The following is a 115,343-nucleotide window of genomic DNA, read 5'->3' as shown; positions in this document are numbered from 1 at the left end:
GCAGCACCGGGGTGAAGAACTCCTGCAGGGCGATGAGATCACGGGTCGAGGCCAGATCGGTGGCGTCGAAGACGAGGCCGGCGTAGCGACGTCCTTCGGCGCGCACCGTGGTCGTCTCGATCCCGTCGTTCTTCAGCAGCTGGGGCAGCGAGCCGAGCAGGAGCCCGTCCGAGGACCCGCCGAGCAGCACGGTGCCGTCGACGAGGGGGCCTCCGTCCCAGCGCTTGAGCTCCGGTGGATTGGGCAGGCCGATGTTCTTGACCAGGAACTGGGCGATCGGATTCTGGATCAGCGACTGGTAACGGTCGGTCATCGCGACATGTGTCCTATCTCTCGGATACCCTCGGTATCTGAACGCGTTAGTGTGACTGTAGCCTGCCGTGACAGGCGAGTCCACACGGACGTCCCAGCTCCTGCGAAGAAAGGTCCGTCATGGCCCAGAAGCCGGCTTCGGCCAACGACGCCACCGTCCGCCGCGTCGCGGTGATCGGCGGCAACCGCATCCCGTTCGCACGCTCCAACACCGTCTACGCGGGTGTCTCCAATCAGGAGATGTTGACGGCGGCGTTGAACGGCCTCGTCGACCGCTTCGGACTGGAAGGCGATCGTCCCGGAGAGGTGGTCGCCGGTGCGGTGCTCAAGCACAGCCGCGACTTCAACCTGACCCGCGAGACGGTCCTCGGCTCGAAGCTCTCCCCGGCCACCCCTGCCATCGACATCCAGCAGGCGTGCGACACCGGCCTGCAGGCCACCATCCAGGTGGCGAACAAGATCGCCCTGGGCAAGATCGACTACGGCATCGCGGGCGGCACCGACACCACCAGTGACGCGCCGCTCGCGGTCGGCGACAAGCTGCGCAAGATCCTCATCCAGGTCAACGCGGCCAAGGACGCGCCGACGCGGTTGAAGCTGCTCAGCAAGATCCGTCCGCAGCACCTCGCCCCCGATCAGCCTCGCAACGAGGAGCCGCGTACCGGGCTCTCGATGGGCGACTCCCAGGCCTTGACGGGCGACGAGTGGGGGATCTCGCGCGAGGCCCAGGACGAGCTCGCGGTCGCCTCGCACCAGCATCTCGCGGCGTCCTACGACGACGGCTGGCAGGACGATCTGGTCACGCCGTTCAAGGGCGTCGAGCGCGACAACAACCTGCGCGCGGATTCGAGCCTGGAGAAGCTCGCCACGCTCAAGCCGGTCTTCGGCAAGCAGCTCGGCGAGCGCGCCACGATGACGGCAGCCAATTCGACGCCCCTGTCGGACGGCGCATCGGTCGTGCTGCTCGCCTCCGAGGACGAGGCGGCCGCACGCGGCTGGGAGCCGCTGGCCTATGTGACCGACTACGAGACCGCCGCGGTCGACTACGTCAACGGCGGCGAGGGCCTGCTCATGGCCCCGGTCTATGCGGTGCCGCGCATGCTCGAGCGCAACGGGCTGACGCTGCAGGACTTCGACTTCTACGAGATCCACGAGGCCTTCGCCTCCCAGGTCCTCACCACGCTGGCCGCCTGGGAGGACGCGGACTACTGCAAGCAGAAGCTGGGGCTGGACGCTCCGCTGGGGTCGATCGATCGCGCCAAGCTGAACGTCAAGGGCTCCTCATTGGCGGCGGCGCACCCGTTCGCGGCGACCGGCGGCCGCATCGTGGCGAATCTCGCCAAGCTGCTCCACGAGAAGGGCTCGGGTCGTGGTCTGATCTCGGTCTGCGCTGCGGGCGGTCAGGGTGTGGTGGCGATCCTCGAGGCCTGAGAGGTTCCGCTAACCGATCGGCGAGGGGTGGTGGGTCATCCCTCGCCGGCGGCGGCGGAGGTCGGGGACACCGCCATCGCGACCATGGCCCGCTTCGCCCATGACACGACCTCTCCCAGCGGGAGATCCGCCATGACCGGCATGCCGGAGTTCAGCTCGCGGATCGATTTCTGGAAGCCGACGAGATTGAGGACGCCGAGGCCCTGCGCGTAGAGCACATTGGCGAGCAGCTGCGGATCGCTCACGGCGAACTCGCCGGTGGCATTACCGGCCTCGAGCGCGCGCACCACGTGGTCCAGGCACTGGAACATCGCCTGGCCCAGCTCGACGAGGCGATTCTGGCTCACCTCGTCCACGAGGTCGGTGCCGCGGAAGCGCAGCAGCGCCTGGGCGCAGTCGACGAAGGCCGGGAACGCGGTGCCGTAGGCGAAGAAGGCCTCGGCCTGGGCGTCCAGGCGCTCCGTGGGAGTGCCGGCGTTCGCGTCGGCCTCGGCCATCCGATTGCCGAGCTCGCCGAGGTAGTCCACCAGCGTCATCGCGAAGAGCTCTTCCTTCGTCGTGAAGTGCCGGTAGATGATGGCCCGGTTGATGCCGACCTTCTTGGCGATGTCGTCGATCTGCGCCTCGCGCATTCCTCGCTGGTCGAACAAGGTACGGGTGGCGTCGACGATCTCCCGGGCGCGGCGGGCCCGCCGCTCGTCTGGTGACATGGGCTCACTGTATCGATCGGTTCTTGTCAGTGGCCCGGCGTACGCTGGTCGACATGAGATCAGCGACCGAGTTGACCCGTCAAGTGGCGCCGTTCGAGGTCGTCTCGGACTACGCGCCGGCCGGGGACCAACCCGCCGCGATCGCCGAGATCAGCAAGCGCATCACGGGGGGTACGCCCGATGTCGTGCTGATGGGCGCGACGGGCACGGGCAAGACGGCCACGACGGCCTGGATCGCCGAACAGCTGCAGCGCCCCATGCTCGTCCTCTTGCCCAACAAAACCCTTGCCGCCCAGTTCGCCAACGAGCTGCGCGAGCTGCTGCCGAACAACGCGGTCGAGTACTTCGTCTCGTACTACGACTACTACCAGCCCGAGGCGTACATCGCGCAGTCCGATACCTACATCGAGAAGGACTCCTCGATCAACGAGGAGGTCGAGCGGCTGCGGCACTCGGCCACCTGGTCGCTGCTCACCCGTCGCGATGTCGTCGTGGTGGCCACCGTCTCCTGTATCTACGGTCTGGGCTCGGCGCAGGAGTACCTCAACCGCATGATCGGCTTCAAGGTCGGAGACGAGGTCGATCGTGACGAGCTGCTCCGTACCCTCGTCCAGGCGCAATACGTCCGCAACGACGTCGCCTCCACCCGCGGCACCTTCCGGGTGAAGGGCGACACGCTGGAGATCTTCCCGGTCTACCAGGAGATGGCGGTGCGAATCGAGTTCTTCGGCGATGAGATCGAGCGGCTCATGACACTCCACCCGCTCACCGGTGAGGTGCTCAGCGACGATCAGGAGCTCTTCGTCGGCGCCGCTACCCACTATGCGGCCGGACAAGACGTCATGACCCGGGCGATCGAGGGCATCCAGCGCGAGCTCGAGGAGCGGCTGCAGGTGCTCGAGCGCGAGGGCAAGCTGCTCGAGGCCCAGCGGCTGCGCATGCGCACCACCTACGACCTGGAGATGATGGAGCAGGTCGGCACCTGCTCGGGTATCGAGAACTACTCGCTGCACATGGACGGCCGCGCGCCCGGCACCGCCCCCAACTGTCTGCTGGACTATTTCCCGGACGATTTCGTCCTCGTCGTCGACGAGTCCCATGTCACCATCCCGCAGATCGGGGCGATGTACGAGGGCGATATGAGCCGCAAGCGCTCGCTCGTCGAGCACGGCTTCCGGCTGCCGAGCGCGATGGACAACCGGCCGCTGAAGTGGCCGGAGTTCCTCGAACGCATCGGTCAGACCATCTATCTGTCCGCCACCCCGGGCTCGTACGAGCTCGACAAGGTCGGCGGCGATGTGGTCGAGCAGATCATCCGGCCCACAGGGCTGGTCGATCCCGAGGTCATCGTCAAGCCCACCAAGGGGCAGATCGACGATCTGGTCGACGAGATCAACGGCCGGGTCGACAAGGGCGAGCGCGTGCTCGTCACCACCCTCACCAAGAAGATGTCCGAGGACCTCACCGACTACCTCCTCGAAGCCGGGATCCGGACCCGCTATCTCCACAGCGAGGTCGACACCCTGCGTCGCGTCGAGCTGCTCCGCGAGCTGCGTATGGGCGAGTACGACGTCCTCGTCGGCATCAACCTGCTGCGCGAGGGTCTCGACCTGCCCGAGGTGAGCCTGGTGGCGATCCTCGATGCCGACAAGGAGGGCTTCCTGCGCTCCGAGCGGTCGCTCATCCAGACCATCGGCCGCGCGGCCCGCAATGTGTCCGGTCAGGTCATCATGTACGCCGACACCATCACGGACTCGATGGAGTTCGCGATCGAGGAGACCAACCGCCGCCGCGAGAAGCAGGTCGCCTACAACCGAGAGCGCGGCATCGACCCGCAGCCGCTGCGCAAGAAGATCGGCGACATCACCGACCTGCTCGCGCGTGAGGATGCCGACACCAAGAACCTGCTCGCCGCCACCGGCGACCACCGCCGCAAGGGGGTGGCCGTGCCGCTGGGGGAGAAGGCCGCAGGAGACATGCCCTCCGGCGAGCTGGCCTCACTCATCGATCAGCTGAACCAGCAGATGCATCAGGCTGCCGAGGAGCTGCAGTTCGAGGTCGCGGCCCGTCTCCGCGACGAGATCGGCGATCTCAAGAAGGAGCTTCGCGGCATGATCGAGGCCGGTGCCTGAGCTGCTGCGACTCGTCGACGACGGCGTCGAGGTCACGATCGATCCATCCGCGGGAGGACGGATCACCTCGTTGCGGTTCGGCGATCATGAGGTGGTCGGCGGCAGCGGCGATCCGGACGAGGATCCCTCGACAGCGGGCGGCATCTTCGCGATGGTGCCGTGGGCCGGCCGCTGGCGCGGTCACCGGGCACATGGTCTCGGGCGAGACCGGGCCTGGCGCGTCGACGGTTCGGACCTCGTGCTGGACATCCTCGACGGCCCGCTGCCGGGATCGGCACGTTTGCGCTACCGCGTCGGTCCGCAAGCTCTGCACATCGGCCTCGAGTGGCAGTCGGCCTCGACCGGTGCCCCGGCGGTGCTGGGCCTCCATCCGTGGCTGCGGCGAGAGGTGAGCGGGAGCGCCGCGGCGGTCGAACTGTCGGCGGAGTTCATGCTCGAGCGCGGTGACGACCATCTCCCCACGGGCAGACGCGTCCCCGTGCCGCCGGGCCCGTGGGACGACTGTTTCCGCCTGCGGTCCGCTCCGGTGGTGCGATGGCCCGGCGTGCTGGCGCTGAAGCTCGACGCCGACACTCCGTGGTGGGTCGTCTACACCGAACGCGATTCCGCGATCTGCCTCGAGCCGCAGACGGCTCCACCCGGCGCCCTCGACCGGGCGGACGCCGGTGTCGACCTGCATCGACGCTCGATCCGGCTCAGCCTGCACGCCGAGGAGATGTCTGCGGTGGGTTGACCCTTTCGCTCGTCCGTCCCGCGCCCGCTCCTCGCCGCGAGTTCGAGCCGCCGCGGTGTCACAATGGTCGGCGGAGGACACCGTTCCTTCGCCGCAGCGCCACCGCCCAGGGGGACTCCTCAGCGACGGGACGGGTCGCGACGGGCGAGACCTCCGGCGGCCCACCCACACTCGGAGGACATCACGCGTGAACGTCTCTGCGCTCGAATGGGGTATCACCCTCGGCGTCACCATCGCCATCCTGCTCGTCGACATCCTCGTCATCGCGCGGCGGCCCCATGAACCGTCCACCCGTGAGACCTCCTTGGCGTTGTCCTTCTATATCGGCCTCGCGATCCTCTTCGGATTCTTCGTCTGGTGGCGTCACGGCCAGGACCGGGGCATCGAGTTCTTCGCCGGCTGGCTCACCGAGTACAGCCTGTCGATCGACAACCTGTTCATCTTCATCATCATCATGGCGAGCTTCGGGGTGCCGCGGAAGTACCAACAGGAGGCCCTGCTGGTCGGCATCATCCTGGCACTGGTCTTCCGCGGGATCTTCATCGCCGTGGGCGCTGCCGCCATCGAGAACCTGTCCTGGGTGTTCTACGTCTTCGGCGCCTTCCTCGTCTACACGGCCGCCAAGCTCGCCTTCGGCGGCGATGACGAGGACGACGCCGAGAACGCTGTGGTCCGGTTCGCACGACGCCGCTTCCGGATGAGCGACGAATGGCACGGTCTGACTCTGGTCGTGCGAGAAGGGGGCAAACGCGCCATCACGCCGATGGCGCTGGTCATCGTGGCGCTGGGCACCACCGATGTCATGTTCGCGCTCGACTCGATCCCCGCGATCTTCGGACTGACCCGCGAACCTTATCTCGTCTTCACCGCGAACGTGTTCGCCCTCATGGGGCTGCGTCAGCTGTACTTCCTCATCGGCGGCCTGCTGCAGCGGCTGGTCTTCTTGTCGTACGGGCTGGCTCTGCTGCTGTTCTTCATCGGCGTCAAGCTGGTCCTGGAGGCCCTGCACGAGAACGAGCTCCCCTTCATCAACGGCGGCGAGCCCGTCCCGGTGCCATCGATTCCGACGCTGGTCAGCCTCGGGGTCATCATCGCGATCCTCGCCGTGACGGCGGTCGTCAGCCTCTGGTACTCGGCCCGCCACGAGACGAGCGATTCGGCCGAGGCCGAGGGGTAGGGCCTCAGCCGCGGTCGGATCGGGGCTCCTCGGACTCTTCCACAGCCGTCAGCTGCTGTCCTCGGCGGCGGCTGGCGATGTACATCGGGATGCTGAGCACCAGCCCGAGGGCCAGCAGGATCGCGGCGACCTCGTACTCGGCCGCGGGGCGGCCCGACAGCGGGGTCACCAGGTACAGGCACGACACCACTCCCAGGAGCGCCACCGGCGTCCACGTGCGGAAGTGACCGTGGTCCACGCGGTCGCGCCGTAGCACCAGCACGGCGGCGTTGACGACGCCGAAGACCGCGAGGAGTAGGAGCGAGGTCGTTCCGCCTAGTACCGAGACGGCATTCTCACTGGCATAGGAGACATAGGCGATGAGGGCCAGGGCGATCAGCGTCGTGAAGATGATCGACACGTAGGGGGTTCGACGTCGCTGTCCCACGCGGGACAGGACACCGGGGATGATTCCTTGCCGGGCCATGCCGTAGAGCAGACGGCTGGCCATCAGCATGTTGATGAGCGCAGAGTTCGCGACGGCGAACATGGAGATGAAGGGCAGGATGTCGGCGATCGGCAGGTTCGGCGCGCCCCGTTCGACGACGGTCACCAAGGGCGTGTCGTTGCTGGCGAGATCGCCGACCGGCACGAGCGCCACGGCGCAGATGGAGACCAGCACGTAGGTGCCGCCGGCGATGCCGAGACCGGTGAGCATGATCCGCGGGAAGATGCGATTGGGCTCGTGGCATTCCTCGGCCATGTTCACCGAGTCCTCGAAGCCGACCATCGCGAAGAAGGCCAGCGAGGTGGCCGTCGTGACGGCCAGGAAGACGTTCTTGTCGTCCGGCGTCTCGAAGGCGACCACACGGCCCCAGTCCGCGTTGCCCCCGGCGATCGCGTAGAAGCCGACGAGGATCACCAGCAGCAGGCCCGACAACTCGATCATCGTGAGCACGACATTGGTCTTGACGCCCTCGCTGACGCCGCGCAGGTTGATCGCCGCGACGACGAGCATGAAGCCGAGAGCCATGGCCATGATCGACGTGTTGCCGGCCTCCCAGCCGACCCCGACGGCCAGATTGGAGGCGAAGGCCCGCGCGGCCGTCGATGCCGAGGTGATACCCGAGCACATGACCGTGAAGGCGATCATGAAGGTCAGCAGGTGGATCCCGAAGGCCTTGTGCACGTACAGGGCGGCGCCGGCGGCTTGCGGGTACTTGGTCACGAGCTCCAGATAGGAGAAGGCCGTCAAGAGGGCCACAGCGAAGGCGATGAGGAAGGGCAGCCACGCCGCGCCCCCGACCTCGGCGGCCACCTGACCGGTGAGAGCGTAGACACCGGTGCCGAGGATGTCGCCGACGATGAACAACAGGAGCAGCTTCGGCCCCATCACCCGGCGGAGTTCCGGCTGCTGGGAGGTCTGGGTGGTCATCGTCGTCGCCTCGTCTCTGCCGAGCTGGTGTGTGGTCCAACACTGCTCCGCCTCGGTCCTCGCGGCAACCGGTACGTGTACGGTGTTGCGGTGTCGTTGTTGAGGACCTATGGCGCGCGCCTGGGCGGTGCCCTGGCGCGTCGGCACGTGCGCAAGCGCGGAATCGATCTCTCCCGGATCTCGTTCATCCCCGAGGAGACCAAGCGGCCATTGCAGCGTGAGGGCACCGATCCGGTGGCCGAGATGGCCGAGTACCGGGCCGGGTCTCCGCTGCGCAAACTCGATCTCCCGTTCGCCTTCGACGCCTATCTGATCACCGGGCACGCCGAAGCCCGTGAGGTGCTGACCGCCCGCGACACCTACTCGAACGACATCCGGCACCTGTTCAGCGGATCCGGACCGGCGACCTCCGACGATATCGGCGGCCTCGGCTTCACCGATCCGCCGCTGCACACGCGACTGCGCAAGATCGTGACCCCGGAGTTCACGATGCGCCGGCTGGCACGGCTCGAGCCGATGATCGACCGGATCGCCGATGAGGCCCTCGATGCGCTCGAACAGGCCGGTCCCGGGGCCGATCTGGCCAAACACGTCGCCTTCCCGGTGCCGTTCAACACGATCTGCGCGCTGCTGGGCCTGGACTACGACGATCGCGAGGAGTTCGCGAAGCTGGGCAGCCAGCGCTTCGATGCCACGAACGGTGCGGCTGCTGCCTTCGGCGCGGTGTCCGCGCAGCGCGAGTTCCTCTTCGATGCCGTGGCGCGTCAGCGGGTCGAGCCGGGGCCGGGCCTCATCGGGCAGATCATCCAGGCCGAGGGCGATCAGATCTCCGATGTCGACCTCGCGGGGCTCGCCGACGGTGTCTTCACCGGGGGCTTCGAGACGACCGCCGGGATGATCGCGTTGAGCACGGTCGTGCTGCACCGCGACCCCACCTATGCCGATCTCGTGCGCTCGGGCAATCGCGAGACGGTGGACCGGGTCATCGAGGAGCTGCTGCGCTATCTCGCGGTCGTGCAGGTGGCCTTCCCGCGGTTCGCGAAACAGGACATGGAGCTGTTCGGCACGTCATTGAAGAAGGGCGATGTCGTCCTGGCCTCGTTGAGCGCCGCCAATCGCGACCCGAAGAGCGCGGGGGAGCGCCCCGACGAGTTCGATCCCTATCGGGTGCCGACCAGCGGACACCTGGCCTTCGGACATGGCATCCATCGCTGTATCGGTGCCGAGCTGGCGCGGATGGAGCTGCGGATCGTGCTGCCCAAGCTGCTGCAACGGTTCCCGGCGCTCGCGCTGGCGGTCCCCGAGAGCGATCTGGAGTTCCGTCAGCTCAGCTTCGTCTTCGGCATCGACGAGCTCCCCGTCACCTGGTAGCCGTCACCACCCGCGGTCGCGCCATTCGCTGAGGTGCGGGCGTTCGGCGCCGAGGGTGGAGTCATTGCCGTGGCCGGGGTAGAACCAGGTGTCGTCGTCGAAGCGTCCGAAGATCTTGGACTCGACATCGCCGATGAGGCTCCGGAAATCCTCCTCCGACCAGGTCTTGCCCACGCCTCCGGGGAAGAGCGAGTCGCCTGTGAAGAGGTGCACGATGTCATCGGGGTCGTCATAGGCCAGGACGATCGACCCGGGCGTGTGGCCCACGATCTCGATCACCTCGAGCTCACAGGTGCCGACCACGATGCGGGCACCGGTGCGCACCCGCACGTCGACGGGCACGGGCAGCTCGTCCGCATCGTCCTCGCCCGCCACGGTCTGCGCGCCGGTCGCCGCGACGACAGCGGGGAGTGCCTGCACGTGATCGGGATGACGATGGGTGGTCACGACGCGCGCCAGACCCGCGTCGCCGATGAGTTCCAGCAGTCGCGGTGCCTCGTCGGCCGCGTCGATCAGCGCCTGCTCGCCGGTGATCGTGCACTGCAGCAGATAGGCGTTGTTGCTCATCGGGCCGACGGCGACCTTGGTGATCCGCAGATCGCCGGCCTCCCGCACATCCGGAGCTCCACCGACTTCGACTTCTCCCGTGTACGTCATGGTCCTGACCCTAGCGTCCCCGCTCCTGGGCGGTGAGTAGTCCCACACTCCACGCCGGAACGTGCGGGACACCTCCAGTGCTGCTCCGTTGGTGCGGTTTCGGCGGTCGAGTAGCCACAGTCGCTCTGTGACCGTGGCCGTGGAGCCGGTCGCCGGCCCCCGGCTCTCGTCGCTCGCGATCCACCAGACGACCGACGATGTGCTTTCGTGGTTGCTATAGCCGCCACCCGAGCACATCCTCGGTCGCCGAGTGGACCAGTTGACGCCGGCGGTGAGCTACCACGCACCAGAGCGCGGAACGTGGGGGATAGCTCACCGACCCGCGAGGCGGGATGTGGGACAGCTCACCGCCCGCGGAGGCCGCTCGAGAACTCGCTCAAGAGAAACTGTCGGTGCCCCTCGTTACGCTGGTCGGGTGGCTGATCGTCTCGTGATTCGCGGTGCACGCGAGCACAATCTCAAGGACGTCTCGCTCGATCTACCCCGTGATGCGCTCATCACGTTCACGGGGCTCTCCGGATCGGGCAAGTCGTCGCTCGCCTTCGACACCATCTTCGCCGAAGGGCAGCGTCGCTATGTCGAATCGCTGTCGGCCTATGCGCGGCAATTCCTCGGTCAGATGGACAAGCCGGATGTCGACTTCATCGAGGGTCTGTCGCCGGCGGTCTCGATCGACCAGAAGTCCACGTCACGCAACCCGCGTTCCACGGTCGGCACCATCACCGAGGTGTACGACTATCTGCGCCTGCTGTACTCGCGTGCCGGGCATCCGCACTGCCCGGTGTGTGGCGAGGCGATCAGCCGGCAGACGCCCCAGCAGATCGTCGACCGTATCCTCGACGGCGCGGAGGGCACGCGTTTCCAGGTGCTCGCGCCGATGATCCGCGGTCGCAAGGGCGAGTACGCCGAGCTGTTCAGCACCCTGCAGCAACAGGGCTTCAGCCGCGCGATCGTGGACGGCGAGATGCACCAGCTCGCCGACGAGCCGCCCAAGCTCGCCAAGCAGAAGAAGCACACCATCGACGTCGTCGTCGACCGCCTCACGGTCAAGGCCAGCTCCAAGCAGCGGCTCACCGAGTCGGTCGAGACCGCGCTCGCCCTGGCCGACGGTCTGGTGGTCATCGACTACGTGGATCTGTCCGACGACGATCCGGCTCGTCATCGGCGGTTCTCCGAGAAGCTCGCCTGCCCGAACGACCACCCGTTGCAGATCGACGAGCTCGAGCCACGGTCCTTCTCCTTCAACGCCCCCTTCGGCGCCTGCCCCGAATGCCATGGCCTCGGCAGCCGGATGGAGGTCGACCCCGAGCTACTCGTCCCGGATCCGGAGAAGTCGCTCGCCGAGGGGGCCATCGCCGCATGGGCCTACAACCAGGTCTCGGAGTACTTCCTGCGTCTCACCGAGGCGCTCGCGGACGAGCTCGGCTTCTCGATCGACACCCCGTACATCGAGCTGCCCGGTGACGTGAAGAACGCGCTGATGCACGGCCACGAGACCAAGGTGCACGTCCGCTACAAGAACCGGTACGGACGCGAGCGCTCGTACTACTCGGCCTTCGAGGGCGCCGTCGGCTTCGTTCAGCGGCGATACGCCGAGACCGAGTCCGACACGAACCGCGAGCGGCTCGAGGGCTTCATGCGCGAGGTGCCGTGCCCGACCTGCGGCGGCACGCGCCTCAAGCCCGTCATCCTCGCGGTCACCATCGAGTCGGCCAAGTACGGCGCCAAGAACATCGCCGAGCTGTGCCATCTCTCGATCGCAGAGGCCGCGGAGTTCCTCGACGACCTCGTGATGAACGATCGCGAGCGTCAGATCGGCGGCCGGGTGCTCAAGGAGATCCACGAGCGACTGCGGTTCCTGCTCGATGTAGGCCTGGACTACCTGTCGCTGGACCGTGCCGCCGGCTCACTCTCGGGCGGCGAGGCCCAGCGCATCCGACTCGCCACGCAGATCGGCGCCGGCCTGGTCGGCGTCCTCTACGTGCTCGACGAGCCGTCCATCGGACTGCACCAACGCGACAACCACCGCCTCATCGAGACCCTCGTGCGGCTCAAGAATCTCGGCAACACGCTCATCGTCGTCGAGCACGACGAGGACACCATCCGCACGTCGGACTGGGTGGTCGACATCGGCCCGGGGGCCGGCGAGCACGGCGGCCAGGTCATGGTGTCGGGCACGGTCGACGAGCTGCTGGCCAATGACGACTCCCTCACCGGTCGTTACCTCAGCGGCAAGGAGAGCATCCCGCTGCCGGAGAAGCGGAGGCCACGCCAAGAGGGACGCGAGGTCACCGTGCGAGGTGCCCGTGAGAACAACCTGCGCGATATCGATGTCACCTTCCCGCTCGGTCAGCTCGTCGCGGTTACGGGGGTGTCCGGCTCGGGCAAGTCCACGCTCGTGAACGACATCCTCTACACCTCCCTCGCCCGCGCGATCTACAAGGCGCGCACGATCCCCGGCCGGCACCGCGCCATCGACGGGATCGAGAACCTCGACAAGGTCATCCACGTCGACCAGTCGCCGATCGGGCGCACGCCGCGCTCCAACCCGGCGACCTACACCGGCGTGTTCGACCACGTCCGCAAGCTCTTCGCCCAGACTCCCGAGGCCAAGATGCGGGGCTACCTGCCGGGACGCTTCTCCTTCAATGTCAAGGGCGGCCGCTGCGAGGCGTGCCACGGCGACGGCACGATCCGCATCGAGATGAACTTCCTGCCCGATGTCTACGTGCCCTGCGAGGTCTGCCACGGTGCGCGGTACAACCGCGAGACCCTCGAGGTGCACTACAAGGGCAAGACCATCGCCGATGTCCTCGACATGCCGATCGAGGAGGCCGTCGACTTCTTCGAGGCCATCCCGGCCATCGCCCGGCACATGCGCACGCTCGTCGACGTCGGGCTGGGCTATGTGCGGCTCGGCCAGTCCGCGCCCACGCTGTCCGGCGGCGAGGCGCAGCGCGTCAAGCTGGCCGCTGAGCTGCAGAAGCGATCCACCGGCCGCACGATCTACGTGCTCGACGAGCCGACCACCGGCCTGCACTTCGAGGACATCCGCAAGCTCCTCGGCGTGTTGCAGCGGCTGGTCGACACCGGCAACTCGGTCCTGGTCATCGAGCACAATCTCGACGTCATCAAGTCCTCGGACTGGATCATCGACATGGGCCCGGAGGGCGGCAGCGGTGGCGGCGTGCTGGTCGCCGAGGGCACTCCCGAGGACGTAGCGGCCAATCCGGCGAGCCACACCGGGCGCTTCCTGGCGCCCCTCCTGGCGTGAGCGCCGATGGCTGATCCGGCCACTTATCGGCCCAAACCGGGCGAGATCCCGACCGAGCCGGGCGTCTACCGCTTCCGCGATGCCGAACGCCGCGTGATCTACGTCGGCAAGGCCAAGTCGCTGCGACCACGTCTCAGCTCCTATTTCCAGGACATCGCGCACCTGCACCCGCGGACGCAGCAGATGGTGACCACGGCGGCATCGGTCGAGTGGACCGTGGTCGGCACCGAGGTCGAGGCACTGGCGCTGGAGTACTCCTGGATCAAGGAGTACGACCCTCGCTTCAACGTCAAGTACCGCGACGACAAGTCCTACCCGTGGCTGGCGGTCACCGTGGGGGAGGAGTTCCCGCGTGTGCAGGTGATGCGCGGCGCGCAGCGCAAGGGGGTCCGGTACTTCGGGCCGTACGGACACGCGTGGGCGATCCGCGACACCGTCGACACTCTGCTGCGTGTCTTCCCCATGCGATCGTGCTCGGCCGGAGTCTTCCGTCGCTCCAAGGCGATCGGCCGGCCATGCCTGCTCGGGGACATCGGCAAATGCGCGGCCCCCTGCGTCGGGCGGGTGTCCGCCGAGGAGCATCGCGACATCGTCGACGACTTCCTTGCGTTCATGGGTGGCCAGACCGCCGGCTTCACCCGGCGGATCGAACAGCAGATGCGCGACGCGGCCGGACGCCAGGAGTACGAGCTCGCCGCCAAGTACCGCGACGACCTCTCCGCCCTGCAACGCGTCCTGGAGAAGCAGACCGTGGTCCTCGGGGACGGCACCGATGCCGATGTCTTCGGCTTCGTCGACGATCCCCTGGAGGTCGCGGTCCAGATCTTCTCGGTGCGCGGCGGGCGTGTGCGCGGACAGCGCGGCTGGGTCGCCGACAAGGAGGACGATGCCGCCCTGGCCGAGCTGGTGCAGCATGCGGTGATGACCCTCTACCAGGACGCGGTCGAGGAGGCGATCCCCAAGCGGGTGCTGGTGCCCGAGCTCCCGGCCGATCTCGAAGCGGTCGAGGCGCTGCTCAGCGAGCAGCGCGGAGGTCCCGTGCGGATCCGCGTGCCGCAACGCGGTGACAAGAAACGGCTGATGGAGACCGTCGAGCAGAACGCCAAGCAGGCGATGGGCCGGCACAAGCTCAAGCGCAGCGGCGATCTCACCGCCCGGAGCCTGGCCCTGGAGGAGATCCAGGCGGCCCTCGGGCTGGCCGAGCCGCCGCTGCGGATCGAGTGCTTCGACATCTCCAATCTCCAGGGCACCGAGATCGTCGCCTCCATGGTGGTCTTCGAGGACGGTCTGGCCCGCAAGTCCGAGTACCGTCGTTTCACCGTGCGCCATGAGGGCCAGAGCGATGTCGCGGCGATGCACGAGGTCATCACCCGCCGGTTCGAGAACTATCTGAGGGCCCGCGACCGCCAGGGCGACGAGGAACCGGGGATCGACCCGGAGACCGGCAAGCCGCGCAAGTTCGCGTATGCGCCCTCCTTGGTCGTCGTCGACGGCGGACCACCCCAGGTAGAGGCCGCGCGGGCGGCGATGGCGGAGCTCGGCATCGAGGGCGTCGCCCTGTGCGGGCTGGCCAAGAAGCTCGAGGAGGTGTGGCTGCCCGATGACGAGGACCCGGTGATCCTTCCCCGCACGAGCGAAGGTCTCTATCTCCTGCAGCGAGTCCGCGACGAAGCCCATCGTTTCGCCATCTCCCACCACCGCACGCGCCGGAGCAAGTCCATGGTCGAGAGCCTGCTCGATCCGATCCCCGGGCTGGGGGACACGCGACGCAAGGCGCTGATGAAGCAGTTCGGATCGCTCAAGCGGCTTCGTGCCGCGACGGCCGAGGAGATCGAGGCGGTGCCCGGTATCGGTCCGGCTACGGCAGAATCGATCGTGCAGGCCCTGCGAGACGGATCGCCGGCCGGGCCGGCGATCGACACTCGCACGGGTGAGATCATCGACGACGGAGAGGGCAGTACGTGAGCACGATCAACGAGGTCGTCCTGGTCACCGGCATGACCGGTGCGGGACGCGGCACCGCCGCGAAGGTCTTGGAGAAGCTCGGCTACTACGTCATCGACAATCTGCCCGCCCCGATGCTCGCCGATGCCGTGCGCACGGTCGGCGAGGCCGGCGATGTCGATCGATTCGCGCTGGTGGTGGACGCGCGCTCCCGTGGTTTCTTCGGTGCCCTGGTCGACCAGGTCGAGGCAGTGAAGGAGTCCGGTGTGGCCGTCCGGATCCTGTATCTGGAGGCGGCCGACGATGTCCTCGTGCGTCGTCAGGAGGCCGCGCGTCGGCCGCATCCGCTCAGCCACGAGGGCCGGCTGATGGACGGCTTCGACCGCGAGCGCGACCTGCTGCGCAATGTGCGGGCGGCGGCCGATCTCGTCATCGACACGACCCGCCTCAACACCCACCAGCTCGCCCAGCGGATGCAGGCCGCCTTCGAGGTTCCCGGACAGTACGGTCTGCGGGCGACGGTCGTCTCCTTCGGCTTCAAATACGGCATCCCGATCGACGCCGACATGGTCGCCGATATGCGTTTCCTGCCCAATCCCTATTGGGACGACGATCTGCGCGCTCTGAGCGGGCTGGACGACCCGGTGCGCACCTATGTCGAGGCGCAGCCACGCGCGGTCGAGTTCCTGGACAGCTATGAGCAGCTGATCGCTCTGCTGACCGACGGCTTCCTACACGAGGACAAGCACTTCCTGACCGTCGCGATCGGCTGCACGGGCGGACGGCACCGTAGCGTCGCGATGTCCGAGGCGCTCGCGAGCCGGCTCCGGGCGCACGGGGTCAAGACGCTGGTCGTGCACCGCGATCTGGGGAAGGAATGAGTTCGCGCGTCGTCGCTCTCGGGGGAGGGCACGGGCTGGCCGCCAGTCTGGCGGCTCTGCGGCGGGTGACCGACGATCTCACCGGCATCGTCACGGTGGCGGACAACGGCGGCTCGTCGGGACGGCTGCGCGAGGAGTTCGGCATCCTGCCTCCCGGAGACCTCCGGATGGCGTTGGCGGCACTGTGCCGCGATGACGACTGGGGTCGCACGTGGGCGGGGATCCTGCAGCATCGTTTCAGCGGCGAGGGGCCGCTCGGCAACCACGCGCTCGGGAACCTGCTGCTGGCCGCGACGTGGGACCGGCTGGGCGACACCGTCCGCGGGCTCGCGCTCGTCGGCGAGCTGCTCGGCGCGCAAGGACGCGTGCTGCCGATGGCCTCCGTCCCGCTGACGATCGAGGCCGATGTCCGATCGCGGACCTCCCCCTATCCCGTGGAGCGTGTGCGAGGCCAGGCGCAGGTCGCCTCGACACCCGGTGAGGTCCTCGGAGTCCGTCTCGAGCCCGCCGATCCGCCGGCGTGCCCTGAGTCGGTGGCTGCCATCGACGCCGCCGACTGGGTCGTCGTCGGGCCGGGGTCGTGGTTCACCAGCGTCATGCCCAATCTGCTGGTCCCGAGCCTGCGCGAGGCGCTCGTGCGCACCAGCGCGCGGCGCATCCTGGTGCTCAATCTGGTCGACCAGCCGGGGGAGACCGAGGGGTTGACCCCGTCCGCACACCTGGACGTCCTCGTCGAGCACGCCCCCGATCTGCGACTGGACGTCATCGTGGCCGATCGACGCAGTGTGGCCGGTGACTCGGCGCTCCAGCACGTCGCTCGTCGCGTGGGTGCCAGGCTGGTCTGCGCCGATGTCGCGTCGCGGGAGCGGCCCGACCAGCACGATCCGGAGCTGCTCGCCCAGGTATTCACGAAGGTTTTCAGCGAGGCATAGAGTGAAGCGAGCACTCTTCGAGGAGGAACACCGCGGATGGCGATGACGACCCAGGTCAAGTCCGAGCTGGCGCAGACACCGATCACCAAGTCCTGCTGCCGCAAGGCCGAGGTCTCCACGATCCTGCGCTTCGCCGGCGGGCTGCATATCGTGTCGGGCCGGATCGTGGTGGAGGCCGAGCTCGACTCGGGTGCCACGGCGCGCCGCCTGCGCAAGGACATCGCCGAGGTCTACGGACACGGCAGCGAGTTGCTGGTGCTGCAGAACGGCGGCATCCGCAAGGGCACCTCGTACGTGGTGCGGGTGGCCAAGGAAGGCGACGCCCTGGCTCGGCAGACCGGTGTGGTCGACGCCAGCGGCAGGCCCATCAGGGGTCTTCCGCCCCAGGTGGTCTCCGGGGCGTCCTGCGACGCGGTGGCTGCGTGGCGCGGCGCCTTCCTGGCACGTGGATCGCTGACCGAGCCCGGCCGTTCGTCCTCCCTCGAGGTGACCGCCCCCGGGCCGGAGGCGGCGCTGGCCCTCGTGGGCTCGGCCCGTCGGCTGGGTATCGCCGCGAAGGCGCGTGAGGTGCGCGGCGCCGACCGCGTCGTGATCCGCGACGGCGAGGCCATCGGCGCGCTCTTGACGCGCCTCGGAGCCCACGAGGCGCTGCTGGCGTGGGAGGAACGGCGCATGCGCCGCGAGGTGCGTGCGACCGCCAACCGGCTGGCCAACTTCGATGACGCCAATCTGCGCCGTTCGGCGCGCGCGGCCGTCGCCGCCGGGGCCCGGGCGCAGCGCGCCCTCGAGATCCTCGGCGACGAGGTGCCGGACCACCTGAAGCTCGCGGGGCTGCTGCGCGTGGAGCATCGCCAGGCGAGCCTGGAGGAACTGGGTCAATTGCACGACCCGGTGCTCACCAAGGATGCGATCGCCGGCCGGATCCGCCGCCTGCTGGCGATGGCGGACAAGCGTGCACAGGACCTCGGTATCCCCGACACCGAGGCGGGTCTGAACGAGGATCTCCTGCCCGATCATTGAGGGCGTCGGTCCGCACGCTGGCCGACAACGGCAGTAGTAGGGTGGACGGTGTAGTGCACCCCACCTTCGATTGCAGGAGTCTCGCGTGACTGTTCGTGTAGGTATCAACGGCTTCGGTCGCATCGGCCGCAACTTCTTCCGCGCCGCACGCGCCGCCGGGGCGGACATCGAGATCGTCGCGGTCAACGACCTCACCGACAACAAGACCCTCGCCACGCTGCTGAAGTACGACTCCATCCTCGGTCGCCTCGACGCCGAGGTGACCTATGACGACGAGGCCATCTATGTCGGCGATCAGCGCATCGCGGCCTTCGAGGAGCGCGACCCCGCCAAGCTCGACTGGGCCAGTGTCGGAGCCGATGTCATCGTCGAGTCGACCGGCTTCTTCACCGACGCCACGCAGGCCAAGGCCCACCTCGACGGCGGCGCCAAGAAGGTCGTCATCTCCGCGCCCGCCAAGAACGAGGACATCACGATCGTGATGGGCGTCAACGACGATCTCTACGATCCCGCGCAGCACACGGTGATCTCGAACGCGTCGTGCACCACCAACTGCCTCGCTCCGATGGCCAAGGCGCTCAACGACGCCCTCGGCATCGAGAAGGGCCTGATGACCACGATCCACGCGTACACGCAGGATCAGAACCTCCAGGACGCGCCGCACAAGGACCTGCGCCGCGCCCGTGCCGCTGCGCTCAACATCGTCCCGACCTCCACGGGCGCCGCCAAGGCCGTCAGCCTGGTGCTGCCCGAGCTCAAGGGCAAGCTCGACGGCTACGCGCTGCGTGTCCCGGTGCCGACCGGTTCGGCCACCGATCTGACCTTCACCGCGAGCCGTGAGACCACGGTCGAGGAGGTCAACGAGATCGTCAAGAAGGCTGCTGCCGAGGGCCCGCTGGCCGGCAAGCTCACGTACACCGAGGATCCGATCGTGTCGACCGATATCGTCACCGATCCCGCCTCGTGCATCTTTGACTCCGGCCTCACCAAGGTGATCGGCGACCAGGTCAAGGTCGTCGGCTGGTACGACAACGAGTGGGGATACTCCAACCGCCTGGTCGACCTCGTCGATCTCGTCGGCGGATCGCTCTGATCGCGGGAGACGGCTTCTCGTGAAGACGATCGACACCCTGCTGTCGGAGTCCGGTGGCGACCTGAGCGGCAAGCGCGTCCTGGTCCGCAGCGACCTGAACGTCCCGTTGGACGGTCAGCGCATCACCGACGACGGCCGGGTCCGCGCCAGTGTGCCGACCATCAAGCGTCTGACCGATGCCGGCGCCAAGGTCCTGGTGACGGCCCACCTGGGCCGCCCCAAAGGCACGCCCGATCCACAGTTCTCGCTCAAGCCGGTCGCTGAACGTCTGGCAGAACTGCTGGAACAGCCGGTCCTGTTCGCCAACGACACCGTGGGTCCCGAAGCACACCGGATCAGTGCGGCGCTCGGTGACGGCGAGGTCGCGGTGGTGGAGAATGTCCGCTTCAACGCCGGCGAGACGAGCAAGGACGATGCCGAGCGCGGCGCCTTCGCCGACGAGCTGGCCGAGCTCGCGGATGTCTTCGTCTCCGATGGCTTCGGGGTCGTGCACCGCAAGCAGGCGAGCGTCTACGACATCGCCCGCCGGTTGCCGGCTTATGTCGGCGGCCTGGTCGAGGCCGAGGTCGAGGTCCTCGAACGACTGACCGAGAGCCCCGAGCGGCCTTATGCGGTCGTGCTCGGTGGCTCGAAGGTCTCCGACAAGCTCGGCGTGATCGACCACCTCATCGATCGTGCCGACACGCTGCTCATCGGCGGTGGGATGGTCTTCACCTTCCTGGCCGCGCAGGGGCACGGGGTCGGCAAGAGCCTGCTCGAGTCCGACCAGATCGAGGTGGCCAAGGGCTACATCGAGCGCGCGGCTCGGCAGGGGGTGGAGCTGGTGCTGCCGACGGATGTCGTGGTGGCACCGGAGTTCGCCGCCGATGCGCCGGCGACGATCGTCTCGGTCGACGCCATTCCCGAGGATCAGCTAGGCCTCGACATCGGTCCTGACTCCGCGGAGCACTTCGCCGACGTCATCCGGCGCGCGCGGACGGTCTTCTGGAACGGCCCGATGGGCGTGTTCGAGATGGCGGCCTTCGCCGCGGGCACCAAGGCGGTCGCGCAGGCGCTCACCGAGGTCGATGGACTCTCGGTCGTGGGTGGCGGCGATTCCGCCGCCGCCGTGCGTCAGCTCGGGTTCTCCGATGACCAGTTCGGCCATATCTCGACCGGCGGCGGCGCGAGCCTGGAGTACCTGGAGGGCAAGACGCTGCCCGGCCTGGCAGTTCTCGACGAGGAGGCCTCATGACCGAGCGTACGCCCTTGATGGCAGGCAACTGGAAGTCCAATCTCAACCACCATGAGGCCGTCGTCCTGGTGCAGAAGCTCGCGTGGACGTTGTCGGACAAGAAGCACGACTACGCCAAGTCCGAGGTCGTCGTGATCCCGCCGTTCACGGATATCCGCAGTGTGCAGACTCTGGTCGACGGCGATCATCTGCAGATCGGCTACGGGGCACAGGATGTCTCCGAACACGACGGCGGTGCCTACACCGGGGAGATCAGCGCGGCGATGCTCGCCAAGCTCGGCTGTTCGTATGTGGTGGTGGGCCATTCGGAGCGTCGCGAGTATCACGGTGAGACCGATGCTGTCGTCAACACCAAGGCAGGCAAGACGCTCGCCGCAGGCATGACGCCCATTGTCTGTGTGGGGGAGGGTCTCGAGGTGCGCCAGTCCGGTGAGCATGTCGGCTACACCCTGGGACAGGTCGACGGCTCGCTCGAAGGTCTCACCGCCGAACAGGTGGCCGGACTGGTGATCGCCTATGAACCGGTCTGGGCGATCGGCACCGGCGAGGTGGCGACGCCCGAGGACGCTCAGGAGGTGTGCGCGGCCATCCGCGGACGGCTCGCCGAGACCTGGGGTGCCGAGACGGCCGCGGCAACGCGTATCCTGTATGGCGGATCGGTCAAGGCGCAGAATATTTCGTCGATCATGGCCAAGCCCGATGTCGATGGTGCCCTCGTCGGTGGCGCGAGCCTGCAAGCCGAGGAGTTCGCCGCGATCGCCCGATTCTACGATCTGCCGGACCTGTCCGGTTCCTGACGGAGGAAACGTCTCGTGATCTTGTTGTTCTCGATCCTGCTGGCGCTCAGCAGCGTGCTGATGATCGTGCTGGTGCTCATGCACAAGGGCCGTGGTGGCGGGCTCTCGGACATGTTCGGCGGTGGCGTGTCGAGCTCTCTGGGCGGCTCGTCGGTGGCCGAGCGGAACCTCGACCGCCTGACGGTCGGCGTGGCCCTGGTCTGGGTCGTCTGCGTCTTCGCCCTCGGGCTGCTGCTGAAGGTGAGCGCCTGATGTCCACCGGAGCGATCCGGGGGAGCCGGATCGGTTCCGGTCCCATGGGCGAGGCCGAACGCGGTGAGGCCGCGCCGCGACAGACCATCGACTTCTTCTGCGCCAAGGACCACCGCACCACGTTGCAGTTCGCCATCGAGGCCGAGGTTCCGGTGGAGTGGGACTGTCCGCGGTGCGGGTTCCCCGCCAGCCGGGATGCGGAGAATCGCCCCGATGCTCCGCGGATCGAGCCGTACAAGACCCACCTGGCCTATGTGAAGGAACGGCGTTCGGAGGAGGAGGCCGCGTCGATCCTCGACGAGGCACTCGAGACCTTGCGCACCAAGCGCAAGACAGGGGAGATCATCTTCTGATCGCCGGCCGCTGAGCCGTTTCACCGCCATCGCCCACGGGAGTCGTCCCGTGGGCGATGGCTTTTCTCGTCGCGTTACGTTCACATTTCTGCGCTGCGGCCGTTGACGGCGCGACATACCAGCCCCTACGTTATGGGTAATCGATCACCGATCAGTATCGGTCAGACATCCCATCAACGAGAGGCTCCCGGACCCCGCATGCGTGACTCATCCGCCCTTCCCTTCGTCACCGCGGCCGATTTCGACGGTCTCGTCTCCTATGAGGAGGCGATCAACGCGCTCGAGGGCGCGCTGCGCACCGGGACGGCGACCGAGCACACCCCGCTGCGGAGCCGCACGGATCTGCCTCACGGTCACCTGCTCTACATGCCCTCGCAGGTGGACGGCGTCGTGGGCGTGAAGATGGCCTCGGTCTCCCCGACGAATCACGAGCGGGGCCTTCCGCGGATCCAGGGCCTCGTCATCTTGTCCGACAGCCTGACGCTGCGACCGGCCGTCATCTTCGACGCCGCGGGTTTCACGGTGTTGCGCACCGCGGCGCTATCCGGTCTGGCTGTCCGTCAGCTGGCACCAGCCGACGCCTCGACCCTCCTGGTGTTCGGTGCCGGCCCTCAAGCCCGAGGCCACATCGAGGCCATCCGGGCGGTCCGTCCGCTACGCCGGGTGATCGTCGTCGGACGCTCGCCGGAGCGTGCCCGCGAGCTGGTGGCCTGGGTGGCGGAGTCGGGAGTGGAGGCCGAGGTCGGCACGCCGACAGCGGTGGGGGAGGCGGACATCGTCGCCTGCTGCACCTCCGCGTCCACACCGCTCTTCGACTCGGCGTCCCTGCGAGATGACGCGACCGTCGTGGCCATCGGTTCGCACTCGCCCGAGGCTCGCGAGGTCGACACGGCCCTCGTCGACCGGGCATTCGTGACGGTCGAGACCCGCGCCTCGTCCTTCGCCGAGGCCGGAGACATCATCCTGGCATGCCGCGACGGTGTCCCCGCGGATCGAGCCGTCGATGCCGAGCTCGCGGACGTCGTCAAGGAGCCGCGCACGACCGTGAGCGGCCTCCATCTGTTCAAGGGGGTGGGCGAGGCCTGGTGCGATGTGACGATCGCCGCCCTCGCCGCCGACAAGCTCGGACTGAGCATCTCCCGGTAGCGATCACCCTCCCTCTGCCCTCGTTTCCGATCTCCCAAGGAGCCCCCTCATGACCGCGTCCACGGAGCGCCGAACTCGCAAGCCCCTCGAACGGCTGTCGAACCTGCTCAGTGACATCTGCGTGCGATGGATCCCCGATCCGTGGATCATCGTCGTGCTGCTGACCATGGTCGCGGGCGCCGTGTCCTTCTTCGCCACCCCCGGCGGTCTCGGCCTGGACAAGGCCGAGACGATCGTTCGCGGATGGGGTGACGGATTCTGGGGCCTGCTCGAGTTCGGCATGCAGATGGCGCTCATGCTGCTCAGCGGCTACGTCGTCGCCAGCTCGCCGCCGGTCCGCCGAGCGCTGATCTGGGTCGCCGACCGGCAAGCGGGACCCAAGCGCACGGTCGCGACGGTCGCCCTGACCAGCATGATCCTCATGTGGATCCACTGGGGGATCGGCCTCATCGCCGCGGGAATCCTGGTGCGGTACTACGCCGCGCGCGACACGAAGGCCGACTACCGGCTCCTCGTGGCAGCCGCGTACCTGGGCATGGCCGGCACGTTCCACGCAGGACTGTCCTCATCGGCGGGACTGCTCGTGGCGACCCCGGGCCATTTCGCCGAGGAGTACTTCGGCGTCATCCCGATGAGCCAGACCGTGTTCTCGCCGTTCAACCTCACCTTGGTGCTGATCACGATCGTGGCATGGACGATCACCGCCATCGTGCTTCAACCTGGGCCGGCCGACACCGTCAGTCCACCGGCCGAGCTTCGCGAGAAGATGGCCGCCGAGTTCGAAGCCGATCGCGAGGCGCGCGATGCCGCGAAGAGGCCCGGCAAGCGGACACCGGTCGAGATCATCGAGAACTCGCGATGGGTCAACGGCAGCATCGGTCTGCTCGGACTCGTCTACGTCGTCCTGTACTTCAGCTCGCTCGAGGACGGCATCCTCCAGGGCCTCACGCTCAACTCGGTGAACTTCATCTTCCTCTTCGTCGGCATCCTGATGCACGGGACGCCCAAGGCCCTGCTCACCGCGGCGCAGACGGGCGGCACCTTCGTGTGGGGCGTTCTGCTGCAGTTCCCCTTCTATGCGGGCATCCTCGGCATGATCGTGGCCTCCGGCCTGAGCGAGCGGATCGCCAATGCCTTCGCGACCGTGGCCAGCGAGCAGACCTTCGCGGTGTTCGTCTACTGGTACTCGGCCATCCTCAACTTCTTCGTGCCCTCCGGCGGGTCGAAGTTCGCCATCGAGGCACCCTATCTCGGCGAGGCGGCCCAGACCCTCGGCGTCCCGCTCGACCTGACCACGGTGGCGTACATCTGGGGCGACATGTCGACCAATGCCCTGCAGCCCTTCTGGGCGCTGCCGCTGCTGGCCCTGTGCGGCTTGTCCTTCCGGCACATCATGGGATTCCTGATCATCTTCGCCTTGGTGACCTGCTCGATCGGCACCGTGGCCTTCCTGCTGGCTCCGTTGTTCTTCTGACGAGCCCGACCCGCGAGAGGGGTGCGCATGACCGAGGAGATCGCTGGATACTGCACGCTGTGCCGGTCGCGGTGCGGGTCGCTGAACCTGGTCGAAGAGGGTCGGCTCGTCGGCGTACGACCGCTGGCCGGCCATCCCACGGGCGGCGCTCTCTGCGCCAAAGGACGTGCCGCGCCGGAGATCGCGGGCAGCCCGCGTCGGCTGACGGTCCCGCTGCGCCGGACCACGCCCCGCACCGCCCTCGATCCCGGATGGGAGGAGGTGTCCTGGGACGAGGCACTCACCGATATCGCCCGACGGCTGAACGACATCAAGGGCGAATCGGGGGCCGAGGCCGTCGCCTTCGCCGCCACCACCCCGTCCGGCACCCCGATCGTCGACAGCATCGAGTGGATCGAGCGACTGGTACGGACCTTCGGCAGCCCCAATCTCATCTACGCGGTCGAGAACTGCGGTTGGCACAAGGACTACGCGCACGCGCTCACCTTCGGTCGCGGCGTCGGCGCGCCGGACTACGACGAGGCCGAGACGATCCTGCTCTGGGGACACAACCCTGCGCGCACCTGGCTCGCGCAGGCGAGCCGTATCGCCGAGGCACGTGCACGAGGGGCGACGGTCGTGGTGATCGATCCCAAGAAGGCCGGGAGCGGTCAGCAGTCCGACCTCTGGATGCGCGTCCGGCCGGGTACCGACGCCGCATTGGCGCTCGGCGCGGTGCGGCACCTGTTGCAGACCGCGACCTACGACGAGGACTTCGTGCGCTCGTGGACCAATGCGCCGATGCTCGTCGACGACGAGACCGGACGGTTCGTCACCGCCGACCAGGTCTGGGAGAGCGGTGACGCGGCCGCGTTCGTCGTCCGGAACGTCCGCACCGGGACGCTCCGCGCCTACGATCCCCGCCACCCGCTGGAGCATCCCGATCAGGTCGACCTCGACAGTGAGGTCGACCTGAGCACGCCCGAGGGGCGCCGGATCACTGCCCGTCCTGCCTTCGCGCGGTTGCGTGAGCACAGCGCCGAATGGACGCCGGAGGCGGTCGCCGAGGCGACCACGATCGGTGTCGCGGAGCTGGAGAGCTTCTTCGAGCTGCTCAGCCGCCGGGGCCGGATCGCCTATCACTCGTGGACCGGTGTGGGCCAGCACTCCAACGCGACCCAGACCGAGCGGTGCATCGCGACGCTCTACGCGCTGCTGGGCGCATGCGATCGCCCCGGCGGCAACCTCTGGTTGCAACCGCCACCGCTGAACCCGCTGTCGCCCTACGATCTGCTGCCACCGGAACAGCGCGAGAAGGCGCTGGGACTCCGTGACCTGCCCCTGGGTCCGCCCCGGCTGGGATGGGTGACCGCTCGACATTTCTGCCGAGCGGCGCTGGAGGGCGATCCCTACCCGGTGCGGGCCCTGGTGAGCTTCGGCAACAACATGACCGTGTCCCAGGCGGACGGCGAGCGCAGCAGGGCGGCCATCGAGGCCCTGGACCTCTACGTCCACACCGACATGTTCATGAACCCCACCGCCGAACTCGCCGACTACGTGCTGCCGGCGAACACGCCGTGGGAACGGGAGGCCTTGCGGGCCGGTTTCGAGATCACCCAGGAGGCCGTGGAGTACCTCCAGTTCCGTCCCCGCATGATCGACCCGCTCGGCGAGTCCCGCGCCGACTACGAGATCGCGGTGGACCTGGCCACCAGGCTCGGTCTCGGCGAGAAGTTCTTCGACGGTGACATCCGGGCGGGATGGGACTGGCATCTGGCCCCCACCGGGGTCAGGCTGGACGATCTCATCGACGGTGAGCACGCAGCCCGGGTCCCGCAGGTCACCTCGCGGGAGAAGTACGCCGTCATGCGCGAGGATGGCGGCGTCACCGGCTTCGCGACACCGACACGAAGGGTGGAGCTGTACTCCCAGCAGCTGCTCGAGCACGGCTACCGGCCCCTGCCGACCTTCGTCGCGCCCATCGATTCCCGTCGGGGTCGCGACGGCGCGCCGTTGCCGCTGATCCTGTCGACGCACAAGAACGGCGTCTACGTGCACACCTCGCACCGCCACGTCGCCTCCCTGCGGCGCCGCGCGCCGGACCCCCACGTCGACGTCAGCGCGGAGCTCGCGCGCTCTCGCGGCCTCATCGAGGGCGACTGGGCGGTGATCGAGACGGCGAACGGGACGACCCGAGCCCGCGTCCATGTCGACGACGATCTGCATCCCAGTGTCGTGCTCGCTGACTTCGGCTGGTGGGAGGACTGCCCTCCACTGGGCTTGCCTCGCACGCCGGTGAGCGGCGACGGATCGCTGAACATCAACGCGGTGCTCAGCGACGACGAGCACGATCCGACGAGCGGCTCGGTCCCGTTGCGGGCGGCGGCCTGTGAACTGCGGCCCGATCCCGTGCTCAGCGAAGGGAACTGGGCCGGACGACAGCAGATGCGGGTGCTGCGCGCTTGGCCCGAGGCCGAGGGCGTGGCCGGACTGAGCCTCGCCCCGGCGGGAGGGGAGTCGTTGCCGGCCGTCCGTCCCGGGCAGCATGTCCTGCTCGCCGCCACCGAGGACGGACCGGCGCGTGCCTACTCGGTGACCCGCGGGGGCGAGGGCGAGTCGACGGTCGACATCGCCGTGCGGCGTATCGAGGACGGCGTGATCTCGCGCTTCGTCCACGAGGACGTGTCGACCGGATCGCGGCTGTGGCTGGAACGTCCGCAGGGCACGTTCACCCCACCGTTGTCGACCGACCGTCCCGTCGTGCTGGTGGCGGGAGGAGTGGGCATCACACCGTTCATCGGCTACCTGCGCGCGCTGCGGGACCGTTCGGAACGGCCGCCGTCGGTCACCCTGCTAGCCGTGTTCCGCAACAGTCTCGAGCACCCGTTCCGCGACGAGCTCGATCTGCTCGACCGTGAGATTCCGGAGCTGAGCATCCGAGCGTGGTACTCGCAGCCCGCGGAGGCGGATCGGCCCGGTCACGACTTCGACGAACAGGGAAGGCTCTCGCTCCGCGATCTGGATCTGCCGGTCGACGAGCGTCCGCTCGTGTACCTGTGCGGCGCATCGAGCCTGATGGATGACGTGACCGAAGAGCTCGCCGGGCGCGGTGTGCCGCGATTCGACGTCTTCCGCGAGGACTTCCACGCCGCGGTCGAGGTACCGCAGAACCTCGAGCCCGCGATCATCCGGTTCGGTGGCGGTGGCGAGCCGGTCAGCTGGACGCCGGCGGACCGTTCGATCCTGCGAGCGGCCGAGCGGCAGGGCCGCGTCCTGCCGAGTGGCTGCCGGGTCGGTCAGTGCGAGAGCTGCGCCGTCCGCGTGATCTCGGGGACGGTCGCCCATCTCGGCGAGAACCCTGCCGACGACGGATGTCTCACCTGTATCGCCGTGCCCATCGGCGACGTGGTCCTCGACATCTGAGCGAGGAGGTCCGCACGGGCCGATCGGCCTTGAACGGTAGCCGATTACCACTGTCGATGGGGTACTGTACGAGACATGTCGAAGAGGCACCCATGATCTCCGCGAGAACCCTGGAGCGCGATGACAGCCTCCGTGACAAGGCACTGCGGATCGTGCGTCAGGCGATCGTCTCGGGTGAGATCAAGAGCGGTGAGGTCTGCTCGGCCACCGCCCTGGCCCGCCAGCTCGGCGTGTCCGTCAGCCCCGTCCGTGAGGCGATGCTCACCCTCGTGAATGCCGGCATCATGGAGCCGGTTCGTAATATCGGTTTCCGGGTGGCGGAGCTGACCCCGGCCGACCTCGACGAGGTCTTCGAGCTGCGGCTCATGCTCGAGGTGCCGGCCGTCCGCGCGCTCGCCGATATCGATCTGACGGCGGAGCGCGATCGACTCGATCAGCTGGTGCGCGCCACGGAGGTCTCAGCAGAAGACCGCGATGTCAACACGTTCCTGGCAGCGGACCGCGAATTCCATCTGGCGCTCCTGGAGTTGCATGGGAACCGTCGGCTGCTGGACTGGGTTGCCATCCTGCGCGACCAGACGCGGCTCTACGGCTTGCGCGAGTCCGACACCCACACCTTGAGCGAGGCGGCGGGCGAACACCGCAGCATCCTCAACGCGGTGCTCGACGGCGACGGCGAGGCGGCCGATCGGCTGCTCAGCGCCCACCTGGCCCACACCCGCAGCGACTGGGCGCATCCACCCGAGCGCTGAGCGGGATATCGATGGGTCGCCGCTCAGCGGGGGAGACGACCCGCGGCCTCCGTGTCCAGGAGCCATAGCGTCTCCTCGATCCCGCGAGCTCCCGCGGCCGGGACCTCCTCGACCGGGCTGCCGGCGAGCGCCGCGGCGACGGCCTGTGCCTTGTCCTCGCCGGCGACCACGAACCACAGCGCCGTGGTGCGATTGAGCGCGGCGAAGGTCAGTGACAGGCGCTCCGGCGGGGGCTTGGGGGAGTCGTCGACGGCCACCACATCGCGGTCGAGGACAGCCAGCTGCTCGAAACCGGGGAAGAGCGAGGCGATATGTCCATCGGGGCCCACACCCAGCAGCACGAGATCGAACTCGTCGGGCAGGTCCGCGGCATAGGACTCGGCGGCCTCCTCCTTGGAGGCGTACCTCCCGGCGGCCGGCATCGCGTGTATCCGCTCTTCGGGAACCTCGAAACGGTCGAGGAAGGCCTCGCGCGCCTGGAGCTCGTTGCGATCGGAGGAGGACGACTCGACATAGCGTTCATCGCCCCAGTAGTAGTCGACCTCATGCCACATCAGGGCGTCCCCGGTCAGTAGCCCGTAGATCTCGCCGGCGACGGAGCCGCCCGTCAGCACGAGTCGCGGTCTTCTCGCCTGTGTCTCCTGGAGCTCGGCGACCCGCGTGCTGATCCGGTGGGCGACGGCCCGTGCGAGCGCTTCACGATCCTCGAGTACCTGTACGGTCACCATCGCCTCCCGGTCATATGTTCTGCTCCAACAGCTGGTCGATGGTCTCGGCGTAGATCACGTCCGGATCGAGACGACGCAGGTCCTCGGCGAGCAGCTCCGCCAATGTCCGCCGGCCCAGCGGCACGACCCGCGACGCGGACCCGGGGACGGTGAACTCGCAGCTCGCCTCGTCCTGGCGGGTGAGGCGAACGGTCCCGAGATCGGTCTCCAGGGTCACCTCGCCGATCTGGGTGCCCGGACCGTGCCGATGGCTGATCGGCACTCCGAGCCGGCTCTCGAGCCAGGCGACCAGGAGGACGGCCGCCGGATTGCCCTCGTCGCTCACGACCGATCCCGAGCTCACGGTTCCGGCGGACTGGTCCAGTGCGGCGGCCAAGAGCGCCCGCCAGGGGGTGAGCCGCGTCCAGGCCAGATCGGTGTCGCCCGGGGCATAGTGCCGCGCCACGTTGCGCAAGGCCCGCACCGGTTGACCGGTGCTCTCAGCGTCGGTCAGGCGCCGTTGGGCCAGCTGTCCGATCGGATCGTGGGAGGGATCGGCCGGTCCGTGGGCGGGCCACCAGATCACCACCGGGGAGTCCGGCAGCAGCAGCGGCAACACCACCGATTCGCTGTGGCGCGTGAGCTTGCCGGCGATCCGCAGCAGGATCGATTCGCCCGTGGAGGATTCGCCCACGCGCACCTTGGCGTTGAGCCGGGCCCGCCCGCGGCCGTCTCCGAGCACGACGCCGATGACCCGGGCGGGGTGCTCGGTCGACAGCGCCGTGGCGGTCCGCATCGCGTCGGCGACGTTCTCGTCATCGGTGACCACCAGGAGGGTCAGCACCATGTCCATCGCCGGGCTGCCGGCGCCGTGACGGGCGCGCACCAGGGCGCGGGCGATATCGCCGGCATTGGTGTCGGTGAGTGCGATCTCCATCAGGGACGCCTCCAGGTACGGCCGTCGCGCTGGATCATGGCATCTGCGGACGACGGACCCCAGGTGCCTGCCTGGTAGGAGTCGATCGTGCGCTGACGGCGCCAGTGCCCGATGACCGGGTCCAGGATCTTCCAGGACAGCTCGACCTCCTCCTGCTGGGGGAAGAGCGGAGGGTCGCCGAGCAGGACATCGAGGATGAGCCGTTCGTAGGCTTCTGGGCTGCTCTCCACGAAGGCGCCGCCGTAGGCGAAGTCCATGTTGACGTCGCGGATCTCCATCGTCGTGCCCGGGACCTTGGCACCGAAACGCAGCGTGACGCCCTCATCGGGCTGGATACGCAGGACCAGCGCGTTCTGTCCCAGCTCGGTCACATCGTGCTTGCGGAACGGCAGGTGGGGGGCGCGCTTGAACACGACCGCGACTTCGGTGACCCGGCGGCCGAGCCTCTTGCCGGTCCGCAGGTAGAAGGGCACTCCGGCCCATCGGCGCGTGCCGATGTCGATCCGCATCGCGGCATAGGTCTCCGTGCGCGAGTCCTCGGGGATGCCGTCCTCGTCCAGATATCCCTCGACCTCGACGCCTCCGGCCCACCCCGCGGTGTACTGGGCTCGCGCGGTGTGCTTCGACAGCTCCGTCGGTGCGCTCGCGTTGGCGAGGATCTTCTGCTTCTCCAAGCGCAGGCTGTTGGCATCGAGGGAGACCGGCTCCTCCATCGCCACCAGCGCCATCAGCTGCAGCAGATGGTTCTGGATGACATCGCGGGCGGCTCCGATGCCGTCGTAGTAGCCGGCTCGCGAGCCGATGCCGATGTCCTCGGCCATGGTGATCTGCACGTGGTCGACGTAGTGGCTGTTCCAGATCGGCTCGAACATGCCATTGGCGAAGCGCAGCGCCAGGATGTTCTGCACCGTCTCCTTGCCGAGATAGTGATCGATGCGGAACACGGAGGTGCGGGGGAACACGTCGTCGACGAGCCGGTTCAACTCGCGCGCCGACTCCAGATCATGGCCGAACGGCTTCTCGATGACGACACGTCGCCAGCCCTCGCTCGAGGTCGCGAGGCCGTGCTCCTTGATCTTGGACACCACGACGGGGAACAGACCAGGTGGGATCGACAGATAGAAGGCGTGGTTGCCTCCGGTGCCCTGCGTCCGGTCGAGCTCGGCGAGCGTCTCCGCGAGCCGGTCCCAGGCATCGTCGTCGTCGAACTGCCCCGGTACGAAGCGGATGCCCGCGGCCAGCTGCTTCCAGACGGTCTCGCTCCACTCGGTCCGCGCCCCGGCCTTGGCCGCGTCCTTGATCATCGACGCGAAGGTCCGGTCGCCGAAGTCATGACGGGCGAAGCCGACGAGGGCGAACCCGGGCGGCAGGAGTCCACGATGGGCGAGGTCGTAGATCGCGGGGATGAGCTTCTTGCGTGCCAGGTCGCCGGTGACGCCGAACATGATGACGCTGCAGGGCCCCGCGATGCGGGGGAGCCGGCGATCCCGCGGGTCGCGCAGCGGGTTCGCCGCGGTCATCCTGCTCCTCCCTGTACCGAGATGTGCTGGGTATTCGTCAACGGACACCGACCGTGGTTGACGAATACCCAGCACATCTCGGTTCTGCCCGTGGTCATGCCAGGAGGCTCCTGAGTCGTTCGAGTCCGGCGGCGGTGTCGTGCAGGTGAAGACGCAGCACCGGGCGGCCGTGGTCCCGCAGCACGGAGGCGTCGCCCTCGGCCTGAGAGGCGATGAACTGTCCCAGGGTGAAGTCGCGGCCGGGGATGGGCAGATCCTCGGCGGTCTCGTCGGTGATCTGCACGAAGACCCCGACCGGGGCTCCGCCCTTGTGATACTGGCCCGTGGAATGCAGGAAACGCGGGCCCCAGCCGAAGGTCACGGGCCGGCCGAGGTGCTCCGCGAGCTGATCGCGCACAGACGCGAAACCGGCGTGCTCCCAGCGATCCAGGTAGGCCTGCACGGCCAGGTACCCCTCGGACGTGAGCTGGGCGAGCAGCTCGTCGACGGCGCCGGCCAGCGATGAGGCGGAGGTGCCGAAGACGTCGATGCCGTCCTCGCTGAGGGCGGGCGCGGGTGTCTTCGTGCCACCGCCGAGCCGGTCACGAGCCGCCTGCTTGGCCGACTCGACATCGGGCTGATCGAAGGGATCGATGCCGAGGATCCTGCCGGCCACGGCGATCGCGGTCTCCCACAGCAGGAATCTCGCGCCGAGGGGACCGGCGACGGCCGCGGACCACGGTGCGTCCGGCCGCTCGGCATCGCCGCTGACGACGAGGACGCTGTCGCCGGTGTGCGGCGCGAAATTGGGGGAGGTCGGAGATGCGACGACGACCGGGAGGATGCCGGTGCCGTCCTTGCCGGTCGATTCGGCCACGAGCTGTTCGGCCCACTCGCCGAAGCCCTCGCCGGACACATCGGCGAGCACGAGCTTGTCCGCTCGCTCGCGCGCGGCCACGCCCAGCAGGACGCCCAGGCGGAGCGCGGGATTGTCCGGGGTGTCAGCAGCGAGGACATCGCGGACCGCTGCCGCTTCGTCGAGCAAGGTGGCGATCGGCGCCCCGGCCAGCCCACTCGGGACGAGCCCGAAGGCCGTGAGCGCCGAATAGCGTCCCCCGACCGTCGGGTCGGCCTGGAAGACGCGGTAGCCGTTCCCGGTCGCGAGCTCCTCGAGCGGCGATCCGGGATCGGTGACGACGACGATGCGCGAGGCCGGGTCGATCGAGGCATCGTGGAACGCCTGCTCGAAGACACGGCGCTGGCTGTCGGTCTCGACCGTCCCGCCGGACTTGCTGGACACGACGACCGCCGTGCGCTCCAGATCGATGAGCGCCGAACGGACCATCGACGGATGCGAGGAGTCGAGGACGACGAGCTCGACTCCGTACGCGGCGCAGATGACCTCCGGGGCCAGTGACGAGCCGCCCATGCCGCACAGCACGATCCGGTCGACGCCGCGCTCGCGCAGCTCGTGGCGCAGCGACTCGATCTCGGCGACGAGGGGGCGGGACCGCGCCACGGCATCGGTCCAGCCGAGTCTCTCGCTCGCTTCGTCCTGGGCTGCCTCACCCCACAGCGAACCGTCCTCGGCGAAGATACCGGAGGCGACGGCGGCGTCGGCCGTGTCGCGCAGCACCGACTCGAAGGTGTCGTGATCGCTGACGGCGACCGACAGCGCGACGCCCCCGTCCCTGTCGCTCATGCCGTCACCTGCCGTGAAAGGGATCGAGTGTAGGCAGCTGCCGGCATGAGGTGCCTGATTGTTCGCTCGCTGCGCTCGCTCATGCTTTGTCCAGTTCCCCGCGGACCGTGTCGAGCAGCTCCGCCCAGGAGGCGTCGAACTTCTCCAGGCCCTCGTCCTCGAGCTTCTCGACGACCTCGTCGTAGGAGATGCCGAGGCGTTCGAGCTCCGCGAGGACCTCGCGGGCTTCGTCATAGCGCCCCGTGACGGTGTCGCCGGGGACGTCCCCGTGGTCGGCGAACGCCAGCAGTGTCTTCTCCGGCATGGTGTTGACACTATCGGCGACGATCAGCTTGCGCACGTAGAGCGTGTCGGGGTAGCTGGGGTCCTTGACGCCGGTCGATGCCCACAACGGACGCTGGAGCTTGGCGCCCTTGGCGAGGAGCGCCTGCGCGCGCTCGGAGGAGAACACCTGCTCGCAGGCCTCATAGGCCAGCCGGGCGTTGGCGATGGCCGCCTTGCCACGCAGCGGACTGTCCTCGGGCAGTCGAGGATCGACCTCGGAATCGACACGGCTGACGAAGAAGGACGCCACGGACTCGATCGCCGAGAGGTCGCGGCCCTCGGCAGCTGCCTGCTCCAGGCCGTAGAGGTAGGCGTCCATCACGTCGCGGTAGCGCTCGAGGGAGAAGATCAGCGTCACGTTGACGCTGATGCCCTCGGCGATCGTCGCGGCGATGGCGGGCAGCCCCTCGCGGGTGGCCGGGATCTTGATGAACAGGTTCGGGCGGTCGACGCGCTTCCAGAGCCGCGCTGCCAGGTCGACCGTGCCATCGGTGTCGCGGGCCAAGCCCGGATCGACCTCGATCGAGACGCGTCCGTCCAAGCCGTCGGTCCGGTCGTACACCGGGCGCAGGATGTCGCACGCGCGCTGCACGTCGGTGCACATCAACTCGAAGACGGCGGTCTCGAGGTCGACATCGGCGGCCTTGAGCTCGCGCATCTGCTCGGTGTAGCGCTCGCCCTCGGCGAAGGCGGCGGCGAAGATCGTCGGATTCGTGGTGACACCGACGACGTGTCGCTGTTCGATGAGCTCGGCGAGATTGCCGCTGTCGATGCGCTCGCGGGAGAGGTCGTCGAGCCAGACGGAGACGCCGGCCTCGCTCAGCGCTGCCAGGGGATCGGTCATGATGGGCTCCTTCGGTGAGTGAGGAGAGTCAGTGGGTGGTGTCCGGGAGGACCGGGCCGGTAGGCCGGGCCGCGAAGGGGACACCAGCATCGGGCGTCGCGGCCGCCTGGATCGACTCCTTGGCCGCAGCGACAGCGGCCTCGCTGGTGAGTCCGAACTTCTCGTACAGGGTCCCGAAGGGAGCCGAGGCGCCGAAGTGCTCCAGGCTCACGATCCGACCCGCGTCGCCGACGACATCGCGCCAGCCGAGGGCCACGCCGGCCTCGATCGAGACGCGTGCACGGACCGACGGTGGGATGACCGAGTCGCGGTACTCGCTGCTCTGCTCCTCGAACCACTCGCGGCAGGGCATCGAGACCACCCGGGCGGCGATTCCCTCGGCGGCGAGCTGCTCGCGGGCCGCGACGGCGATCTGGACCTCGGATCCGGTCGCCACCAGGACGACATCGGGAGTGCCGTCGGTGTCGAGGAGGACATAGGCGCCCTTGGCGGTGAGTGCGGCGTCGCCGTATCCGTCCTCACCCCGCGGGAAGATCGGCACGTTCTGCCGGCTCAAGACAAGACCGGCCGGCCGGTGATGACGCTCCATGACGGTGCGCCAGGCGGCGATCGTCTCGTTGGCGTCGCCGGGCCGGACCACATCGAGGCCGGGGATCGCGCGCAACGCGGCCAAGTGCTCGACGGGCTGGTGCGTGGGACCGTCCTCGCCGAGACCGATCGAGTCGTGGGTCCACACGAAGGTCGTCGGCAGTTCCTGCAGCGCGGCCAGTCGCACGGCCGGACGCATGTAGTCGCTGAACACCAGGAACGTGCCGCCATACGGCCGGGTCAGCCCGTCCAAGGTGATGCCGTTGAGGATGGCTCCCATCGCGTGCTCGCGGATGCCGAAGTGCAGGACGCGCCCGTACCAGTCGCCGGAGAACTTCTCGGTCGAGCGCTGCGGCGGGATGAAGGAGGGCTGCCCCTTGGGCGTCGTGTTGTTGGAACCGGCGAGGTCGGCGGAGCCGCCCCAGAGTTCGGGGAGATTCGGGGCAGCGGCCGTCAGGAACTCGCCGGAGGCGACTCGGGTCGCGATGCCCTTCTCGTCGGCCTCGTAGACGGGGAGATCAGCGTCCCAGCCGGAGGGGAGCTCGCGGGCGGACAGCCGCTGGAAGAGCGCATATCGATCGGGATCGGCCTGCGCCCACGCGTCGAAGCGATCCTGCCAGTCGGTCTGCGCCTCTTCGCCGCGTGCGCGCGCCTGACGCGTGTGCTCGATGACCTCGTCGGACACGGCGAAGGTCGCGTCGGGATCGAATCCCAGCACCTCCTTGGTGGCGCGGACCTCGTCATCGCCGAGAGCGGAGCCGTGCGCGGCGCCGGTGTTCTGCGCATGGGGGGCGGGCCACGCGATGATGGTGCGCAGGACGATCAGGCTCGGCTTGTCGGTGACCTGCGCGGCCTGCTGGTACGCGTCCCAGAGGGCGTCGAGATCCTCGCGGTACTCGGCGCCGCCGTGCGTCCAGTCGACCGTCTGCACGTGCCAGCCGTAGGCCTCGTAGCGGGCGGCGACGTCCTCGGTGAACGCGACATCGGTGTTGTCCTCGATCGAGATCTTGTTGTCATCGTAGAGAAGCGTGAGATTGCCCAGCTGCTGATGGCCGGCCAGCGAGGAGGCCTCGGCAGAGACGCCCTCCTGCATGTCGCCGTCGGAGGCGATCACGTAGACCGAGTGGTCGAAGACGCTCTCACCGGGGCCGGCATCGGGATCGAGCAGGCCGCGCTCGCGGCGCGCCGCCATCGCCATGCCGACGGCATTGGCGATGCCCTGGCCGAGGGGCCCGGTGGTGACCTCGACGCCCGGCGTGTGGCCGTACTCGGGGTGGCCGGGGGTCTGGCTGCCCCACGTGCGCAGGCTCTCCAGGTCGTTCAGCTCCATCGGGTAGCCCGCCAGGTACAGCTGGATGTACTGCGTGAGGCTGGAGTGACCGCACGACAGCACGAAGCGGTCGCGACCGCTCCAGTGCGGATCGGCGGGGTTGTGGCGCATGAGCTTCTGGTAGAGCAGGTAGGCCGCGGGCGCCAGGCTCATGGCCGTGCCCGGGTGTCCGTGGCCGGCTTTCTGGACGGCGTCGGCGGCGAGGAGACGAGCGGTGTCGACCGCCTTGCGGTCGAGGTCGTTCCAGTCCAGCGCGGACGGTGCAGTGCTCACGGGCGTCACTCCAAGATCGTGTGTCAGAAGCCGGTCACTCCGAGCCTACTGCGTACGAGTTAGACTGCTCAGGTGACTTCCGTCGACCATGAGGCTCCCGTCAACGGTTCGTCGTCCACCCGGCAGGATCACGGGTCCTCCGCGGCCGATGTCGTCAAGGCGTACGTAGCGCTCACCAAGCCGCGCATCATCGAACTCCTGTTGCTCACCACCGTGCCGGTCATGTTCCTGGCCCAGCGTGGGGTGCCCTCGTTCTCCCTGATCCTCGCCACCTTCGTGGGCGGCGCATTGGCGGCCGGCAGCGCGAACGCGTTGAACTGCGTCGTCGATGCCGATATCGACACCAAGATGCGCCGCACCTCGCGCCGTCCGCTGCCGCGCCACCAGGTCGGCACACGCAATGCGCTGATCTTCGGCCTCGTGCTCGGGGTCATCGCGACGCTCTGGCTGGGGTATCTGGTCAACTGGCTCTCCGCGGCGCTCGCGCTCGCGGCGAATGTCTTCTACGTCGTCGGTTACACGATGATCCTCAAGCGCCGTACCTCGCAGAACATCGTGTGGGGCGGTGCCGCGGGCTGCTTCCCGCCGCTGATCGGCTGGACCGCCGTCACCAATGAGCTCGCGTGGGCACCGTTCCTGCTGTTCCTCGTCGTCTTCTTCTGGACCCCGCCGCACTTCTGGGCCTTGGGACTGCGGTATCGCGAGGACTACGCGGCCGCCGGGGTGCCGATGCTCCCGTCGATCGCTCCGGCGGCGGAGGTCGGCCGGCAGATCGTCTGGTACACCTGGGCGACCGTCATCACCTCGCTGGCCGTCTGGCCGGTGGCCGACACCGGGTGGTTCTACCCGGCGGCCGCGATCACGCTCGGCATCGTGTTCCTCATCGAGGCCTACGATCTGCGTGCTCGTTCGCGTGAGACCGAGCAGCTGTCGGTGATCAAGCCGATGCGGCTCTTCCACTTCTCGAACGCGTACCTGGCGCTGCTCTTCGTCGCCGCCGCGGTCGATCCCTTCATCGGCTGACCTCTCGTCCCCCTCACCCCCGCGGGCGGTGAGCTATCCCGTACTTCGGGCGCTCGCCTGCGCGTTGACGCACCGCTCACCCGCGGCCTGCTGGCGAGGTGCGTGACAGCTCACCGCCCGGGGCGAGGGAAGGGGGAGGGGCTAGGCGAGCGTGTCGGCGTTCTCGCGCGAAGCGGGAGCCACCTGCAACACGAGGTAGGTGGTCGCAGCGAGCAGGATGGCGCCACCCACGAGATGCGCGGCCACCAGGCCGATCGGAAGTCCGGTGAAGTGCTGGACGTACCCGATCGCGCCCTGCAGAAGCTCCGCTGCCAGGACCATCCACGCGGCGCGCTGGACTCGATGCCCGCGCAACCGCCAGATCACGACGAGCGTCACCGCCACGAGCGCCCACACGGACAACGCGTGGATGCGACTCCAGAACTGCGGATCCAAACCATTGCGAGGAGCATCGGCATCGCCGGCGTGGGGACCACTGCCGGTGACGATGGTGCCGAGATAGATCGCGATCAGCAGCAGGCCGTAGGCGAGCAGCACGAGCCGTCGGGTGAGTTGGTCGACCGTCGAGCCGCCATCACCTCGCACGAGCACGAGCAGCACAGTCGCGGCGACCACGAGACCCATCGAGAGCAGCAGGTGCAGCGCCACCACCCAGGGGTTCAGCTGGGTGAGCACTGTGATGCCGCCGATGACGCCCTGGAAGGGGATGCCCACGCCGATGAGCACGGTGAGTTGCTTCATCGTCGTCGTGGCGCCGGCCCACCGCCATACGGCGAAGAAGGTGGCGATCGCGATGGCGATGAGCACATAGGTCAGCAACCGGTTGCCGAACTCGATCGCCCCGTGCCAGCCGAGGGACGAGTGCGGGACGAAGGACTCGTCGGTGCATCGCGGCCAGGTGGGACATCCGAGGCCCGAGCCGGTCAGTCGCACCAGGCCGCCGGTGAGGATGATGCCGATATTGGCGACGAGGGACGCCCAGGCCCACCCGACGACGGTCGACTGACGGATATCCGAGGTGCGGACGAGGTCCTTCACTCCCATGAGAAGCTCCTGGCGGTGGCGAGGCCGGCGACGGCGGTCCAACCGGCGAGAACAGCGATGGCGAGGAGCGGCGGGGTTCCGGCGGTGAAGGTCTCGCGCAAGCCCTCCCCGAGCGCTCCTGAGGGGAGCAGCATCAGGACACTCTGCGCGATATCCGGGTATCGATCGAGGGGTACCAGCAGCGCTCCGCCGACGAGCAGCACGACATAGACGAGGTTCGCGACGGCGAGCGTGGCCTCGGCGCGCAGCGTCCCGGCGATCAGCAGCGCGAGCGCACCGAAGGCCGCGGTGCCGAGCACGACCAGGACGACCGCCCAGAGCCAGGGCGTCACCCCGCGAGCGGGCTGCCATCCGAGCAGCAGGGCGACCGTGCTGAGCAAGGCGAGCTGGACGATCTCGACGATCACCACGGCACCCACCTTGCCCACCATGAGCCCCCAGCGCGGCAGCGGTGAGGCACCGAGCCGTTTCAGGACGCCGTAGCGGCGCTCGAAGCCGGTCGCGATCGCCAGTGACGTGAACGAGGTGGAGAGCACCGCGAGGGCGAGCACTCCGGGGGCGATGATGTCGATCGGACGTCCCGGGCCGAGGTCGACGATGCGACTCGACTGCGTGCCGGCGATCAGCAGGATCAGGGGGATGATGATCGTCAGGAGCAGTTGCTCGCCGTTGCGTGCGAGCAGTCGCAGCTCCATGAGCGTCTGTGCGCGGAGCATGGTGGCCCTCGGGGCCGCCCCGGGCGCGGGCGAGAGATCCAGGGTCACCGCAGGGCCTTTCCGGTGAGGTCGAGGAAGCGGTCCTCCAGCGAGCGTCGTTCCACGAGAACGGACTCGACCAGGACATCGTGCTCGCCGAACCATGCCGTGACCTGGGTCACGAGCCCGGGGGAGATGTCTCCGGTGACGACGTACTGACCGGGTACGGGCTCGTCCGCGGTGGTCGCCGGTGGCAGACACGCGGCCAGGGCGTGGGTGTCGAGCCCGGCCGGGGCCACGATGTGGAGGGTGTTGCGAGCGTCGGCTCCCGTGAGCTCGCGCGGGGTGCCCGCGGCGATCACCCGGCCGGAGTCGACGATGTAGACCGCGTCGCTGAGCTCCTCGGCCTCGTCCATGAAATGCGTGGTGAGCACGGTGGTGACACCCTGCTCGCGTAACTCGACGAGCAGATCCCAGGTGGCGCGGCGTGACTGCGGATCGAGGCCGGCGCTCGGCTCGTCGAGGAACAGCAGCTCCGGGCGGCCGACCATCGCCATCGCGAGGCTGAGCCGTTGCTTCTCACCGCCGGACAGGCGGCGATAGGCGGTGCGGGCGAAGGAGCCGATGCCCAATCGCTCGATGAGGGCGTCCGTATCGAGGGGGCACGCGTGGAGCGACGCCATGTGGCGCAGCATCTCCTCGGCTCGGACACCGAGCCACGCGCCGCCCGACTGCAGCATCACGCCCACGCGTGGGCGGAGCTCGGTGGCATCCGCTACGGGGTCGAGGCCCAGTACGCGCACCGTGCCCTGGTGGGGCCGTCGGAAGCCCTCGCAGGTCTCGATCGTGGTGGTCTTGCCGGCCCCGTTCGGCCCGAGGATGGCCGTGATGGTGCCGGTCTCGACCCTGAGCGAGAGCCCGTCGACGGCGGCGACATCGCCGTAGCGCATGACGAGGTCGCTGATGTCGACGGCGGGGTGTGGCACCCGGCCAGTCTAATGAGCGGGGTGAGCGAGCCATCGGCAGTGTCCGCAGTAGCGGAGGCTACCCTGTCGCGGTGCGTAAGACACGGCAAGTGATCAGCGTGATGGTGGCCGGCTTCGGCGCTGTCGTGGCGATTGTGGGCATGCTCGGAGTCGTCATCTCGGTGGTGATGCTCGTGGTCGAGTACACCAATGGCGAGGAATCAGAGCCGGCCGTGTTGTACCTCAGTCTGGTGCTGGCCTTGGTGGGCTGGGTGATCGTCCGACTGACCGGACGACGTCTGCGCGACGCGGCCTCCGCGGTGATGGATCTCCTGACCTGGTAGAGCAGCTTCCCACACTCAACAGGTTGGTGTCCCTTAGGTTGGGCGGCATGGATCTTCCGGTGATGCCTCCCGTCCGACCGATGCTGGCGAAGTCGGTGAAGGGCGTGCCCGCGGCCGACGCGATCGAGGGCGGCCTGGTCTACGAGCCGAAGTGGGACGGGTTCCGGGCGATCGTGTTCCGCGATGGCGACGAGATCGAGATCGCCAGTCGGTCGACCAAGCCGCTCACCCGCTATTTCCCGGAGGTCGTCACCGCGGTCCGCGAGCTGCTGCCCGAGCGCTGCGTCGTGGATGGCGAGATCGTGGTCGTGAGCGGGGATCGGCTCGACTTCGATCTCCTCAGCCAGCGGATCCATCCCGCTGAGTCACGGGTCACGTTGCTGGCCGAGCAGTGGCCGGCGCGATTGGTGGTCTTCGATCTGCTGGCGATCGGCGATGAGGATCTCACCGAGCAGCCCTTCTCGACCCGTCGCGAGCGGCTGGTGGCCGAGCTGGGCGGTGTCGGTGGTCCGGTCAGCGTCACGCGCGTTACCGCCGACACCGAGGAGGCCACCGAGTGGTTCGACCTGTTCGAGGGGGCGGGGCTCGACGGGGTGGTGGCCAAGCCGCTCGCCTCGGCCTACGCACCCAATGGACGGGTCATGCTCAAGGTCAAGCACGCCAGAACCGCCGATGTCGTCGTCGCCGGCTATCGCCTGCACAAGACCTCGACGCCCGAGCGGCCGCTGCTGGGATCGTTGCTCCTCGGTCTCTACGCCGATGACGGCCGTCTGCAGCACGTCGGCGTGGCGGCCTCGTTCACCGAGCAGCGACGCGAGGAGCTGATCGAGGAACTCGCGCCGCTCGTTGCGACGGTGGACGACGCGCACCCCTGGGCAGCGTGGGAGGACGAGGAGGCCCAGGCGTCCGGACGTCTGCCGGGCGGGCAGAGCCGATGGAGCGGTACTAAGGATCTCTCCTTTGTCCCGCTGCGTCCCGAACGGGTCGCCGAGGTCGGATATGAACACATGGAGGGCGAGGGTGATGGCGCGCGATTCCGGCACACGGCGCGGTTCAAGCGCTGGCGCGAGGACCGGGAACCGGAGTCCTGCACCTACGAGCAGCTCGAGGAGGTCGCCCGTTACGACCTCGCCGAGATCATGAGCCATCCCTGACCGCTGGGACAGAGACAGGACCGCGGTGGGTCGCCACCGAGCCGTTCGAGACCCTCGTCGGGCGACCCACCGTCGTGTCGTGCGGACGGAGGTTCAGCTCAGGTCCTGTTCGTCGAGCCAGGTCCGCACCACGAGATCGGCGTCGGAGTTCTCGACCGAGTACTCGTAGTTCATCTGCTGGAGGTCCTCGGTGGTCAGTGCCGCGCCGATATCGTCGAGCACGGCGAGGGCGTCGTCATCGAGTGCATCGGAGCAGTAGTACGGCGTCACCTGGTTCACGCCGAGGACACTCTCGGTGTCGTCCAGGATGACGAAGTCGTTCTCGGCCATCGCGGGGCTGGCCGTCTGCATCATCGCCACGTCGACATTGCCCCCGTTCAGAGCGCTGACGGTGATCGGGCCGGAGATGTCGCCGAGGACGTTGAATCCGGCGAACTCGATGTCGTAGACCTCGGCGAGACCGACGAGGCCATCCCATCGCGTCTCGAACTCGGGCGGACCGCCCATGGTCAGCTCGCCGGAGACGGGACCGAGATCGGCCAGCTCCGCCAGACCGTGCGCCTCAGCTGTCTCGGCGGTGACAGCCAGGGCGTTGTTGCTCTCCGCGGGGGAGGGGGTGCCGAACCCGGTTCCCTCGGGGAGGGCGTCCTCGAGCAGCTCGTTGACCTCGTCGGCACCGACGGCACCGTTCTCGGGATCGGCGAAGTTGAGCAGTGCCTGGTTGTACTCGGGCACCACGTGCAGGCCGCACGACTCGACCTGACCGAACAGCACCTCGCGCGAACCGATATTGGAGGTTCGGTCCACCTCGAAACCGGCGTCTTCGAGCCCTTGGGCGTACAGCTCACCGAGCAGCACGTTCTCGGCGAAGTTCGCTGAGCCGACGACGATCGCGCCGCTCTCAGAGGACTCGGAGAGCGGATCGGAGGCTCCGCAGGCCGTGAGGAGCAGACCGCTGACGGCGGTGAGGGCCAGGAGGGGGCGTTTCATAGGGATTCCTTTCGATAGGGACGGAGCCGGGTCAACGGGCGCGGACGACGCGCGACACCCGGCGAGACGACCAGCGCGGTGAAGAGGATCAGCGCGGCCTCGGTGAGGATCGCCAGAACCGCGACGAGGAGTGCGCCGCCCGCGACCTGGTCGAAGTTACGTGTGCTGAGGCCGTCGAAGACGAACCGGCCGAGCCCGCCGAGGCCGACATAGGCGGCGATCGTGGCGGTGGAGATCACCTGGATCAAGGCGAGTCGGACCCCTAAGAGCACCACCGGAACGGCCGATGGCAGTTCGACGGTCAAGGCTGTACGCCACCGTCCGAGGCCCATCGCGCGTGCGGCGTCCACGGCCGACCGATCCACGGTGCGGATGCCCTCGAAGGAGTTGACGAGCATCGGCGGCACGGCAATGGCGACGAGCGCGATGAGCGGGGGGATGAGTCCGATGCCGACCACGATCACCAGCAGCGTCAGCACGCCGAGGGTGGGGAGCGCCCGGATCATATTGGCCACGGTCAGCACGAGGATCTCGCCCCGGTCGCGGTGGCCGAGGTAGATGCCGAGGGGGATCGCGATGAGCGCCCCGATGGCCATGGCGAGACCGGTGTACTGAAGGTGTTCCAGCAGACGGGTGGGGATCCCGCCGCTACCGGACCAGTGTGCGGGATCGGCGAGCCAGTCGAGCATTCCGGCGAACGGGTTCATGCGTGACCCCCTCGGGGCAGCCAGGGCGTCATGCGACGTTGCAGCCCCACGAGTCCGAGATCGGTGATCGCGGCCAGTGCCGTGACCAGAACGATCCCGACCACGATCGGTGTCGCGAAGTAACGCTGGGTGCCGTCGACGAAGAGATCACCGAGTGACGAGATCCCGATCACCGAGGCCACGGCCACCATGCCGATATTCGACATCGTGGCGATACGAAGGCCGCCGAGGATGACGGGTGCCGCGATCGGGAGGTCGACGCCGATCAGTCGGTGCATGCCCCGGAACCCGAGGGCATCGGCGAAGTCGCGCACGGCGGGGTCGACGGAGCGGAGTCCGTCGACGACACTGCGCAACAGCAGGGACACGGTGTAGATGGTGAGCGGGATGATCGCCGTGAGCCGGCTGATCCCGGTGAAGGGCAGCAAGAAGATGAAGAGCACGACCGACGGCACGGCGAACAGGACCACGCTCAGCACCCATACCGGCGGATACAGGGCGCCCCATCGGACACAGGCGATGCCGAGCGGCACCGCGATGAGCAGCCCCAGCGCCACCGGCACGAAGGAGAGCAGCAGGTGTTCGACGGACAGCGAGCCGATCGACGAGGCGTTGCGCGATATCCAGGACCAGTCGATCATCGTGACGCCTCGCGCTGACGATCGAGGGCCCGTAGGGCACTCGCGTAGTCGACGACGCCGACGACCCGATCCTGGTCGTCGATGACGGGTGCGAGGTGACACGGCGACAGCAGCAGCGCATCGAAGACGGCGCGCAGGCTGTCGCTGGCCAGGCGGACGGTGCGCCGGCAGTCGACGAGGTGATCGCCGGCGCCGGGAGGCCGCCAGCCCTGGCAGCGCCCTTCGTCGTCGATCACCAGCTGCCAGCCGTCGAGGTCCTCCGGTGGCGTGAACGGCTCGATATCGCGGGCCGGCAGGAGCGACGACCACTTGACGCCGGCATCCGATCCGACGAACTCGTCGACGAAGTCGCTCGCCGGATCGGTGAGGATCTTCGCCGGCGTACCGACCTGGGCGAGCCGCCCCGTCGTGAAGACCGCGATCTGATCGCCCAGCCGCACCGCCTCGTCGATGTCATGGGTGACGAAGACGATCGTCTTCTCGATATCGCGCTGGAGTCGGAGCAACTCCTCTTGAAGCTCGGCGCGGACGACGGGGTCCACGGCGGAGAAGGGCTCGTCCATCAACAACACGGGGGGATCCCCGGCGAGGGCGCGGGCGACTCCGACGCGTTGCCGCTGTCCTCCGGACAATTGATAGGGATAGCGCTTCGCGAGATGCTGATCGAGGCCGACGCGCTCCATCAGCTCGAGAGCCTGCCGGCGTGCCTCTCTGCGAGGGGTCCCGAGCAGCCGGGGAACGGTGGCGATGTTCTCCACGATCGTGCGGTGGGGGAACAGTCCCGCGTCCTGGATCACGTATCCCATCCCACGCCGCAGCTCCGTGAGGTCCATCGCGTGGATATCGCGACCCCCGAGCGAGACGGTGCCGGTGCTGGGAGCCACCGTTCGGTTGATCATCCGCAGGGTCGTGGTCTTCCCGCAGCCTGACGGGCCGACGAAGACGGTGATCTGTCCGGCGGGGCATTCGAGGTCGAGGGACTCCACTGCGGGAGTCCCGTCGTCGTAGATCTTGCTGACGCCCTCGAAGGCGACCGATTGGCCGCGTCGGGTGCCAGCGGATGAATGGATAGAGGAGAGATGCGGTGAAACCGCCGTCATGGGCAACCTTTCCGTCGGCCGTTCTGGGCCGACGGGCCACCAGTGTGCCTACATGGCGGTCATAATGCAACCGCTATTCGGTCGCCCGCGATTGTTCGCGGAGGCGCTCCGCCGACCGGTGGAGCTGTTCTACGAGGCCGGAACGCATGGCTTCGGCGAGGCGCACCGTGGGCAGATAGACCGAGAGGAGGCCCACGAGCCGAGCGTGTCGGTCGCGCACGGCGACCCCCACCCCCGCGAGCCCCTCCTCGATCTCGTCCACGACGGTCGAGTGCCCGAGTGAGCGCACCTCCTCGACAGCGCGAGCCAACTCATCGACGCCCGTCTTCGTGGCGCTGGTGAACTGCTCTCGACGCAGATGCTGCAGAGCCGTGCGGGCCTCAGCCGGGTCCAGTTCCGCGAGTAGCATGCGGACCGTTCCTGACGCGGGGCTGGTGAGCAATGGTTCGGACCAGCTTGGCACCGCGCCGACGATGCGAGGGCACGGCACCTGGTCCAGTACGCGAGCGGAGAGCGCGTCGACCGGGACGGCGATCATGGCGGCTTCGCGGAAACGGGCCGACAGCTCGTTCAGGATCGGACGCGCCCGTGCGGCGAGAGCGCTCGTGCTGTCCACGCCCGCCGCGAGGCGCGAGATCGTGGGGCCGAGCACCCACTGCCGGCCACCGCGCGGACGGGCGGCCGCCCCGACATCGAAGAGCGATGCGAGCAAACGGGCGACGGTCGAGCGCGGGAGGCCGGTGGCTTTCGCGAGCTCGGCGACCGATGCGCCCGTCTCGTGCACTGCCAGGGCCTCGAGAACCTCGAAGGCGCGAGCCAGCGACGTATTGCGGCCCGTCCCCTGCAGGAGGTCCACCGTGTCGTCTGCGGTCGTCATGGGACGACTGTACGATACGAATTTGACGACCGCTATACGGTCATTCTACGGTCACATAGTGGTTGTAGTAGATGAGAGGACCTCGTGTGACTGCTGAGCAATTGGTGCTGTGGAACGCCCACCTGGCCGATGCCGAACGCCCCCTGGACGACACGCGCTGGAGCGTGACGATCGTGGGCGATCGGATCCACGCCGTGCACCCGATCGACGGCGCCGAGCGGCCCGTGGATGCGATCGATCTGGACGGTGCCTCCATCGCACCGGGCATGATCGACGCGCATCTGCACGCGCTGAGCGGGGAGATCGTCCGCAACCCGGGCTTCGGACCGCCGCCGGAGCTCAAGGGTGGCGAACCCCGTCCCCGTGAACTCGGCTACTTCGTGCTGGCCGCACTCGCCAAGGCGATCGTGGAATCGGGCTTCACCACGGTGCGCGATGTCGGCAGCGACGACCTCGAGGGGGTGGCGCTCCGGCAGGCGGTCGATCTCGGCATCGTTCCCGGCCCGCAGGTGCTCAGCTGCGGGCGCATCGTGTCGGCGACGTCACCGGGGGGAGTGCTCTTCACGCCGATGTACCGACAGGCCGACGGCCCGCACGAGGTGCGCAAGGCGGTCCGAGAGCAGATCCGCGACGGAGCGGACTTCATCAAGATCATGGCGACCGGCGCGCGATCGGTCGAGCGTGAGAATCCCGAGCCCGCCCAGCTGACGCGGGAGGAGATCGCCGTGGCCGTCGAGGAGGCCCATCGTCTCGGTCTCCGAGTCGCCGCCCACGCCGAAGGGCTCACAGGGACCCGGATCGCCGTCGAGGAGGGCGTGGACACGATCGAGCACGGACTCGCCGTTCATCGCGACCCGGCCCTGCTCGAACTCATGGCCGAGAAGGGGACCACGCTGGTGCCCACGCTCTCGACCTTCCACGATCTCGCCGAACGATTCCCCGAGAGTTTCCCGCAGGTACTGGTCGACCAGGCCAAGAGGCAGCTGGAGGAGGCGTACCAGTCCGTCGCTGCCGCGCGGGCGGCCGGCGTTGCCATCGCACTGGGCCACGACAGTGGTCCTCCCGGCGATGCGGCGATCGAGCTCATCCGTCTCGTCGACGCGGGTCTCACCCCACGAGAGGGCCTCGATGCCGCGACGCGCTCGGCCGCCCTCGCTCTCGGCTTGGAGGACCGCGGCCTGGTCGCTCAGGGGCAGCGGGCAGACCTCGTCATCATCGACCGCCACCCGCTCCGCGACATCAGCGTGCTCCACGATCGCGCGGCACTCCGCGGCGTCGTCAAGGCCGGTGACGTGGTGTATGCGCGGTCCGCCGAGGATCAATCGTTGCGGGCCTTGGAGGGCTGAACCCGCCGGGGCTCGCCGGGCATCTTGGGGTAGTCCGGGGGATAGGGCATCTCGCCCTCCCCGTTCTCCTCATCGCGGGCGTACCACTCCAGCAAGGTCTCCAGGCTGAACGCCTCGTCGTCGATCGAGGACCAGGCATCGGGGCGTCGCTCCAGCAGCGCCGGCACGGTCGTGAGGTTCAAGGTCCGGGGATCGTCGAGGTCGAACAGCTCGTCCCAGGTCAGAGGTGTCGAGACCGGCGCCCCGGGCTTGGGGCGCAGGCTGTAAGCGCTGGCGATCGTGCGGTCACGCGCGTTCTGGTTGAAGTCGACGAAGATCCGCTCGCCTCGCTCCTCCTTCCACCAGGCCGTCGTGACCCGGTCGTCGCGGCGCGACAGCTCGCGCCCGAAGGCGAGCGCCGCGTGGCGGACGTCGGTGAACGTCCATCGCGGTTCGATCCGGACGAAGACGTGCACACCGCGGTTGCCGCTGGTCTTGGCGAATCCGCGCATCCCGATCTCCTCCAGCAGCTCCTTGGCGCTGCGGGCCACCCGCTGCGCATCGTGGAAGTCCGTGCCCGGCTGCGGGTCGAGGTCGATACGCAGCTCATCGGGGCGATCGACGTCCGCGCGGCGCACCGGCCAGGGATGGAAGGTGATCGTGCCCATGTGGGCCGCCCAGGCTGCGACGGCGATCTCCGTCGGGCAGATCTCATCCGCGCGGCGTCCCGAGGGGAAGTTGATCCGCACCGTCTCGACGTAGTCGGGCGCGCCTTTGGGAACACGCTTCTGATAGAAGGCGTCGCCGTGGTTGTCCTGGCGCGTCGACAGCTCCATACCCTCTCGGACGCCTTTGGGCCAGCGTTCGAGTGTCGTGGGACGCTCACGGAGCGCGCGCATGAGCCCGTCACCGACACGCACGACGTACTCGACGACCTCGAGCTTGGTGATGTCCGGTGTGAGATCGGTCGCTTCGAAGATGACGCGATCGGGGCTCGAGACGCGTACCTCGCGTCCACCGGCGTCGACATGTGCGGCAGGACTGGCCATGCCTCACGATAGCGTCGCGGGCGCGCTCCCGGGCTGTATCGCCGGCGCGGTGGCGATGGGTCGTCGACGCCGTCGCCGCTGGGCGGAACCGGCGGGAGACCTCCACGGCCGAGACGCGGTTGAGGAAGGACGGCCGTGGCGACGGGTAAGGCCATCCTTCGTTGAATGGCAGGAATGAATAACGGCACACTGGTGTTGTGAAAAACATGCAGACACCGGAGGCGACGTCGTCGAACGACGATGCCCCGACGCGTCTGCGGGTGGCCGAATCCCTCCTGGCGCACGGAGCGTCGACCGCCGCGAGCCTGGCCGAGCACCTGGATCTCACGCCTGCCGCCGTCCGCCGCCACCTCGACGCTCTCCTGGAGCAGGGCCTCATCACCGCCCGCGAGGAACGGATCGTCGGCCAACGCCGTCGCGGCCGACCGGCTCGCGTCTTCGTGCTCACCGATGCCGGACGCGACCAGTTCACCCAGGGCTACGACGATCTCGCCGCCGAAGCGCTGCGATACCTGCACGCCACCGGCGGCGATGACGCCGTCAAGGCCTTCGCCCGGTTCCGGCTGGCCGGACTCGAGGAACGCTATCGAGGTCTGCTCGCCTCGGTCGATACCACCGAGGAGCGTGCTCAGCTCCTCGCCCATGCTCTGACCGAGGACGGCTTCGCCGCCTCCGTCAGCAGCTCGCCCGCGGGCGAGCAGATGTGCCAGCACCATTGCCCCGTCGCGCACGTGGCGGGTGAGTTCCCCCAGCTCTGCGATGCCGAGACCGAACTCTTCGCCGAGCTGCTGGGCACCCATGTCCAACGGCTCGCCACGATCGCCCACGGCGATGGTGTGTGCACCACCCATCTTCCGAAAGCCCCCACATCAGAGAGGGTGTCGTCATGACCACGACGCACGAGACCAACCAGATCGAGGAGCTCAATCCCGGTCTGAAGGAGGTCGGCAACTACGAGTTCGGCTGGGCCGATCCCGATGTCGCCGGCGCGAGCGCGAAGCGCGGCCTGAATGAGTCGATCGTCCGCGACATCTCGGGCAAGAAGGACGAGCCCGACTGGATGCTCCAGCGGCGGTTGAAGGGACTCAAGCTCTTCGAGCGCAAGCCCATGCCGACGTGGGGTGCCGATCTCACCGGCATCGACTTCGACAACATCAAGTACTTCGTGCGCTCCTCGGAGAAGCAGGCCCAGAGCTGGGAGGACCTGCCCGAGGACATCAAGAACACCTACGACAAGCTCGGCATCCCCGAGGCGGAGAAGCAGCGCCTCGTCGCCGGCGTCGCCGCGCAGTACGAGTCCGAGGTCGTCTACCACTCGATCCGCGAGGACCTCGAGGCCCAGGGCGTGCTGTTCCTGGACACCGACACGGCCCTCAAGGAGCATCCGGAGATCTTCGAGGAGTACTTCGGCACCGTCATCCCGACCGGCGACAACAAGTTCGCCGCGCTCAACACGGCGGTGTGGTCCGGCGGATCGTTCATCTACGTGCCCAAGGGCGTCCACGTCGACATCCCGTTGCAGGCCTACTTCCGGATCAACACCGAGAACATGGGCCAGTTCGAGCGCACCCTCATCATCGCCGACGAGGACTCGTACGTGCACTACGTCGAGGGTTGCACCGCGCCGATCTACTCCAGCGACTCGCTGCACTCGGCGGTCGTCGAGATCATCGTCAAGAAGAACGCCCGGGTGCGGTACACCACGATCCAGAACTGGTCGAACAATGTGTACAACCTGGTCACCAAGCGCGCCACCTGCGAGGAGGGCGCGACGATGGAGTGGATCGACGGCAATATCGGCTCCAAGGTGACGATGAAGTACCCGGCCGTCTACCTGATGGGCGAGCACGCCCGCGGTGAGACGCTGTCGATCGCCTTCGCCGGCGTCGACCAGTACCAGGACACCGGCGCCAAGATGGTGCACGCCGCGCCGCGCACCTCGAGCTCGATCCTGTCCAAGTCCGTCGCCCGCGGTGGCGGTCGCACGTCCTACCGCGGTCTGCTGCAGGTGCTGGACGGTGCGGAGCACTCGGCCAGCACCGTCAAGTGTGATGCCCTGCTGGTCGATCAGATCAGCCGCTCGGACACGTACCCCTATGTGGACGTCCGCGAGGACGATGTGACGCTCGGGCACGAAGCCACCGTCTCCAAGGTCAGCGAGGACCAGCTCTTCTACTTCATGTCGCGTGGCATGGAGGAGGACGAGGCGATGGCGATGATCGTGCGCGGCTTCGTGGAGCCGATCGCCCGTGAGCTGCCGATGGAGTATGCCCTCGAGCTCAACCGCCTCATCGAACTGCAAATGGAGGGCGCTGTCGGATGACCGCCACTGTCGACAACTTCTCGAGTGCACTGGAACTGGAGCACGTCGAGTCCCACCTGCACCCCGAGCCGTCGTACGACGTCGAGGCCCACCCCAAGCCCACCGGCTTGGAGGAGATCTGGCGCTTCACGCCGCTCAAGCGGCTGCGCGGTCTGCTCGAGGGCCCGGCATCGGACACGCGGCTCGCGCGGGCCGAGGAGCTGCCCGACGGCGCGAGCCTGAGCGTGATCTCACGTGAGCAGGCCAAGGAGCTCGGTGGCATCGCGCCGCTGGACCGCCTTGCGGCCCTCGCCGTCGAGAACGCGCCCGAGGCCACATTGCTCGCGATCGACGGCGAGCTCGATGCCCCGGTGCGGCTCAACTGGTCCGGCGGTGCCGCCGATCAGGTCGTGTGGGGCCACACGGTCGTCAAGGTCGCTCCGTTCGCCAAGGCCACGGTGCTGCTCGACCATGTCGGCAGCGCCACCTACGGCAGCACCGTCACGTACCTGGTGGGCGATGGAGCACAGCTCACGGTGATCAGCCTCGCCGACTGGGAGGACGACGCCGTGCACGCCGTGCAGAACGGGGTGTCGGTCGGCCGTGACGCGCAGGTGCGGTTCTTCGAGTTCACGCTCGGCGGCGATCTCGTCCGTTCCTCGACCAATGTCGACTACCGGGGCACGGGTGGCAGCGCTGAGCTGTTCGGTGTCTACTTCGCCGACGCCGGCCAGCACCTCGAGCACCGGCAGTTCGTCGATCACACCGCCCCCAAGACACGCAGCAATGTCGTCTACAAGGGCGCGCTGCAGGGTCAGGACGCGCACACCGTGTGGATCGGCAATGTGCTCATCCGCAAGGTGGCCGAGGGCATCGAGACCTTCGAGCAGAACGACAACCTGGTGCTCACCGACGGGTCCAAGGCCGACTCGGTGCCGAACCTGGAGATCGAGACCGGCGAGATCGCCGGGGCCGGCCATGCCTCGACCACCGGTCGCTTCGACGACGAGCACCTGTTCTACCTGCAGAGCCGCGGCATCGAGGAGACCGAGGCCCGCCGCCTCGTCGTCCACGGCTTCTTCAATGACATCATCCGCCGGATCGGCGTCGCGGACCTGCAGGAGCGGCTCACCTCGGCGATCGAGGACGAGCTGGCGACCGTCGTCGGTCGCCTGGAGTCCTGAGGAGCGCGCTGTGTCATTTGATCTCGATACGCGCCGCCCGCTGAGCGGACGACGCTACTCGATCACCGAAAGGGAGCTGCGCCGTGTCATTTGATCTCGATACGCCGCTCGTACCTCGCGGCTACTCGATCACCGAAAAGGAGCTGCGCCGTGTCATTTAGAGAGGCCGCTCCGCTGGGCGACGTGCCGGAGGGCGCGGCGCTCGGCATCGAGGTCGACGGCGTCGATATCGCCCTGGTCCGCCAGGGGGACGACGTCTATGCCATCCAGGACTGGTGCTCGCATGCCGAGATCCCGCTGTCGGACGGCGATGTGGAGGGGTGCACGATCGAGTGCTTCCTGCACGGCTCCCGTTTCGACCTGCGGACCGGTGAGGCGCTGAGCCTCCCGGCCACCGAACCCGTCCCCGTGTACGCCACCAAGATCGAGGGAGAGACCGTCTGGGTCGATCTCCCCACCGAAAGCGAGAACTGAGAGCATGTCCACTCTGGAGATCAAGAACCTTCACGTCTCGGTCGAGACCGAGGACGGCGAGAAGGAGATCCTGCGCGGGGTCGATCTGACGATCAACTCCGGCGAGGTCCACGCCATCATGGGCCCCAACGGCTCGGGCAAGTCCACGCTCGCGTACTCGATCGCCGGCCACCCCAAGTACAAGATCACCGACGGCGAGGTGCTGCTCGACGGTGAGAACATCCTCGAGCTGAGCGTCGACGAGCGGGCTCGCGCCGGCCTGTTCTTGGCGATGCAGTATCCCGTCGAGGTGCCGGGCGTCTCGGTCGCCAACTTCCTGCGCACCGCCAAGACCGCGGTCGACGGTGAGGCTCCGAAGCTGCGCACCTGGGTCAAGGATGTGAACGCCGCGCTCGAGCGTGTCACCCTCGACCCCTCCTTCGCGCAGCGCAGCGTCAACGAGGGCTTCTCCGGTGGTGAGAAGAAGCGTCACGAGATCGCGCAGCTCGAGCTGCTCAACCCGAAGTTCGCCGTCCTCGACGAGACCGATTCGGGCCTGGACATCGACGCGCTGCGCGTGGTGTCCGATGGCGTCAACCGGTACACCTCGCAGGGCGATCGCGGCGTATTGCTCATCACGCACTACACCCGCATCCTCAACTACATCAAGCCCGACTACGTGCACGTCTTCGTCGCCGGCCGGCTCGCCGAGTCCGGTGGCGAGGAGCTCGCCGAGCAGCTCGAGGCCGAGGGTTACGACAAGTACGTGAAGGCGGCCGCGGCGCTGTGACCCGCTACGACGTCGAGGCGATCCGCAAGGACTTCCCGGTCCTCGCGCGATCCCTCGCGGGCGACCGGCCGCTGGTCTACCTCGACTCGGCCAATACCTCGCAGAAGCCGCGGCAGGTCGTCGAGGCGATCGAGCGGCACTATCTGGAGCACAACGCCAATGTGGCGCGCGCGATGCACCAGCTCGGCGCGGAGGCCACCGAGGCCTTCGAGACCGGCCGTGACAAGGTCGCGGCTTTCATCGGCGCGCCGTCGCGCGATGAGGTGATCTTCACCAAGAACGCCTCCGAGGCGCTCAACCTCATCGCTCGCACGCTGGGGGACGGCGGCATCGTGGGGGAGGGCGACGAGATCGTCATCTCCGAGATGGAGCATCACTCCAATATCGTCCCGTGGCAGCTCCTCGCCGAGCGCACGGGCGCGACGCTGCGCTGGTTCGGCGTCACGGACGAGGGACGCTTGGATCTGGACGACCTCGAGTCGCTGGTCACCGAGCGCACCAAGATCGTCTCGCTGACCTGGGTGTCGAACATGCTCGGCACCATCAACCCGCTGGACGTCGTCATTGCCCGTGCGCACCAGGTCGGTGCGCTGGTCGCGGTGGACGCCTCACAGGCGGTCCCGCAGCTCCCCGTGGACGTCTCCTCCCTGGGAGCCGATTTCGTGGCCTTCACCGGTCACAAGATGGTCGGTCCGACCGGTATCGGCGTGCTGTGGGGGCGTTACGACCTGCTCGCCTCGCTGCCGCCCTTCCTCGGCGGCGGCGAGATGATCGAGACGGTGTCGATGGAGCGGAGCACCTTCGCCGCGCCGCCGCACCGATTCGAGGCGGGGACACCGCCGATCGCGCAGTCGGTCGGTCTCGGTGCCGCCGTCGACTACCTGTCGGCGATCGGCATGGAGAACATCGCGGCGCACGAGCAGGCGATCACCGCCTATGCGCTCGGACGGTTGCAGGAGATCGACGGCCTCACGGTGGTCGGCCCGTCCGAGGCGGTCGACCGCGGGGGAGCGGTGAGCTTCACCCTCGACGGCGTCCACCCGCACGATGTCGCGCAGCTGCTCGACTCGCGCGGTGTCGCCGTGCGAGCCGGGCACCACTGCGCCAAGCCGGCCCATCGGCGCTTCGGCGTGCAGTCGACGACTCGAGCCTCGTTCTACCTCTACACGACCGAGGCCGAGATCGACGCCCTCGCCGAGGCGATCCGCTACACCCAGCAGTACTTCAAGGTGGGATGAGCATGGACGTCGATGCGATGTACCAGGAGATCATCCTGGACCACTACAAGAACCCCCACGGCGCCGGATTGCGCGAGCCGTACGAGGCCGAGGTCCATCACGTCAACCCCACCTGCGGCGACGAGATCACCCTGCGGGTGCATCTGGACGGCGACCGCGTGGCTGACATCTCCTACGATGCCGAGGGCTGTTCCATCAGCCAGGCTTCGGCCTCCGTGCTGTACGACCTGCTGCCGGGCAAGACCGTCGAGGAGGCGATGCGCGTGCTCGACGCCTTCACCGAGGTGATGCACGGCCGTGGCCAGGTCACCCCCGATGAAGAGGTGCTCGAGGATGGCATCGCCTTCGCCGGCGTGGCGCAGTTCCCGGCTCGCGTGAAATGTGCGCTGCTGGGGTGGATGGCGTGGAAGGACGCCACCTCCCAGGCGCTCGCCGGCTCCGATCAGACCGTGTCCCATGAGAGAGGCAAGTGACACCATGACGACCGACCATTCCGATCTGCCTCAGGTCGACACCAGCCCCAAGCCCACCAGCTCCGATGACGTCATCGAGGCGATGAAGGACGTCGTCGATCCCGAGCTCGGCATCAATGTCGTGGATCTCGGCCTGGTCTACGGCGCACACGTCGACGACCACAGCAATGCGGTGCTGCAGATGACCCTCACCTCGGCGGCCTGCCCGTTGACCGATGTCATCGAGGATCAGACCCGTGCGGCGCTCGACGGCATCGTCAACGAGTTCCGGATCGACTGGGTCTGGATGCCGCCGTGGGGTCCGGACAAGATCACCGACGACGGCCGGGAGATGCTGCGCGCCCTCGGCTTCAACATCGGCTGACGTCCACCAGGGCTGCCGACGGGCGGTGAGCCATCACGTATCTCCATCACCGGGGTGCGTGGTGGCTCACCGCCTGCTCTTTCGGTGGCTGACGTGAGGTGGCGTGGACCGGGCCGGTAGGCTGATCCGGTGCTGATCCAGAGAGAGTGACGGTCCCGCATCGCCCGCCGATGCCGTGTGTCGTCCTAGCCATCCCCTCATATCCTCTGGAGAACCCCGTGATCACCGCTTCCGGCGTGGAGCTGCGCTTCGGCGCGCGCGTCCTGATGTCCGATGTCTCGTTCCGTGTCGCCAAGGGCGACAAGATCGGCCTGGTCGGCCGCAACGGAGCGGGCAAGACCACCTTGACCAAGATGCTCGCGGGGGCCGGGGGAGAGCCCTCGGCCGGCAGCATCAGCCGTACCGGTTCTGTCGGCTATCTGCCCCAGGATCCGCGGGTCGACGACATGACGGTGAGTGCGCGCAACCGGATCCTGTCGGTCCGGGGCCTTGACGACGCGATGCGCCGTCTGCGCACGGCCGAGGAGGAGATGGCCTCGGCCGATCCCGAGATCGCCGAGCGGGGCATGAAGCGCTATGCCGCCGCCGATGCCGACTTCCAGTCCGCGGGCGGCTACGCGGCGGAGTCCGAGGCCGATGCGATGGCGATGTCCCTCGCCCTTCCCGAGCGCATCCTGGAGCAGCCGCTCAGCACCCTCTCGGGCGGTCAGCGCCGCCGGGTGGAGCTCGCCCGCATCCTGTTCTCCGATGCGGAGATCCTCCTGCTCGACGAGCCCACGAACCACCTCGACCACGACTCGATCGTCTGGCTACGTCAGTTCCTCGCCGATTTCTCCGGCGGCTTCATCGTCATCAGCCACGACGTCGACCTGATCGAGACGACGGTGAACAAGGTGTTCTACCTCGACGGCAACCGTCAGGTCATCGATATCTACAACATGGGCTGGAAGGCCTACCTGAAGCAGCGCGAGGCGGACGAGGAACGGCGCAAGCGCGAACGCGCCAACACGGTGAAGACCGCCGAGCGGTTGCTGCAACAGGCTGAGAAGATGCGCGCCAAAGCCACCAAGGCGGTCGCCGCGCAGAACATGATCAAGCGCGCCGAGAAGATGATGGCCGGGCTCGAGGACGAGCGGCAGACCGAGAAGGTCGCCAAGATCGGCTTCCCGAAGCCGGCCCCGTGCGGCAAGACACCGCTCATGGCCGAGGGCCTCTCGAAGTCCTACGGTTCGCTGGAGGTCTTCATGGACGTCGACCTGGCGATCGACCGCGGCAGTCGCGTCGTGATCCTCGGCCTCAACGGTGCCGGAAAGACGACGCTGCTGCGGATCCTCGGCGACATGGACAAGGCCGACACCGGCGAGATCCAGCCCGGTCACGGACTCAAGCTCGGCTACTACGCGCAGGAGCACGAGACCCTCGACACCAGCCGCACGATCCTCGACAACATGCAGCGCGCCGCGCCCGAGCTGAACGAGACCGAGGCGCGCAGCGTGCTGGGCCAGTTCCTGTTCACCGGGGATGACGTCGCCAAGCCGGCCGCCGTGCTCTCCGGCGGCGAGAAGACCCGGCTCGCGCTGGCCAGTCTGATCGTCTCGAAGGCCAATGTCCTGCTGCTCGACGAGCCGACCAATAACCTCGATCCCGCCTCACGCGAGGAGGTCCTCGGGGCGATCCGCTCCTATGAGGGCGCGATCATCCTGGTGACCCACGACGAAGGCGCAGTGGCCGCCCTGGACCCCGATCGTGTCCTCCTGCTGCCCGATGGCGACGAGGACATCTGGTCCGACAGCTACTTCGATCTGATCAGCTTGGCGTAAGCTGCTCGGTCTGCTCTGCGTGGGGCTCGCGCCGGCGCTCCTTCACCTCGGCCCGCGCGAACCAGAAGAAGCCGAATCCGGCCAGCCCGGCGAAGAAGTACCACTGCCAGGAGTAGAAGAGATTGACGCCCATGCCGAGCTCCGGCGGCTCGGCGGGCTCGAGGCCGTCCAGCGGCGGGTTCTGCTCGCGGAGGGCGATATAGCCCGTGGCGAGCTCGTGGGGGACGAGTTCGGAGAGGGCCTCGCTGCTGATCAGACGGACCTGGCCGTCCTCAGGCTGCACGGCTTGGCCGTCGTTGGTGCTGTCCGCGCGTAGCCAACCCGTGACCGTGACCTGGCCGCTCGGCGGAGGCGGGATGTTGTCGGGACGCGAGGCCGTGTTCTGTGTCTGGACCCAGCCGCGATCGATGAGGACCGCACTGCCGTCATCGAGCACGAGCGGTGTCACGACGTCGACCCCGGGCTGGCTGCCGCGTTGCTGGAACTTGACCAGGACCTCGTGCTGAGGGTCGTACCGGCCGGTGGCGGTCACCTGGGTCCACTCGTCCTCCGACGGCCATTCGGTACCTGGCGGAGCAGCCTGCTGGATCGGGATGGGATCGGACTCGGCATGACTCTCGACCTGGGCGTTGTGCTGTTGACGTTGCTCATGCCGATCGTGCTGCCACATGCCGAGGAACACGCAGGTGACGGCCAGGGCGATGACGAAGGCGCCGAACCCCAGCCAGCGGGGGGTCAACAGGAAGCGCAGCACCGATCAGTCCTCGTCGAGCTCGCGGCGGGGCTGCTCGAGCTCGGGGCGCTCGTGTCCGAAGGGCGACGGACCGTCGCTGGCCTTGCGCGCGGGCGAGTTGGCGAAGATGACCGCCACATACGGGAGGAAGACCGCCCCGACAAGCAGCGTCCAGCGCAGCGGACCGCTCGCGGCGACCGCGCCGATGAAGCAGGCGGTGCGGATCGCCATCGAGATGGCATAGCGCTTCTCGCGCGACCACGTGGCCTCACTGTGCGACTGAGCGGCCGAGGTGATCGAGTGCACCTCATCGCGCTTCCTCCGAAGCTTCACGGCTCCCACTCTACGCGGGCCTCCCTGGCGGCCCGCGGAGCGATGGGGAGCGGCATGATAGGGGCATGAGCAACCGTACGTACCGTGTGACCGAGATCGTCGGCACCTCGCCCGATGGCGTGACCGAGGCCGTGCAGAGCGGCATCAAGCGCGCCTCTCAGACACTGCGTCATCTGGACTGGTTCGAGGTGGTCGGCATCCGCGGGCAGATCGTCGACGACGAGGTCGAGCACTACCAGGTGACGCTCAAGCTGGGCTTCCGTCTCGAGGACGACGAGTAGGAACCGGCGTTCAGGCCGGGTCGGCGGCGTCGGCCGCCTCGACCTCTTCGCGGGTGATGCCCATGAGGAACACGACCGTGTCCAGATAGGGCACGTTGACGCTGGTACGCGCTTGGTCGCGCACGAGGGGCTTGGCGTTGAAGGCGATCCCCAGGCCCGCGGCGGCGAGCATGTCGAGATCGTTGGCGCCGTCGCCGATCGCCACCGTGTTGCGTTCGGCGATGCCGGCCTCTGCGGCGAACCGGCGCAGTGCCATCGCCTTGCCGGCACGATCGACGACCTCGCCCACCACGCGACCGGTGAGCCGGCCGTCGACGATCTCCAGCTCGTTGGCCGCGAAGTAGTCGATGCCGAGCTCCTCGGCGATCCGCTCGATGATCTGGGTGAAGCCTCCGCTCACGAGCGCGAATCGGTAGCCGAGGCGCTTGAGGGTGCGGATCATCGTCCGCGCTCCCGGGGTGTAGGCGATGCCGGCGTACACGTCGTCCAGGGCGCTGGCCGGGACGCCCTCCAACTGGGCCACCCGCGCGTGGAGCGAGTCGGCGAAGTCGAGCTCGCCGCGCATGGCGCGCTCGGTGACCTCGGCGACCTGAGCCTCGCAACCGGCGTGCGAGGCGAGCATCTCGATGACCTCGCCCTGGATCAGCGTGGAGTCGACGTCCATGACCACCAGGCGCTGGGCGTGCCGGCCGATGCCGTTCTCCTGCACCGCGATGTCGACCCCCTCGACATGACCGATGCTGGCGAGGTCGCGCTGCAGGGCATCGGGATCGGCGCCGGACACCTCCATGCGGATCGCCGTCACCGGGTAGCGAGCCATGCGGACGATCCGGTCGATATTGCCGCCGAGGCGCCTGATCCCGTCGGTGATGGCGGACATCGCCGACGGACGCAGAGGACCTCCGAGCACCACCACCTGCGCACGTCCGATGCGCCGTGGGCGGTTGTCCCCGACCCCGTGCTCGAACCAGACCTCGAGGCCGAGAGGCTCGGCGAAGCCGCGGATGGCCTCCTCGAGCTGCTCGGGAGCCTCGGGCTCGGTGAGCAGGGTGCTGAGGACGAGCCGGCCGCGGACGACGAGCTGTTCGACATCGATCACCTCGATGTCGAAACTCGCCGCCTCGGCGAACAGACGGGTCGAGACGCCGGGGCGGTCGGGACCGACCAGCGTCACCAGCACCGTCGGCACGGTGAGCTGGAGGGCGGCGGGCACATGCTCGGAGGTCATCGAGTCGAGGGTAGCGTCAGGGCTCACCGGCGACACGATAGGTTGGGATCACCGGGCCGTCACGACCAGGAGGATGCATGTCAGCTGTCTTCGAGCTGGACGATGTGACGGTGATCCGATCGGGCAAGAAGCTCCTGGACTCGGTCTCATGGACCGTCCGAGCGGGCGAGCACTGGGTGGTCATCGGCCCGAACGGGGCCGGCAAGACCACCCTCATGCAGATCCTCGGCGCCTCGCTGCACCCCACGTCCGGCCGGGTCCGGATCCTCGACGAGACGCTCGGCCAGGTCGACGTCTTCGAACTGCGCACCCGCATCGGGCACACGTCCACGGTGGTCTCCGAGCGGATCCCCGCACGGGAATCGGTGCGCAATGTCGTGCTCTCGGCCGCGTACGCCGTGGTCGGACGCTGGAACGAGGAGTACGACGAACACGACTTCGGCCGGGTCGACCAACTGCTCGCCGAACTGGGAATCGCCTCGCTCGCCGATCGCACCTTCGGCACCCTGTCGGAGGGCGAGAAGAAGCGGGTCCTCATCGCCCGGGCGCTCATGACCGATCCCGAGGCAGTCCTGCTCGACGAGCCGGGCGCCGGACTCGACCTCGGCGCACGGGAGGACCTGCTGGCGAGCCTCGATGTCCTGTCCAGCGATCCTGCCGGAGCGGCCTTCGTCCTGGTGACCCATCACGTGGAGGAGATCCCGCAGGGGTTCACCCACGCGCTGGTCCTCGCCGAGGGCAAGGTCATCGGGCGCGGACCGCTGCGGGAGGTCCTCACCTCCGATGTGCTGAGCAATGCCTTCGGTCAGCGACTCGAACTCCGCGAGGACCGCGGCCGTTTCACCGCCCGACGACAGCCCGCGGCGCGGCGGGCCGCTTCGTGATAGAGACATAGATCATGGACTGGCTCGGCGACGACATCTGGCTCACCTGGACGGCGATCGGCGTCGTGCTGTCGGTCGTCGAGATCGCCAGCATGGAGTTCGTCTTCCTGATGTTCGGTGTAGGGGCCTTCGCCGCCGCCGCCGTCGCTGCCCTCGGGGCGCCGTTCGTCCTTTGCCTCCTGGTCTTCGGTGGCGTCTCGGGCAGCATGTTGACGCTGGTGCGCCCCAAGATGGTCAAGCGCATCCACCGCGGGCCTACGCTGCCATCGGGCCAGCACGGTCTCGTGGGCCAGTACGCCACGGTCGATGAGCAGGTCTCCGCCCATGCGGGCCAGGTCATGATCAACGGCCAGCGCTGGACGGCCCGAGTGCTCGACGCTGATACGACCTTCGAACCCGGGACGGAGGTGCTCGTCGTGGCTATCGAAGGCCCGATCGCGCGCGTCACCGCCGCCCATCACTGAAAGGAAGAACGACAATGGTGGCCTCCGCCCTCGCCGTCTTCGTCGGCCTCGTGGTCCTGCTCCTCGTGGTCGTCGTCTCGATGTCGGTCAAGATCATCCCTCAGAATCACGCCGGCATCGTGGAGCGGCTCGGCCGCTATCGCACCTCGCTGAGCTCGGGACCGCACCTGATCATCCCGTTCCTCGACCGGGTCAGGTACCGGGTCGACCAGCGTGAGCAGGTCGTCTCGTTCCCGCCACAGGGTGTCATCACCGAGGACAACCTCACGGTGGAGATCGACACCGTCATCTACTTCACGGTCAACGACGCCGTCGCGGCCACCTACGAGATCGTCAGTTACATCGATGCGATCCATCAGCTGACGATGACGACGGTCCGCAACATCATCGGCGGCATGACACTGGAGCACACGCTGACCAGCCGCGACCAGATCAACCGCACGCTGGGCGCCGAGCTCGACGCGGCGACCGCCCGCTGGGGCATCAAGGTCAACCAGGTCGAGCTCAAGAGCATCGATCCGCCGCCGACCATCATCGACGCCATGGAGAAGCAGATGCGCGCCGATCGCGACAAGCGCGCCGCGATCCTCACGGCCGAGGGCGAGCGCCAGTCGGCCATTCTGACCGCCGAGGGCGAGAAGCAGTCGTCGATCCTCAAGGCCGAGGGCGAGAAGCAGTCGGCCATCTTGTCGGCGGAGGGCGAGCGCCAGGCCGCGATCCTCCGCGCGCAGGGTGAGGGCCGCGCCATCGAGACCGTCTTCCAGGCGATCCACAACGGCAATGCCGATCAGAAGCTGCTGTCCTACCAGTACCTGCAGACGCTGCCGAAGATCGCCTCGGGGGAGAACGCGTCGACCTGGATCATTCCGGCCGAGCTCACCAAGGCCCTCGGTACCCTCGGCGGCGCGATCGGCGACGTCCCGGTCGACAGCGGTGGCAGCCGCCGCGAGGTCGATCTGGACGAGGAGATCGTCGACGAGGTCCCGATCGCCAGCGAGGACACGTCCTCGGCCGTCGAGGAGGCCATCAAGGCCGCGCGGCAGGCGGAGTCTCCGGTGGCCCGCCCCGATGACGACGAGGGTGCCCCCGCCGAGGACGACCCCACCGCCTGACACCACCACCGACCCGTTGAGCGGGACGTTCGGACGGCCATTCGGCTGTGTTCAGCGTCCAAACGTCCCGCTCAATGGGTTTCGTCGTCAGTGCTGGTAGGTGCCGTGGAGGATGGCGCGGCCGAGGGTCTTGAAGGCCAGGTTGAAGCCGACGACGGCGGGCGAGACCGACGAGTCGACTCCCAGGGTCTCCTCGCCGACGGCGTGGACCACGAAGTAGTAGCGGTGCACCTGATCGCCCTCCGGTGGGGCGGCGCCCATGAAATTGAGGCCGCCGCCGTCGTTGCGGACGTGGAAGGCTGAACCGGGCAGCGTGTCATCGGAGGCGCCGGCACCAGCCGGCAGCTCGCGCGTGTCGGCCGGAAGGTCGACCGCCACCCAGTGCCAGAAGCCCGACACCGTGGGGGCGTCGGGATCGAAGCACGTGACGACGAAGGACCTGGTGCCCTCGGGCGGGTCGCCCCAGGCCAGGTGGGGCGAGGTGTCGCCTCCGGCGTTGACCTGGTCGTCCTTGAGCGGCTCGCCGTCGGCGACATCGTCGCTGCGCACGTCGAACGAAGCGGCTGCTGGGAGAAGCGGATACGGGTCGGGGGTCACGGGTCGATCAAGACTCATACTCCGTAGCCTAGATCGGTGGCCGAGTTGTTTCAGATCGCCGGCGCAGACGATCCGCTGCTGCGCGACTACACGAGTCTGCGCGATGTGAGTCTGCGCAAACTGTTGGAGACCGAGCGCGGCCTGTACATCGCCGAGGGTGAGAAGGTCGTGCGTCGCGCGGTCGAGGCAGGGCATCGTCCGCGCTCGTTCCTGCTCGCACCGCGCTGGATCGACTCGCTGAGTGACGTACTGGAGGCGAGCGATGCCCCGTGTTACGTCCTCGACGAGAAGGCGATCGAGCGGGTGACCGGCTTCCACGTCCACCGTGGTGCGCTCGCGGCGATGGACCGGCCCGCACCACGGACACCTGAATCGGTGCTGGAGTCGGCCCGGCGGGTGCTGGTCGCCGAGGACCTGGTGGACCACACCAATATCGGGGCAGTGATGCGCAACGTCGCGGCCCTCGGTTTCGACGCCGTCCTGCTGTCCCCACGGTGCGCCGACCCGCTGTACCGGCGTTCGGTCAAGGTCGCGATGGGGGCGGTCTTCTCCCTGCCCTATGCCCGGATCGACGACTGGTACAACGCACCTGACCTGCTGCGCCAGCTCGGCTTCACTAGCTATGCGATGTCGCTCGCCGAGGACTCGGTGCCGCTCGATTCCGTTGATGCCGGACCGGACGAACGTGTCGCAGTCATCGTCGGCTCCGAGGGCCCGGGCCTGACCGAACACTGGCAGCGCGCCGCCGACCATCGCGTCGCGATCCCGATGGCGGCCGGTATCGATTCACTCAATGTCGCGGCGTCGACCGCCATCGCCTGCTGGCACTTCCGCCCCCGCTGACCGTCCCGGTCCGACTTTTGCCGGGTTATAGCCCTTTCCACGGCACTCCAGGGGCCACAACCCGGCAAACCTGGATCCCAGCGCGAAGGATGTATCGAGGGATGAGATTCGCGGGCTCAGGTTCGGGTGAGACTGTCGAGGGTGGCGGGCGGTAGCGGCCGGTCGGCGTAGAGCAGACGGATGCCGTCGTGTACCTCGGCATCGGGGCCACGCCATCGCAGCGCCAGGCCGATCCGTTCCGCTGTCCGGCGACTCGCCGTGTTGTGTTCCAGGAGAGAGGCGATCACCGGGCGGTCGGGATCGGTGGCGTGCGCGGCGTGAACCGACTCCCTACCCACGCGGACGGCGAGGCCGTGCCCGTGGAACGCGGGGACGAAGCGATAGTAGAGGTTCCATATGAGGCCCTCACGCGCTGAACGACAGCCGCACACGCCGAGGAAGGTCCCCTCCGGCGCGACGCTGCCGTCATCGCCCGCCCGGACGATCCAGAAGCCGAGGCTGTCGCGCTGCCAGTCCTCGATGTCTCGGAGAAGTGCGGATCGGCTCTGCTCGAGGTCGGTGTGCCGCCCATCGGGATGATGACGCCAGGTGGCGGCGTCGGCGTGCAGGGCGGCGTAGTCGTCGAGGTCGCCGATGGCGGGGCGGTGGAGCCGATACGGCAGCCCAACCATGTCCCGTGTCAGTCCTCGCGCATGGGGGAGACGGGCCAGTCGTCGGGGTAGTCGTCGGCCAGGTTGTCGTGCTGCTTGTAGAGCTTCTTGCGGGCGCGGTCGGGGACCCGGTCGCCGAAGACGGTGCCGAAGAGGTGATCGGTCTCGTGCTGGAGGCAGCGAGCGAGCAGACCCGTGCCGGTGAACTCGACCGGTTCGCCATGGTGGTCGACGCCGCGCACCGTGGCGAGGTCCGGCCGAGCGCACTCGGCGAATGCTCCCGGGAGTGACAGGCAGCCTTCGTCGGCGGCGTCCAGCTGGCGATCCTTGCCCTCGGGCAGGGTGAGCACCGGATTGCAGACGACGCCGGTGACCCGCTGATGATCGGCATCGGGGCAGTCGAAGACGAAGACCTTCAGATCGACCCCGACCTGATTGGCCGCCAAGCCGACCCCCTCGGCCGCGTACATCGTGGCCGCCATGTCCGCCACCAGGGTCGCGAGTTCGTCATCGAACTCGGTGACATCGCGCAGTTCGTGGTGCATCACCGGGGTGCCCCAGCGGGTGATGGGGAGGACCTTGCCGCCCTCGGGAAGGGGGCGGGACTGCTCGGCACTGCTCACGAAAGGACTCCTGACGACGGATGATCGTCACCACACTATCGACCTCATTCGGAGCACCTGCTTGGCAGTGCTCCCACTTTCAGATACTCTCGGTATGTGAAACTGCAAACCGCAGTTACTCGTATCGTCATCCGATCTCGAACAGGAGCACCGTAGTGGCTCGCACCGATCCCATGGGCGTCGGCCTCAAGGTCCTGAACCGGCTCGCACAGTCGTCGGTCATCGACCGCTTCGGCCTGCGTGACGCGACCCAGAAAGTCGTCTATCACGGAGCCAGGAACGGCTTCAAAGCAGCCGGCACGGCACAACGCACCTTCACGAAGGTCCGTTCGGGAGGGCAGGGTGCACGACCCTCCACCTCGGGTCCCACCGGCGTCTTCGACCTCACCCCGACCGACGACCAGCAGATGATGGTCGAGGTCGTCGAGGAGTTCGCACGCGAGGTCCTGCGTCCCGGGGCCGAGAGCGCCGAGGCAGTGAACGACACGCCCAAGGAGATCCTCGGCCAGACGAGCGATTTCGGGCTGTCGCTCATCAACATCCCCGAGGATCTCGGCGGGCTCTCCCAGGAGCGTTCGGCGGTCACGGGGGTGCTCGTGGCCGAGGCACTCGCCTCCGGCGACATGGGCCAAGCGGTGGCGTGTCTCGCCCCCTCGGCCGTCGCCACCGCCATCGCGCTCTGGGGCACCGAAGGCCAGCAGCAGACCTATCTCTCCGCCTTCGCCGGGGACGACGTCCCCGCTGCCGCACTGGCCGTCAGCGAGCCGCGTGTGCTCTTCGACCCCTTCACGCTGCAGACCACCGCTCGCCGCTCCGGTGCCGGCTACACCCTCTCGGGTCTCAAGTCCGGGGTCGTGCGGGGGAGCGAGGCGGAGCTCTTCGTCGTCGCCGCGGAGGTCGAAGGCCGGGGCCCGTCGATGATCCTCGTCGAGGCGAGCGCCGCGGGCGTGCAGGTGGCCGAGGACCCCAGCATGGGCCTGCGGGCGGCCGGACTCTCTCGCCTCGCGCTCGATGATGTCCAGGTCGCTGAGGACGCCGTCCTCGGCTCCGTCGAGGACTACCGCGAGATGGTGCGGCTCTCGCGCCTCGCCTGGGCCGGTCTCGCCCTCGGAACCGCACGGACCACCCTCGACTACGTCAAGGACTACGTCACCACGCGTGAGGCCTTCGGCGAGCCCGTCGCCTACCGCCAGAGCGTCGCCTTCACGGTCGCCGACATGGCGATCGAGCTGGAAGGTATGCGGCTGGTGACCCTGCGCGCCGCCTCTCGTGTCGATCAAGGGCTTGACTCCGCGAGGGAGATCGCCCTGGCCCGCAGGCTGACGGCGGAGTACGGCATGAAGATCGGCACCGACGGAGTGCAGATGCTCGGCGGCCATGGCTTCGTCAAGGAACACCCGGTGGAGCGGTGGTATCGCGATCTGCGCGCCATCGGCGTGATGGAAGGAGCGGTCCTCGTCTGAGGGCGACACGATCATGATCAATCTGGAGACTCCCAAGAAGTACCGCGGCTTCGTCAAGCAGGTCAACGAGGTCGCCACCAACTTCCTCCGCGCCAACTCCCGCACCTACGATCTCGCCGAGCACTCCTATCCCAAGGAGCTGGACCTCCTCGCCTCGCTCGTCGACGGCATGAACGAGTCCGGGCAGAGCAAGGGTGCCGGTGCCGCCGGCGTGCGGGTCAAGGACGACGACAAGGGCGGCGTCAAGAACGGCACCAACATGTCCTCGGTGCTCTCGGTCATCGAGATGTGCTGGGGAGATGTCGGCCTGCTGCTGTCGATGCCGCGTCAGGGCCTCGGCAACTCGGCCATCGCCTCGGTCGCCAACGACGAGCAGCTCGAGCGGTTCAAGGACACCTGGGCCGCGATGGCGATCACCGAGCCGAGCTTCGGCTCGGACTCGGCGGCGATCAAGACCACGGCGGTCAAGGACGGCGACGAGTACATCCTCAACGGCGAGAAGATCTTCGTCACCTCCGGTGAGCGCGCCGACTCGGTCGTCGTCTGGGCGACCCTCGACAAGAGCAAGGGCCGCGCGGCGATCAAGTCCTTCGTCGTGCCCAAGTCGCTGCCCGGCATCCGGGTCGAACGGCTGGAGCACAAGCTCGGCATCCGGGCCTCGGACACCGCGGTCATCGTGCTGGAGGACTGCCGGGTCCCGGCCGCCAACCTGCTCGGCGATCCCGAGATCGACACCTCCAAGGGCTTCGCCGGCGCGATGGCCACCTTCGACAACACCCGACCGCTGGTGGCCGGCATGGCCGTCGGATGCGCCCGGGCAGCCCTCGAGCTCACTCGCGACCTGCTCACCGATGCCGGGATCGAGATCGACTACGACCGCCCCGCGCAGTCGCAGTCGGCCGCCGCCGCGACCTTCCTGCAGATGGAGGCCGACTGGGAGGCCGCCCACCTGCTGACGCTCAGCGCCGCGTGGATGGCCGACAACCGCAAGCCGAACTCGCTGGAGGCCTCGATGGCCAAGGCGAAGGCGGGTCGCGTGGGCAACCAGATCACGTTGCGCTGTGTCGAGCTGGCCAGCACCCTCGGCTACAGCGAGGTCGAGTTCCTGGAGAAGTGGTCGCGCGACTCCAAGATCCTCGACATCTTCGAGGGCACGCAGCAGATCCAGCAGCTGATCGTGGCGCGCCGTGTCTTGGGGCTGACGAGCTCGCAGCTCAAATAGCGGACGCGGCACGAGAGGCCCACGCTCCTTGGAGAGAATCGCTGGTACCCGCGACCACGATCCTCTCCAAGGAGCTTCCGCATGACCGTCTTCGACAACGGGCTCTCGGCCATCCGCCTGACCGATCACGAGCGCGCCGCGATCCGTGAGCTCTCGGAGTTCGGCCTGTATGAGGCACTGCTCGGGCGACGATCGCGCCGGTTTCCCGTCGGCGGCAGCATCCCCGACGGTCCGCTGGCGTTCACCAGCAGCAAGGAGAGTCGTCCGCTCACCGATGTGCAGCGCGCCCTCGTGCTGGCCACCGTCACGGGCCAGACCGGCTGGCATTTCGGCATCTCCCGCCACCCGGACTACGCGCCCCAGTTCCCCAACTACAACGGCTCGGCCATCGGCCGCGTCATCCCATCGGCGGCAGGCTTCCACACCACCGACTTCTTCTTCACCGACGACTCGGGCACCTACTTCCTGTCCACTCGTGACGAGGTACTCGACACCGCGTGGCAGAGCGGCTCGCTGGACGACCAGGACGACGTGGAGGCCGCGCTGAACGCGGTGGTCGCCCGTGCCGTGAAGCTCAGCGATGAGCGTCTGCATCTGCCTCGCGAGCAGCCCTATCTCGAGGGCCACAACATCTGGATCGCGAACTGGCCGGGCTCGCTGCTGGTCATCCCGGTCGCCGATCTGGCCCAGCAGACGCTCCTCAACATCGCCTTCTTCAACCAGAACGGCTACGCGATCTACGACGACGTCAACGATCGTCCGATCCCCGGTATCGATAAGTTCGCCCACCGGCTGCACAATGTCGACGAGCCGCAGCCGTTGAGCTTCATCGAGCAGTACTCACTGGCCGAGGCCAGTGCCGAGTTGATGACCGCCAGCTACGCCGGCCACCTCGCCCTTGGCGGCATCGGCCTCGGCGGGTGGAGCTTCGACGGCATCGACCGCATCTCGATGCTCGGCGCCTCCGGCAACCCCGACGTGCCCGGCCTCGGCTTCCGGTACGACGAGGACCCGCGCCGGTCGATGCCCAATCCGACCGGCCGAGAGGGGGTCTTCGAGACGTCCACGGTCGCCCACCATGGGTCCGCTCGTGCGGTCGTCGAAGCGCTGGTCGAGCGCAAGTTCGGTGCGGGCGGCCCCTACCACCCGTCCACTCCCGGCCCGTGGCGCGACAACCCGGGCGTCCGGGGCTCGGCAGCGCCCTTCGACGAGGAGTTCGTCGAGCTGCTGACGCTGCAGTTGCAGTACATCGACGACACCTTCGGCAAGTTCCCCGGCACCGTGCCGTCGGTCTGGATCATGAACTACCTGCAGGCCCAGCACCTGGACACCGACTTCTACGACACGCTCTTCACCCCGGGCGCCTACCTGCCGACGCACGCGCGTGAGCAGGAGCGCTGGCAGAGCTGAGCGCACTCCGGCCGGGCGGTCAGGGAGTGAGCAGCACCTTGGTCGCCCGGCGCTCGTCCATCGCCCGGTAACCGTCGGCGACCTCGTCGAGATCGAGCATGAGATCGAAGACCCTGCCGGGCTCGATGACACTGTCGAGGACATCGGGCAGCAGCTCGTCGAGATAGCGGCGCACTGGTGCGACACCGCCCGCGAGCCCGATATTGCGGTAGAAGTTGCCGCGCGGGTCGAAGGCCGCATCGTGGGGAAGACCCACATAGCCCACCATGCCACCCGGACGCGTAGACATGAACGCCTGCTTGAGGCTGTCGCCGGTGCCGACGCATTCGAGAACGGCATCGGCGCCGATCCCGCCCGTGATCTCGCGGACCTCGGCCGCGCCCTCCTTGCCGCGGGTCTCGACGATCGCGTCGGCGCCGAAGGCCCGGGCGATCTCCTGGCGTTCCGCGTGCCGCGACATGGCGACCACGGTGGACGCGCCCAGCCGCTTGGCGGCGAGGATCGCGCTCAGCCCCACGGCCCCGTCGCCCACGACCGCCACGGTGCTCCCGGACCGCACGCCGGCGCTGACGGCGGCGTGATGGCCCGTGGGGAAGACATCGGACAGTGTCAGCAGATGCGGGACGAGTGCCTCGTCTGGTTCGCCTCCGGGAACCCGCACCAGGGTGCCATCGGCCTGCGGCACGCGGACGAGTTCGCACTGGCAACCCTCGTAGCCACCGCCGTTGACGCAGGAGGTGTGAACACCGCGCTCACACAGCGCGCAGGTGTTGTCGCTGTAGAGGAACGGGGCGATGACGAAGTCGCCCGGCTGCACCGAGCCGACCGCGCTGCCGACCTGCTCGACGACGCCCACGAACTCGTGCCCGATCCGGCGCGGCTCGGACTGGTCGCCGTCCAGGCCGCGGTACGGCCACAGATCGCTGCCGCAGATGCAGGAGGCGACCACTCGTACGACGGCATCGGAGTCGGCCGTCAGCTGCGGATCGGGGACCGTCTGGAGCTCGATGGTGCCCGGGGATGTGAGGATCGTCGCGCGCATACGTGCAAGGATGGCAGGTATGACCTCCAAGCCTGAAGTCGACTTCATCGAAGGACCCCCGCCCACCGAGCTCCAGGTCGCCGACCTGATCGAAGGCGATGGTCCCGAGGCGGTGCCCGGTGGCGTCGTCGACGTCCACTACGTGGGTGTCGACTTCGAGACCGGCGAGCAGTTCGATGCCTCGTGGGATCGCGGCCAGTCGGCGCGCTTCCCGCTTCCTCAGCTCATCGCTGCCTGGCAGCAGGGCATCCCCGGCATGAAGGTCGGCGGACGTCGCCAGATCATCGCGCCGCCGGAGCTCGCCTACGGCCCGGCCGGCGGCGGCCACCGTCTCTCGGGCCGAACGCTCGTCTTCATCATCGACCTGCTCGGCGTCGGCTGAGCGAGTATCTCCAGCATGGGCGGTAGCCCATCAACCTCGCCTGATCGCAGGCGGTAGCTCAGCAACCTCATCGAAGCTCGATAAGGTTGCTGAGCTACCGCCGCCTGGGGCGTGAGGTTGATGGCCTACCGCCGCTGACGCCTGGTATCGGTCGATGCCGCCTGGTTCAGCGCGCGGGCGTGGGCCTCGTGGCCACGGCCAGGTGATCTTGCAGAGCGTCGAGGCGCTTGGTGACGCGCTTGACCGAGACCGGGATCGCCGCGCGCAGATCCTGGGCGAGCAGGCTCACGCGCAGCTCCTCCAGCGCCCAGCGCACCTCCTGTACCGCCGTCCCACGCCGGAGCCACAGCGGGAGGTCGCCGGTGAGCGCGTGGAAGCGCGCCTCCAGCTCCTGGGCGGCCGCGAGGTCCTGGGTCAGCGGCGCCCGCAGCCGCCGGCGGGCGGCCTCCAGATACACCCGCAACCGTGGCAGGCGATCCGCACCCATCTCGCGGACGAAACCGGGGTAGACGAGCCAGGACAGCTGGATCTTGACGTCCTCGCCCGGCTCGTCGGCTCCCGGCGCGATCTCGCCGAGCACCTGCAGCGCCTCGACCACACCCTGCACCGTCCGCTCGGCGAGCGGATAGACGTCCGCCCGCACGGCCTCGGTGAGAGAGGCGAAGGCGCCCTCATCGTGGACGGGCCCGCCCTGCCGTACCACCAGGGCGTCGAGGGCCGCCATCCGGGCGTCCTCGATGAGAACACCCGGATCGCGATAGGGAGCCGTGGACAGCAGCAGCTTGTCCGCGAGGTTCAACGAACGCGCCAGCTGCGCGACGGGTGAGGGCGTCGCCAGCGCGATCAGCCGCGACTGCGCCCACACCATCGCCGAGCGCTGTTCGTCCACCGATGACAGCACGCGCAGCGAGACGCTGTCACCGTCGTCGACCAGCGCGGGATATCCTGTGATCTGCCCGGCCTCGACGGTCCGATCGAGCGTCCCGATCTCCCAGCTCGTCAGCCCCGTGCGCTCCTCCTGCTCGGCCACGGCGTTCAGATCGCTGCGCAGGCGCGGCTCGAGCTGACGACGCAATGCCGCGAGATCCTTGCCACTCGCGATCTCCTCGCCGTCGTCGACGATCCGGTAGGTGACACGAAGGTGGTCGGGGACGGCGGAGGGATCGAAGTCCTCGGGCCGCACGGTGAGGCCCGAGGAGCTGCTCAACCGGCGTGCCAGCTCCTCGACGATATCGGGCGCTTCGAGGTCGAGCTCCGGCACGATCCGGTCGGCGTACTGTCCGGCCGGGGCGAAGTTCCTGCGCTGGGTCTTCGGCAGCGTACGGATGAGCTCGGTGACGAGCTCATGCCGGTGGCCGGGCACGTGCCAGCCGAAGGCGCGTTCGTCGACCCCCAGCAGTTCCTCGACCGGGATGGTGACGACGAGGCCGTCGGCGCTGGACTGCGGGTCGAAGACGTACTCGACATCGTAGTCGCTGCTCTGGGTCGTCCACGTCGTCGGAAACTGCTCGTCGATGTCAGCGCCGAGCTCGTCGGTGCGCAACATGGCCGGGTCGAAGGTCAGCAGATCGGGCTCATGTCGCCTCGTCTTCTTCCACCAGCTGTCGAAGTGCCGCGCCGAGACGATCTCCTGGGGGAGTCGCTCGTCGTAGAAGTCGAACAGCGTCTGATCGTCGACACGCAGGTCCCGGCGGCGCAGCCTGTCCTCGAGCTCGCCGACATCGTCGAGGAGGGCGCGGTTCCCGTGGAAGAACCGGTGATCGGTGCGCCAATCGCCTTCCACGAGCGCATGGCGGATGAAGAGCTCCCGCGCCAGCGCCGGGTCCACCCGCGAGAGCTGCACCGGTCGGTCCACGACCACCGGGATCCCGTACAGCGTGGCCCGCTCCTTGGCCATCGCCGTGCCCCGTCGCGACGACCAGTACGGCTCGGCGTACTGGCGTTTGAGCAGGTGCCCAGCTGCCTTCTCGACCCAGCCCGGGTCCACCCGCGCGACGGTTCTGGCCCACAGCCGCGAGGTCTCGACCAGCTCACCGGCCATGATCCATCGAGGAGGCTTCTTGGCGAGGCCCGAGCCGGGGAAGACCATGACGCGAGCGCCGCGGGCACCGAGGAACTCCCGACCGTCGGGCTCTCTGAGCGCGACGTGACTGAGGAGCCCGGTGAGGAGCGCCTGATGAATCGCATCGGCGTCGTCGCTCAGGTCGCGCTTCGGCTTCATGCCGAGATCGCGGACCGTGCGACGCAGCTGAGCGTGCACGTCCTGCCACTCGCGGACGCGGAGATAGTGGATGAACTCGTCGTGACACATCCGCCGGAACCTGCTGTGCGACAACGCGTCGCGCTGCTCGCGCAGATAGCGCCACAGGCTCAGATAGGACAGGAAGTCCGAGTCCGGCTGATGGAAGCGCCGATGCTTCTCGTCGGCGGCCTGCTGGCGTTCCAAGGGACGCTCGCGCGGATCTTGGATGGACATGGCGGCCACGATCACCAGGACATCCGCCAGGCAGCCGAGACGATCCGCCGCGAGCAGCATCCGGCCCAGCCGTGGATCGACCGGGAGACCCGACATGGTGCGGCCGAGCTTCGTCAGCCTGCGGCCATCGAGCGCGCCGAGCTCGGCGAGCAGGTTCAGACCGTCGTTGACCGCGCGGCGGTCCGGTGGATCGAGGAAGGGGAAGTCGTCGATATCGCCGAGCTTGAGCGATGCCATCTGCAACAGCACCGAGGCGAGGTTGGTCCGCAGGATCTCCGGATCGGTGAACTCCGGGCGCCCCTCGAAGTCCTCCTCGGCGTAGAGACGGATGCAGATGCCGTCCGCGACGCGACCGCAGCGGCCGGCCCGCTGGGCGGCACTGGCCCGCGAGATCGGCTCGATCGGCAGACGCTGGACCTTGAGCCGGTTGCTGTATCGGCTGATACGGGCCAGCCCGGAGTCGATCACATACCGGATGCCCGGAACGGTCAGCGAGGTCTCCGCCACATTGGTGGACAGCACGATCCGCCGGCCGGGATGCGAGGCGAAGATCTTCTGCTGGTCCTGAGCGGCGAGGCGGCCGTAGAGCGGGAGGATCTCCGTGCGGGGGTACTTCTTCCCGCTCAGATACTCGGCGGTGTCGCGGATCTCGCGTTCCCCGGACAGGAAGACGAGGATGTCGCCATCGCGCGGCAGCTCGCGGACCGCCTGGTCGATGGCCTCGGCGAGATCGGAGGCATCCGACTCGGCCACGGGGCGATAGCGCACCTCGACCGGGTAGGTGCGGCCGGAGACCTCGATCACGGGAGCGTCGTCGAACATCTCCGAGAACCGCCCGACGTCGATCGTGGCCGAGGTGATGATGACCTGGAGATCGGGCCGCCGGGGGAGGAGACGCTTGAGGTAGCCGAGCAGAAAGTCGATCGCGAGGGACCGCTCATGGGCCTCGTCGATGATGACGGTGTCGTACTGGCGCAGCTCCGGATCGCCCTGGAGCTCGGCGAGCAGCAGTCCATCGGTCATCAACTTGATCGCGGTCGCGTCGCTGGTCTGGTCGTCGAAGCGCACCGCATAGCCGATCTCGTTGCCGAGCTCGACCTCGCATTCGTCGGCGATCCGTCGGGCGACCGAGCGCGCGGCGATCCGCCGCGGCTGGGTATGGGCGATGCGGCGACGACCGAGCTCGTAGGCGATCTTCGGGAGCTGGGTCGTCTTGCCCGAGCCGGTCTCGCCGGCGATGACGACTACCTGGTGCTGGGCGAGCAACTCGGCGATCTCGTCGTGTCGTTCGGCGATCGGGAGGGCAGTATCGAAGGTGAGTCTCATGAGTTCAGCGCAGTCCGAGGGTCTCCGCGAGGAACGCGTAGCCGACGAATGCCACGACATCGAGGATCGTGTGGGCGATGACGAGCGGCATGACGCGACCGGTCCGGTAGAACCAGTAGCCGAAGACCACTCCCATGATCGCATTGCCGACGCCCTGGCCGAAGCCCTGGTAGAGGTGATACGTGCCGCGCAGGAGCGCGCTCACCGCGATGGCGGCGGGGACACCCCAGCGCAGTTGCCGCAGTCGCGTCATGAGGTAGCCGACCACCACGACTTCCTCGAGCAGGGCATTCTGCACCGCCGCGACGATCAGCACGACCGGCGTCCACCAGTAGGCGTCGGTCGGGCTCAGCACGATATCGGCGGTCAGGCCGAAGGCACGGCCGAGGGCGTACAGGCCGAGCCCGGGCAGGCCGATGACCGCCGCGAGCCCGGCGCCCCAGGCGAGATCGCGGAGCGGACGTGAGCCGTCCAGGCCCAGTCGCTTCAGCACGCCGGGACGCTCGCCGTCGAGGTTCAGCAGGTAGAGGGCGAGCGCGACCGGGACCAGGGCGAAGAAGATCGAGAGCAGTTGCAGTGTCAGATCGAGCCACTGCAGATCGGCTCGGGAGGGGTTCAGGGTCGCGGTCGAGCCACCCACGCCCCCTTCGGCGAGCTTGCGCAGCAGGCTGACCACCGCATACACCGCCGACTGGCCGAGGGAGAGCCCCAGAACGATCCAGACCTCGGCGCGGAGCCCGCCTCGGGCGACTGCCGCCATGGGAGTACGCGGCGATCGGGGACGACGGGGCACGAGCAGAAGTCTAGTGGGCTTCCACGACCTCGGGAGGCCGTGCGGACGGCGGGCGCCTACAGTGCCCGCATGACGAGCATCGCGTTGTCGCCCGACGTGGCCGGAGCCGATCACGAGCGCCGCCGACGGCTGCGTCGCATGCGGATCGTCGCGACCTCCTTCCTCTTCGCTGCCGCTGTCGTCTTCGTGCTGACATTGGACGGCCGGGGCTGGGTGGGCTACGTCCACGCGGCCTCCGAGGCCGCGATGGTGGGAGCCATCGCGGACTGGTTCGCGGTCACGGCGCTGTTCAAGCGGCCTCTCGGCCTGCCGATCCCGCACACCGCGCTCATCCCGCGCAAGAAGGAACAGCTCGGAGCGAGTCTGCAGGAGTTCGTCAGCGAGAACTTCATGCAGCCGCAGATCGTCAAGGAGCGGATCGAGGAGGCACAGGTGGCGCGCCGGGCGGGGGAGTGGCTGGCCGCCCCGCGTCACGCCGAGCGGATCGTGGCCGAGGGCGCGCAGATCGGGGCGGACGTCCTGGAGGCCATCTCGCCGGCTGATGTCGAGGCGATCTGGAACGAGGTCGTGGTGCCAAGACTGGTCGACGAGCGCATCAGCCCGGCGGTCGGACAACTGCTCGGTGAGATCGTGGACGACGGCGCCCACACGGGCTTGGTGGATCTCATGCTGGACGAGCTGTCCGGCTGGATCGACCGGCATCCCGAACGGATCACCGGCCTCGTCACCGAACGGGCTCCCGGGTGGGCTCCGGAGTGGGCGAACCGCTTGGTGGCAGAGCGGATCCTCCGCGAGGTCACGACCTGGCTCGCCGATATCCGGGACGATCAGGAGCACTCGGCGCGGCGAGCCCTCGATCACTGGCTGGCCGATCTAGCGGACGACCTGCAGCACGATGACGAGACCATGGAGGCGGCGGAACGTCTCAAGGCACGGCTGCTGTCCCAGCCGAAGGCGGTCGCGACGGCCACGCGGCTGTGGGAGGCCTTCCGTCAGACGGCAGTCACGGCTCTGCGCGATGATGACGGTCTGCTGCGTCGCCGGATCATCTCCGAGGTCATCGCCTTCGCCGAGCGACTCCAGCATGACCCCGCACTGGCCGCTCGGGTCGACCGCGCCGTGAGCGATGCTGCCGGGCACCTGGTCGAGCGGTACGGTCCCGAGGTCGCGACGATCATCTCGGCGACCGTGGACCGCTGGGACGGCAAGGAGACGGCGCGACGGGTGGAGCTGTTGGCCGGCCGGGACCTGCAGTTCATCCGGATCAACGGCACCGTCGTCGGTGGCCTGGTCGGACTGGTGCTCCACGCCCTGGTCTCCCTGCTCGGCTGACGCACGCAGCTCGCCAGGCCGCCGAGTGGTGCAATCTTGCCCACTCGCGGGGTCCCCGGCGGGAAGGGGAGAAGCACCGCGGGTGGGTGTGGGGTCAGCTGAGCAGCTCAGTGACACCGGCGCGCAGACGGTCCAGCTCCTCGGTCGCCCGGCGCTCCGCATCCGCCAGATCATCGCCGACCGGGATCACGACCTCCAGATAGCACTTGATCTTCGGCTCGGTGCCGGACGGGCGCACGATCACCCGGGCATCCTCGCCGAGCTGTAGGCGGATGCCATCGGTGGGCGGCAAACCGGCATATCCCGCGACCAGATCGTCGACTCGCGTGACCGCGCGTCCGCCCAGTTCGGTCGGCGGCGACGTGCGCAGCCGCTGCATCGTCTCACCGATCACCGACAGATCCTCGACGCGCAGAGCCACCTGCGCGGTCGCGTGCCATCCGTGCTCGGCGTAGATCTCATGCAGACGATCCAGCAGGCTCACTCCACGGTGCTTCGACCGCGTGGCGAGCTCGAGGACGGCGAGGGCGGCGGTGATGCCGTCCTTGTCGCGGGCGATCGCGGGTGCCACGCAATAGCCGAGTGCCTCCTCGTACCCGAAGGCGAGACCGTCGACCTGGCCGATCCACTTGAATCCCGTCAACGTCTGCCGCCAGGGCCGCCCGTACGCCGCCGCCTGGCGGCCGAGCAGATCGGAGGAGACGATCGATGAGGCGTAGGTGCCCTCGATACCCGAGGACAGCAGGTGATCGGCCAGCAGCGCACCCAACTGATCGCCGGTGAGCATCCGGAAGTCGCCCTCGACGGGCACCGCCACCGCGCACCGGTCGGCATCCGGGTCGTTGGCGATCACCAGGTCGGCACCGATCTCGCGGGCCTGGGCGAGCGCGAGATCCATGGCACCGGGTTCCTCGGGATTGGGGAATGCCACGGTCGGGAAGCGCGGATCCGGCTCAGCCTGATCGGCGACCACATGCAACGGGGCGAAGCCGGCGCGGCGCGCCGCCTCGCTCATGATGTCGAGCCCCACGCCATGCAGAGGGGTGTAGACGACGTCCAGCGGAGCAGTCGGCGGAAGCTCGCCCACGAGACCGACGGCCGCGTCCAGGTACGCCTCGATCACGTCCTCGCCGATCAGCCGGTAGTCGTCGCCCCGTGGCAACGTGTCGATCGGGCCCACCCGAAAGATCGCCTCGGCGATCTCGGTATCCGCCGGAGGCACGATCTGGCTGGAGTCACCGAGGTAGACCTTGTAGCCGTTGTCGCGCGGGGGATTGTGCGAGGCCGTGACCATCACCCCGGCAGTGCACCCGAGATGCCGGATGGCGAAGGCGAGGACGGGTGTGGGCGTGGGTGCGCTGAAGAGAAACGCCGCGATGCCCGCTCCGCTGAGGATCTCGGCGGTGTCGCGTGCGAAACGGTCCGATTTCTCGCGCGCGTCGTAGCCGATCACCACCGCCGGACGCTCGTGGCGGGACCGCAGATAGTCGGCGAGGCCGCGAGCGGCCTGCGCGACCACGACGCGGTTCATCCGCGTGGGGCCGGCCCCGAGCTCGCCGCGCAGGCCGGCCGTGCCGAAGGTCAGCCTGCCCGAGAAGCGGCGCGCGAGCACGGTGTGATCGCGACGGTCCACCAGCCGCTGGAGCTCTGCGCGGGTCTCGTCGTCCGGGTCCTGGGCGATCCACGCGCGAGCCAGGTCGATGGCCTCAGGCCCGGTCATGCCCGCTCCTGCCGAGAAGAGCGCATGGTAGGCAGGAGCCGGCCTGACGTGCTGATGGTTCCCTCGCTTCGTTCGCTCATGAGCGGCGAGGCACGCGAGGGAGGACATCGGCGAGGAGCGTGCCCATGCGCGCCGCGGAGGCGCGGCCGGCCTCCAGCACCTCCTCGTGGTTGAGCGGCTCTCCGCTGATACCCGCGGCGAGATTGGTCACCAGACTGATGCCGAGCACGTCCATCCCCGCCTCACGTGCGGCGATCGCCTCGAGGACGGTGGACATGCCGACCAGATCGCCGCCGATCGCCCGGACCATCGCGATCTCGGCAGGGGTCTCGTAGTGAGGACCGGGGAACTGCACGTAGACGCCTTCGTCGATGCTCGGATCGACCTCCCGCACCAGCTCGCGCAGCTGCGGCGAGTAGAGATCGGTCAAGTCGATGAACGTGGCACCGACGATGGGCGAGGTCGCGGTGAGATTGATGTGGTCGCGGATGAGGACGGGAGTTCCGGGGGTCCACGAAGGGTCGAGCCCGCCGCAACCATTGGTCAACACGATGGTCTCCACGCCGGCGGCAGCAGCCGTACGGACCGCGTGGACCACGGCCTCCACCCCGCGGCCCTCGTAGAAATGGGTCCGGCCGAGGAAGACGAGAGCATGGGTGTCACCGACCGGAACCGACCGGATGGTGCCCCCATGACCGGCGACCGCGGGAGCGGTGAAGTGCGGGAGCTCGGCGGCGGGAAGTTCCACGCTCGGCTCGCCGAGGGCGTCGGCCGCGGGGAGCCAGCCCGAGCCCATCACCAGTGCCACGCTGTGCTTGACGCCGCCGGTGCGTTCGCGCAGGGCTTCGGCGGCGTCTCGGGCTCGATCGTAGGCGGTCACGAGCACACCCTACGCGAAACCACGTACCGATTCCGTGGGGTTCGGGTCGCGTGACGACGGACGATTCCGTTGTGCTTTACTGAGCCTAGCCTAACCATAGGACGCTGGGTCGTGGCGTCTTCCGGTCCCGAGGAGTCGTTGTCTGTGTTCGCCGCATCGTCGCAGCCGGCCGGCCTGAGGCCTCAAGGGCCCGCGCGGTCCGTCCTGACAGCCCTGCTCGCCGGCGTCCTGCTCGTGTTGAGCGCCTGCCAGGGCGGCGGGGCGAGCGACGAGACCAGCGATGCCGGCACCGGCGTCGATCTGGCGCCGCTGTCCTCGCTCACTCCACAGGACCCCTTCGGGATCGAAGGCCCGTCCACGGCCGCGCTGTCCGACCGCTCGGTGGAGCCGATCACCGAGAAGGCCGAACCTCAGCTGCCGGTGACCGTCACCTCGGAGCTCACCACGGGTGAGAGCGAGGTGACGGTCGACGACACCTCGCGGATCGTCGCCTTCGACATCTCCGGTTCGCTGTCCTCGACCATCTGGGGTCTCGGGATGGGCGACCGGCTCGTCGGCCGGGACCAAGCCGCCTCCTTCCCGGGGATCGACGATGTCGAGGTGGTCACGAGCGGCGGCCACGCGATCAACGTCGAGTCGGTGCTGGCGCTGCGTCCCACAGTGGTGCTGACCGACGGCTCCATCGGCCCGCGCGATGTGGTCGAGCAGATCGCGGATGCCGGCGTCCCTCTCGTCGTCATCCCGCGGGCGGCCTCTTTCGAGGGCGCCGCGCAGCAGGCGCGGGATGTCGGAGCGGCGCTCGGACTCCCGGACGAGGGCGAGCTGCTCGCCGAGCGCATCCTCTCGGAGATCGAGGAGGTGTCGGCGACGATCGACGACCATCTCGTGCCCGCCGAGGGCGAGCGCCTGCGTATGGCGTTCCTCTACCTGCGCGGCGACTCGGGTGTCTACTACCTCTTCGGACCCGGATCGGGAGCCGACGACCTGGTCCAGCGACTCGGCGGCGTCGACGTCGGCACCGACCAAGGGTGGCGGGAGTACACGCCGTTGACGGATGAGGCGATCGTCGCGGCCGATCCCGACCTGCTGCTGGTGATGACGAAGGGCCTCGAGTCTGCCGGCGGCGTCGACGGGCTGCTGTCGAGCAAGCCCGCGCTCGCGCTCACCACGGCAGGGCAGAAGCGGCGCATCGTGGACATGGCCGACACCGATGTGCTCTCCTTCGGCCCCCGTTCCGCCGGGGTCCTCGATGCCCTGGCTCGCGCCGTGTACGCGCCCGGCGAGGACTCGTGAAGCGGGTCCTCGTCCTCGCCGGTCTCGTCGCCGCGCTGATCATCGGTGTCGTGGTGTCCGCCGCGATCGGGCAGCTGCCGGTGGACGTCACCGATGTGCTGGGCGCGGCGCTGAAGTCCGTCGGCATCTCCACATCCTGGTATCCCAGCGACGACATCATCGCTCAGACGCTGACCCAGATCCGCTTCCCGCGCCTCGCTCTCGGGATCGTGGTCGGCGCGTGTCTGGCTGTCGGCGGCGTCATCATGCAGGCGATCTTCGGGAACCCGCTCGCCGAGCCCGGTGTCGTGGGCGTGTCCTCCGGAGCCGCGCTGGGTGCCGCCGCCGTCATCGCCGCGGGTGTCACCGCCGCCGGCGCGACCGCGGCCGCGGCCTTCGTCGCGGGCTTCCTGGCCACGCTGCTGGTCTACCTGACGGCCCGGGCCGAAGGGCGGACCGAGGTCGTCACGCTGCTACTGACCGGCATCGCCGTGAACGCCTTCGCCGGGGCCGGTATCGCGTTGACCATGTTCCTCGGCAACACCTCCGCTCGGGAGCAGATCGTGTTCTGGCAGCTCGGTTCGCTGAACGGCGCGCGCTGGCACGAGGTCGCCTTCGTGACCCTCGTGGCCGTCCCCTCGATCGCCGTCTCCTTCGCCTTGGCGCGTCGCTACGATCTGCTGAGCCTCGGCGAGCGCAGTGCCGCGCATCTCGGCGTGCGGGTGGAGCTCCTGCGCATCGGTTCCATCGGCATCGTGGCGTTCGTGACAGCGGCGGCGGTCTCCTTCGCGGGGATCATCGCCTTCGTCGGTCTGGTCGTACCGCATGCGATGCGGATGCTCCTGGGGCCGGCGCATCGCACGCTGATCGTGGCGAGCGTGATCGCCGGCGCCGCGCTGATCGTCTGGTGCGATCTCGTGGCCCGCACGCTGGTGCCGGGAGCCGACCTTCCGCTCGGCATGCTCACCGCCCTCATCGGCGGCCCCTTCTTCTTCGTACTCATCCGCCAGACACGGGCCCGATCCGGAGGGTGGGGCTGATGGCGACGACCTATCGACTCGACCGGGTCACCGTCCGGCGCGGCGGCCGCGCCGTCCTCGACGAGGTCAGCCTGGAGATCGACGAGGGGACGCTCCTGGCCATCGTCGGCCCGAACGGCGCCGGCAAGTCCACCCTGCTCGGCGTCCTGGCGGGCGATATCGAGGCCGAGGGCACGGCCCTGCTGCACGATCGGGCGGTGTCCGCGTGGCCGGCGGCCGAGCTCGCCCGTGAACGGGCGGTGCTGCTCCAGAAGAATGCCGTGAGCTTCGCTTTCACGGTCGACGACGTCGTCGCGATGGGTCGTGCGCCGTGGCCCGCGGAGCCGGACCGTGACCGTGAGGCGGTCGATCACGCCATCGCACGCGCTGACATCGCCCATCTGCGGGGCCGCTCCGCGCAGGCCCTGTCCGGTGGGGAGCAGGCCAGGGTGGCCCTCGCGCGCGTGTTCGCGCAACAGACCCCCGTCATCCTGCTCGACGAGCCCACCGCGGCGCTGGATCTTCGCCACCAGGAGGATGTCCTGGCCCATGCGGCCGACGACGCGCGGCAGGGCAGGACGGTGGTCGTGGTGCTGCACGACCTCTCGCTCGCGGCTGCCTACGCCGATCGTGTCGCCCTGCTGGACGGTGGCTCCCTCGTCGCACACGGCGCACCGGAGCAGGTCCTGGAGGCGGGGCGGATCGCCGAGGTCTACGGGGTGGCGGTGGACGTCATCGACGGTCCGGATGGCCGTCCGCTCGTCGTACCCCGGCGTCGACGAGGCTGACCGCCGATCAACGCTGGCATACCGATCCCGCGGGCACGGAGGCCGGGCGATTGGCTCGTGAGCCGTGCTCTGCGAGAGAATGGCTCCCGTGACTCATGTGGCGATCATCGGAGGCGGACCCGGCGGCTACGAGGCGGCGCTGGTAGCGCGCAGATCAGGGGCCGATGTCACACTCATCGACCGCGATGGCCTGGGCGGGTCGACCGTCCTCACCGACTGCGTACCCAGCAAGACGCTCATCGCCACCTCCGATCTGCTGACCGAGGTCGGCACGTCGGCCGAGCTGGGTGTCGAGATCCCCTCGACGCCGCGCGCCGACCTGGCATCGGTGAACGCCCGTGTGCTGCGTCTGGCGCAGGCGCAGTCCCGTGACATCGAGGATCGGCTGCGCTCGGCCGGGGTCGAGATCGTCAAGGGCACGGGACGCATCGACGCCCCGGGGACCGTGATCGCCGCGACCGACGAGGGGGAGCGCGTCGTCGCCGCGGACAGCGTCCTGTTGGCCACAGGCGCCCACCCCCGAGTGAGTCCCGACGCCCAACCCGACGGAGAGCGCATCCTGACCTGGGAGCAGGTCTACGGCCTGGACGAGATCCCCGAGCATCTGATCGTCGTCGGCTCGGGCGTCACCGGAGCCGAGTTCGCGAGCGCCTACAACGGCCTCGGTGCGCAGGTCACCCTGGTCTCCAGCCGGGACCGGGTGCTTCCCGGCGAGGACCCCGACGCCGCGAACCTGATCGAGAATGTCTTCACCCGTCGCGGCATGACCGTGATGGGCAACTCCCGGATGGCCTCGGTGAACCGCGATGGCGAGCGAGTCGTCGTGACCCTCACCGATGGTCGGACCGTGGAGGGCTCGCACTGCCTGCTGGCGCTCGGATCCATCCCGAATACGGCTGACCTCGGCCTGGACGCGGTGGGCGTGGAGACCGATGACGGCGGATTCATCGCGGTCGACAAGGTCTCGCGCACCTCCGTGCCGGGCATCTACGCCGCGGGCGATTGCACCGGCGTGCTGATGCTGGCCTCGGTTGCAGCCCAGCAGGGGCGGATCGCGATGGCTCATCTGCTCGGCGATGCGGTGAATCCGTTGTCACGTCTGAAGGTCTCCAGCAACATCTTCACCTCACCGGAGATCGCGACCGTCGGTCTCTCGCAGCGGCAGATCGAGGAACGGGGCCTGGTCGTCGACGCGACGATCCTGCCGCTCGCGTCCAATCCGCGCGCCAAGATGCAGGGCGTCCACGACGGTTTCGTCAAGCTGTTCGCGCGGCAGGGCATCGGCACACTCGTCGGCGGGGTCGTGGTCGGGCCGCGAGCCAGTGAGCTGATCCACCCGGTTTCGGTGGCGGTATCGGCCCAGCTGACCGCCGATCACATCGCGGAAGCCTTCACGGTCTACCCGTCGATGTCAGGCTCCGTCGCGGAGGCCGCGCGCCGTTTGCACCGCCTCGTGTGAATTACACCGATGTGCTTTCGCAGGTGACCGCCCGCCGCTGGCGTTTGCCCGGAATCTCAGGTGATAATCCTCTCTGACAACACGATTCACTTTCGTCACACACGCCCCAGGAATGGACTTCCCCATGCATTCTCGGTTGCTGTCGCTTCGTTCCGCTGCCGCCCTTCTCATCAGCCTGCTGCTGGTGCTCGTCGCCTTCGAGCCCGCTGTGGCCGAGCCGACACCTGCCGGTACGCCTGCGGCCACGGTGGGTACGGAGCCCGCGGAGGCAGAAGAGTCTCCCGAACCCGTTGAGGAGCAGCCGCCCGCGGAGTCTCCAGAACCGCAGGCGGAAGAAGCTCCCTCCGCCCCGGTCGAGGACGCGCCTCCGGCCGAAGCGCCGATCCTCGGAGCGCTCAAGGCCGAACGAGTCGACGACGGAGCTCTCTCGGACCTGGTCACCGTGGAGAACGTGGAGGTCCCCGAGGACACGCTCCGCGCCTTGTCAGCTACCGACGACTCGATCCTCGAGAAGGTGGATCTCAGCCCGTTCCACATGGCAGCCGTCAGCTGGGACCAGGATGTCGAGGCCACCGGTGTCTCGATCGTCATGAGCGTGCGTGTCGCGGGCGAGTGGACCGAGTGGGAGGACCTGCCGCTCGCGGACGGTGAAGGTTCACCCTCGGCCAGCGATCCGCTGTGGACCTCGGAGCCCGCCGACGGTGTGCGGGCGCGCGTGACCTCGGATCAGGGCGCGCTTCCCGACCTGAAGATCACCACCGTGGACCCGGGGCCCGAGGACGTCGCGACACCCGAAGGCGGTGAGGCAGGCGAGCTCACGGGCTTCGCGTCTGTGGCACAGCCGGCGATCATCTCCCGCAGCGGCTGGGGTGCGGGTCCCGGGCAGAGCTGTGATGCCACCCGGGGCTCGATGCGCAGCGTGGTCATCCACCACACCGCGGGTGCCAACTCCTACTCGAAGGCTCAGTCCGCGGGCATCGTCCGCAGCTACCAGACGATGCACATCGTCACCAACGGCTGGTGCGATATCGGCTACAACTTCCTCGTCGACAAGTACGGCCAGATCTTCGAGGGTCGCGCGGGCAGCATCGCCGGGCACCGGCGGGGCGCCCACGCGGGTGTCGGCGCGGTGAACGACAACAGCACCGGCATCGCGATGATGGGCAACTTCGAGACCGCGAATATCTGGAACGGCGAGTGGAACACGCTGCGGAGCACTGTTAGCCGGCTCACCGCCTGGCGCCTGCAGCGCTTCGGTCTCAAGCCGCTGACCCAGGTCACCCTGGCGGGCCGCACCAACTTCACCGTCAACGGCCACCGCAACTGGATGTCCACCGCCTGCCCCGGTCGCTACGGATTGGACTGGCTCAACGCCGGCAACGGCCTGCGCGCCGATGTCGACAAGTTGATGCACAGTAGCCCCCCAAAGCCCACGAAGCTGGCGAAACCGACGGGCTTGACGAAATCCGCGGCGACGGCGGATTCGGCGACGTTGTCGTGGAAGGCTGTGCCGAATGCGCAGTCGTATCGGGTCTTCTGGCGTGACACCAAGAGCAGCACGCCGATCCAGATCGACACGAACTCCACCAGCGTCAAGATCCCCGGCCTCAAGCCCGATGCCGCGTACACGGCGACCATCTCCGCTCTCGCCCCCGGGTACCTCCAGAGCGACTACGTGAAGCCCAACGTCCAGTTCACGGCGCTGACCAAGCTGGCCGCCCCGAGCGGCTTCACGAGATCAGCGGCGACGGCGGATTCGGCGACGTTGTCGTGGAAGGCTGTGCCGAATGCGCAGTCGTATCGGGTCTTCTGGCGTGACACCAAGAGCAGCACACCGATCCAGATCGACACGAACTCCACGAGTGTTCGTATCCCCGGCCTGACATCGGGGTCCAGGTATACGGCGACCATCTCCGCTCTCGCCCCCGGACATCTGCAGAGCGACTATGTGAAACCCAACCTCCAGTTCGGTCCCTTGACGAAGCTGGCGACACCGACGGGCCTCACGAAGACGGCGGCGACGGCGGATTCGGCGACGTTGTCGTGGAAGGCCGTCCCCAATGCCGAGTCGTATCGGATCTTCTGGCGTGACACCAAGAGCAGCACGCCGATCCAGATCGACACGGCCAAGGGTGCCACCAGCGCCAAGATCACTGGACTGAAGGTCGGTGCGACCTACACGGCCACGATTTCGGCACTCGGCTCGGGTTACGCCCAGAGCGACTACGTCAAGCCCAACCACCAGTTCACCACCTTGACCAAGTTGGCGACACCGACGGGCTTCACCAAGACGGCGGCGACGGCGGATTCGGCGACGTTGTCGTGGAAGGCCGTCCCCAATGCCGAGTCGTATCGGATCTTCTGGCGTGACACCAAGAGCAGCACGCCGATCCAGATCGACACGGCCAAGGGCGCGACCAGCGTCAAGCTCCCCGGTCTGAAGCCTGACGCCACCTATACCGCGACGATCTCGGCACTCGGCTCGGGCTACGCCCAGAGCGACTACGTCAAGCCGAATCTCCAGTTCACCGCGCTGACCAAGCTGGCCACACCGACCGGGCTGGCGAAGACCGCGGCGACGGCGGATTCGGCGACGTTGTCGTGGAAGGCCGTGCCGAATGCGCAGTCGTATCGGATCTTCTGGCGTGACACCAAGAGCAGCAAGCCGATCCAGATCGACACGGCCAAGGGCGCGACCAGCGTCAAGATCCCCGGTCTGAAGCCCGGTGCCACCTATACGGCCACGATCTCGGCCATGGCTCCCGGTCATATCCAGAGCGACTACGTCAAGCCGAATCTCCAGTTCACCGCGCTGACCAAGCTGGCCACACCGACCGGCTTCACGAGGACCACCGCGACCGGGGATTCGGCGACCTTGTCGTGGAAGGCCGTCCCCAATGCCGAGTCGTACCGGATCTACTGGCGTGACACCAAGAGCAGCACGCCGATACGCCTCGACACCGCCAAGGGCGCGACCAGCGTCAAGATCCCCGGTCTGAAGCCCGGTGCCACCTATACGGCCACGATCTCGGCCATGGCTCCCGGTCATATCCAGAGCGACTACTCCAAGCCCAACCTCCAGTTCGCTCCGCTGGCCAAGCTGGCTAAGCCGACCGGATTCACCAGGTCTGCGGTCACCACCGATTCGGCGACCTTGTCGTGGAAGGCCGTCCCCAAGGCGCAGTCGTACCGGATCTACTGGCGCGATACCGCGAGCAGCACGCCGATACGCCTCGACACCGCCAAGGGCGCGACCAGCGTCAAGATCCCCGGCCTGAAGCCGGGTACCACCTACACGGCGACCATCTCGGCAGTCGCCTCCGGTTACGCCCAGAGCGACTACTCCAAGCCCAACCTCCAGTTCACGACCACTGCCGCCGCGGGCTCGAGCAATTCAGCGACCTTCTCGAACGGCTCGGTGACCATGAAGGGGCACGGCTACGGTCACGGCGTGGGCATGAGCCAGTACGGGGCACAGGGCGGCGCGTTGCAGGGCAACAGCTACCAGCAGATCTTGAGCCACTACTACCCGGGCACCAAGCTCGCGACACGCAGCGCCCGTGTGCGGGTGCAGATCAGCGGAGCGCCCACGGACGCGCTCACCGTGCGCCCGAAGAGCGGGCTGATGGTGCAGAGCGCCGGGGGCGGGCCGAACAAGGTCCTGCCCGCGCGTCCCGATGGACGCCATGTCGATCTGTGGCAGGTGGTGCGCGCCGGGGACTCGTCGCGCAACCAGCTGCGCTACAACACCGGCGGGACGTGGCATAACCACGGCGGGACGTGGCGCGGAGACGTGCAATTCGGTGTCGACGGTGGGACCGTGACGGCCCTCTTCGGTTCCCAGGACCGGACCTTCCGCGGCGTCATCCGATGGTGGACCGGCTCGGGATCGGCTCGCACGACCGTGAACGAGTTGTTCAGCCTCGACGACTACATCCGTGGCGTCGTGCCTCGCGAGATGCCGTCGAGCTGGCATCAGCAAGCGTTGCGCTCCCAGGCGGTCGCCGCGCGCACCTACACCGTTCGCACGATGAACCCGAGCAGCCCGGCCTACGACATCTGCGACACCACCGCGTGCCAGGTCTACGGCGGGTACAACGCGGAGGCCGCGGCAACCAACACCGCGATCGACGCGACGCGAGGTCAGGTGTTGATGTACGGCAACACGCCGGCCTTCACTCAGTACTCCAGCTCGTCGGGTGGGTACACCAATTGGCCGAGCTATCCGAAGGACCATCCCTACCTCAAACCGGTGAAGGACGACTGGGACGCCGTTTCCAGCAATCCCAATCACTCGTGGACGACCACCATCAGTGCCGATGCCGTCAAGCGGGCCTACCCGCAGATCGGCACTGCCCGGAGCATCCAGGTCACCGCACGCAATGGCTACGGATCCATGGGCGGGCGCGTCGACAAGGTCCGCATCACGGGAAGCAGCGGCTCAGTCGAGATCACCGGCAACGGGGCCCGCACGGCCTTCGGACTCAAGTCGAACTGGTTCGGCTTCTAGACCTCGCGAACGACGAAGGGCTGCTCCCAGCAGGGGAGCAGCCCTTCGTCGTCGGTCGGAGGTCAGGCGTCCTTGATCTCGCAGATCACGGCACCGGCCGAGACGGTCGCGCCGACCTCGGCGTCCAACGAGGTGATGACACCCGCCTTGTGCGCGGTGATCGGCTGCTCCATCTTCATCGCCTCGATGACCAGCACCTGATCGCCCTCGGCGACCTCCTGGCCGTCCTCGACCGTGAGCTTGACGACCGTGCCCTGCATCGGCGAGGTGAGGGAGTCGCCGCTGACGGCCGCGCCGCCGCCGGAGCCTGCCTTGCGCTTGGCCTTCTTCTGCGCCGCGGGGGCGGCGGCAGCGCCCAGACCGCCGGGTAGGACGACCTCGACGCGCTTGCCGCCGACCTCTACCGTCACGCGCTCACGTTCACCGGCCTCGTCCGCTTCGCCGACGGCACCGGAGTACGGCTCCAGCTGGTTGTCGTAGTCGGTCTCGATCCAGGTGGTGTAGACGTCGAAGGAGCCGTTCTCGGCGGTGTACGCCGGATCGTTCAGCACGCTCGCGTGGAAGGGGATCACCGTGGGCATGCCGTCGACCACGAACTCCGCCAGGGCGCGTCGCGAGCGCTCGATCGCCTGCTGGCGCGTGGCGCCGGTGACGATGAGTTTCGCGACCAGTGAGTCGAAAGCGCCGGGGATGGTCTCGCCGACCACATAACCGGAGTCGACGCGCACACCGGGTCCGGCCGGCGGATCCCAGGCGGTGAGCGTGCCCGGCGCGGGCAGGAAGCCGCGGCCGCCGTCCTCGGCGTTGATACGGAACTCGATCGAGTGCCCGCGGATCTCCGGGTCGTCGTAGCCGAGCTCCTCGCCCGCCGCGATACGGAACATCTCGCGGACCAGGTCGAGACCGGTGACCTCCTCGGAGACCGGGTGCTCGACCTGCAGGCGGGTGTTGACCTCCAGGAAGCTGATGGTGCCGTCGCTGCCGACGAGGAACTCGCAGGTGCCCGCCCCGACATAGCCGGCCTCGCGCAAGATGGCCTTACTGGACTCGTAGAGGGTCGTGAGCTGCTCGTCGCTCAGGAACGGCGCCGGGGCCTCCTCGACGAGCTTCTGGTGACGCCGCTGCAGCGAGCAGTCTCGGGTCGAGACCACCACGACATTGCCGTGCTTGTCGGCAAGGCACTGGGTCTCGACGTGGCGCGGCTTGTCGAGGAACTTCTCGACGAGGCACTCGCCGCGGCCGAAGGCCGAGACGGCCTCGCGGACCGCGGACTCGTAGAGGTCAGGGATCTCCTCGATCGTGCGAGCCACCTTCAGGCCGCGGCCACCGCCGCCGAAAACCGCCTTGATGGCGACGGGGAGACCGTTCTCCTGCGCGAACTCGACGACCTCGTCGGCTCCGGTGACCGGATCCTTGGTGCCGGGAGCGAGCGGAGCCTTCGCGCGCTCGGCGATGTGCTTGGCCTTGGCCTTGTCGCCGAGGGCCTCGATCGCGTCGGGGGAGGGGCCGATCCAGATCAGCCCGGCGTCGATGACGGCCTGGGCGAACTCGGCGTTCTCGGCGAGGAAGCCGTAGCCGGGGTGCACGCTGTCGGCGCCGCTGCGCTCGGCGGCGGCGATGATCTTCTCGATGGAGAGGTAGGAGTCGCCGGGCGTGGCTCCCTCGAGCGAGTAGGCCTCATCGGCCAGCCGCACGAACAGCGCGTCGCGGTCGGGCTCGGCGTAGACCGCCACGCTACCGATCCCGGCATCCCTGGCCGCGCGGATCACTCGGACCGCGATCTCGCCACGGTTGGCGATGAGTACCTTCTTCAACGGCGTCGTCACATGAACTCCTTGTCGTCGACGCAGCAGCGGCTGCAGGCCGAGTCTAGGGCGTGCGCTCGGTACGAGGTGTCCCAGGTCTCAGGACATGGGCGTTGCGTGATCCGGGTCACGCGCGCGCCGTGCCCTCGGCCCGTGCGCTGAGGCGGCGAGCGCTTCCCGTCGTCCAGTTAATGGGTGTTAACCTGACCGCATGGACTTCGAACTGTCGCGTGAGCACGAGGACTTCCGGCATGTCGTGCGCGACTTCGCTGCCGAGCGCATCGCCCCGTACGTGGCTCAGTGGGACCGGGACCATCACTTCCCGGTCGACGCGATCCAGGCGATGGGGGATCTGGGGCTCTTCGGGCTGACCGCGCCGGAGGAGTACGGGGGAGCGGGCGCGGACTTCACCAGCCTGTGCGTGGCCATCGAGGAACTGGGCCGCGTCGACCAGTCCATCGGCATCACGCTCGAGGCCGGCGTCGGTCTGGGCATCAGCCCGATCCTGACCTTCGGCTCCGACGCGCAGAAGGAACGCTGGCTGCCCGACCTGGTCGCCGGTCGGGCTCTCGCCGGCTTCGGCCTGACCGAGCCGGGCGCGGGATCCGATGCCGGTGCGACCGCGACACGAGCTGTGCTCGACGACGGGAGCTGGGTGATCAACGGCAGCAAGCAGTTCATCACCAACTCCGGCAGTGCCATCACCTCACTGGTCACCGTCACGGCTCGGACCGGCGAACGCGAAGGCGGGCGAGCCGAGATCTCGGCGATCATCGTGCCGAGCGACACGCCGGGATTCGTCGCCGAGCGCTCCTACAACAAGCTCGGCTGGCACATCAGCGACACCCATCCGCTCACCTTCACCGATGTCCGGGTGCCGGAGGATCACCTGCTCGGGGAGCGGGGACGCGGCTACGCCCAGTTCCTCGCGACCCTCGACGATGGCCGGGTCGCCATCGCTGCGCTCGCGGTCGGGCTGATCGAGGGCTGCCTGGAGCTTTGCCGCGACTACGCGGGGGAGCGACACACCTTCGGCGTCCCGATCGGCAGCAAGCAGGGCGTCGCCTTCCAGATCGCCGATCTGGCCGTCATGGCTGCCGCGGGCCGTGCGCTGACCTACCGCGCCGCGGCGATGAAGGACGCCGGCCGGACAGGTCCGGAGTTCAAGCAGGCGGCCTCGATCGCCAAGCTCTACACCTCCGAAGCCGCGGTCACGGCCACGCGCGTCGCCACGCAGATCTTCGGCGGGTATGGCTTCATGGAGGAGTACCCGGTCGCACGCTTCTACCGCGACGCCAAGATCCTCGAGATCGGCGAGGGCACCAGCGAGGTGCAGCGGATGCTTATCGCTCGCGGGCTCGGGCTGCCGGTCGACTAAGAAGGCCCGTCAGCCGGATCGTCGCCGCACCACGGCAGACCGCGCGTCGATTCCCCGAGTTCGGTCAGCGGACGCTCCACAGATCGGTCCAGACGATACCGAAATCGTGCAGCATGTCGCGCAGAACCGGCAGGCTGAGGCCGGTCACATTGTGGTGATCGCCTTCGATGCGGCTGATGAAGGCTCCGCCGAGACCGTCGATGGTGAAGGCCCCTGCCACCTGCAGAGGTTCGCCGGTGGCGACATAGGCGTCGATCTCGTCGTCCGTCACATAGGCGAAGTGGACCCGCGTGGCCACGGAGCGGACGACCTCATCGTCACCCAGGCGGACACAGTGCCCGGTGTGCAGCACTCCCGCATTGCCACGCATGGCTCGCCAGCGTTCGCGAGCGACCCGCGGGTCATGGGGCTTGCCCAGCGGCTCGCCATCGAACTCCAGGACCGAGTCGCAGCCGAGCACGAGGCGATCGGGATGATCGACCGCGACCGCTCGACACTTCATCTGCGCGAGCGACGACGCCAGCTGACCAGGAGTGGCCGCCAGCACCTCGGTCTCATCGACCCCCGAGACGATCACCTCGGGTTCCACCCCTGCTCGCCTCAGCGTCTCCAGCCGTGCCGGGGAGGCCGAGGCGAGCACGAGAGGAGTCACCAGGAGCTCGCCCGCCACTGGCCGGGCCCGACACGCAGCGCGGTGCGATGCTGCCGCGCGGGGTGGCCCCACTCGGAGCGGACTCGCCGCGGGCGACGGGCAGCCGCATGGGCGGCCGCCGCGTTGCGCACGGAGACCACCGCGACGAGTGCGGCGAGCTCCTCCTCGGTGAGATCGCCCTTGACGACCCGCAGAACGGGGCGCGGCTGATCCTGCTGCTCGTCGCTCATAGCGGGATGTTCCCGTGCTTCTTGGGCGGCAGCGACTCACGCTTGGTGCGCAGCAGACGCAGTGCCTTGGCGACCTCCGCGCGGGTGCTGCTCGGCCGGATGACGGCGTCGACATAGCCGCGCTCGGCCGCCACGTACGGATTGCACAGCGTGTCCTCGTACTCGGTCATGAGCTCGGCGCGACGGGCGTCGGGGTCATCGGCTCCGGCGATATCGCGGCGGTACAGGATGCCGACCGCGCCCTGGGCGCCGACGACGGCGATCTGGGCGGTGGGCCACGCCAGGTTGACGTCTGCGCCCAGGTGCTTGGAGCCCATCACGTCGTAGGCGCCACCGTAGGCCTTGCGGGTGATGACCGTGACGAGCGGGACCGTGGCCTCGGCGTAGGCGTAGATGAGCTTGGCGCCGCGGCGGATGATGCCGTTCCACTCCTGATCGGTGCCGGGGAGGAAGCCGGGCACGTCGACGAAGGTGAGGATCGGGATGTTGAAGGCATCGCAGGTCCGCACGAAACGGGCCGCCTTCTCCGAAGCGTCGATGTCGAGCGTGCCGGCGAACTGCATCGGCTGGTTGGCCACGACCCCGACGCTGCGGCCCTCGACCCGACCGAAGCCGATGACGATGTTCGGGGCGAACAGCGGCTGGACCTCGAGGAAGTCCTGATCGTCCAGGACGGTCTCGATCACCGTGCGGATGTCGTACGGCTGGTTGGCCGAATCCGGGATCAGGGTGTCGAGGGCGAGATCGTCGTCATTCGGCTCGAGGTCGATGACCTCGTCGAAGGGCTCGGGCTCCTCCATGTTGTTCTGCGGGAGGAAGCTGATAAGCGCCTTGACGTACTCGATCGCGTCTTCCTCGTCGGCACCCATGTAGTGGGCGTTGCCGCTCTTGGTGTTGTGGGTGCGCGCGCCGCCGAGGTCCTCCATCGAGACGTCCTCGCCGGTGACGGTCTTGATGACGTCCGGACCGGTGATGAACATATTGGACTTCTGGTCGACCATCACCACGAAGTCGGTGACCGCGGGGGAGTAGACGTGCCCGCCGGCGTTCGAGCCCATGATGAGGCTGATCTGCGGGATGACACCCGAGGCGTGCACATTGCGGCGGAAGATCTCGCCGTACAGGCCCAGGGAGACGACGCCCTCCTGGATGCGGGCGCCGGCGCCCTCGTTGATGCCGATGATCGGGCAGCCGGCCTTGATCGCCAGGTCCATCACCTTGGTGATCTTCTCGCCGTAGACCTCGCCGAGGCTGCCGCCGAAGACGCTGAAGTCCTGGCTGAACACGCAGACCTGGCGGCCGTCGATCGTGCCGTAGCCGGTGATCACGCCATCGCCGAGGGGCCGGTTCTGATCCAGGCCGAAGGCGGTGGCGCGGTGCCGGGCGAAGGCGTCGAGCTCGACGAAGGAGCCCTCGTCGAGGAGCTGCTCGATCCGCTCGCGGGCGCTCTGGCGGCCCTTGGCATGCTGCTTCTCCGCGGCGCGCTCGGCGATCTCGACGGTGGCCTCGTGGGTGCGGCGCTCGTGGTCGGCGAGCTTGCCCGCGGTGGTGTGGAGCTCGGGATGTGCCTCGAGCTGGACGTCGGGTGCTGCGTCGGTCATGTGGCTTACCTTAGACCGTGACCTTCTCGCCCCCACCCGGTCCCTGTGATCTGTCCCGCAGTCCCCTCGCCGCCGACGAGCTGCGAGCACGATTGACGCACACGCGCTGGCGTGGCGACATCGTGGCGCCGGAGCGGACGTCGAGCACGAACACCGACCTCGCGTCGATGGCACGGGACGGCGCCCCCACAGGCTCGGTGGTCGCCGCAGATCGACAGGATGCCGGCAAAGGACGGCTCGGTCGCAGCTTCGCGCTCCCCGGCCGATCGGGGGTCGCCGTCTCCGCGCTCATCAGACCGGTCGTTCCCATCGGCCGCTGGAGTTGGCTGCCCCTGGTCGCGGGACTCGCGGTCGACGATCTCGTGCGTGCCCGTGGGGTGCGCGGTGGCGGAATCAAGTGGCCGAACGACGTCCTCGTCGACGGCCGCAAGATCTGCGGCATCCTGCTCGAACGCGTCGAGACCCCGGGGCTCGCCGCCGGCGCGGTGATCGGCATCGGGCTCAACATCGCCGCGCGTCGCGACGAGCTCCCGACCACGACGGCGACCTCTCTCGCCCTGGAAGGCGCACGCGGCCTGCACCGTCGGGCCGTGCTGGTCGAGCTGCTGGAAGGCCTCGACCACTGGCTCACACGGTGGGAGGATCCGCGCCCCGACGCGATCGAGGCGATCCGCGAGGCCTTCCTGGAACGATGCGTCACGCTGGGCCAGCACGTGCGCATCGAGCGGCCGGGAGGCGACCCCTTCGTGGGCACGGCCGAGACCGTCGACGGCGACGGTCGGCTCATCGTGGACGGCGCGCCGTTCAGCTCAGGCGACGTCGTCCATGTCCGGCCGGCCGGTTGAGACGGTCGTGTCGTGAACATTCCCGCCGCGATACGCACATGACAGAATCGGCCTCATGAGTGAGCGTAGCGAGCGATCGGTGGTGGAGGTCATGTCGGCGTCTGCCCATCCTCGACGTTTTTCTTGGCAGGTGCCGGCATGAGCCTGTCGCGCAAGCTCCTTCTCGACGGAGAGGAAGTCGTCGAGGAGACGCGCACCCACATCAAGGTCCTCTTCGTTCCGTTCCTGCTCGGACTCGTGCTCATGGGCGTCGCCGGATTCGCCGTCGGCTTCATCGGCTCGCGCGGCGACGGCTGGGCCCGCGGCATCGTCATCGCGGTCGCCGCGGTGCTGTTCGTCATCACGACGCTGATCCCGTTCCTGCGCTGGTACCTGTGGACCTACACGCTGACGAATCTGCGAATCGTCGAGCAGCGCGGCATCCTCACCCGCACCGGCCGGGTGATCCCGCTCATGCGCATCAACGACGTGAACTACGAGAAGCATCTGAACGATCGCCTCCTCGGCTGTGGCACGCTCGTCGTGCACGATGCGTCGCAGCAGGAGGGGCTCAAACTCCACGACATCCCGCGCATCGAACGCTTTCACCGCACCGTGAGCGGACTGGTCTTCGACGCCCACGACACGCATCAGGAGGTTCCTCGTGGCGAATCGAGCTGATGAGCGCGACGAGCTCGTCTCGCTCATCCTCGGCTCCCGGCTCGAGCTGACCAGCGACGAGGTCGCCGAGAAGGGGGGCCTGTCCCCGGAGAACACCCGGCGTTTGTGGCGCGCGCTGGGCTTCCCGGACCCGGGGGAGGATGCCGCCTTCGGCGAGTCGGATGCCGAGGCGGTCGCGATCGTGGCCTCCGCCATCGACCATGGTGTGCTCGGTGAGGACACCACCTTCCGGCTGACGCGCGCCGTCGGGCAGACGATGGCGCGTCTGGCCGACTGGCAGGTCTCGACGCTCGTCGACCAGCTGGAACACGATGTCGACGAGGGACGTGCCGGCAACCGCATGGAGGCGGCGATGGCGCTCGTCGCCACGGCCGGCCCGGCCTTCGAGCAGCTCATGATCCACGCCTGGCGACGCCACCTGGCGGCCGCCGCGTCCCGACTCGAGGCTCAGGGCGCGCTTGACGAGGAGCTGCTCTCCACCACGATGTCCGTCGGTTTCGCGGACCTCTCGCGATTCACGGCGCTGTCGAACGAGTTGGACGACGCCGGCCTCGCCCGGATCGTCGAGACCTTCGAGACCCGCGCCACCGACCTCATCACGTCGCACGGCGGCCGGGTCATCAAGACCCTCGGCGACGCCGTGCTTTACGTCTGCCCCGATCCGGTCCAGGCGACGCGTATCGCGCTCGAGATCGTCCGACGGCTCTCCACCAGTGACGGGCTGCCCAGCCTGCGAGTGGGACTGGCCACCGGATCGGTGTTGAGCCGCCTGGGCGATGTCTTCGGACCACCGGTCAACCTCGCGGCCCGGCTCTCCCACGTCGCCCGCAGCAACCGCGTCCTCATCGACAAGACCACTGCCGACCGGCTCGGCGACGACTTCGAGACACGGGTCCTTCCGCCACGCCTGCTGCGCGGGTTCGGCAATGTCTCGCCGATCACGGTGTCGGAGCGGCGCGGCTTCCGCAGCCGTTGAGCTGGCCGCCACGGGGCTCGCTAGGGTGATACCCGTGCCTGAACTCGCTGTGATCGGTGGCGGACAACTCGCCCGGATGATGCAACAGCCCGCCATCGCACTGGGTATCGACATCCGCCTGCTGGCCGAGGGGCCGGATGTGTCGGCCGCCCAGGTGATCGTCGACCACGAGGTGGGGGACTACACCGACCTGGAGGCGCTGCGCCGGATCGCCGCGGGCGCCGACGCGGTGACCTTCGACCACGAGCACGTGCCTCCGGCGCATCTGCGGGCGCTGCAGGACGAAGGAGTCGCCTGCCGTCCCGGCCCGCAAGCCCTGATCTACGCCCAGGACAAGGGCGACATGCGGCTCAAACTCGATGAGCTCGGAGTGCCCGGCCCCCGTTTTCGCATCGTCGAGCCCGATGCCGAGGCACCCGATCAGCTCCGTTCCTTCGGGGACGAGGTCGGCTGGCCCTTCATCGTCAAGACCACGCGCGGCGGCTACGACGGCAAGGGGGTCTGGCGAGTCGATGCAGCCCATGACCTGGACGAGCCGCTTTCCGCGGTGCGGGAACGCGGCGCCCGGCTGCTGGCCGAGGAGCTCGTCCCCTTCACTCGTGAGCTCTCGGCCCAGATCGCCCGTCGGCCGTCCGGCGAGACGGTCGCCTATCCGGTGGTCGAATCCCGTCAGTCCGACGGCATCTGTGTCGAGGCCATCGCCCCGGCCCCCGGTCTGGACGACGAGCTCGCCGAGGCCGCGAGCCATATCGCCCTGACCGTCGCCGAGGGGCTCGATGTCGTCGGCATGCTCGCGGTGGAGCTCTTCGAGACCGAGGACGGGCGCGTGCTGGTCAACGAGTTCGCGATGCGCCCGCACAACACCGGGCATTGGAGCATCGACGGCGCGCTGACGAGTCAGTTCGAGAATCACTTGCGCGCCGTGCTCGATCTGCCCCTCGGCTCACCCCGGCCGCGCCAACCGTGGACCGTCATGGTCAACGTGCTGGGCGGTAGCGTCACCGATCTGCGGGCTCAGCGCGCAATCGCCCTGGCCGCCGAACCCGATGTCAAGATCCACCTCTACGGCAAGTCCGTGAAGCCGGGCCGCAAGGTCGGCCATGTCACGGCCGTGGGCGACGATCTCGACGATGTTCTGGCGCGTGCTCGCCGCAGCGCCGCGATTCTCACCGGCGGAGGAGAGCAATGAACCCACGACCACGCGTCGGGATCGTCATGGGGTCGGACTCGGATTGGCCGACGATGCGAGCGGCCGCGGACGCCTTGGCGGAGTTCGACATCGCCTACGAGGCCGACGTGGTCTCGGCCCACCGGATGCCGACCGAGATGCTCAACTACGGTCGCGAAGCTCACGGCAGGGGTCTCGAGGCGATCATCGCCGGAGCCGGGGGAGCTGCGCATCTGCCCGGCATGCTGGCCGCCGTCACCCCCCTGCCGGTCATCGGCGTGCCGGTGCCGTTGAAGTATCTCGACGGCATGGACTCGCTGCTCTCGATCGTGCAGATGCCGGCCGGGGTGCCCGTCGCCACCGTCTCGATCGGCAATGCCCGCAACGCCGGACTGCTGGCCGTGCGCATGCTTGCGGCCGGGGACACCGAGTTGACCGAACGTGTTCTGCGGTTCCAGGAGGATCTCGCCGATGCGGCGCGCGCGAAGGGCGCCGCGGTGCGCGATCAGCGATAGAGATTCGCCGCGTACTCCGGGCTCTCGTAGTAGGCGACGACATCGGCGAGGGGCTCATCGGCGCGCTCCACGGCGTGCGCGATCCGCGCCCGCGAGGGGACTGACTCCACGTCCCACGACTCCGGGTCCCAGATCCGAGAACGCAGGAATGCCTTGGAACAGTGGAAGAAGACTTGTTCGATCTCGACCTCGCAGATGATCTGCGGGCGGTGCCCTTTCACTTCCAGGCGGTCCCGGTAGGGGGCGTCGCGCAGCAGCCGCGCGGTGCCGTTGACCCGGAGGGTGTCGCCGCGTCCCGGGACGACGAAGATCAGCCCGATGTGCGGATTGGTCAGGAGATTGACGAAGCCGTCGGCACGGCGGTTGCCGGGACGCTCGGCGAGCGCGAGATGGCGGTCGTCGAGCACGGTCGCGAGCTGGCCGGCGGGATCGCCCTTGGGCGACACGTCGCAGCTGCCGTCGGCGCCGCTGGTCGCCACGAGGCAGAAGGGCGAGGCCTCGATGAAGGTCCGATGGACGTCGGCCAGCCGGTCACGGTCCTTGTCGCGGATGCGCGGGTGCGGTTCTCCGAGGATCTCGCGTAACTCGCCTTCGGTCCTGATCTGGGCGTCCATGCTCGGCACTCTAATGGGTGTCGTCATCGCGGACGATGCTCGTCACGCTTGTCAGGGACGGGCTGCGGGGCGCGGAGGAGAATCCGAAGGAGACGGGCGGTCTCAGCGGTGTGAGCGTGCCGAGGGAGGCACCGCGCCAGGTTCCGGTCGCGGCGATGATGGCATGGACATCGTCGGCGGCGTACCACTCGGTCCGGTCGTTTCCGGCCGTCCCGTGGGTACGTACGCCTGGCTGCACGATGCGTGCGACTGGGTCGATGGCCTGGGCCCACGTTTCCTTCTCACGGAGCCCGGAGGGGACGAGGTGAAGCAGCGCGCCGAGCAGTCGACGTCTGCCGACCTGCCAGTCGAGGGTGAGCGCTCGATGCCGGACCGCCCAGAGCGCGTTGTCGACGGTGAGGGTCACTGGTGCGATGTCGACGGAGTCGAAGGCATAGGTGGCTGACACGTAGTCGGCGGTGTCGGGCGTGGGAGCGAGGAGGGTTCGGTGTCCGGTGGTTTCCTCGACCATCACATCGCAGAAGCGACCGAAGGGGGAGTGCTCCCACACGCCGACCACGAGCCGGGTGCCTGAGGTGGTGCCCATGCCGGCGATATGCCCGACGAATCGTTGCTCCACGCGTCTAGTGTCAGACGGTTCAGGGGGTGCCGCTCGTTGAGGAGCTCACCCTAGTGGGCGCGGTAGTCGACGCGGGCGCGCCGGGGACCTCGACGGGGGACTCTGATGTGGAGCGCGAGGAGACGCAGGGCGCGATATCGGTGGGGCGCGTAGGGGGCGAGCAGGTGGGCGATGGTGGCGTCGTCGTCGACGATGCGTCCGGCGAGGGCCGTCCCGACGAGGCGTCCGAGGTGGTAGTCGCCCCACGGCACGGCATCGCTGTCACCATGGACCCGGACGATCGTCTCGGCGATGGTCCAGCGGCCGACGCCGGGGATGGGGGAGAGGCCTGCCGGCAGGCGTTCGGAGGGCAGCTGCTGAAGTCGTTCTCCGACGCGGACCGCCGCCTGGATGGCGCGGTAGCGTTGTGGCCCCACGCCTGCTCGGTGCCATTCCCAAGCGGGGATGGAGGACCAGCCGGTGGCGTCGGGTGGGGCGAGGAGCCCGGCGGGCGCCGGGCCGGGCGCGGGGGTGCCCGCATGGCGCAGGATGCGGCTCCAGGCGTTGAACGCGTCCACGCCGAGGACTTTCTGCTCGATGATCGCGGGGACGAGGGCGTCGAGGACGCGCAGCGTCCGCGGCAGGCGTAGGCCTGGCGTGCGGCGGTGGAGGTCGGCCAGCAATGCGTCCGAGGGGGTGAAGCTCTCGGGATCGTCGGCGGCACCGAGCAGCTCGGGTAGGCGGTGTGCGGCCCATTCGGCACCGGGACCCCATACGTCGGCTTCGACGAGGGCGGGCGTGAGCTGCCGGAGGCGTAGGGTGGCGGGTCCTTCCGGCGAGCGGACAGCGTTCCAGATCTCGTCGCCTCGTCGCCGGAACGTCGGGTCGTACGGACCACGTCGGAGCGGGCTCAGGGAGCGGTGGAGGTCGTATCGGCCTGGGAGCTCGATATGTAGAGTCATGCGCTCCGGCGCCGGAGCCAGCGCCGGCGTGGTGACCGACTGGTTGGAGTGTCGTCATGGTGCTGCGCAGCGACACGACGGTGTTCGGCGCGTTCTCGCCAGGCGGTGACCTCGGCCTCGACGTCGCGCAGAGGGGTGACGACCGGGGGGCCGCCGAGGAGCTGCCGCCGGGCCTCGATGACGCGGGCGTTGAACGATTCGATCTCCTCCCGGACTCGCCGTTCCGAGGAGATGGCGTCGAGGAGACTGTCCAGGGCTGCGTCGTCCTTGCGCAGTTGCAGTGCTGGGGGAAGGACTCCGCTGACGCGTTCGCGTTCGATGAGCTGTTTGACCCACCAGTCCGGGTCGTTCCTGAGAAGCCGGTCGGGCAGGGGCTTGCCAGCGTATGGGAGGTTGTCGAAGTCGCCGCGAGCCATGGCTGAGCGGATCTGCTGGTCGATCCACAACGGTTGCGCTTCGAGACGGCGTTCGCGGCCCGCTTCGTACTCGCTCTGCTCAGTTTCGGAAGCCGGCGGGTCCTCGTCACCGATGCGGTAGCGCATGGCGCGTTGACGGCTGTCATCACGCGTCATTGAACCACCTCGCCTCCAGGTTACGTCCGCGGTCATGATCAGGGTCGCCATCGGTGGTTGCGTTTCCATTGTCGGGTGCCGGGTCGTCGGAATTCGGGGACGCCGTTGACGGGGTTGATACGGCATTCGAGGTGTCCGGCGTGGATCTGCCGGTGGTGGGGGTACCTCCCTGCACGGAGCGCAGCGGAGTGCTCGGGGGAGTCGGCGTAGACGGGGATGGCGTCTTTCACAAACGAGACGTGGGCGTGGTAGAGAAGTGATGCCGAAACCGCTCATCGACGTGTGTTTGCGCAGGTCAGCAAGCGTGCTCCCCGCACGAGCGGGGATGATCCCCGCGTCGTGGTGGTGCCGCAGGACGACACCCAGTGCTCCCCGCACGAGCGGGGATGATCCCCTGCTGACGCAGTTGAACGCCATGAAGCCGGCGTGCTCCCCGCACGAGCGTGGATGATCCGGACTACGTGGCGGCCGGCTTCTGGCTGCTGTGGTGCTCCCCGCACGAGCGGGGATGATCCCGAGAACCAAACGAACGCGATCTGGGATGCCGCCATGCTCCCGCTCTGCCGGGGATCGGTGAGGCCGCCGGTGAGCTGTTTCCTGCGCCGCGTGGGACGGAGGATGTGACTTCGTGGTGGTCAGGGCAACCGTGGAAGCACATCCTTCGTCCCACGCGCGACGGTTTCCCCACGCATCGCCTCGCGAGTCTCCTGCCCGGGCCGTGAGTGATCGCCGCGGATGGGCGGTGAGCCATCCCGCACTCCGACGACGAAAGTGCGTGACAGCTCACCGCCCACGGGCGAGATGCGGGATAACTCACCGCTGGCGCGGGGGAGCGGAGGGTGGAACCTCGCGCGCCCTACGATGTCGTGGTGACTGCAACCGTCCTCGCGGTGCTGGAGTTCTCGGGCATCTTCGTCTTCGCGATGACCGGCGCTCTCGTCGGGGTCCGTCGGGATTTCGACATCGTCGGTCTCGTCGTCCTGGCCATGATGACCGGTCTCGGCGGAGGGGTCCTCCGCGATGTGCTGCTCGGCGTCAACCCGCCGGTCAACATCGGTAGCTGGGAACGGCTGCTGACCGCGACTCTCGCGGCCGCGCTGATCTTCTGGCAGCACGACCGCGTGCTGCGTCGAGAACGTGTCGTCATGCTGCTCGATGCCGTCGGTCTGGCGACCTTCTGTGTCACCGGCACGATCGCCGCCTTGAGTCACGACATCACGCCCGCGACGGCGGTGCTGCTCGGAGTCCTCACGGCCGTGGGGGGCGGCATCGTCCGCGATGTGCTGTCCGGGCGCACGCCGGTGGTCTTCAGCGGCGAACTCTATGCGATCCCCGCGATCGTCGGTGCCACCCTCACGACGGTGGCCGAGGCGTTCGACGCGGCCGGGATCGTGTACGTGGGGCCGGCACTGGTGTGCCTGGGCCTACGCCTCGTGTCGATGCGCCGCGGATGGTCGGCACCGGGCGCGCGTCGACGGTAGGAAACGCAGCGGATGGCAGGGGAGAGCGGTCGGTCGTAGCGTGGAGACATGGTCACCACAGCAGCTCTCCTTGACGATGCCTTCACCCGGATCGAGTCGGCCGCGGCCGCGGCCCTCGGCAATCTCTCGCGGGACGAGCTCGCGGAACGTCCGGGAGGCAATAACTCGATCGCCTGGCTAGTCTGGCACCTGGCCCGGGTGCAGGACGACCACATCGCCGACGCGTGCGGAGGCGCTCAGGCGTGGGTCGCCGAAGGATGGCACGAGCGGTTCGACCTGCCGGTGCCCGTCGAGGACACCGGCTACGGATACACCAGCGAGCAGGTCGACTCGGTGGTCGCTTCAGCCGACCTGCTCGCCGGTTATCTCCGAGCGGTGACTGAGCGGACACGACGCTATGTCGCGACGTTGCGCGATGAGGACCTCGATCGGATCGTGGACGAGCGCTGGGACCCGCCCGTGTCGCTGGCGGTCAGGTTGGTCAGCGTCATCGCCGATGGCCTACAGCACGCGGGACAGGCCGCCTACGTGCGCGGCATCGTCACCAGCCGAGGCGGTCATTGACCTCGCCGTACATGATTCGCGCCGTCTCCGGGGAGGGAGCGCAGCTGTGCGCCGCTGGAATCTGGGCTCGCGCGACCGCCCGACGCGACGGCGTCGATCCGCAGGACACAGCGAGCAAGGCGGAGGGGATACGGTCCGCGCTCTCGGCGCCCGGCTCCTCGTTGCAGATCGCTGACGACACCGACCATCCGGTCGGCTTCAGCGTCATCGTCCCGCACGAGGATCGGCTCGAACTCCGGTATCTCGCCGTGGAGCCCGCGGAATGGGGGCAGGGCATCGGCACCGCGCTCCTGCACCACCTTGGTGAGGAAGCCGCACGACAGGGCTTTCCAACGCTGGAGCTATGGGTGATCGACACCAACGACCGGGCGATCGCGCTGTATGAGGCCACTGGATGGCAGGACATCGGCGACGTCGCCGTGCGTCATGCGCATGGCCCCGTGGAGCGGCGGCTGATACGGCGCCTTCAGCCGGAGGGGGATCGGACGTCGTGGGTCACGCTGACCCACGACTGGTCGCGCGATGTCGACATCGCCCACCTCGACGAGGCGCGACGGTCGGTGGGGGACATCGGCGTGGAGCAGGTGGTGCATATGATCCTCGAAGTGCTGGCCTACGCCGATGACGAAGCCGAGGCGCAGGGCAGGATCGGCTCCGCCATGGTCCGGATCCACCGGTCGGGCGTCACTGTCAGCGACGACGGACGGGGCACCGACACACGTCGAGATGTCGACGGCACGATGATCCGCAAGCCGGTCATGGCCACGCGCGACGTCCGGTTCTACGCTGCCGCCACGCCACCGACGCTTCCCGATGGCGCGCCCAGGCGCGGCATGTCCACTGTGGCTGCGGTGTGCGAGGAACTCGTGCATGAGAACCGGCGCAGCGACGGCTCTTGGTACCAGAGCTATCGCTATGGGATGCCCGTGGGCGAGCTCGAGCCACTACCGCCGGCCCGTGAGCATGGCACCACGGTCCATCTGCGCGGCCTGCCGCCCACCGCGGTGTCCGCGATCGACATGGGGGCGCTGAAGGACTTCGTTGGTCGATACTGCCGTCTCGCCGTCGACGTCGTGGTGGACTGATCCGCGGGTGGTGGCCGTGGCGTTCGCGATGTCCACGATGCGACCGGGTCCTCGACGGGGCTGGGGTCCATCTGGCATCGTCTCGGAATATGAGCGAGAACGTCTCGGATAGTGAAATTTCCACCCGCTACACGCATGGACACGAGCGTGCCACCTTGGCCTCGCATGGTGCGCGCACGGCGGCGAACTCCGCGGGCTATCTCCTTCCGGTGCTGCGGCAGGGGATGAGCGTCCTCGATGTCGGCTGCGGGCCGGGAACGATCACTCTGGACCTCGCTGAGATCGTCGCACCGGGTGTCGTGGTGGGAATCGAGAACGTGGAGAAGCCGCTCGTTGCGGCCCGCGCGGGTGCTGCCGAGCGAGGGGACACCCGTACCCGCTTCGAGCTGGGTGACGTCATGGCGCGGCCCTTCGAGGACGACAGCTTCGACATCGTGCACGCCCACCAGGTGCTTCAGCACCTGACCGATCCGGTCGGCGCGCTCCGGGAGATGGCGAGGGTGGCCAAGCCCGGCGGCTGGGTGGCTGCCCGCGACGCCGACTACGCGGCCATGGCCTGGTATCCAGAACTCCCGGAGCTGGAGGAGTGGCGGACCATCTACCGTCGAGTGGCCCGGGGCAACGGCGCCGAGCCCGACGCGGCCAGGCGGATGCGCACCTGGGCCCAAGCGGCAGGCCTGACCGATGTCCGCTACACGGCCGGTACATGGAACTACGCCGATTCCGAGACCTGCCGATGGTGGGGGCATAGTCAGGCCGAGCGGTACTCCGCCGAGCTGTTCGCCGAGCAGGCCAGTCGCTACGGTGTCACCGGTGACGATCTCGTCCGGATCGCCGCCGGCTGGCGGGCCTGGGGACAAGAGCCGGACGCCTGGTTCGCGATCGTGAACGGGGAACTGCTCGCGCGCCTTCCCGAGTGAGCCGCCGCGGCGGGGGAGCGCTCTGTCGATCAGCGCATCTCGCGAGCGAGAGGACAGTCGAAGGGTGCGCGGGCACGGAGGCCCACGTCGTTGAGGTATCTGATGACGATGCCGTAGGAGGTGAAGAGCGTCTCTTCGGTATAGGCGATGCCATGGCGGCGGCAATAGTCGCGGACCAGGGGCTGGACGCGCTTGAGAGTCGGTCGGGGCATGCTCGGGAAGAGGTGGTGCTCCGTCTGGTAGTTCAACCCGCCCATCGCCCGGTCGATGAACCAGTTCCCTCGGACATTGCGTGACATCAGGACCTGGCGCCGCAGGAAGTCGATCTTCATGGTGGCCGGCACGATCGGCATGCCCTTGTGGTTCGGCGCGAAGGATCCGCCCAGGCAGAGGCCGAACACCGCCATCTGGACCGCGAAGAAGGCCGCGGCGATCCCGGGCGGGAGCAGCAGCACCAGGAGCGCGACGTACGCCGCGAGGCGAGTCGTGACGATGACGAGCTCGAGTCGTCTCCACGGCAGCTGCTGACGGGGGAGTAGCGCGCGGATGCTCGAGGCATGCAGGTTCAGCCCTTCGAGGGTGAGCAGCGGAACGAAGAACCATCCCTGACGCCGCGCCAGCCACCCGGTGAACCCGGTGCGAGACTCGACGATGTCGCGGGTGAAGGCGATGGCCCCAGGGGCGATGTCGGGATCGTATCCCTCCTTATTGGGCGCGGCATGGTGCTTGTTGTGCTTGCCTCGCCACCACCCGTAGCTCAGCCCGGCGAAGGCCCCGGCCAGGATGCGCGCGGTCCACGCGTTCGCGACGCGGGAGCCGAAGATCTGCTGGTGGGCCGCGTCATGTCCGAGGAAGCCGAACTGGGCAAGGACGATCCCCATCACGGCCGCTGGTATCAGCTGGAACCACGAGTCACCGATGAGCACCACCGCTGCCCAGAGCGCGACGAAGGTCATGACGGCGACGGCGATCTGGCGGTAGTAGTACGCGGGTCGTTTACGCAACAGGCCTCGGTCGCGGACCTCGTGCATGAGCCCGGTGTAGAGATTAGTGAACTCATCCGCCGATCGCACTGCGCCGGAGGATGGTTTACCGCTGGTGTACAACATGGTGGGCCGCCTTCTGCGGGCCCTTTGCCTGACACTCTGAAAGGTTCGACGCGCGCCTCCAGCCTACCCGCTGGAGCCACCTACTGCTGGTCGCGAGGGAGTGGGTGACGCGCGCTAGACTGCAGGTAGGTGGCAACCAGGCCACATCTCCTTCGAACACCATGTCGCGTAGATCGAGTACACGATCCGCGGGTCTAGTACCACGGCCAGCACGTCGATGCGGCCGCGACGAGAACGAATCGCCGTGTGTCCGTTCCGGCTCCCAACACGCTTGGGCACAGCCGCGGTATCCATCGCCGGCGACGTGTCGTCCGGTGTCTACGCGAAGGCCTTTCTCTCCGTGGCTTTCGGCGGCGGAGGAACACGGCAGAAGTGGGGGACACGATGTCCGCATCCGCGTCCGCGGCGATGAGCCCGCTGAGACTCACCGAGGTACTCGTCGGTGGCCTGCCACCTGATGTCGGTGTCCCCGGTGGGCCCGACCGCTATACCGTGCCGATCGTGCTCTCACGCCGGGTCACCGGGGCGGAGAAGAGCCGGATCGAAGGGCGCGCCGTCCGCGAGGAGCTCGATGCCGCCGGCTATCGACACATCCGGCTGGCGGTCGTCGATCGGCGACTCATGGTCACCGAGACCACTCTGCGTGAGCTCGCCGCCGGGCTCGGCTACCACCTCACGCGTGTGATCGACGACGCCGTCCAGCAGATTCACGACGAGGACGATGCGCGCGACCGGCGGGCTCGCGACGCCCAGACTCGGGAGGCGAGCAGGCTTCAGTCGCTCACATCGCAGGCCGCACTCATCGACTTCCAGGCGGCGCCCAGGGTGAACCCTGCCGCGGAGGACGAAGGGGAGCGTTGGGACGATGACGGAGGGACACCGGGTCGTGCCGAGAAGGCTTCTCTGGACACAAGTTGACATAATATATATTATCGGATCAATCTGGAGCGAAGCCCGGACCATGGCAGCGCCTAGGGAAAATGGTTCTCTCGGGCCCCTGAAACAGGCCGAATCAGGCCGATGACTGGGGTTAACCTGAGCCCATGCTTCGGGACTCGCCGTATTCGCCTGCCTTCGAGCGGCGACGGTTCGCCGTCGATGTCGTGCAGAAGGCGGTGGCCCAAGGCGGCCTCACGCTGCTGGTCGAAGGCATGGCCGGCATGGGAAAGACCTTCCTCTTGCGCGAGCTCGGCATCGCCGGCCAGGAATCCAGTTCCTGGCCGGTCTACTTCGCCAATGCCGATGAGATCGAGTGCGGCGAGCCTTACAGCTTCATCGAGCGCTTTGCTGCCAGCGGCCTGTTCGACGACTGGGACTTCGAGCCCGACCGTGAGACGCAGCCGATCCCCGTCGCCCGCGAGTGCCTCCGCCGCTTCCGTGAGAACGCCGCTGACGGAGCCGTGGTGCTCATCGACGATGTTCAATGGATCGACACAGAATCGCAGCGGGTCCTGCGGTACGTCATCCCCCGCATCCATCGGCGCCATGTCCTTCTCGGCTTCGGGGCCCGGACTCCCTACGAGCAGGGGTCCTTCGGACAGGTGCTCGCCGAGCTCATCTCCCACAGCCCGCAGGACCTGGTCCACCAGATCGACCCGCTCACGACCGACGAGATCCGCGCCTTCGCCGCCGACCGCCTGGGCACGGGCGTGTCCGCGCGCACCGGCGAGCGGCTGCTCAAGGCGACCAGCGGCTCGTTCCTGCGCCTGGACGCGATCCTGCGTCAGCTGACACCCGATGAGGTGGCCCACCTCCACCTCATCTGGGATCTGCCGATCCGCGGGGCGACCAGCGACGAGAATCCGCTGCTGCACGGCTTCCGTGAGCTGAGCGCGCCGGCCCGCGCGACGACCGAGATCGTCTGCCTCGCCGGACACGAGATGTCCCGGGCCGACCTCCACGCCGCCGCGGACCTGCTCGGCGAGCGAGTCGAGCTGTCCGAGCCGAGCGCCGCGGGCGTGCTCAGCGAGTCCGGGTTCGGTGCCACGATCGTGCCTCGACATGCTCTGGTCGCACAGGCGATCCGCGACACCATCGCCGCCGACCGGGTCCGCGCGATCTCCCGCGCCCTCGCCACGATCACCTCGGGCTATCGTTCGGTCCGCCACGCCCTGAAAGGCGCGGAGCAGTGGTCAGAAGAGCTCGGCAAACAGGTCAACTACTACGTATCGGAGGCCCTCGATCACGGTGGATTCGGCAACGCCTCGGACATCCTGCGGACCGCGCTCGACCTCGCCGACGACACCGCCACGCGCCAGGAGCTGCTGATCAGCCTCGCCGTGGCGCATATCCGCGGCAAGACCGGCTATCTGATCCTCGACCTCGCCGACGAATACGAACGGCTCCCCCCGTCCACGCTGCGCGACTTCATCCTCATCGTGCTCGCCGCTCACCGGGTCGAGAGCGAGCTCCCCCAGGAGCAGGTGATGGCGTTGCTCGCGCTGGAGAGCTCCGACCCGGACGATCGCACCATCTCGGCCTTCCTGTCGTTCCTCGTGGTCATCATGACGATGCGCACGAACGACCCCTCCATGGTTCCGCTGCTCATCGACCACGCGCGGACCCTCTTCGAGAAGGCGCCCGCCGATGCCGCCGAGCTGGGTGACGCACGTCTGGCCTGGATGGTCGCGCCCCAGGAGTATCTGGTGCTGCTGGACTGCTATCGCACGGTGCACGACCAGCGGATGTTCGAGCTGTCGGCCGTCGCCGAAGCGCTTCCCGAGCTGGAACGACGGATCGAGGAGATGCCCGACGGTCCGCTGAAGGTCGACAGCCTCGTGGCCGTGAGTGGCGCCGAGCTGGCCCTCGGCCGCTTCACGACCGGCGAACGTCTCGCCCGCCGGGGTGTGGAACTCCTCGACCGCGTCAGCGAGCCGTGGGCGGCCGGCACGGCCCGGCTCATCCTCGCCGATTGTCTCGTCCTGCGCGGCGACTACGCCGAGGCGGGCACCCTCATCGATCTCTCCGAGGAGATCGCCTTCGATGCCCTCGATGTCGAGACACGGCCGACCTTCGCGGCCTTGCGCGCCATCATCGCGGCAGTCCGCGGCGGCCGCGATATCGAACGCCATCTCGAGCTGGCCCGGCATCAGCACGAGATCATGTGGGAGGGCTACGCGGCGGACACCGCCGTCATGGCCGAATGCGAGGCGGCCCGTGCTGCGGGCGACCCCGAAGGAGTGCTGCGCGCGAGCCAGGGGCCGACGGTCGACCGGCTGTCCAATACCCACCGCGGCTACCTCACCTACCGTGTCCTGGCCCTCATCGAGCTCGGACGACTCGATCAAGCGGCCGACCTGATCGAAGAGCTGACTGCCTGGCGGGACGTCCATTGGCTGGAGTACTGGGGCAGTCTCGATTGGCTGCGCGCGCGGCTCGCCGAGGCCCGCGGTGACGCGTCGACCGCGCGGCGCCACTATGAGTCCGCCGTTGCGGTCGACGGTCTCCCCCTCCCGCAGGCGTTGACCTTCGCCGATTTCGGCGTCTTCCTGAACGAGCAAGGCGCTCACGAGGAGGCACGTCGGGTGACCGAGCAGGCCATCGAGATCCTCGAACGCCTCGGTGCCGAGGCCTATCTGTCGGCCGTCCGTGCCCGCTTCTCCCCCGCGTCGCCGGCTGCTCAGAGCCCCGCCGCGCGTCTCCTCGCCACCCTCACGGACCGTGAACGACAGATCGTCGAGCAGCTCGCCGAAGGACGCTCGAACAATCAGATCGCCGAGTCGATGGTCGTGTCGGTGGCGACAGTGCGCTCGCACGTCTCCAATGTGCTCCGCAAGCTCCGCCTGTCGTCACGGGGCGAGGTCGCGCGCCTGCTCCGGGAGGCCGGGGCGACGCCGGAGTAGCCCGCGGGCCGGTGCCGCTCCCCTCCCCTGGCTCACCGATCCGTCGCGGTCACGATGTCGTGCAGCATCTCCAGGAGCTCGCCGCGGCTGGTGGCGCCGAGCCGGTTGCGGATCCGCGCCACATGGTGCTCGACCGTCTTCGGCGAGATGAACAACTGCTCGCCGATCGCCCGATAGCCCTGGCCGTCGAGCACCAGCCGACCGACCTCGAGTTCCCGGGCAGTGAGCGTCGAGGACCGCGGCGGCACCGGCTGGGTCTGCTGGTGGCCCTTGCTGACTTCGCGGGCCAGCTGCATCATCGCGAGGGTCCCCTCGCGGTCTGGATGCTGCAGCGCCGCCTGACCCGCGAGCCGCGACGCGTCCCAGACGTGGCCGGTGGCAGCGAGCTCGCGCACGCTGACCTCCACCGCGGCGAGATCGGCCTCCCGACGTAGGACATCCAGCCAGGTGCGACCGGCCCGCGCCAGCGTCGCGGCATAGGAGCTGCGCGAGGCGGCTGTGGCGAGCGCATTGGCGTGGGGCATGAGCGCTGCCGGATCCTCACTCTGGAAGGCCGCCTGCACACCGCACCAGTGCAACGGAGCGGCCCACGACGGCGGGTGTCCGAGTCCCTCGAGTACCGAGAGTGCCTGCTCGACCATCGGAGCCACCCGCTCGGCATCGTGCAACCGCGCCGCCACCACCATCATCTCCCCCAGCGGCAGGAGATCGTACAGGCTCAGGCTGACGCCCAGCGTGCGATCGCGGAACTCGCGCCACGCGGCACGCGTCTCGTGCGCATCACCGCGGCGCCGTGCGAGGCCGGCGCGCAGCCCCCAGTAGAACAACAGGTCCCGGTCCCCCAGCTCCTCGAGCGAACCGAGCGACTCGACGCGTTGATCTGCGGCGTGTAGCCGACCTTGCACCATGAGCGACCAGGCGGAGACCAGCAGATGGCGACGACGCCCCGCCTCACCCCCGAGACCCGCGCGCAGCGCGCGGTCGAGCAGCACCTCCGCCGTGGCGGGCTCTCCGCGGCTGATCGCGAAGAGCGCGCCGATGGCGGCCGGAGTGTCGGGCAACACGAGCTCCGCGCCGAAAGGCCCCAAGGCCGACAGCGAACGTGCCAGTCGGTCGAGGGATACCGAGCCCGGCTCCTCGACGCTGCGCAGGAGCCCGTCGGCGAAGTCGAGCAGGCCGGACGACTGGCTCGTCAGCGCGTCATCGCCCATCGCCGCGCGCCACACGCGGGCGGCCTCCAGATCGCCCCGCCCGAGCGCGGTCATCACCGCCCAGGCGGCGTCCTGGCCGAGCTCGTCCCCACCGACATGCCGGTAAAGTGCCCCAGCGCGCTCGAGTCGAGCGCTCTGCACATGGGCACCGGCCGCCAAGACGGCGGCTCGCTTGCGTGTCGCCGCCGAACCCGCGGTGACCAGAGCCTCGGTGAGACGTAACACGAGCTCCGTCCGGCCCCGGATGGACGCATCGGTGGCACGCAGTAGCTGCACCCCAGCGTCCTCAAGCCCGGTCGATCGGGCCACCGCGGTCAGGATCGCGGTGACCGAAGCGCCATCGGGATGCTCGTTGACGACGCGGACCAGATGCCCGAGCAGCTTCGGGTCCCGGCAGCCGGACTCGGCCAGGGCGATCAATGTCGCCGGACGCGCACTCGCGGCATCCACATCGGCGAGCACCAGCTCGTGGATCTCGCGGACCTCGCCGGGAAGTGCCTCGGCGACCAGCCGCGCCGCCGCGGTCGTGCGGAGGACACCGTCCTGCACATGGAGCGTGCCGTTGGCGATCATCGCGTCGAGGTCGTCGCGGATGGCGCGTTCCGGACGGCCGACCCTGCGCGCGAGCTCGGCGGCGTTCGCGGGACAGCTGAGCGCGACGTGCAGCTGCAGCGTGCGCCGCGCGGTCATCGCGTCGTCGGGCAGGTCGGGCATCGAGGCCTCGAGCTCTTGAAGGGCGCCGGCGCTCATGACGTCAGCTGCCGATGTCCGCGGGCAGGCGCGGTGCCGGAGACCGGTGTGAACTCCTCGACCAGGCGTTCGGGAGCCGCGTCATCGAGCGAACCGGGTGGTAGTGCCAGCGCGACCCGTCCTGGCGGCGCGTCGATCTGCGGGGTCTCCTCCCGACGCCGGCGGCCGTCGACCCGCGTCGTCTTCGAGCGACGCGAGCTGCCGCGAAACCAGGAGCCGACCCCCCTCCCCCGGCCTGCCGGAACCTCCTCGGGGAGAAGTCGTCGCGCACCCCGCGCGACCACCAGCCGCGGCTCCTGCGCGACCAGTACCTCGACGGCCAGCTCGGCCGAGAGATATTGACTGACCATCGGCATGGCGGCGAGTCCTCCCACGAGGAGGAGGGCGTCGACCGGCTGCCCGTACTGGTCGAGGGCGGAGGCCACCATATGCGTCACCGAGGCCATCCAGGGGGCGGCGAGCTCCTCGAGCTCACTGCGCACCAATCGGAGGTGGTGGTCGGCTCCCGGCAACTCCGGATGCAGCGTCTCCACCGTGCTCACCGAGAGGGCTTCACGTAGCTCGCGACAGTGGCGCAACGCCTCGCGGGCAGCGGCGATGGTCGCCGGATCCTCACCGTCGATCATGTCGCCTAGATCGGTGAGACCGTCGACCAGATGGTGCAGGACAGCGACATCGAGCCGGTCCCCGCCTTCGTCGAGGACGAACGCGGGGGCCACCCGCGCGGCGGGCCGTTCCTGGCAATGCTCCACGATCGCGACGCTGCTGGACGCGGCCCGGACGCTGACGACGGCCACCGTCTCTGGCATACGGTGCCCCGTCGCCTGGTGCTCGGCGACAGCCGCCTCGGCCTCATTGACCAGCACCGCCTCGAGCGACTGCGCCAGTAGAGCCGAGCGGACCTGGTCGATCACGCGTGGACTCCACCAGGCCGGGGTGGCCACTGCGACGGTCGATCCGCGATGACGCGGCGGGATCGACCGGGCGACGATCGTCGCGTAGATCTCTCGGGCGGGCCGCAACGAGCATCCGTTCTCATCGACACGGACATCGGGGAGGTCCCCGGCGACGCGGGCGAGAAGATCCGCGGGGGTGTCGGGGACTCTGTGGAGGAACGTGCTGCCGTCGCTGTGGGTGACATCCGTGGCACCTACGTCGATTCCGATCATGTCGACACTTCCCGAGTCGCTAGGGGTGATCTGGTCGTCGGATACCCCCGTGATCCGAGCATGAATCGGCCCTCCCGAGGGCCGTCCGAGTGCGAGTCTAATCCAGCGATCGGGTCCTCCATAGGGGTTCACCACCCAGTTGTCGAGGCCCGATCCCCTCATCCATCCCCTAATCCACCTCCGCTGAACAGGTGACGGCGCGCAGGGCCCGCGGTCGAAAAGAGGGGGGTCGTCCCCGTTGGGCGGGATCGACGCGTCGACATAGCGTCACAGTGGCTCGGTCGATTTCGCGGCGGGCTTGTGATTCAGAGGAGTTCTCATGGAAGTGACCGCCAGTAATCTGCTGAGCTTTATTCTCGATCTGCTGGGCGACTCGTCCAAGGCCGAGGCGTTCGCGGAAGACTCGTCAGGTGCCCTGGCCGCGGCCGGGCTCGGCGATATCTCGTGCGCGGATGTCGACGCGCTGACACCGTTGATCGCCAACTCGGTTCCCGGCGCGGTAGCCATCGCCGCCGTCGGTGGTGGCGGCGGAACACCCGGCGAGATGATCAACTACCTGGTCAAGAACATCGCCATCGGCAGCTACGGTGGCACGCACTTCGGCCAGAACATCTGGGCTGAGGGCGATGTGCGCCAGGCCTTCGCCAGCGACGGCGGTCTCGCCGTCGGAGGCGAGTTCGCCCCCAACGATCCGGTGGTCGTCGGCCACGGCAACACCGTGGCGTCCGATGACGCGCAGGCCGCCGGGCGCGACATGATCCAGAACGGTGACGGCAAGCTGACCCTCGGTGGGGACCAGATCAACAACGAGGCGGAGAACACCGGTAACACGATCGGCGGGAACCAGAACAACGCCGAGAACTCCGGTAACGACAACTCGACCACCGTCGGCGGGAACCAGAACCAGGCCGAGAACTCCGGTAACGACAACTCGACCACCGTCGGCGGCAATCAGAACCAGGCCGAGAACTCCGGTAACGACAACTCCGATCATTCGGTGAACGACTCGGGCAATACGACGATCACCGACAACTCGGACAACTCCGACAACTCGGTGGGCGGTGACTACTGGGAGGACGGCTCGAATGTCGGAGGCATCGGCAACGACAACTCCGACAACTCGATCAACGACTCCGGGAACATCACCGACTCGGGTAACACCACGATCACCGACAACTCCGACAACTCGGTGAACGACTCGGGCAACATCACCGATTCCGGGAACACCACCGTCGAGGACAACTCGGTCGGCGGCGACTACTGGGAAGACGGCTCGAATGTCGGAGGTATCGGCAACGACAACTCCGACAACTCCGACAACTCGATCAACGTCGGCGACATCGATCTGTCCGACAACTCGGTCAACGACTCCGGGAACACCACGATCACCGACTCCGGTAACACCACCGTCGAGGACAACTCGGTCGGCGGCGACTACTGGGAAGACGGCTCGAATGTCGGAGGCATCGGCAACGACAACTCGATCAACGTCGGCGACATCGATCTGTCCGACAACTCGGTCAACGATTCGGGCAACACCACCGACTCGGGCAACACCACGATCACCGACTCCGGGAACACGACCACAGACGACAACTCGATCAACGTCGGCGACGTGTCGGTCGATCTGTCGGACAACTCGGTGAACGACTCCGGTAACACCACCGTCGAGGACAACTCGGTCGGCGGCGACTACTGGGAGAACGGCTCGAACACCGGAGGCATCGGCAACACGACGGTCGACGACAACTCGATCAACGTCGGCGACGTGTCGGTGGACCTGTCGGACAACTCGGTGAACGATTCGGGCAACATCACCGACTCGGGCAACACGACCACGGATGACAACTCGATCAACGTCGGCGACATCGATCTGTCGGACCACTCGATCAACGATTCGGGCAACACGACCACGGATGACAACTCGATCAACGTCGGCGACATCGATCTGTCGGACAACTCGATCAACGATTCGGGCAACACCACCACCGATGACAACTCGATCAACGTCGGCGACATCGATCTGTCGGACAACTCGATCAACGATTCGGGCAACATCACCGACTCGGGCAACACCACCACCGATGACAACTCGATCAACGTCGGCGACGTGTCGGTGGACCTGTCCGAGGACAACTCGGTCGGCGGCGACTACTGGGAGAACGGCTCGAACGCCGGTGGCATCAACAACACCGACAGCCGCAACTCCGGCAACACCACCGACTCGGGCAACACGGTGGCCATCACCGATTCACTCAATAACGACAATTCGATCAGCGTGGGAACGCTCGCGGTGGATCTGTCGGACAACTCGGTGAATGATTCGGGCAATACCACCGACTCGGGCAACACCACGATCACCGACTCGGGCAACGCCACGATCACCGACTCCGGCAACACCACGACCACCGACGAGTCGACCACGATCGGTGATGTCAATGCCGACTTCTCCGAGGACAACTCGGTCAACGTGGGCGATGTCGGCGTGGACCTGTCTCAGGACAACTCGGTCGGTGGCGACTTCTACCAGGACGGTGGCGGCAGCTCCTACGGCGGCGACT

At 68.1% G+C, this 115,343-nt stretch carries 101 protein-coding genes and 1 CRISPR repeat array (2 of these 102 cut by a window edge); of the genes, 60 read left to right on the top strand and 41 right to left on the bottom strand.

Annotation, left to right across the window (positions count from 1 at the left end; translation table 11 throughout):
- A protein-coding gene (locus JL108_RS04175; RefSeq protein WP_205197212.1) for a 3-oxoacyl-ACP reductase crosses the window boundary here: on the bottom strand, nucleotides 1–313 show its 5' end (the start). Its footprint begins 1,025 nt before the window's first position; only the first 313 of its 1,338 coding nucleotides appear in the window; it begins with the start codon at nucleotides 311–313; its stop codon lies beyond the left edge, outside the window.
- A 119-nt stretch (nucleotides 314–432) separates the two neighbouring features.
- On the opposite strand from JL108_RS04175, the gene JL108_RS04170 reads away from it, so the two are divergent.
- The gene (locus JL108_RS04170; protein ID WP_205197211.1) at nucleotides 433–1,743 is read left to right on the top strand and encodes an acetyl-CoA C-acetyltransferase; all 1,311 of its coding nucleotides are present in this window, start codon (nucleotides 433–435) and stop codon (nucleotides 1,741–1,743) included.
- A gap of 35 nt (nucleotides 1,744–1,778) precedes the next feature.
- On the opposite strand, the gene JL108_RS04165 is transcribed toward JL108_RS04170, so the two are convergent.
- On the bottom strand, nucleotides 1,779–2,453 hold the full coding sequence (locus JL108_RS04165; protein ID WP_205197210.1) for a TetR/AcrR family transcriptional regulator: 675 nt from the start codon (nucleotides 2,451–2,453) through the stop codon (nucleotides 1,779–1,781).
- Between the two features lie 53 nt (nucleotides 2,454–2,506).
- Between JL108_RS04165 and uvrB the strand changes: the two genes are divergently transcribed.
- The 3 genes from uvrB (at nucleotide 2,507) to JL108_RS04150 (ending at nucleotide 6,495) form a co-directional block, all read left to right on the top strand.
- Entirely contained in the window at nucleotides 2,507–4,585 is a 2,079-nt protein-coding gene (uvrB, locus tag JL108_RS04160) for an excinuclease ABC subunit UvrB (RefSeq protein WP_205197209.1), read from the top strand.
- The gene (locus tag JL108_RS04155) at nucleotides 4,578–5,318 is read left to right on the top strand and encodes an aldose 1-epimerase (RefSeq protein ID WP_205197208.1); all 741 of its coding nucleotides are present in this window, start codon (nucleotides 4,578–4,580) and stop codon (nucleotides 5,316–5,318) included. The genes uvrB and JL108_RS04155 overlap by 8 nt, the downstream gene beginning before the upstream one ends.
- A gap of 187 nt (nucleotides 5,319–5,505) precedes the next feature.
- Entirely contained in the window at nucleotides 5,506–6,495 is a 990-nt protein-coding gene (locus JL108_RS04150) for a TerC family protein (protein ID WP_205197207.1), read from the top strand.
- A 4-nt stretch (nucleotides 6,496–6,499) separates the two neighbouring features.
- On the opposite strand, the gene JL108_RS04145 is transcribed toward JL108_RS04150, so the two are convergent.
- Complete coding sequence (locus JL108_RS04145; RefSeq protein WP_205197206.1) at nucleotides 6,500–7,909, bottom strand: APC family permease; 1,410 nt, start codon at nucleotides 7,907–7,909, stop codon at nucleotides 6,500–6,502.
- Between the two features lie 90 nt (nucleotides 7,910–7,999).
- On the opposite strand from JL108_RS04145, the gene JL108_RS04140 reads away from it, so the two are divergent.
- Entirely contained in the window at nucleotides 8,000–9,280 is a 1,281-nt protein-coding gene (locus JL108_RS04140; protein ID WP_307837188.1) for a cytochrome P450, read from the top strand.
- A 3-nt stretch (nucleotides 9,281–9,283) separates the two neighbouring features.
- On the opposite strand, the gene JL108_RS04135 is transcribed toward JL108_RS04140, so the two are convergent.
- Nucleotides 9,284–9,937, bottom strand: coding sequence for an MBL fold metallo-hydrolase (locus JL108_RS04135; RefSeq protein ID WP_205197205.1), 654 nt, complete (start codon nucleotides 9,935–9,937; stop codon nucleotides 9,284–9,286).
- A 415-nt stretch (nucleotides 9,938–10,352) separates the two neighbouring features.
- On the opposite strand from JL108_RS04135, the gene uvrA reads away from it, so the two are divergent.
- From uvrA to JL108_RS04065, 14 genes are all read left to right on the top strand, one after another.
- Complete coding sequence (gene uvrA / locus JL108_RS04130) at nucleotides 10,353–13,211, top strand: excinuclease ABC subunit UvrA (RefSeq protein ID WP_205197204.1); 2,859 nt, start codon at nucleotides 10,353–10,355, stop codon at nucleotides 13,209–13,211.
- A gap of 6 nt (nucleotides 13,212–13,217) precedes the next feature.
- Nucleotides 13,218–15,176 carry an excinuclease ABC subunit UvrC gene (uvrC, locus tag JL108_RS04125; protein ID WP_205197203.1) on the top strand — a complete coding sequence of 653 codons (1,959 nt, stop codon included), beginning with the start codon at nucleotides 13,218–13,220 and terminating at the stop codon, nucleotides 15,174–15,176.
- Nucleotides 15,173–16,036 (top strand): RNase adapter RapZ, encoded by an 864-nt coding sequence (gene rapZ, locus JL108_RS04120; RefSeq protein ID WP_205197202.1) that lies wholly within the window; start codon nucleotides 15,173–15,175, stop codon nucleotides 16,034–16,036. The genes uvrC and rapZ overlap by 4 nt, the downstream gene beginning before the upstream one ends.
- Entirely contained in the window at nucleotides 16,033–16,968 is a 936-nt protein-coding gene (gene yvcK, locus JL108_RS04115) for a uridine diphosphate-N-acetylglucosamine-binding protein YvcK (protein WP_205197201.1), read from the top strand. The genes rapZ and yvcK overlap by 4 nt, the downstream gene beginning before the upstream one ends.
- 36 nt (nucleotides 16,969–17,004) lie before the next feature.
- Nucleotides 17,005–17,988 (top strand): DNA-binding protein WhiA, encoded by a 984-nt coding sequence (gene whiA / locus JL108_RS04110; protein WP_143912429.1) that lies wholly within the window; start codon nucleotides 17,005–17,007, stop codon nucleotides 17,986–17,988.
- 85 nt (nucleotides 17,989–18,073) lie between these two features.
- A complete protein-coding gene (gene gap, locus JL108_RS04105; RefSeq protein WP_205197200.1) occupies nucleotides 18,074–19,081 on the top strand; it encodes a type I glyceraldehyde-3-phosphate dehydrogenase in 1,008 nt (335 codons plus the stop codon).
- A 19-nt stretch (nucleotides 19,082–19,100) separates the two neighbouring features.
- Nucleotides 19,101–20,315, top strand: coding sequence for a phosphoglycerate kinase (pgk, locus tag JL108_RS04100; RefSeq protein ID WP_205197199.1), 1,215 nt, complete (start codon nucleotides 19,101–19,103; stop codon nucleotides 20,313–20,315).
- Nucleotides 20,312–21,112 carry a triose-phosphate isomerase gene (tpiA, locus tag JL108_RS04095; RefSeq protein WP_143912424.1) on the top strand — a complete coding sequence of 267 codons (801 nt, stop codon included), beginning with the start codon at nucleotides 20,312–20,314 and terminating at the stop codon, nucleotides 21,110–21,112. Before pgk ends, tpiA begins: the two co-directional genes overlap by 4 nt.
- Before the next feature lie 15 nt (nucleotides 21,113–21,127).
- Nucleotides 21,128–21,364: a preprotein translocase subunit SecG gene (secG, locus tag JL108_RS04090; protein WP_143912422.1), complete on the top strand. Its 237-nt coding sequence runs from the start codon at nucleotides 21,128–21,130 to the stop codon at nucleotides 21,362–21,364.
- Complete coding sequence (locus JL108_RS04085) at nucleotides 21,364–21,717, top strand: RNA polymerase-binding protein RbpA (protein WP_143912420.1); 354 nt, start codon at nucleotides 21,364–21,366, stop codon at nucleotides 21,715–21,717. The genes secG and JL108_RS04085 overlap by 1 nt, the downstream gene beginning before the upstream one ends.
- A 198-nt stretch (nucleotides 21,718–21,915) precedes the next feature.
- Entirely contained in the window at nucleotides 21,916–22,863 is a 948-nt protein-coding gene (locus tag JL108_RS04080) for an ornithine cyclodeaminase family protein (protein WP_205197198.1), read from the top strand.
- Nucleotides 22,864–22,912: 49 nt separating this feature from the next.
- Entirely contained in the window at nucleotides 22,913–24,337 is a 1,425-nt protein-coding gene (locus JL108_RS04075) for a short-chain fatty acid transporter (protein ID WP_205197197.1), read from the top strand.
- Nucleotides 24,338–24,364: 27 nt separating this feature from the next.
- Complete coding sequence (locus tag JL108_RS04070) at nucleotides 24,365–27,739, top strand: molybdopterin-dependent oxidoreductase (RefSeq protein WP_205197196.1); 3,375 nt, start codon at nucleotides 24,365–24,367, stop codon at nucleotides 27,737–27,739.
- A gap of 92 nt (nucleotides 27,740–27,831) precedes the next feature.
- Nucleotides 27,832–28,491, top strand: a complete 660-nt coding sequence (locus JL108_RS04065; protein ID WP_205197195.1) for a GntR family transcriptional regulator — start codon at nucleotides 27,832–27,834, stop codon at nucleotides 28,489–28,491.
- Between the two features lie 23 nt (nucleotides 28,492–28,514).
- On the opposite strand, the gene pgl is transcribed toward JL108_RS04065, so the two are convergent.
- The 6 genes from pgl to tkt form a co-directional block, all read right to left on the bottom strand.
- Complete coding sequence (gene pgl, locus JL108_RS04060) at nucleotides 28,515–29,219, bottom strand: 6-phosphogluconolactonase (RefSeq protein ID WP_205197194.1); 705 nt, start codon at nucleotides 29,217–29,219, stop codon at nucleotides 28,515–28,517.
- Nucleotides 29,220–29,229: 10 nt separating this feature from the next.
- Nucleotides 29,230–30,135 carry a glucose-6-phosphate dehydrogenase assembly protein OpcA gene (locus tag JL108_RS04055; protein ID WP_143912408.1) on the bottom strand — a complete coding sequence of 302 codons (906 nt, stop codon included), beginning with the start codon at nucleotides 30,133–30,135 and terminating at the stop codon, nucleotides 29,230–29,232.
- Nucleotides 30,135–31,655 (bottom strand): glucose-6-phosphate dehydrogenase, encoded by a 1,521-nt coding sequence (gene zwf, locus JL108_RS04050; RefSeq protein WP_205197193.1) that lies wholly within the window; start codon nucleotides 31,653–31,655, stop codon nucleotides 30,135–30,137. The genes JL108_RS04055 and zwf overlap by 1 nt, the downstream gene beginning before the upstream one ends.
- Before the next feature lie 94 nt (nucleotides 31,656–31,749).
- A complete protein-coding gene (locus JL108_RS04045) occupies nucleotides 31,750–33,336 on the bottom strand; it encodes a glucose-6-phosphate isomerase (protein ID WP_205197192.1) in 1,587 nt (528 codons plus the stop codon).
- 79 nt (nucleotides 33,337–33,415) lie between these two features.
- A complete protein-coding gene (gene tal / locus JL108_RS04040; protein WP_205197191.1) occupies nucleotides 33,416–34,504 on the bottom strand; it encodes a transaldolase in 1,089 nt (362 codons plus the stop codon).
- Between the two features lie 28 nt (nucleotides 34,505–34,532).
- Complete coding sequence (gene tkt, locus JL108_RS04035) at nucleotides 34,533–36,695, bottom strand: transketolase (RefSeq protein WP_205197190.1); 2,163 nt, start codon at nucleotides 36,693–36,695, stop codon at nucleotides 34,533–34,535.
- Nucleotides 36,696–36,767: 72 nt separating this feature from the next.
- Between tkt and JL108_RS04030 the strand changes: the two genes are divergently transcribed.
- Entirely contained in the window at nucleotides 36,768–37,718 is a 951-nt protein-coding gene (locus JL108_RS04030; protein WP_205197189.1) for a heme o synthase, read from the top strand.
- A 141-nt stretch (nucleotides 37,719–37,859) separates the two neighbouring features.
- On the opposite strand, the gene JL108_RS04025 is transcribed toward JL108_RS04030, so the two are convergent.
- Genes JL108_RS04025 through JL108_RS04015 form a run of 3 tightly spaced genes read right to left on the bottom strand, consistent with a single transcriptional unit; the run spans nucleotide 37,860 to nucleotide 40,443 of the window.
- Nucleotides 37,860–38,762 carry a heme A synthase gene (locus JL108_RS04025; RefSeq protein WP_205197188.1) on the bottom strand — a complete coding sequence of 301 codons (903 nt, stop codon included), beginning with the start codon at nucleotides 38,760–38,762 and terminating at the stop codon, nucleotides 37,860–37,862.
- Complete coding sequence (locus JL108_RS04020; protein WP_240190609.1) at nucleotides 38,753–39,478, bottom strand: ABC transporter permease; 726 nt, start codon at nucleotides 39,476–39,478, stop codon at nucleotides 38,753–38,755. The genes JL108_RS04025 and JL108_RS04020 overlap by 10 nt, the downstream gene beginning before the upstream one ends.
- Nucleotides 39,479–39,522: 44 nt before the next feature.
- Nucleotides 39,523–40,443, bottom strand: coding sequence for an ABC transporter ATP-binding protein (locus tag JL108_RS04015; protein WP_307837187.1), 921 nt, complete (start codon nucleotides 40,441–40,443; stop codon nucleotides 39,523–39,525).
- Nucleotides 40,444–40,514: 71 nt separating this feature from the next.
- Here JL108_RS04015 and JL108_RS04010 point away from each other — a divergent pair, with 71 nt between their 5' ends.
- A complete protein-coding gene (locus tag JL108_RS04010; protein WP_205197186.1) occupies nucleotides 40,515–40,766 on the top strand; it encodes a PGF-CTERM sorting domain-containing protein in 252 nt (83 codons plus the stop codon).
- A 47-nt stretch (nucleotides 40,767–40,813) separates the two neighbouring features.
- On the top strand, nucleotides 40,814–41,920 hold the full coding sequence (locus JL108_RS04005) for an ATP-dependent DNA ligase (protein ID WP_205197185.1): 1,107 nt from the start codon (nucleotides 40,814–40,816) through the stop codon (nucleotides 41,918–41,920).
- 93 nt (nucleotides 41,921–42,013) lie between these two features.
- Here the strand turns inward: JL108_RS04005 and JL108_RS04000 are convergent, their stop codons facing one another.
- From JL108_RS04000 to JL108_RS03980, 5 genes are all read right to left on the bottom strand, one after another.
- Nucleotides 42,014–42,910 (bottom strand): ABC transporter substrate-binding protein, encoded by an 897-nt coding sequence (locus tag JL108_RS04000; protein WP_205197184.1) that lies wholly within the window; start codon nucleotides 42,908–42,910, stop codon nucleotides 42,014–42,016.
- A complete protein-coding gene (locus JL108_RS03995; RefSeq protein ID WP_205197183.1) occupies nucleotides 42,907–43,617 on the bottom strand; it encodes an ABC transporter permease in 711 nt (236 codons plus the stop codon). Before JL108_RS03995 ends, JL108_RS04000 begins: the two co-directional genes overlap by 4 nt.
- Entirely contained in the window at nucleotides 43,614–44,258 is a 645-nt protein-coding gene (locus JL108_RS03990) for an ABC transporter permease (protein WP_205197182.1), read from the bottom strand. Before JL108_RS03990 ends, JL108_RS03995 begins: the two co-directional genes overlap by 4 nt.
- Nucleotides 44,255–45,358, bottom strand: a complete 1,104-nt coding sequence (locus JL108_RS20160; protein ID WP_205197181.1) for an ABC transporter ATP-binding protein — start codon at nucleotides 45,356–45,358, stop codon at nucleotides 44,255–44,257. The genes JL108_RS03990 and JL108_RS20160 overlap by 4 nt, the downstream gene beginning before the upstream one ends.
- Nucleotides 45,359–45,431: 73 nt before the next feature.
- Entirely contained in the window at nucleotides 45,432–46,235 is an 804-nt protein-coding gene (locus JL108_RS03980; protein ID WP_205197180.1) for an IclR family transcriptional regulator, read from the bottom strand.
- An 86-nt stretch (nucleotides 46,236–46,321) separates the two neighbouring features.
- On the opposite strand from JL108_RS03980, the gene JL108_RS03975 reads away from it, so the two are divergent.
- Entirely contained in the window at nucleotides 46,322–47,581 is a 1,260-nt protein-coding gene (locus JL108_RS03975; protein ID WP_205197179.1) for an amidohydrolase family protein, read from the top strand.
- Here JL108_RS03975 and JL108_RS03970 read toward each other — a convergent pair.
- The gene (locus tag JL108_RS03970; RefSeq protein ID WP_205197178.1) at nucleotides 47,554–48,609 is read right to left on the bottom strand and encodes a DNA polymerase domain-containing protein; all 1,056 of its coding nucleotides are present in this window, start codon (nucleotides 48,607–48,609) and stop codon (nucleotides 47,554–47,556) included. The genes JL108_RS03975 and JL108_RS03970 overlap by 28 nt on opposite strands.
- A gap of 206 nt (nucleotides 48,610–48,815) precedes the next feature.
- On the opposite strand from JL108_RS03970, the gene JL108_RS03965 reads away from it, so the two are divergent.
- The 9 genes from JL108_RS03965 to JL108_RS03925 all read left to right on the top strand — a co-directional run bounded on the left by JL108_RS03965 (nucleotide 48,816) and on the right by JL108_RS03925 (nucleotide 57,233).
- Nucleotides 48,816–49,499 (top strand): metalloregulator ArsR/SmtB family transcription factor, encoded by a 684-nt coding sequence (locus tag JL108_RS03965; protein ID WP_143912598.1) that lies wholly within the window; start codon nucleotides 48,816–48,818, stop codon nucleotides 49,497–49,499.
- Nucleotides 49,496–50,932, top strand: a complete 1,437-nt coding sequence (gene sufB, locus JL108_RS03960; protein ID WP_205197177.1) for a Fe-S cluster assembly protein SufB — start codon at nucleotides 49,496–49,498, stop codon at nucleotides 50,930–50,932. The genes JL108_RS03965 and sufB overlap by 4 nt, the downstream gene beginning before the upstream one ends.
- Entirely contained in the window at nucleotides 50,929–52,095 is a 1,167-nt protein-coding gene (gene sufD, locus JL108_RS03955) for a Fe-S cluster assembly protein SufD (protein WP_205197176.1), read from the top strand. Before sufB ends, sufD begins: the two co-directional genes overlap by 4 nt.
- A 150-nt stretch (nucleotides 52,096–52,245) precedes the next feature.
- Nucleotides 52,246–52,569, top strand: a complete 324-nt coding sequence (locus JL108_RS03950) for a non-heme iron oxygenase ferredoxin subunit (protein WP_143912375.1) — start codon at nucleotides 52,246–52,248, stop codon at nucleotides 52,567–52,569.
- 4 nt (nucleotides 52,570–52,573) lie between these two features.
- Entirely contained in the window at nucleotides 52,574–53,338 is a 765-nt protein-coding gene (gene sufC, locus JL108_RS03945) for a Fe-S cluster assembly ATPase SufC (RefSeq protein ID WP_205197175.1), read from the top strand.
- Nucleotides 53,335–54,576 (top strand): cysteine desulfurase, encoded by a 1,242-nt coding sequence (locus JL108_RS03940; RefSeq protein WP_143912371.1) that lies wholly within the window; start codon nucleotides 53,335–53,337, stop codon nucleotides 54,574–54,576. The genes sufC and JL108_RS03940 overlap by 4 nt, the downstream gene beginning before the upstream one ends.
- Before the next feature lie 2 nt (nucleotides 54,577–54,578).
- On the top strand, nucleotides 54,579–55,049 hold the full coding sequence (gene sufU, locus JL108_RS03935; protein ID WP_143912370.1) for a Fe-S cluster assembly sulfur transfer protein SufU: 471 nt from the start codon (nucleotides 54,579–54,581) through the stop codon (nucleotides 55,047–55,049).
- A gap of 4 nt (nucleotides 55,050–55,053) precedes the next feature.
- A complete protein-coding gene (locus tag JL108_RS03930; protein WP_087624618.1) occupies nucleotides 55,054–55,413 on the top strand; it encodes a metal-sulfur cluster assembly factor in 360 nt (119 codons plus the stop codon).
- 218 nt (nucleotides 55,414–55,631) lie between these two features.
- Nucleotides 55,632–57,233 carry an ABC-F family ATP-binding cassette domain-containing protein gene (locus tag JL108_RS03925; RefSeq protein WP_205197174.1) on the top strand — a complete coding sequence of 534 codons (1,602 nt, stop codon included), beginning with the start codon at nucleotides 55,632–55,634 and terminating at the stop codon, nucleotides 57,231–57,233.
- On the opposite strand, the gene JL108_RS03920 is transcribed toward JL108_RS03925, so the two are convergent.
- Both JL108_RS03920 and JL108_RS03915 read right to left on the bottom strand, forming a co-directional pair.
- On the bottom strand, nucleotides 57,220–57,987 hold the full coding sequence (locus JL108_RS03920; protein ID WP_205197173.1) for an SURF1 family protein: 768 nt from the start codon (nucleotides 57,985–57,987) through the stop codon (nucleotides 57,220–57,222). The two genes, JL108_RS03925 and JL108_RS03920, sit on opposite strands and share 14 nt — an antisense overlap.
- 3 nt (nucleotides 57,988–57,990) lie before the next feature.
- Nucleotides 57,991–58,299, bottom strand: coding sequence for a DUF3099 domain-containing protein (locus JL108_RS03915; protein WP_205197172.1), 309 nt, complete (start codon nucleotides 58,297–58,299; stop codon nucleotides 57,991–57,993).
- A gap of 65 nt (nucleotides 58,300–58,364) precedes the next feature.
- Here JL108_RS03915 and JL108_RS03910 point away from each other — a divergent pair, with 65 nt between their 5' ends.
- Nucleotides 58,365–58,580 (top strand): dodecin, encoded by a 216-nt coding sequence (locus tag JL108_RS03910; protein WP_205197171.1) that lies wholly within the window; start codon nucleotides 58,365–58,367, stop codon nucleotides 58,578–58,580.
- A 10-nt stretch (nucleotides 58,581–58,590) separates the two neighbouring features.
- Here JL108_RS03910 and serB read toward each other — a convergent pair whose 3' ends face one another.
- Complete coding sequence (serB, locus tag JL108_RS03905) at nucleotides 58,591–59,808, bottom strand: phosphoserine phosphatase SerB (RefSeq protein WP_205197225.1); 1,218 nt, start codon at nucleotides 59,806–59,808, stop codon at nucleotides 58,591–58,593.
- A gap of 77 nt (nucleotides 59,809–59,885) precedes the next feature.
- On the opposite strand from serB, the gene JL108_RS03900 reads away from it, so the two are divergent.
- From JL108_RS03900 to JL108_RS03890, 3 genes are read left to right on the top strand one after another with little or no spacing between them, the layout of a single operon-like run.
- A complete protein-coding gene (locus JL108_RS03900) occupies nucleotides 59,886–60,692 on the top strand; it encodes an ABC transporter ATP-binding protein (protein WP_205197170.1) in 807 nt (268 codons plus the stop codon).
- A gap of 14 nt (nucleotides 60,693–60,706) precedes the next feature.
- Nucleotides 60,707–61,156, top strand: a complete 450-nt coding sequence (locus JL108_RS03895; protein ID WP_205197169.1) for an NfeD family protein — start codon at nucleotides 60,707–60,709, stop codon at nucleotides 61,154–61,156.
- A gap of 14 nt (nucleotides 61,157–61,170) precedes the next feature.
- Nucleotides 61,171–62,268, top strand: coding sequence for an SPFH domain-containing protein (locus JL108_RS03890; protein WP_205197168.1), 1,098 nt, complete (start codon nucleotides 61,171–61,173; stop codon nucleotides 62,266–62,268).
- An 87-nt stretch (nucleotides 62,269–62,355) separates the two neighbouring features.
- Here JL108_RS03890 and JL108_RS03885 read toward each other — a convergent pair whose 3' ends face one another.
- Nucleotides 62,356–62,883, bottom strand: a complete 528-nt coding sequence (locus JL108_RS03885; RefSeq protein ID WP_205197167.1) for a YbhB/YbcL family Raf kinase inhibitor-like protein — start codon at nucleotides 62,881–62,883, stop codon at nucleotides 62,356–62,358.
- An 18-nt stretch (nucleotides 62,884–62,901) separates the two neighbouring features.
- Here JL108_RS03885 and JL108_RS03880 point away from each other — a divergent pair, with 18 nt between their 5' ends.
- Nucleotides 62,902–63,708, top strand: a complete 807-nt coding sequence (locus tag JL108_RS03880) for an RNA methyltransferase (protein ID WP_205197166.1) — start codon at nucleotides 62,902–62,904, stop codon at nucleotides 63,706–63,708.
- 116 nt (nucleotides 63,709–63,824) lie between these two features.
- On the opposite strand, the gene JL108_RS03875 is transcribed toward JL108_RS03880, so the two are convergent.
- Together JL108_RS03875 and def are read right to left on the bottom strand one after the other, a co-directional pair.
- A complete protein-coding gene (locus JL108_RS03875) occupies nucleotides 63,825–64,379 on the bottom strand; it encodes a GNAT family N-acetyltransferase (RefSeq protein WP_205197165.1) in 555 nt (184 codons plus the stop codon).
- 8 nt (nucleotides 64,380–64,387) lie between these two features.
- The gene (gene def, locus JL108_RS03870) at nucleotides 64,388–64,981 is read right to left on the bottom strand and encodes a peptide deformylase (RefSeq protein ID WP_205197164.1); all 594 of its coding nucleotides are present in this window, start codon (nucleotides 64,979–64,981) and stop codon (nucleotides 64,388–64,390) included.
- Nucleotides 64,982–65,136: 155 nt separating this feature from the next.
- Here def and JL108_RS03865 point away from each other — a divergent pair, with 155 nt between their 5' ends.
- From JL108_RS03865 to JL108_RS03855, 3 genes are all read left to right on the top strand, one after another.
- Complete coding sequence (locus JL108_RS03865) at nucleotides 65,137–66,444, top strand: acyl-CoA dehydrogenase family protein (RefSeq protein WP_307837185.1); 1,308 nt, start codon at nucleotides 65,137–65,139, stop codon at nucleotides 66,442–66,444.
- Nucleotides 66,445–66,457: 13 nt separating this feature from the next.
- Nucleotides 66,458–67,666: an acyl-CoA dehydrogenase family protein gene (locus JL108_RS03860; RefSeq protein ID WP_205197163.1), complete on the top strand. Its 1,209-nt coding sequence runs from the start codon at nucleotides 66,458–66,460 to the stop codon at nucleotides 67,664–67,666.
- Between the two features lie 81 nt (nucleotides 67,667–67,747).
- Nucleotides 67,748–69,076, top strand: a complete 1,329-nt coding sequence (locus tag JL108_RS03855; RefSeq protein WP_205197162.1) for a hypothetical protein — start codon at nucleotides 67,748–67,750, stop codon at nucleotides 69,074–69,076.
- 19 nt (nucleotides 69,077–69,095) lie between these two features.
- Here JL108_RS03855 and JL108_RS03850 read toward each other — a convergent pair whose 3' ends face one another.
- Complete coding sequence (locus JL108_RS03850; RefSeq protein ID WP_205197161.1) at nucleotides 69,096–70,118, bottom strand: zinc-dependent alcohol dehydrogenase family protein; 1,023 nt, start codon at nucleotides 70,116–70,118, stop codon at nucleotides 69,096–69,098.
- A 19-nt stretch (nucleotides 70,119–70,137) separates the two neighbouring features.
- Here JL108_RS03850 and JL108_RS03845 point away from each other — a divergent pair, with 19 nt between their 5' ends.
- The gene (locus tag JL108_RS03845; protein WP_143912345.1) at nucleotides 70,138–70,500 is read left to right on the top strand and encodes an FKBP-type peptidyl-prolyl cis-trans isomerase; all 363 of its coding nucleotides are present in this window, start codon (nucleotides 70,138–70,140) and stop codon (nucleotides 70,498–70,500) included.
- A gap of 166 nt (nucleotides 70,501–70,666) precedes the next feature.
- Here the strand turns inward: JL108_RS03845 and hrpA are convergent, their stop codons facing one another.
- Both hrpA and JL108_RS03835 read right to left on the bottom strand, forming a co-directional pair.
- Nucleotides 70,667–74,302 carry an ATP-dependent RNA helicase HrpA gene (gene hrpA / locus JL108_RS03840; RefSeq protein ID WP_205197160.1) on the bottom strand — a complete coding sequence of 1,212 codons (3,636 nt, stop codon included), beginning with the start codon at nucleotides 74,300–74,302 and terminating at the stop codon, nucleotides 70,667–70,669.
- A 4-nt stretch (nucleotides 74,303–74,306) separates the two neighbouring features.
- Nucleotides 74,307–75,095: a type II CAAX endopeptidase family protein gene (locus JL108_RS03835; RefSeq protein ID WP_307837184.1), complete on the bottom strand. Its 789-nt coding sequence runs from the start codon at nucleotides 75,093–75,095 to the stop codon at nucleotides 74,307–74,309.
- 69 nt (nucleotides 75,096–75,164) lie between these two features.
- On the opposite strand from JL108_RS03835, the gene JL108_RS03830 reads away from it, so the two are divergent.
- On the top strand, nucleotides 75,165–76,427 hold the full coding sequence (locus JL108_RS03830) for a DUF445 domain-containing protein (protein WP_205197159.1): 1,263 nt from the start codon (nucleotides 75,165–75,167) through the stop codon (nucleotides 76,425–76,427).
- Nucleotides 76,428–76,521: 94 nt separating this feature from the next.
- Here the strand turns inward: JL108_RS03830 and JL108_RS03825 are convergent, their stop codons facing one another.
- Nucleotides 76,522–78,147: a phospho-sugar mutase gene (locus JL108_RS03825; protein ID WP_205197158.1), complete on the bottom strand. Its 1,626-nt coding sequence runs from the start codon at nucleotides 78,145–78,147 to the stop codon at nucleotides 76,522–76,524.
- A gap of 76 nt (nucleotides 78,148–78,223) precedes the next feature.
- Nucleotides 78,224–79,033: a purine-nucleoside phosphorylase gene (locus JL108_RS03820; protein WP_374190837.1), complete on the bottom strand. Its 810-nt coding sequence runs from the start codon at nucleotides 79,031–79,033 to the stop codon at nucleotides 78,224–78,226.
- Between the two features lie 105 nt (nucleotides 79,034–79,138).
- Here JL108_RS03820 and JL108_RS03815 point away from each other — a divergent pair, with 105 nt between their 5' ends.
- The 5 genes from JL108_RS03815 to JL108_RS03795 all read left to right on the top strand — a co-directional run bounded on the left by JL108_RS03815 (nucleotide 79,139) and on the right by JL108_RS03795 (nucleotide 88,075).
- Nucleotides 79,139–80,320: an ABC transporter substrate-binding protein gene (locus tag JL108_RS03815; protein ID WP_307837183.1), complete on the top strand. Its 1,182-nt coding sequence runs from the start codon at nucleotides 79,139–79,141 to the stop codon at nucleotides 80,318–80,320.
- Nucleotides 80,317–81,339, top strand: coding sequence for an iron ABC transporter permease (locus tag JL108_RS03810; RefSeq protein ID WP_307837182.1), 1,023 nt, complete (start codon nucleotides 80,317–80,319; stop codon nucleotides 81,337–81,339). The genes JL108_RS03815 and JL108_RS03810 overlap by 4 nt, the downstream gene beginning before the upstream one ends.
- The gene (locus tag JL108_RS03805) at nucleotides 81,339–82,106 is read left to right on the top strand and encodes a heme ABC transporter ATP-binding protein (RefSeq protein WP_205197157.1); all 768 of its coding nucleotides are present in this window, start codon (nucleotides 81,339–81,341) and stop codon (nucleotides 82,104–82,106) included. Before JL108_RS03810 ends, JL108_RS03805 begins: the two co-directional genes overlap by 1 nt.
- Nucleotides 82,107–82,194: 88 nt before the next feature.
- Nucleotides 82,195–83,565, top strand: coding sequence for an NAD(P)H-quinone dehydrogenase (locus JL108_RS03800; RefSeq protein ID WP_205197156.1), 1,371 nt, complete (start codon nucleotides 82,195–82,197; stop codon nucleotides 83,563–83,565).
- Between the two features lie 124 nt (nucleotides 83,566–83,689).
- Complete coding sequence (locus JL108_RS03795; protein ID WP_205197155.1) at nucleotides 83,690–88,075, top strand: fibronectin type III domain-containing protein; 4,386 nt, start codon at nucleotides 83,690–83,692, stop codon at nucleotides 88,073–88,075.
- Nucleotides 88,076–88,137: 62 nt separating this feature from the next.
- Here JL108_RS03795 and JL108_RS03790 read toward each other — a convergent pair whose 3' ends face one another.
- Nucleotides 88,138–89,901: a biotin carboxylase N-terminal domain-containing protein gene (locus JL108_RS03790; RefSeq protein ID WP_307837181.1), complete on the bottom strand. Its 1,764-nt coding sequence runs from the start codon at nucleotides 89,899–89,901 to the stop codon at nucleotides 88,138–88,140.
- Between the two features lie 190 nt (nucleotides 89,902–90,091).
- Between JL108_RS03790 and JL108_RS03785 the strand changes: the two genes are divergently transcribed.
- Nucleotides 90,092–91,258 carry an acyl-CoA dehydrogenase family protein gene (locus JL108_RS03785; protein WP_205197154.1) on the top strand — a complete coding sequence of 389 codons (1,167 nt, stop codon included), beginning with the start codon at nucleotides 90,092–90,094 and terminating at the stop codon, nucleotides 91,256–91,258.
- 64 nt (nucleotides 91,259–91,322) lie between these two features.
- Here the strand turns inward: JL108_RS03785 and JL108_RS03780 are convergent, their stop codons facing one another.
- The 3 genes from JL108_RS03780 to JL108_RS03770 are packed head-to-tail and all read right to left on the bottom strand — an operon-like array spanning nucleotide 91,323 to nucleotide 93,741.
- Nucleotides 91,323–91,913 carry a nucleoside triphosphate pyrophosphatase gene (locus JL108_RS03780; RefSeq protein ID WP_205197219.1) on the bottom strand — a complete coding sequence of 197 codons (591 nt, stop codon included), beginning with the start codon at nucleotides 91,911–91,913 and terminating at the stop codon, nucleotides 91,323–91,325.
- Nucleotides 91,907–92,140, bottom strand: coding sequence for an acyl-CoA carboxylase subunit epsilon (locus JL108_RS03775; RefSeq protein ID WP_143912324.1), 234 nt, complete (start codon nucleotides 92,138–92,140; stop codon nucleotides 91,907–91,909). The genes JL108_RS03780 and JL108_RS03775 overlap by 7 nt, the downstream gene beginning before the upstream one ends.
- On the bottom strand, nucleotides 92,137–93,741 hold the full coding sequence (locus JL108_RS03770; protein ID WP_143912322.1) for an acyl-CoA carboxylase subunit beta: 1,605 nt from the start codon (nucleotides 93,739–93,741) through the stop codon (nucleotides 92,137–92,139). The genes JL108_RS03775 and JL108_RS03770 overlap by 4 nt, the downstream gene beginning before the upstream one ends.
- 17 nt (nucleotides 93,742–93,758) lie before the next feature.
- On the opposite strand from JL108_RS03770, the gene JL108_RS03765 reads away from it, so the two are divergent.
- From JL108_RS03765 to purE, 5 genes are all read left to right on the top strand, one after another.
- Nucleotides 93,759–94,586, top strand: coding sequence for a biotin--[acetyl-CoA-carboxylase] ligase (locus tag JL108_RS03765; RefSeq protein ID WP_205197153.1), 828 nt, complete (start codon nucleotides 93,759–93,761; stop codon nucleotides 94,584–94,586).
- Between the two features lie 138 nt (nucleotides 94,587–94,724).
- Complete coding sequence (locus tag JL108_RS03760; protein WP_143912319.1) at nucleotides 94,725–95,246, top strand: PH domain-containing protein; 522 nt, start codon at nucleotides 94,725–94,727, stop codon at nucleotides 95,244–95,246.
- The gene (locus JL108_RS03755) at nucleotides 95,230–96,222 is read left to right on the top strand and encodes an adenylate/guanylate cyclase domain-containing protein (RefSeq protein WP_307837180.1); all 993 of its coding nucleotides are present in this window, start codon (nucleotides 95,230–95,232) and stop codon (nucleotides 96,220–96,222) included. The genes JL108_RS03760 and JL108_RS03755 overlap by 17 nt, the downstream gene beginning before the upstream one ends.
- A 25-nt stretch (nucleotides 96,223–96,247) precedes the next feature.
- Nucleotides 96,248–97,411, top strand: coding sequence for a 5-(carboxyamino)imidazole ribonucleotide synthase (locus tag JL108_RS03750; RefSeq protein ID WP_374190836.1), 1,164 nt, complete (start codon nucleotides 96,248–96,250; stop codon nucleotides 97,409–97,411).
- On the top strand, nucleotides 97,408–97,905 hold the full coding sequence (gene purE / locus JL108_RS03745; RefSeq protein ID WP_205197152.1) for a 5-(carboxyamino)imidazole ribonucleotide mutase: 498 nt from the start codon (nucleotides 97,408–97,410) through the stop codon (nucleotides 97,903–97,905). The genes JL108_RS03750 and purE overlap by 4 nt, the downstream gene beginning before the upstream one ends.
- On the opposite strand, the gene JL108_RS03740 is transcribed toward purE, so the two are convergent.
- From JL108_RS03740 to JL108_RS03725, 4 genes are read right to left on the bottom strand one after another with little or no spacing between them, the layout of a single operon-like run.
- Nucleotides 97,896–98,519: an MSMEG_1061 family FMN-dependent PPOX-type flavoprotein gene (locus JL108_RS03740; RefSeq protein ID WP_205197151.1), complete on the bottom strand. Its 624-nt coding sequence runs from the start codon at nucleotides 98,517–98,519 to the stop codon at nucleotides 97,896–97,898. The two genes, purE and JL108_RS03740, sit on opposite strands and share 10 nt — an antisense overlap.
- Before the next feature lie 10 nt (nucleotides 98,520–98,529).
- The gene (locus JL108_RS03735) at nucleotides 98,530–99,138 is read right to left on the bottom strand and encodes a hypothetical protein (RefSeq protein ID WP_205197150.1); all 609 of its coding nucleotides are present in this window, start codon (nucleotides 99,136–99,138) and stop codon (nucleotides 98,530–98,532) included.
- A gap of 50 nt (nucleotides 99,139–99,188) precedes the next feature.
- The gene (locus JL108_RS03730) at nucleotides 99,189–100,079 is read right to left on the bottom strand and encodes a DNA-3-methyladenine glycosylase (RefSeq protein WP_205197149.1); all 891 of its coding nucleotides are present in this window, start codon (nucleotides 100,077–100,079) and stop codon (nucleotides 99,189–99,191) included.
- Complete coding sequence (locus JL108_RS03725) at nucleotides 100,076–100,651, bottom strand: DUF1992 domain-containing protein (RefSeq protein ID WP_205197148.1); 576 nt, start codon at nucleotides 100,649–100,651, stop codon at nucleotides 100,076–100,078. Before JL108_RS03725 ends, JL108_RS03730 begins: the two co-directional genes overlap by 4 nt.
- Nucleotides 100,652–100,955: 304 nt before the next feature.
- Nucleotides 100,956–101,167: a CRISPR direct-repeat array (repeat unit 29 nt; unit sequence GTGCTCCCCGCACGAGCGGGGATGATCCC).
- Nucleotides 101,168–101,520: 353 nt separating this feature from the next.
- Here JL108_RS03725 and JL108_RS03720 point away from each other — a divergent pair.
- The 4 genes from JL108_RS03720 (at nucleotide 101,521) to JL108_RS03705 (ending at nucleotide 104,701) form a co-directional block, all read left to right on the top strand.
- A complete protein-coding gene (locus JL108_RS03720; protein WP_307837178.1) occupies nucleotides 101,521–102,132 on the top strand; it encodes a trimeric intracellular cation channel family protein in 612 nt (203 codons plus the stop codon).
- 48 nt (nucleotides 102,133–102,180) lie between these two features.
- A complete protein-coding gene (locus JL108_RS03715; protein WP_143912308.1) occupies nucleotides 102,181–102,696 on the top strand; it encodes a DUF664 domain-containing protein in 516 nt (171 codons plus the stop codon).
- Nucleotides 102,697–102,707: 11 nt separating this feature from the next.
- Nucleotides 102,708–103,781, top strand: coding sequence for a GNAT family N-acetyltransferase (locus JL108_RS03710; RefSeq protein ID WP_240190607.1), 1,074 nt, complete (start codon nucleotides 102,708–102,710; stop codon nucleotides 103,779–103,781).
- 89 nt (nucleotides 103,782–103,870) lie between these two features.
- Nucleotides 103,871–104,701, top strand: a complete 831-nt coding sequence (locus JL108_RS03705) for a methyltransferase domain-containing protein (protein ID WP_205197146.1) — start codon at nucleotides 103,871–103,873, stop codon at nucleotides 104,699–104,701.
- Nucleotides 104,702–104,730: 29 nt separating this feature from the next.
- Here JL108_RS03705 and JL108_RS03700 read toward each other — a convergent pair whose 3' ends face one another.
- Nucleotides 104,731–105,732 (bottom strand): acyl-CoA desaturase, encoded by a 1,002-nt coding sequence (locus JL108_RS03700; RefSeq protein ID WP_240190606.1) that lies wholly within the window; start codon nucleotides 105,730–105,732, stop codon nucleotides 104,731–104,733.
- A 462-nt stretch (nucleotides 105,733–106,194) separates the two neighbouring features.
- Here JL108_RS03700 and JL108_RS03695 point away from each other — a divergent pair, with 462 nt between their 5' ends.
- Nucleotides 106,195–106,728 carry a hypothetical protein gene (locus JL108_RS03695; protein ID WP_205197144.1) on the top strand — a complete coding sequence of 178 codons (534 nt, stop codon included), beginning with the start codon at nucleotides 106,195–106,197 and terminating at the stop codon, nucleotides 106,726–106,728.
- Nucleotides 106,729–106,853: 125 nt separating this feature from the next.
- A complete protein-coding gene (locus tag JL108_RS03690; RefSeq protein WP_205197143.1) occupies nucleotides 106,854–109,652 on the top strand; it encodes a LuxR family transcriptional regulator in 2,799 nt (932 codons plus the stop codon).
- A 32-nt stretch (nucleotides 109,653–109,684) separates the two neighbouring features.
- Here JL108_RS03690 and JL108_RS03685 read toward each other — a convergent pair whose 3' ends face one another.
- Both JL108_RS03685 and JL108_RS03680 read right to left on the bottom strand, forming a co-directional pair.
- Complete coding sequence (locus JL108_RS03685) at nucleotides 109,685–111,613, bottom strand: LuxR C-terminal-related transcriptional regulator (RefSeq protein ID WP_205197142.1); 1,929 nt, start codon at nucleotides 111,611–111,613, stop codon at nucleotides 109,685–109,687.
- Nucleotides 111,610–112,782 carry an Hsp70 family protein gene (locus JL108_RS03680; RefSeq protein WP_205197141.1) on the bottom strand — a complete coding sequence of 391 codons (1,173 nt, stop codon included), beginning with the start codon at nucleotides 112,780–112,782 and terminating at the stop codon, nucleotides 111,610–111,612. Before JL108_RS03680 ends, JL108_RS03685 begins: the two co-directional genes overlap by 4 nt.
- Before the next feature lie 319 nt (nucleotides 112,783–113,101).
- Here JL108_RS03680 and JL108_RS03675 point away from each other — a divergent pair, with 319 nt between their 5' ends.
- Nucleotides 113,102–115,343: the 5' portion of an IniB N-terminal domain-containing protein gene (locus tag JL108_RS03675; protein WP_205197140.1), read on the top strand. 179 nt of this gene lie beyond the right edge of the window; the window shows 2,242 of its 2,421 coding nt (coding positions 1–2,242); its start codon is at nucleotides 113,102–113,104; the stop codon falls past the right edge of the window.

The organism is Aeromicrobium sp. YIM 150415 (genome assembly GCF_016918125.1).
GTDB classification, from domain to species: domain Bacteria; phylum Actinomycetota; class Actinomycetes; order Propionibacteriales; family Nocardioidaceae; genus Aeromicrobium; species Aeromicrobium piscarium.
This window is presented reverse-complemented; position numbering and strand designations above follow the sequence as displayed.

Bases quoted from the DNA above. Each gene is read 5' to 3' on its own strand.
- JL108_RS03715 (WP_143912308.1), top strand. From the start codon at position 102,181: ATGGTCACCACAGCAGCTCTCCTTGACGATGCCTTCACCCGGATCGAG.
- yvcK (WP_205197201.1), top strand. From the start codon at position 16,033: ATGAGTTCGCGCGTCGTCGCTCTCGGGGGAGGGCACGGGCTGGCCGCC.
- uvrC (WP_205197203.1), top strand. From the start codon at position 13,218: ATGGCTGATCCGGCCACTTATCGGCCCAAACCGGGCGAGATCCCGACC.
- hrpA (WP_205197160.1), bottom strand. From the start codon at position 74,302: ATGAGACTCACCTTCGATACTGCCCTCCCGATCGCCGAACGACACGAC.
- JL108_RS04080 (WP_205197198.1), top strand. From the start codon at position 21,916: ATGCGTGACTCATCCGCCCTTCCCTTCGTCACCGCGGCCGATTTCGAC.
- sufC (WP_205197175.1), top strand. From the start codon at position 52,574: ATGTCCACTCTGGAGATCAAGAACCTTCACGTCTCGGTCGAGACCGAG.
- JL108_RS04005 (WP_205197185.1), top strand. From the start codon at position 40,814: ATGGATCTTCCGGTGATGCCTCCCGTCCGACCGATGCTGGCGAAGTCG.
- JL108_RS03825 (WP_205197158.1), bottom strand. From the start codon at position 78,147: ATGACCGGGCCTGAGGCCATCGACCTGGCTCGCGCGTGGATCGCCCAG.
- JL108_RS03855 (WP_205197162.1), top strand. From the start codon at position 67,748: ATGACCGTCTTCGACAACGGGCTCTCGGCCATCCGCCTGACCGATCAC.
- whiA (WP_143912429.1), top strand. From the start codon at position 17,005: ATGGCGATGACGACCCAGGTCAAGTCCGAGCTGGCGCAGACACCGATC.
- JL108_RS03990 (WP_205197182.1), bottom strand. From the start codon at position 44,258: ATGATCGACTGGTCCTGGATATCGCGCAACGCCTCGTCGATCGGCTCG.
- JL108_RS03760 (WP_143912319.1), top strand. From the start codon at position 94,725: ATGAGCCTGTCGCGCAAGCTCCTTCTCGACGGAGAGGAAGTCGTCGAG.
- JL108_RS03730 (WP_205197149.1), bottom strand. From the start codon at position 100,079: ATGACTCTACATATCGAGCTCCCAGGCCGATACGACCTCCACCGCTCC.
- JL108_RS03740 (WP_205197151.1), bottom strand. From the start codon at position 98,519: ATGGACGCCCAGATCAGGACCGAAGGCGAGTTACGCGAGATCCTCGGA.
- JL108_RS03930 (WP_087624618.1), top strand. From the start codon at position 55,054: ATGACGACCGACCATTCCGATCTGCCTCAGGTCGACACCAGCCCCAAG.
- JL108_RS04045 (WP_205197192.1), bottom strand. From the start codon at position 33,336: ATGAGCGACAGGGACGGGGGCGTCGCGCTGTCGGTCGCCGTCAGCGAT.
- sufB (WP_205197177.1), top strand. From the start codon at position 49,496: ATGACCACGACGCACGAGACCAACCAGATCGAGGAGCTCAATCCCGGT.
- JL108_RS03845 (WP_143912345.1), top strand. From the start codon at position 70,138: ATGACCTCCAAGCCTGAAGTCGACTTCATCGAAGGACCCCCGCCCACC.
- JL108_RS03785 (WP_205197154.1), top strand. From the start codon at position 90,092: ATGGACTTCGAACTGTCGCGTGAGCACGAGGACTTCCGGCATGTCGTG.
- JL108_RS03850 (WP_205197161.1), bottom strand. From the start codon at position 70,118: ATGCGCGCGACGATCCTCACATCCCCGGGCACCATCGAGCTCCAGACG.
- JL108_RS04135 (WP_205197205.1), bottom strand. From the start codon at position 9,937: ATGACGTACACGGGAGAAGTCGAAGTCGGTGGAGCTCCGGATGTGCGG.
- sufU (WP_143912370.1), top strand. From the start codon at position 54,579: ATGGACGTCGATGCGATGTACCAGGAGATCATCCTGGACCACTACAAG.
- JL108_RS03770 (WP_143912322.1), bottom strand. From the start codon at position 93,741: ATGACCGACGCAGCACCCGACGTCCAGCTCGAGGCACATCCCGAGCTC.
- sufD (WP_205197176.1), top strand. From the start codon at position 50,929: ATGACCGCCACTGTCGACAACTTCTCGAGTGCACTGGAACTGGAGCAC.
- pgl (WP_205197194.1), bottom strand. From the start codon at position 29,219: ATGGTGACCGTACAGGTACTCGAGGATCGTGAAGCGCTCGCACGGGCC.
- JL108_RS03695 (WP_205197144.1), top strand. From the start codon at position 106,195: ATGTCCGCATCCGCGTCCGCGGCGATGAGCCCGCTGAGACTCACCGAG.
- JL108_RS03680 (WP_205197141.1), bottom strand. From the start codon at position 112,782: ATGATCGGAATCGACGTAGGTGCCACGGATGTCACCCACAGCGACGGC.
- JL108_RS03805 (WP_205197157.1), top strand. From the start codon at position 81,339: ATGGCGACGACCTATCGACTCGACCGGGTCACCGTCCGGCGCGGCGGC.
- JL108_RS03860 (WP_205197163.1), top strand. From the start codon at position 66,458: ATGATCAATCTGGAGACTCCCAAGAAGTACCGCGGCTTCGTCAAGCAG.
- JL108_RS04070 (WP_205197196.1), top strand. From the start codon at position 24,365: ATGACCGAGGAGATCGCTGGATACTGCACGCTGTGCCGGTCGCGGTGC.
- JL108_RS04145 (WP_205197206.1), bottom strand. From the start codon at position 7,909: ATGACCACCCAGACCTCCCAGCAGCCGGAACTCCGCCGGGTGATGGGG.
- JL108_RS03910 (WP_205197171.1), top strand. From the start codon at position 58,365: ATGAGCAACCGTACGTACCGTGTGACCGAGATCGTCGGCACCTCGCCC.
- zwf (WP_205197193.1), bottom strand. From the start codon at position 31,655: ATGACCGCGGCGAACCCGCTGCGCGACCCGCGGGATCGCCGGCTCCCC.
- JL108_RS04000 (WP_205197184.1), bottom strand. From the start codon at position 42,910: ATGAAACGCCCCCTCCTGGCCCTCACCGCCGTCAGCGGTCTGCTCCTC.
- JL108_RS03965 (WP_143912598.1), top strand. From the start codon at position 48,816: ATGCAGACACCGGAGGCGACGTCGTCGAACGACGATGCCCCGACGCGT.
- JL108_RS04055 (WP_143912408.1), bottom strand. From the start codon at position 30,135: ATGGAGATCGCACTCACCGACACCAATGCCGGCGATATCGCCCGCGCC.
- JL108_RS03895 (WP_205197169.1), top strand. From the start codon at position 60,707: ATGGACTGGCTCGGCGACGACATCTGGCTCACCTGGACGGCGATCGGC.
- JL108_RS04020 (WP_240190609.1), bottom strand. From the start codon at position 39,478: ATGCTCCGCGCACAGACGCTCATGGAGCTGCGACTGCTCGCACGCAAC.
- JL108_RS04025 (WP_205197188.1), bottom strand. From the start codon at position 38,762: ATGGGAGTGAAGGACCTCGTCCGCACCTCGGATATCCGTCAGTCGACC.
- tal (WP_205197191.1), bottom strand. From the start codon at position 34,504: ATGACCGATCCCCTGGCAGCGCTGAGCGAGGCCGGCGTCTCCGTCTGG.
- JL108_RS03775 (WP_143912324.1), bottom strand. From the start codon at position 92,140: ATGAGCGACGAGCAGCAGGATCAGCCGCGCCCCGTTCTGCGGGTCGTC.
- uvrB (WP_205197209.1), top strand. From the start codon at position 2,507: ATGAGATCAGCGACCGAGTTGACCCGTCAAGTGGCGCCGTTCGAGGTC.
- serB (WP_205197225.1), bottom strand. From the start codon at position 59,808: ATGACCTCCGAGCATGTGCCCGCCGCCCTCCAGCTCACCGTGCCGACG.
- JL108_RS03980 (WP_205197180.1), bottom strand. From the start codon at position 46,235: ATGACGACCGCAGACGACACGGTGGACCTCCTGCAGGGGACGGGCCGC.
- JL108_RS03690 (WP_205197143.1), top strand. From the start codon at position 106,854: ATGCTTCGGGACTCGCCGTATTCGCCTGCCTTCGAGCGGCGACGGTTC.
- JL108_RS03685 (WP_205197142.1), bottom strand. From the start codon at position 111,613: ATGAGCGCCGGCGCCCTTCAAGAGCTCGAGGCCTCGATGCCCGACCTG.
- JL108_RS03890 (WP_205197168.1), top strand. From the start codon at position 61,171: ATGGTGGCCTCCGCCCTCGCCGTCTTCGTCGGCCTCGTGGTCCTGCTC.
- JL108_RS03700 (WP_240190606.1), bottom strand. From the start codon at position 105,732: ATGCACGAGGTCCGCGACCGAGGCCTGTTGCGTAAACGACCCGCGTAC.
- JL108_RS04165 (WP_205197210.1), bottom strand. From the start codon at position 2,453: ATGTCACCAGACGAGCGGCGGGCCCGCCGCGCCCGGGAGATCGTCGAC.
- JL108_RS03795 (WP_205197155.1), top strand. From the start codon at position 83,690: ATGCATTCTCGGTTGCTGTCGCTTCGTTCCGCTGCCGCCCTTCTCATC.
- tpiA (WP_143912424.1), top strand. From the start codon at position 20,312: ATGACCGAGCGTACGCCCTTGATGGCAGGCAACTGGAAGTCCAATCTC.
- JL108_RS03725 (WP_205197148.1), bottom strand. From the start codon at position 100,651: ATGACGCGTGATGACAGCCGTCAACGCGCCATGCGCTACCGCATCGGT.
- JL108_RS20160 (WP_205197181.1), bottom strand. From the start codon at position 45,358: ATGACGGCGGTTTCACCGCATCTCTCCTCTATCCATTCATCCGCTGGC.
- JL108_RS03705 (WP_205197146.1), top strand. From the start codon at position 103,871: ATGAGCGAGAACGTCTCGGATAGTGAAATTTCCACCCGCTACACGCAT.
- JL108_RS03830 (WP_205197159.1), top strand. From the start codon at position 75,165: ATGACGAGCATCGCGTTGTCGCCCGACGTGGCCGGAGCCGATCACGAG.
- JL108_RS04170 (WP_205197211.1), top strand. From the start codon at position 433: ATGGCCCAGAAGCCGGCTTCGGCCAACGACGCCACCGTCCGCCGCGTC.
- JL108_RS03710 (WP_240190607.1), top strand. From the start codon at position 102,708: ATGATTCGCGCCGTCTCCGGGGAGGGAGCGCAGCTGTGCGCCGCTGGA.
- JL108_RS03885 (WP_205197167.1), bottom strand. From the start codon at position 62,883: ATGAGTCTTGATCGACCCGTGACCCCCGACCCGTATCCGCTTCTCCCA.
- purE (WP_205197152.1), top strand. From the start codon at position 97,408: ATGAACCCACGACCACGCGTCGGGATCGTCATGGGGTCGGACTCGGAT.
- JL108_RS04065 (WP_205197195.1), top strand. From the start codon at position 27,832: ATGATCTCCGCGAGAACCCTGGAGCGCGATGACAGCCTCCGTGACAAG.
- JL108_RS03875 (WP_205197165.1), bottom strand. From the start codon at position 64,379: ATGGTTGGGCTGCCGTATCGGCTCCACCGCCCCGCCATCGGCGACCTC.
- JL108_RS03970 (WP_205197178.1), bottom strand. From the start codon at position 48,609: ATGGCCAGTCCTGCCGCACATGTCGACGCCGGTGGACGCGAGGTACGC.
- JL108_RS04075 (WP_205197197.1), top strand. From the start codon at position 22,913: ATGACCGCGTCCACGGAGCGCCGAACTCGCAAGCCCCTCGAACGGCTG.
- JL108_RS03900 (WP_205197170.1), top strand. From the start codon at position 59,886: ATGTCAGCTGTCTTCGAGCTGGACGATGTGACGGTGATCCGATCGGGC.
- JL108_RS04085 (WP_143912420.1), top strand. From the start codon at position 21,364: ATGTCCACCGGAGCGATCCGGGGGAGCCGGATCGGTTCCGGTCCCATG.
- JL108_RS03995 (WP_205197183.1), bottom strand. From the start codon at position 43,617: ATGAACCCGTTCGCCGGAATGCTCGACTGGCTCGCCGATCCCGCACAC.